The organism is Tardiphaga sp. 841_E9_N1_2, assembly GCF_051811065.1.
Lineage (GTDB): Bacteria > Pseudomonadota > Alphaproteobacteria > Rhizobiales > Xanthobacteraceae > Tardiphaga > Tardiphaga robiniae.
The window spans coordinates 3,695,001-3,807,168 of sequence record NZ_JBPWQC010000001.1 but is presented as its reverse complement, the minus strand read 5'-3'; the positions used below and the strand labels follow the sequence as shown (position 1 = coordinate 3,807,168).

Here is a 112,168-nt window from a genome sequence, read left to right as displayed (position 1 = left end):
CATGGGTCATTCGTTTCGGACGTTGGTTCTGTGCGCCGCTCTCGCGGCAGCATCGTTGCCCCATGCGGCCGTCCGGGCGCAGGGCGCGGCTGAGGCCGCTGCCACCTGCGCGAATGATGACACCTTGCCGCCCGAGCAGATGCTCGGCATCTGCGGCCTGGTGATCGGCTCGACGGCGGGACTGCCGGACCGCGTTCATGCCCTGATCGTGCGCGCCGGGCTGCAACTCAGGCTGGAACAGGTCGACCTGGCCGTTGCGGATGGCGATCTGGCAGTTCAGCTCGATCCCCTCTCGGCCGCAGCGCTCGAAGCCCGCGGCAAGGCGCTTGCGGCCGGCAAGAAGTTCGACCGTGCACTTGATGACTTCGACCGTGCGATCAGACTGCGGCCGAACGAGGCCCAATTATTTGCGAGCCGCGCCGCGACCTTCGCATCGATGCACGAAAATCGATTGGCTGTTCGCGATTACAATGAAGCGGTCCGGCTCGATCCGACGCGGGTGCAGGGTCTCATCGATCGCGCCGCGGCCTATGCCAAGGTCAAGCGCTTCGATCTGGTCATCGACGACCAGAGCGACATCATTCGCCTGGAGCCGAGTGCGGAACACTACGATGCGCGCGGGCAGTCCTATGCGCGCAACAATGCCTATGGCCGCGCGATTGCGGATTTCGACGCGGCGATCCGGCTGGAGCCGAAGGCCAGCTATTTCGTGAATCGCGGCAACGCCTTCAGTCTCAGCGGTGCGTATGATCGCGCCATCACCGACTACACGACGGCGCTGCAGCTTCAGCCGGAGCTGGCGATGGCCTATAACAATCGCGGCGTCGCCTGGCGCGACAAGGGCGACCTTGCGCGCGCGCTGGCTGATTTCGACGCGGCCGTTCAGATCGATTCAACGCTGGATATCGCTTTGCGACATCGCAAGCAGCTTGAGAAATATCGGGTGGCGGCGCGCAAGCCGGCGATCGGATTGCATCCATCTGCCGATGCGAGCACGCGATAGACAATGACTTTTCGCAATTCATATGTTGGCAGTGTATTGCGCGTTATCGGCGTCCTGCTCGTATTATGTTGCGTGGCTCTGGACAGGGCATCGCCGGCGGTCAACGAACCCGCAGCCACCGCGCCCGTCGATTCCGCGTTGTGCGTGGCGGCTGTTGCGTCAGGTGATGACGAGAAGATTCTCGCAGTTTGCAGCACGCTGATCGACAACGAAAAGACCGAGCGGGCCGACCGGCTGAAAGCGTTGATTGCGCGCGCCGGCGTCTACACCCGCAAGGATGAGACCGATCGTGCCATCGCCGATTACGACGCGGCGCTGCGGCTCGATCCGACGCAGGCCGTTCTGTTCAATGCGCGCGGCGAACTCTGGCGCAAGAAGGGTGATCGGCCGCGCGCAGTCCGCGATTTCGGTGCGGCGATCAAGCTCGATCCGCAACTCGACGTGGCGCGTGCCAATTACAAGGCGCTGGCGCAGGAGATCGAGCGGATTGGCGTGGAAATGTCGGTCAAGCCACAACCAAAGGCACCCTTGAAATAGCCTGTCATCCCGTGACAATGACGCAATAATGAACCCCGGCGGTAAAGCCGGGGCGGGAGAGACGCCATGACGACCAACGCATCCAGTCGCTATCACGATGTCCACGTGCAGTCGCTGTCCGATCCGGAAGGCTTCTGGGGCGAAGCGGCGAAGGCGATCGACTGGATTGCGCCAGCGAAGAAGGTGTTCGATCCGTCCGTGGGTCTCTACGGCCGCTGGTTTGTCGGCGGCGTGCTCAACACCTGCTACAACGCGCTGGATCGCCATGTCGCGGGTGGCCGCGCCGATCAGCTCGCGCTGATCCACGACTCGCCACTGACGGGTGAGGTCCGGAAATTCACCTATGCACAGCTGTTGCATGAGGTGCAGGTGCTCGGCGCCATCCTGCAGGACCTTGGCGTCGGCAAGGGCGATCGCGTCATCCTCTATATGCCGATGGTACCTGAGGCTGTGGTCGCCATGCTCGCCTGCGCGCGCATCGGCGCGGTGCATTCGGTGGTGTTCGGCGGCTTCGCGGCGAAGGAACTCGCGACACGCATCGACGATGCGCGGCCGAAGCTGATCCTGTCGGCGAGCTGTGGCATCGAGCCCGGCCGCATCGTGCAATACAAGCCGCTGCTGGATGAAGCGATCGCGCTCGCCAGCGCGAAGCCCGATGCCTGCATCATCCTGCAGCGCCCGCAGCATGGCTGCGATCTGGTGGCCGGCCGCGATCACGACTGGGCCGAATTGCGCAGCAAGGCGATGGCGGCGAAGAAGTCCGCGGATTGCGTGCCAGTGCTGGCGACCGATCCGCTCTATATCCTCTATACGTCCGGCACGACCGGTAAGCCGAAGGGCGTGGTGCGTGACAATGGCGGTCATGCCGTCGCGCTCGCCTGGTCGATGTGGAATCTCTACGGCGTGAAGCCGGGCGAAGTCTGGTGGTGCGGCTCGGACATCGGCTGGGTGGTCGGCCATAGCTACATCGTCTATGCGCCGCTGTTCCATGGCGCGACCTCGATCATGTATGAGGGCAAGCCGGTCGGCACGCCGGATGCCGGCGCGTTCTGGCGCGTCATCTCCGAACACAGGGCCGTTGCTTTCTTCACGGCGCCGACCGCCTTCCGCGCCATCCGCAAGGACGATCCGGACGGCAGCTTCATCCGCAAATACGACCTCTCGCATTTCCGCACGCTGTTTCTCGCCGGTGAGCGCGCCGACCCGCCGACGGTGGACTGGGCCGAGAAGCAGTTGAAGGTGCCGGTGATCGATCACTGGTGGCAGACCGAGACTGGCTGGTGCATCGCCGGCAACCCGGTGGGCCTAGGACAACTGCCGGTGAAGCATGGTTCGCCGACGGTGCCGATGCCCGGCTACAAGATCGAAGTGGTCGACGAAGCCGCGAGGCCGCTGCCTGCGGGGACCATGGGTTCCATCGTGATCAAACTGCCGATGCCGCCGGCCTGTCTGCCGACATTGTGGGAGCAGGACGAGCGCTGCAAGGAAGCCTATTTCAACGAATTTCCCGGCTACTACAAAACTTCCGATGCCGGCTATCTTGATGACGACGGCTACGTCTATGTGATGGGCCGCACCGACGACATCATCAATGTCGCCGGCCACAGGCTCTCGACCGGTGGCATGGAAGAGATTCTGGCCTCGCATCCTGACGTCGCCGAATGCGCCGTGCTGGGCATCAAGGATACGATCAAGGGCGAGGTGCCCTGCGGTTTCCTGGTGCTGAAGGCCGGCGTTGAGCGGCCGGTTGCTGACATCGAGAAGGAAGTGGTCGCGCTGGTGCGCGAGAAACTTGGGCCGGTCGCGGCGTTCAAGCTCGCCATCGCCGTCGGCCGGCTGCCGAAGACGCGTTCGGGCAAAATCCTGCGCGGTACCATCAAGAAGATCGCGGACGGTGACAGCTGGACCATGCCCGCGACCATTGAGGATCCGAAGTCACTGGACGAAATCGGCGCGGCGTTGAAGGGCAGGGTCTGAGCAGACCTTACAAATCCCGCATTTGGCGTTAAACACTCTCACGTCATGCCCGGGCTTGACCCGGGCATCCATCTTCCTTTCAAACGGCAAAGCTGGATTGCCGGGTCAAGCCCGGCAATGACAGAGAAGATCAAGTAACGGGACCATGCATGCGACTGACCTCGACCTCTCTCATCGCGCTGACGCTGACAGCAATGCTGCTCAGCGCCTGCGCGCGCCGCACCGACATTCCCATGTCGAGCCTCGGTGATGACGATGACGCGATCTGCCGCGCCAATGGGGTCGCTGTCGGCTCGCCGGAATATGCGGCCTGTCGCAAGGACCGCGACGTTCAGCGCAGCAATGCCATCAATCGTGCCGACCGCGCACAGCGCAATCTCGGCGAATACATGCTGAACAATCCAAGCCGGCCGTAACGCCGCGGATTGATATTCCGCAACACTGTGTCTCCCAAAGGCAACGACCGCGCAGCGAGACGCTGTGCGGTCGTTTGCTTTTGATGGAGATCAACGTGTGAGCGCCGCGGCGAGCGTCTTTCGGATTTGATCGGGTGAGATCGTTCACCCCGAACGAATCGAAAGACAGGGCGCTTCGCGATGAAGAGAATTCTGACGACTGTGTCGTTGCTGATGGCAGCAACGGCGATGACCAGCATGGCGACGACGGCAGGTGCCGCCGATCTTCCGGCCGTGACGCCGTATACCAAGGCGCCGGTGGTCGAGGCGTGGAATCCCTGGATGATCCGCCTACGTGTGCTCGGCGTCATTCCGGAGAATGGCGGGTCGGTTCACCAGGTGCCGGGCTCCAGCCTGAAGACCTCCGATCAGGTCGTTCCCGAACTCGACATCTCGTATTTCTTCACGCCGAACCTCGCAGCCGAACTCATTCTCGGCGTGACCAAGCACCACGTCACCGGTGACGGCGCCATTGCCGGCCTCGATGTCGGCAAGGCCTGGCTGCTGCCGCCGACGCTGACCTTCCAGTATCACTTCACGCAGTTCGGCGCCTTCAAGCCCTATATCGGCGCTGGCGTGAACTACACCTAGTTCTTCAGCCAGAGTGCCAGCGGCGTGGGCGTGACGAGCAGCCGTCTGAAAGACACCGCGGCGCCGGTGCTGCAGTTCGGCTTCGACTACATGATCGACAAGCATTGGGGCTGGAATGTCGACGTGAAGAAGATGTGGATGCGCCCGGACTGGGAAGGTACGCTGGCCAGCGGCGCGGCGATCACCGGTCAGGTCAAGCTCGACCCGTGGCTGGTCGGCACGGGTATTACGTACAAGTTCTGATCCCTGGTATTTCTTGCTTCCCCTCTCCCCTTGTGGGAGAGGGTGGATCGAACGCGGAGCGGTCGAGACGGGTGAGGGGTGGCCACAAGCTACGAACTCTGCGGCTACCCCTCATCCGCCCTCGCTTTGCGAGGGCACCTTCTCCCACAAGGGGAGAAGGGAAAAGAAGGACAACATCATGGACATCAAGGTCAGGGATTCGAACGGCGCGCTGCTCGCCGAAGGCGATACCGTCACGCTGATCAAGGACCTCAAGCTGAAAGGCTCGTCCACCGTGCTCAAGCGCGGCACCGTGATCAAGAACATCCATCTCACCGATAATGAAGACGAGATCGAAGGCCGTACCGACAAGGTGAAAGGCCTGGTGCTGCGCACGGAATTTCTGAAGAAGGCGTGACGGCTACGATATCACTCCCGCCCTTCCTCATGCTCTCGGAACGTCGATAGCCGCGACAGGAATGCCAGCATCAGTCCGATGCCGCAGATCGAGAACAGCATCGTGAAGATCTTGGCAATGGCCGTGGTCGGCGACAGCGTGGCGTCGCCAACGGTGGTGAGCGCCATCGCGCTGAAATAGGCGGCGTCGATCCACGGCCAGCCTTCCACGGCGTGAAAGAACACGGCGCCGCCGGTCATGGCGATGGCCAGCAGAAACAGGATCGCGCGAAATTCGGGATCGCGCAGACCGCGGCGGAAGCCGGCCAGCAAGCGCATCAGACCAAGCCAGAGAGATGCCATCGTCGCCACTCCATGCGTTGCCGTCCATGCGCGATGTCGCAGGATTCGATGGCGTTTGGAAAGTGAAGATTATGCGTCGGGCGCGACCATGAACCTTGCCTTACCTCTGCAGCACCAAGGGAGGCACCGCTCAGGCGGGATCCTTTACGCATAAGCGGAGTACATGATGGCGAACGAGTTCAGGTTCGAAGACTATCCCGATGCGATGACATTCAAGCCGGTGAAGGAGAAGGCGATTGCAGCTTTTGCCGCCGAGCAGGGTATCGAATTCTCATCCGATTATACGGCGTTTCTGAAAGCGCGTAACGGCTTCTATTTCGATCTCGACACAGCCAGCCCGCTGGCCGATGGCGTCGAGACATTCGATTCGGTGCGCTACCTACGCGGTCTCGACACCGGCTTCGAATACAACGACCTGCGCGTGTTTCTCGCCGACGCCGATCTCTGGGACAAGGCCTTCCGTGCCTTCTGCTATCCGGTGGCGGAAAGTCACGGCGGCGATCCGATCGTCGAAATCTACAAGGGTAAGGCGAAGGGCAAGATCTACTTCGTCGATCACGAGGTCATCCCGGACATCAGCGAACTGGCTGATGCAGGCGTGAACCTGGAGAATGCCGACGACGTCCTCGCTTACATGATCGACGGACAGGGCTGCTTCATCGAAGTCGCCACGTCGTTCTCGAATTTCATCGGCAAGCTGGTGGCATATGACGATGACGGCAGCATCAATGTCAGCATCCGTCGCCCGCTGGCGTAAGCGGGCGGCGCATCACCTGAAACAAAAAAACGCGGCGGGATGAACCGCCGCGTTTTCAATTCTGTTATTACCGCCGCGCATCTGTGCGCAGCGCAGCCGCTTATTCCTCGTCGTCCTGCTTCTTGCCGCCGCCGATGCCCTTCAGCTTGGCGAACACGGCGTCGACATTGAGGTCGCCGCTGCCGCTCTCGGCGGTCTCCAACTCGTCCTTGCGGGTGGTTTCCGAGGCCGGCAGCAGGGTGGCGCCGCCGTAAGCCTGGTCGGTCGGCTTTTCCTTGGCCGCGCGCTGCACTTCGAAATCGAGTTCGATCTGCGAGCACAGGCCGAGGGTCACCGGATCCATCGGGGTCAGGGTTGAGGCATTCCAGTGGGTGCGGTCGCGGATCGAGGCGATGGTGGTCTTGGTGGTGCCGACCAGCCGCATGATCTGGCTGTCTTTCAGCTCGGCATGGTTACGCACCAGCCACAGGATCGCGCTCGGGCGCTCATGACGGCGCGACACCGGGGTGTAGCGCGGGCCCTTCTTCTTGGCGGCTGGCGGCAGGATCACCTTGCTCTCTTCGAGCTTGAGCCGATAATTCTTGTCCTTCTCGCCCTTTTCGATCTCATCGCGGGTCAGCTGCCCGTTGGAAATCGGGTCCATGCCCTTGATGCCCTGGGCGGCGTCGCCGTCGGCAATGGCGCGGATCTCGAGCGGGTGCATCTTGGTGAAATCGGCGACCTGATCGAAGGTCAGCGCCGTATTGTCGACCAGCCACACGGCCGTCGCCTTTGGCATCAGCGGGGCATTGCTCATGGCACATCTCCTTTGCGCTTCGCCCACCTCTTTCGGAGGCGAAGCCGTCTGGTCATCGGTGATGACGGGAATTAAGGCTCTATATAATCTGTCAGAGGGCAACCGCGCAATGCCCGGCAGTTCGGCCTTGACAGCGCCGCAAACCGGCCCCAAGTCCTTATTCAGACAAGCTCTTTGGCTGAATTTTGCCAATCTGACCCATCGCACCTGCCATTTTGGTGCCCAGGCCCCTGGATCGCCCCGATATGACGACCAAACCGTCCCTGAAAATCGTTCTTTGTTCGCCGCGCGGCTTCTGCGCAGGCGTGGTCCGGGCGATCGATACGGTCGAACGCGCACTCGCGATCCATGGCGCACCGGTCTATGTCCGGCATGAGATCGTCCATAACAAGTATGTGGTGGACAGTCTGAAGACCAAGGGCGCGATCTTCGTCGAGGAACTCGCCGAAATTCCGGACAACACCTCCGCGCCGGTAGTATTTTCCGCCCACGGCGTGCCGAAATCGGTTCCCGAGGATGCCCGTCAGCGCAATTTCTTCTCGCTGGACGCGACCTGCCCGCTGGTCACCAAGGTGCATCGCGAGGCGGCGATCCACTTCAAGCGCGGCCGTGAGATCCTGCTGATCGGGCATTCACACCATCCGGAAGTGGTCGGCACCGTGGGTCAGCTGCCGCCGGGCGCCGTCCAGCTCATCGAGACCGCTGGAGACGCACAGACCTTCCAGCCGAAGGATCCGAACAATCTCGCTTTCGTGACCCAGACGACGCTGTCGATCGACGACACCGCCGAGATCGTCGAAGTGCTGAAGAGCCGCTTCCCCACGATCAACGGGCCGCACAAGGAAGACATCTGCTACGCCACCACCAATCGCCAGCTTGCCGTGAAGAAGGTGGCGCCGGTGGTCGATGCGCTGATCGTGGTTGGCGCGCCGAACTCGTCGAACTCGCAGCGTCTGCGCGAAGTGGCCGAGCGCGAGGGCTGCAGGGTTTCGGTGTTGGCACAGCGCGCCAGCGATCTCGACTGGAGCATGTTCGAGGGCATCACCAGCCTCGGCATCACGGCAGGCGCCTCGGCGCCGGAAGTGATTGTCGAAGAGATCATGGACGCCTTCGCGCAGCGTTATGAGCTGCATGTGGAGACGGTTTCGGCTGCTGAAGAAAACGAATTCTTCCCGCTGCCGCGTTCGCTGCGTCCCGAGGCCGCGGCGTAACCGCGATGGCGGTCTATACCGATGTTGCCGCCGATGATCTCGCGGACTTCCTGAAGAGCTACGATGTCGGCGAATTGCTCTCCTACAAGGGCATCGCCGAAGGCGTCGAGAATTCCAACTTCCTGATGCACACCTCCAAGGGCGCGTATATCCTCACGCTCTATGAGAAGCGCGTCGAGGCGGATGACCTGCCTTACTTCCTCGGTCTGATGGCGCATCTGTGCGCGCGCGGCGTGAATTGCCCGCAGCCGCAGAAGAATCGCGACGGTGCGGTCTATGCATCGCTCGCCGGCCGGCCCGCCGCGATCATCAACTTTCTCGAAGGCATGTGGCCGCGTCGTCCCAATGCGATGCATTGCGCCGGTGTCGGCGAAGCGCTGGCGAGGATGCATGTCGCCGGGCGCGATTTCCCGCTGGTGCGCAAGAACAACCTGTCGGTCGATGGCTGGCGCGGTTTGCTCGACCTCGCAGCACCGCGCGCCGATACGGTTCAGCCCGGGCTGCGCGCTTTCCTGCAGACCGAACTCGACTATCTTGCCGCGCATTGGCCGAGCGATCTGCCGGAAGGCGTGATCCATGCGGATCTGTTTCCGGACAACGTGTTCTTTCTCGGCGACAAGCTCTCCGGCCTGATCGACTTCCCGTTCGCCTGCAATGACATGCTGGCCTATGACGTGGCGATCTGCCTGAACGCCTGGTGCTTCGAGCCGGATCTGTCGTTCAATGCCACCAAGGCGCGCGCTTTCCTCAATGCCTATGAGGCGGTGCGTCCGTTGACCAGTGCCGAGCGCGCGGCGTTTCCGCTGCTGGCGCGGGGTGCGTCGATCCGTTTCTTGCTCACGCGTCTCGTGGATTTCCTCAATGTGCCGGAAGGCGCCTTCGTGAAGCCGAAGGATCCGGTCGAGTATGTCCGCAAGCTGCGCTTCCACCAGTCGGTGACGTCGATGGCCGACTACGGCGTCGAAGCGGCGAGGCAGCCCGCGTGACCACTGCGACGCCTGTGACGATCTATACCGACGGCGCCTGCTCGGGAAATCCCGGCCCCGGTGGCTGGGGCGCTATCCTTCGTTTCGGCGATGCCGAGAAGGAATTGAAGGGCGGCGAGGCCCACACCACCAACAACCGCATGGAGCTGATGGCGGCGATCTCGGCGCTGGAAGCGCTGAAGAAGCCGTGCTCGGTGGATCTGCACACCGACAGCCAGTATCTGCGCAACGGCATCATGAGCTGGATTCACGGCTGGAAGAAAAACGGCTGGAAGACGTCGGACAAGAAGCCGGTGAAGAATGTCGACCTGTGGCAGCGCCTCGATGCTGCGCTGAAGACCCATGACGTGCGCTGGCACTGGGTCAAGGGCCATGCCGGCCATGCCGAGAACGAACGCGCGGATCAGCTGTCGCGGGACGGGCTGGCGGAGAACCGGGGCCGGTAGAAGCGGGCTCTCTTTTCCCCTCCCCCTCGTGGGGGAGGGTGCCTTCGCGAAGCGAAGGCGGGAGAGGGGGCTGCATCCCCGCGCTCAAACCCTCTCCCGTCTCGAACCCGCTTCGCGTGTTCGATCCACCCTCTCCCGCGGCGCGCAGCTTCGCTGCGCTGGGGGAGAGGGGAAGTAAGAGGGCTTTAGCTCAGAGCTGGCCGAGCAGTGTGTCGCCGCCGGAGACTTCGACCTTGCCCGGTGCCGGCTCGAGGTTGAGCTTGGTCACCTTGCCGTCTTCCACCAGCATCGAATAGCGATGCGAGCGGATGCCGAGGCCGTTGCCGGATGCGTCGAGCTCCATGCCGATCGCCTTGGTGAAGTCGGCATTGCCGTCGGCGAGGAACACCGCTTCGTCGCGCAGGTCGGTGTCTTTCTTCCAGGCGTTCATCACGAACACGTCGTTGACGGAGATGATCGCGATGGTGTCGACGCCCTTGTCCTTGATGGCATAGGCGTTGAGGAAGATGCTCGGCAGATGCATCTTGTGGCAGGTGCCGGTATAGGCGCCGGGCACCGCGAACAGCGCCACTTTCTTGCCCTTGAAGATGTCGTCGGTGGTCTTCACGGCCGGACCTTCGGAGGTCATGACACGGAGCTTGGACTCGGGCAGCTTGTCGCCAACTTGAATGGTCATCGTCGATCTCTCCTGAAAGTAAGGGTGAGTGTGTTTAGACCGGCTGCATGACGCGGGCAATATTGAGGGGCGCTCAAAGGCAAGGCAGGGGCTTCTCATCTTCGTCATTGCGAGCGTAGCGAAGCAATCCAGAAAGCAACAAGGGAAGACTGGATTGCCGCGTCGCTTCGCTCCTCGCAATGACGAAGAGGGTCGGAGGCCAATTCTACCCGCCGAAGCCGCCGGCATCCAGAAACGCCTGTTCCTCCGCAGTGGAGTTGCGCCCCAGCACCCGGTTACGGTGGGGGAAACGGCCGAAGCGCCGGATGATGTCGGCGTGCTCGTCGGCGAATTTCAGATTGTCGGTCTCGCCGGTGGCGCGAAACAGTGCGCAGCAGCGCTCCTGATCGACGAGGTCTTCCGAATGCATCAGCGGCATATAGACGAACTGCTGCATCTGCTGGTCGACGCGCTGATCGACGCCGCGCGCGACGGCCCTGACTGTGAGGTCGCAAGCGAGGCGATCGCTGGAAAAAGCACGCGGGTCGTTGCGGAACATGTTGCGGGGAAACTGGTCGAGCACGAGGATCAAAGCGAGCGTGCCCTCGTCACTGGCCTCCCATGACGCAAGGTTGCCTGCGACGGCCTCATCCCACAGCGCGCGAAAGCGGCGGGTGATCTCGGCATCGAAATCGTCGTTCTTGGCGTACCAGCGGTCCCAGCCGGCGTCTGTCCAGAAGGCGATGATGTCGGCGGGAGTCGTTGCAGTCATGCTGAGATCCATAGGGTGGGCCATGCGAAAGCGGGCCCACCCTATAGCAGTGTGTCAGGCCGCTGAGGCCTGCTTCTTCTCGTCGCGGAGTTCGCGGCGCAGGATCTTGCCGACATTGGTCTTCGGCAAAGCGGTGCGGAATTCGATCTGTTTCGGCACCTTGTAGTTGGTGAGCTGGGTGCCGCAGAATTTGATGATGTCCTCGGCGGTGACGTTCGGGTCTTTCTTGACGACGAAGGCCTTCACCGCCTCGGTGGTCTTCGGATCGGGCACGCCGATCACGGCGCATTCCAGCACGCCGGGATGGCTGGCGATGACGTCCTCGACCTCGTTCGGATAGACGTTGAAGCCCGAGACCAGCACCATGTCCTTCTTGCGATCCACGATCTTGGTGAAACCGTCGGGGCTCATGATGCCGATATCGCCGGTGCGGAAGAAACCGTCCGCGGTTATCACCTTGGCGGTCTCGTCCGGCCGGTTCCAGTAGCCCGACATGATCTGCGGACCCTTGGCGCAAATCTCGCCGGGCTCGCCGAGCGGGACTTCGTTGCCGTCGTCGTCGCGGATCGAGATCCAGGTCGACGGCACCGGCACGCCGATGGAGCCGTTGAACTGATCGACATCGGCCGGGTTGCAGGTCAGCGTCGGCGAGGTTTCCGACAGGCCGTAGCCTTCGGCGACGAAGCAGCCGGTCGTCTTCAGCCAGCGCTCGGCCACCGCCTTCTGCACCGCCATGCCGCCGCCGTTGGAAATCTTCAGCTTGGAGAAATCCACCTGGTCGAAGCCCGGCGTATTCAGCAGGCCGTTATAGAGCGTGTTGACGGCCGGGAAGCTGTTGACCTGATACTTCATCAGCTCCTTCACGAAGCCCGGCATATCGCGCGGGTTCGGGATCAGGAGGTTGACGCCGCCGGCGCGCACGGCCAGCAGGAAACAGGCCGTCAGCGCGAAGATATGATACAGCGGCAGCGCGCAGACGATGAACAGCTGGTCCACATGCGGCGGCTTGCGCAGCGCCGGCTGCAGCCAGGCATCGTTCTGCAGCACATTGGCCAGGATGTTGCGATGGCGCAGCGTCGCGCCCTTGGACACACCGGTGGTGCCGCCGGTATATTGCAGGAAAGCGACGTCGTCGGGCCCGAGCACCGGCTTCTTCATCTTCATGCTGCGGCCGGCGGAGACTGCATCGTTGAACCAGACAGCGCCCGGCAATTCGTAAGCCGGCACCATCTTTTTCACGCGGCGGACCACGAGATTGACGATCACGCCCTTGAAGCCGAGCATGTCGCCCATGCTGCCAAGGATGACGTGTTTCACATTGGTTTTGGCGATCACCTGCTGCACCGTGGAGGCGAAGTTCTCCAGCACGATGATGGCTTCGGCGCCGGAATCCTTGAGCTGATGCTCGAGCTCGCGCGGGGTGTAGAGCGGGTTGACGTTGACCACGGCATAGCCGGCGCGCAGCACCGCGGAGGTGGCGATCGGATATTGCAGCACGTTCGGCATCATCAGCGCGACGCGGGCCCCCTTGGCGAGGCCCTTGCCCTGCAGATAGGCGCCGAGCGCCAGGGACATTTCGTCGAGCTCACGATAGGTGATCGACTTGTCCATGCAGATGAAGGCTTTGCGATCGCGGAATTTGGCAAAGCTCTCTTCGAGCAGATCGACCAGCGACGGATACAGGCTGACGTCGATGTCGGCTGGCACGCCTGCCGGATATTGTTTGAGCCAGATACGCTCCATGACACTTCCCCCTCGATTTGATTATTTCGTCGAAGTATTGAGCAAAGCTGCCCTTGATAGCAAGGCGCGGCGCAACATGACGCAGCCGGAAACCGGCCGCGTTAACGATGATAGTTGAGCCTTGTCGACGAAGGTCTAAGTGCGCGGAGCTGCCGCAGCCGGCTTGGCTTCGCCGGTGGTAGCTTTCGGTGCGGGTTTGGCCGCTGCCTTCGGCTTGGCCGGCGTTGTGGCCGGAGCGGCGGTGGCCGTCGTGGCAGGCTTGGCAGCCGCGGGCTTGGCGGCGGCTGGCTTAGCTGCAGCGGCCGGTTTCGGCGCGGCTGCATCCGGTTTCACCGCTGCCTGTTTTGCAGCCGGTTTGGCCGCAGGTTTCGCGGCCGTTTTTGCCTCGGCCGATGCTGCGGGTTTGGCGTCCTTGGTGTCGGCTGCCGCATCAGGCTTCTTGGCGGCGGTCTTGGTGCCCTTCTTGGCCTTGGGCTTCGGCGTCTGCCGGGCTTCTTCCACGGCATTGGCGGCGATCAGGTCGGCACCGGTCTTCTTCGGCCCAATATAAACGATCACCGGCTCGACCGGTGCGGCAGCTGCGGCGATCATGTCGACCGGGCGCAGCGTTGGCGGCTGCAGGCCGGCGGTGAAGAACGACATGGCCTGGCTGCTGGCTTCGTTGCTGGCGACGACTTCATCATCGGCGTCGCTGGCCGGGCGCTTGCGTTTCGGTCCGCACATCTCGTCGCGCAGGTTGGGCGGCGCGGCGTCGATCGGTGCGAGGGCATCCACGGTGCCGAGCGCCGGCTGCAGCCAGGTCAGGCCGCCTGTGCCGGTGTTGAAGCCGCGTTCCAGCAGCTGCGCGGCCTTGACGGCGCGCGCCTGGCCGGACGAGGCGCCGAGCACCACCGCGATCAGCCGCTTGTTGCCACGGGTGGCGGTGGCGACGAGATTGTAGCCGGAAGCGCAGATGAAACCGGTCTTCATGCCGTCGGCGCCGGGATAGCGGCCGATCAGCTTGTTGAAGTTCGGCGTGATGCGGCGGCCGAATTTGATCGCGGGAATATGGACGAAATATTCGTATTCCGGCAGGTCGCGAATGATCGCACGCGCAAGGATCGCGAGGTCGCGCGCCGAGGTCACCTGTTCGTCGGCAGGCAGGCCGTTCGGATTGACATAGTGGGTCTGCGTCATGCCGAGCTTTTGCGCCGTGGCATTCATCATCGCGGAAAATCCGTCGACGGAGCCGCCGACGCCTTCGGCGAGCACGACGGCCATGTCGTTGGCCGACTTCACCATCATCATCTTCAACGCGTTATCGATGGTGACCTGCGTGCCGGCCTTGAAGCCCATCTTCGATGGCGACTGTGCGGAGGCGATCGGCGACACTGTCACCACCGTGTCGAGGTTGATGCGTCCCTGCTTCACCGCCTGCAACGTGACATAGGTCGTCATCAGCTTGGTGACGGAGGCGGGATGCCACGGATAGGTCGCGTTCTCGGCCTGCAGGACCTTGCCGGTATCGGCTTCGACGAGCAGAAGCGCTTCAGCACTGGCCGTGCGCGGCACAGTCACGCCGAGCGCAAATGCCGCGGCGAGAATGAACCAGTTGAGTGATAGCAGGCGGCGCGATGCGAAGTGAAACTGCACTATCCGATTCCGGTCCTTTGCGGCCCGCCTGCAGTGCTCCAGCACCGCGCGCAGCAATTCTTGGATTTGAGGTTCGGGGCTCTCATGTCGGTCAGCCGTCACGCGGTGACGGCTGCAAACCTATACCGGCCGAGAGCATCAGAACAGTGGCGAGCCGGTTAAATCGGTGATGAAAGGGGCCAAATTTCGACCGGTTCTCTAGAGACATCAAAGGGGTTGGGCAGTATCGGGCAGAGCCATGCTGGCGCGTGCGTCCTCCTGAACCATGAACTGGGCGGCGGCCAGACTGGCGAAATAGCCGCCCTGCATCACGAGTTCATCGAAAGTTCCCGCTTCGATCACGCGGCCGTTCTCAAATACGAGGATGCGCGTGGCGTTGCGGATGGTGGACAGCCTGTGCGCGATCACGAAGGTGGTGCGGCCCTTCATCACTTCATCGAGAGCGACGTTGAGCTTGGCCTCGGTCACGGCATCGAGCGCGCTGGTGGCCTCGTCGAGGATCAGGATCGGCGGATCCTTCAGCAGAGCTCGCGCGATCGACAGCCGCTGCCGCTCGCCGCCGGACAGCATGCGACCACGCTCGCCGGCATTGGTGTTGAAACCGTTATCGCTGCGTTCGATGAAATCGAGCGCCTGGGCGCGGGCAGCGGCAATGCGCAACTCTTCGTCCGTCGCATCCGGCTTGCCGACGCGCAGGTTGTCGGCGATGGAGCGATTGAACAGCAGCGCCTCCTGGAACACGACGCCGATGTTTCGGCGCAGGCCCGACAGGGTGAGTGCACGGACATCCATACCGTCGATCGAGATGATGCCGGATTGCGGGTCGAAGGCCCGGTGCAGCAGTGCGATAGCGGTGGATTTGCCCGCGCCGGTGGCGCCGACGAGCGCGATGGTCTCGCCGGGCAGCGCCGTGAAGGACAGATCCGCGATGGCCGGCCGCTTGCCGTCATAGGAGAACGACACGTCGTTGAATTCGACCATGCCCTGCAGCCGGCCGGGATCCATGGCGTCGATGCGGTCGCGCACGGCAGGCACGGCATCGAGCACATTCATGAAATCGCGCAGCCGCGGCGCTTCCATGAAGATGGTGTTGATGAAGGAGACCACCTGTTCGAGCTTCTGGATCAGCATCGACGCAAAACTGACGAACATCACGATCTCGCCGACGGTGGTGAGACCCTGCTGATGCAGCGCGATGCCGACGGTGAAGATCGCCAGCACCGTGATGGTGGTGGAGGCGCGCGTCATCACCGAGACCAGTGCCCACCACGACAGCACCGGCATCTGCTTTTCAAGCAACTGGCTGGAGACGCCACGCAGGCCCTGCACCTCGGCATCGATGCGCGTGAAGCTCTGCACCAGCGCGACATTGCCCAGCGCGTCGGACGCGCGCGCGGAAAGGTCGCCGTAATGCTCCTCGACGTCGCTCTGCATGCCGGATGTCTTGCGCACGACCATCGTGGTCAGCACCGTGAACACGACGCACAGGATCACGAGCAGGATCGCCAGCCGCCAGTTGAGATAGATCGACAGCGGCAGCAGCACGAACAACGAAACGATGGAGGCGAAATGTTCGCGGAAGAAGCCGAGCCAGACACGCCACAGCGCATCGGTGCCGGCCAGCATCACCTTCATCAGGCGGCCTGAATGCGTGCCGGTGTGGAAGGTCAGCGGCAATTGCATGATGTGTTCGAAGTAATCGGTCAGCACGGCTTGGCGCTGGCGGTGCGCGAGGCGATCCGCATGAAGTGCCACCACCGCGCCGCAGACGATGGTGAACAGGCCGAACGCAACCCAGGCCGCCAATAACGGCCAGGGCGATGCGCTGTCCGTTTGCATCGCGGCCGTCGAGAGATTGCCGGAGAGCACGTCGATGATCCGGCCGAACAGCACCGGTTCGGCGAATTGCGCGCCGGCCAGCAGCAGGTTGGCGGCCGCAAGGATCCAGCCGAGGCGCTTCTCCTTGCCGAGCAGCTCCAGCACACGGGTGTAAAGACGGATCATGGGAGGTCACTCAGCACAGCGCGAACGGGATAACCGATTGCGCATAGTCTAGGCGGGGATGGCAGCCGAATACAGCTTCGGGAAAAGTTGTTCAGTTGAACTTCTTCAGTTCATCTTGCGGCCGACCGAGCCCGGCAGGAAGCTGTCGTCGAAGATGTCCGCGGCTGAGGGGCGCTTCTTGAAGGTAAAATCTTCGGCGATCTCGTTGAGTGACGCCTCAAAGCGTGCGGCATCGATGCCACCCAGCCCGTCGCGGCGGACGTCGTCGGTCAGGATATTGTCGGTAATGGCAATGTGGAGCCGCGTCAGTTCGAGCTCGCGCGAACCATTCTCCATCTGGGTCACGACGTCGGTGATCGCCTTGGCCGGGTCCTGGATCGCCAACTGCGTCCCGGCGGTGACGGCGCGAATGAATGCTTTCACGGCCTCAGGTCTGGCGGCAGCGAATTTCGGATTGACGATCAGCGCGAGGCCATAGGCGGCGGAGCCGAACTCGGCGAAACGAAACACCGCCAGGTCATCGGCGGGGACGCCGCGGTCGCGCAGGTTGACCGCCGAGAGATAGGAGAAGCCGGTGACCGCATCGACCTGACCGGCCGAGAGCATCGGTTCTCGCACCGCGGCGCTGATCCTCTCCAGCTTCACGGCTGCAAGCTTGATGTTGTTGCGCTTGGCCAGTGCCGGCCATAGCCGGATCGCGAGATCGCGATCAGCGACCCCAAGCACTTTTCCTTCAAGGCTACCGAGCGAGATCACGCCGCGGCTCTTGCGGGCGACGATGGCGTAGGGTGCTACATTGAGCAGCACGAAGACGGCCTTCACTGTCGCGGCATCGGAATCGCCGCGATAGCGGATCAACGCATTGAGATCGGCCAGCGCCATGTCGCAGGCGCCGGAAGCGATCCGCGCGATGGCCTCCTTCGATCCTGCGGCGACGGTGGTGGTTACATTCAAGTTCTCGGCCCGGTACAGGCCGCGGGCATCGGCCAGCACGAAAGGTGCGGCAATCGCATCGACTGCGCGATCGAGCGCAAACTGGATATTGGTTGGTGTTTTGTCGTCAGCTGTCTTGTTGTCGTCGGCGGCCTGTCCCGATGACGCGCAAAAAGCGACGGAGCCCAGCGCACTCAGCGAGAGGAGGACATGCCGCCGGGAAATGTTGGTCGCGTTTCTGGGCATCAAGATACTTAACGACTGACGGACCGGCAGTTACCCCGCCGGGCATGTCTGATTGATGGCGGTATGGTGCGACATCTTGCGCGTCGTTTCTAACCGTAAAAGGCTGAACGGGAGATGACTGCCCCGATTTGGACACCGATCGTTCAGCTGCCGTTGGGGTTGGGGAACTCATAGTGGCCGAAGTGGTTGGCTATACAGAGGCCCACAGGGCCAGACGACCACGGAGGACATTGAGATGTTCGTACGAAATAAATTGCTTAATAAGACTGGCCGCGCCGCCATCGTGGCGAGTGTTGCGGCCATGACGATCTCGGCAATTGCGCCGACCGGAGCATTTGCGGCGCCTGTCGCCAAGAGCACGAGCCAGGCTGTTGCAACTCACGGCACCAGCGATGCGACCGATTTCAGCAGCGCGCGCCGTCGCCATTATCGCGGTGGCGGCAATGCTGCCGGCCTTGCGGCCTTTGGCGCCATCGTCGGTACCATTGGCGCAATCGCTGCAACGCAGAGCCGTCGTGATTATTACTACGATAATGGTCCGGGCTACGGCTACTACGGTGGTGGCCCAGCCTATTATGATGGCGGTCCTGCCTATTACGGTGGCGTACCGTATCGCGGCTACGGCGGTGGTCATGGTTACGATAATTCGCGTCGTATGACCTGGTAGTTCGCGATCGGTCACAACTTATCCCGTCATGCAACTGTCACTTAACTATCAAACGCCGGTCGCGCTTGCGGCCGGCGTTTTGACGTCGTTGCAGACACTTGAAAGCCAGGCGTTAACGCGCTGGCCACGGCTTTGGGATAGTGTAGTTGCATGAGTGATTCGCTCGACCGGCTTTATCAGGCGGTGATCGCGGCCAAGGATCTCGATCCCTCGGTCTCGCGAACGGCCCGGCTTTATCAGCAGGGGCCGGAAAAGATGGCGAAGAAGCTGGCCGAGGAGGCCATCGAGGTCGTCATCGATGCGATCAACCGCAAGCCGGACGCCGTGATCCGTGAAAGCGCCGATCTTCTCTACAATTTGACTGTATTGTGGGCGGCCGCGGGCGTGCGTCCTGAGCAGGTCTGGGCCGAGATGAGCCGGCGTGAAGACATGCTCGGTATCGCCGAAAAGCTCCCGAAACCGCCGAAACGGCCCAAATCCATCGAGCAAAGCGCCGCGCGGCGGCCAATTGTCGCGCTCGAAGGTCGTCGCCTTCGCAAGTTGAGTTAAGCTTTTCGTCTCGCGCGTGTCAGCCCAGCCATAGACAAATCGGCGTCAGGATGGTTCATCGCGAACCATGCTCAGACGAATGTATGACTGGTGTATCGACGCCGCCCACAAGCCCTATGCCCTCTGGATTTTGGGCATCGTGTCCTTCGCGGAAAGTTCGTTCTTTCCGGTGCCGCCGGATGTGATGCTGATTCCGATGGCGCTGGCCCGGCCACAGAAGGCCTGGCTCTATGCGGGCATTTGCACCATTACCTCAGTGCTTGGCGGTGTGGTGGGATATCTCATCGGCGCGGTGCTGTATGACTCCGTCGGCCAATGGGTCATTCATTTCTATGGCTATGGCGACAAGGTCGAGGCATTCCGCGCCGGCTATGCCGAATATGGCGCATGGATCATCTTGCTGAAGGGGCTGACGCCGATCCCCTACAAGCTTGTCACCATCACGTCAGGCTTCGCGAACTATAATATCTGGATGTTCATCGCGCTGTCGGTGGTTGCCCGTGGCGTGCGCTTCTATGTCGTCGCCATCCTGCTCAACCGGTACGGCGTGTGGATTCGCGAGACCATCGAGAAGCGTCTGGGTCTGTGGGTTGCGCTGGGCGTCGGCGTTCTGGTGCTCGGCTTCATCATCGCATTCCGGCTGTTCTAGATCAGGATGCTTCCCCCGGCGCAGGTGCCGGGATACATTTCGCATCATGTTCGATTTGACCCGTCTGTTGGCTCCGGTAACCCGCAACTGCGTCGTCGCTGTGATCGCGGTGCTGACCGTGGGCGCAGCTACGATGTGCGCCTGGTCGCAGGCGATGCAGCAGCAGCCGGCTCCGCAGAAGTCGATCACGATTCAGGTTGTCCCGGCTCCCTCGGCCGCACCCCCGCCTGCCGCGGCTTTCGCGCCGGCTCCTATGGCTGAACAGGCGCCACCGCCGTCACCGCCGCCGGCGCCCGAGAATCCCGGCCTGTTCAACGAAATCGGCAAGCTGTTCAAGAATTCCACCTCGCTGCTGCCATCGCTGCCCGCGATGCCGTCGCTCGGCACCGACAGCCTGACCAAGCTCAACACGGTGGTGAAGGGACGGGTGGCTTGTCCGGTCGCTGCCAATGGCGCACCCGACTGCAAGGCGGCCTCAGACAAACTGTGTCAGAGCAAGGGCTTCAAGGACGGCAAGAGCCTCGACACCGACGCCGCGCAAAGCTGCTCGCCCAGGGCTATGATCCCCGGCCGCGCGCCGGAGCCGGGTGACTGCAAGACGGAAAATTACGTCACCCAGGCGCTCTGCCAGTAGGTCTATGCCGGCAACAGACCCGCTGCGCGATAACTCTCGATGAGCGTGTCATAGAGCGAGACATCCGCGCGGCTTCTTGCCATCAGCTGGGCGCCGGTGATGGCGGCGAAGATAGCGCGCGCGCGCGGTTCGCTCTTCTCAGGGCTCGCGGCGGTCACAGCGGCGAGAACCTTGCTCAGCCATGCCACGTTGATATCGGTGAAGGTCCGGATCTCTTTCTTCACCGGCTCCGGCAGGTCGTCATATTCGGCGGCCATGAAGCTGCACAGGCACATGCGGTTGCCGCTCTCCAGCGCCTTGCGGAACGTGCCGGGATATTGGCGGAGGCAGGCGGCCGGATCGGTGGATTCGGCGAGCAGTGTCTCCAGATAGGCGGCCGAGTCCTCCCAATAGCGCCTGGCGACGGCGGCGCCGAGATCGGCCTTGCTCGGGAAGTGATGGTAGATGCTCGCGGCCTTGATGCCCACATCTGCCGCAAGATCACGGAAATTCAGGCCGCTATAGCCATGGGCCTGCGCGGTCAGTTTCGCGGCCGCCAGGATGGCTTCTCTGGAATTCGAACTCATGTCCCGGTCTCACAACCCCGTGTCTGTAGCCTACCAAGTGATAGATAGGCGTTGACGTCTGTAAATCAAAGCCGTAAATCACCCTACCAACTGATAGGTAGGATAAACTAATGAATACTCAGATCTCCAATGGCGACGCGACAAAGCTCCCGATGATGACGATTCACGATTGGAGCACAGGGCCTTACCCGGCGCGCGTCCGGATCGCGGTGGCCGAGAAGAGCCTCCGATCGCGCATCAATTTCGTGTCGGTCGATCTCACCAAAGGCGAGCACAAGAAGCCGGCGTTTCTCGCCAAGAACTACTCAGGCACGCTGCCGGTGCTCGAACTCGACGATGGCACTTTCATTGCCGAGTGCACCGCCATTACCGAATATCTCGACGGACTTGACGGCTCCCCCACGCTCACCGGCGGCACGCCGCGCGACACGGGCTTGATCCACATGATGAGCAAGCGTGCCGAGCTGGAGCTGCTCGACGCCATCAGTGTCTATTTCCATCACGCAACACCGGGGCTCGGACCCCACGTCGAGATCTATCAAAATGCCGAGTGGGGTTTCCGCCAGCGCGACAAGGCGCTCAGGGGAATGGCGTACTTTGACGGGGTGTTGAAAAAGCAGCCATTCATCGCCAGCAATTTTTTCTCGATGGCCGATATCACGGTAATTGGCGGTTTGATCTTCGCCGGTCTCGTGAAACTCGAGGTGCCTGCGGAGTACGAGGCTCTCCACGCCTGGTACGCAAGGATGAACGAGCGTCCCAGCGTCAAGCACCGTGTGACGATGTCAGAACCCGCTTGATCGGGCGCTTGCCGACAATCGATCAGTCATCCCGATAATGGGGCGCCACCTCGATAATGTGGTGCCCCATTATTCCGCGTACCGGACGAACGCCGCTCGGGGTCCGGCTTTTTTCTCCCGCAGCGCAATTGCCATCCGCCCCACGCTTCTGGCATCGTCCGCCCGCACCCGGATCGACCGGGGGCAGGCGCGCAGGATCGCGCACAAATCAAGAAAAGAAGTCGAGGAATTTCCCATGTCGATGCCGGCTTTGTTCAAGAACCGCCTGTCGCTACCCGTGATCGGTTCGCCGCTGTTCATCATTTCGGTGCCGGATCTCGTCATCGCGCAGTGCAAAGCGGGTATCGTCGGCGCGTTTCCCGCGCTGAATGCACGTCCGGCGGCGCTGCTCGACGAATGGCTGCACCGGATCAAGGAAGAACTCGCCGCGCATGACAAGGCGCATCCGGATCGGCTCTCCGCACCCTTCGCGGTCAACCAGATCGTGCACAAGTCCAACAACCGGCTCGAGCAGGACATGGCGCTTTGCGAAAAGCATAAAGTGCCGATGATGATCACCTCGCTTGGCGCGCGTGAAGAACTCAATCAGGCGGCCCATGCCTGGGGCGGCATCGTGTTTCATGACGTCATCAATCAGCGTTTCGCGCACAAGGCGATCGAGAAGGGGGCTGACGGCCTGATCCTCGTTGCGGCAGGCGCCGGCGGTCATGCCGGCGAGATCTCGCCGCTCGCGTTCGTCGCCGAGACCCGGCAGTGGTTCGACGGTCCGATCGCGCTGTCGGGCGCCATCGCCAACGGTCGCGCCATTCGCGCCGCGCGTATCCTCGGTGCCGACTTCGCCTATATCGGTTCGGCCTTCATCGCCACTACCGAAGCGAATGCGGTGCCTGGCTACAAGGACATGATCGCGGCTTCCGGCTCGGAAGACATCGTCTATTCGAATCTCTTCACCGGCGTTCACGGCAACTACCTGAAGCCGTCCATCGTCGCCGCCGGCATGGATCCGGACAATCTGCCGGAGTCCGATCCGACCAAGATGAATTTCGGCACCGACGCCAGTGGCGAGCGTGCCAAGCCAAAGGCCTGGAAGGAAATCTGGGGCAGCGGCCAGGGCATCGGCAGCGTGTCGAAGGTCGTGCCGGTGGCCGAGCTCGTTGCGCGCTTCAAGAAGGAATATGACGAAGCGATCGATCCGCCGCTCTGATGCTGCATTGAGAAGGCCGATCTGATGGACGCCATCTATCGCGTGGACGGCAACCATGTCGTCACCAGCCCGCATGCTGCGGGTCCGTGGAACGAGACCATGCAGCACGGCTCGGCGCCATCGGCGCTGGTGACGTGGTTGGCCGAGCAGATGCCCACCGCAAGCCCGATGCATGTGACGCGTGTCACCATCGACTTGTTGCGGCCGGTGCCGGTGGCGCCGCTCACTTTCGAGACGGAAGTGCTGCGCGAGGGTCGCAAGATTCAGCTGTGTGGCATTCGTCTCATGGCGAACGGCACCGTGGTGGTGCGTGCGACGGTGCTGAAGATCAGGGCGGAGGCGCAGCCACTGCCGCCGGAGATCGGTGATCCGCCGGTCACGGTGCCGCCGCCGGATCAGGGCGGATTGCTGGAGCCGCGTTACGCCAGCAGTCCCTTCGTCACCGGCATGACCATTCGCGCTGTGCGCGGCGGCTTCCTGTCGCTGGGGCCTGGCGCCATCTGGTACCGGGCCAACCGGCCGATTGTCGAAGGCGCCGGCCTCTCGCAGGTGATGCGTGCCGTCATTGCGGCCGACTTCAGCAACGGCTCGTCACCGGTGCTGAGTTTCGACGACTGGACCTTCCTGAATGCCGACCTCACCGTGAGCCTGTCACGTCCGCCGGTGGGCGACTGGATCCTGCTGGACGGGGAGAGCTGGATCGGGCCGGATGGCGCCGGTCTTGCTGCGTCGAAGCTCGCCGATATCAATGGTTATTTCGGCCGGGCCGTGCAGAGCCTGGTCATTGAGAAACGTTGACCACCGCGCTTTTTAGAATTTTTGTCCTGGACAGGGAACCGATTGATATTGCCCCGGTTATCGCGCGTCAGGGGGCAGTATGAGTTCGACGCACGTGCAGGACGACAAAGCCAGGACCGGCATCTGGGGATTGGATAATATCCTCTCCGGCGGATTCTCCCGAGGTCACATTTTTCTGGTCGAAGGCGCGCCGGGGACAGGCAAGACCACGGTCGCGTTGCAGTTCTTGCTGGAGGGCGCGCGGATCGGAGAGAAGGGGCTCTACATCACGCTATCCGAGACGGATAGTGAGTTGCGCGATGGCGCAGCGTCCCATGGCTGGACCCTCGACAAGAGCATTGAAGTTTTCGAACTCCTGCCGCCGGAAAGCCTGCTTGACGAGGATCAGCAACAGAGTCTGCTCTATTCGTCCGACCTCGAACTCGGCGAAACCACCAAGCAGATATTCGAGGCGGTGGAACGCACCCAGCCGAGCAGGGTCGTCTTGGACAGCCTGTCGGAAATCCGGCTGCTGGCGCAGAGCTCGTTGCGTTATCGCCGCCAGATACTGGCCATCAAGCATTACTTCGCAAAATTCGGCACGACAGTGATGCTGCTCGACGACCTCACGGCGGAAGTGGCCGACAAGACAGTGCACAGCGTCGCACATGGCGTGCTGCGGCTCGAAGAACTGGCACCCTCCTACGGCGCAGAGCGTCGGCGTGCGCGGGTGATCAAATATCGCGGCGTCAAGTTTCGCGGCGGCTACCACGATGCCACCATCACCACGGGCGGGCTTAACGTTTTTCCTCGGCTGGTCGCATCCGAATTCCGCAACAGCATGGATCGCAAGACCAAGTCGAGCGGCATTGCGCAACTCGACCAATTGCTGGGCGGCGGCATCGAAACCGGCTCGAGCACATTGATCCTGGGGCCGGCGGGCACTGGCAAATCGCTGACCGCGATCGTCAACGTGGTCGCAGCGGTGAAGCGGGGCGAGAAGGCCGCAATGTTTATCTTCGACGAGGAGCTCGGACTGCTGTTCGATCGCATGAAGGGGATCGGAATCGATCTGCCTGCCATGCAGGAAAGTGGGCATCTGTTTGTCGAACAGGTCGATGCCGCCGAATTGTCGCCGGGTGAATTTGCGCATCGCGTCCGTCGTCAGATCGACGAGCACAACATCAAGACCGTCGTGATCGACAGTCTCAACGGCTATCAGGCCTCGATGCCGGAAGAGAACTCGCTGATCCTGCACATGCATGAGCTGCTGCAATATCTCAACCGCAGGGGCGCAGCGACCTTCATGACGGTGGCGCAGCACGGCCTCGTCGGCGATATGAAGGCGCCGGTGGACGTCACCTATCTCGCCGATACCGTGATCCTGCTCCGTTACTTCGAAGCAAGCGGCAGCGTTCGCCGTGCGATGTCCGTGATCAAGAAGCGGACCGGAGCGCATGAATCGACCATTCGCGAGTACCGGATCGACGGGCGAGGCCTCACGATCGGCGCGCCGCTGAGCGAATTCCAGGGCGTGTTGCGCGGCGTGCCCATCTATAGTGGTCAAAGCTCTCTGCTTGAGGGATCCTCGGCGTGAAACCGGGGCGTTCCTCCGAGCGCGCTGTCATCCTTGCTCCCACAGGGCGCGATTCTGCAGTGGCTGCGGCATTGATCCGCGAGGCCGGTTTTTACGCGCAACCCTGCGCGGATTTTCCGGCGCTGCTCGACGAGATCAAGGGCGGCGCCGGCGTGGCTGTCATTGCTGACGAGGCGATCAAGACCGTCGATCTGCGCGGCCTCGGCAGCTGGCTCCACGATCAACCGTCGTGGTCCGATTTCCCGATCATCCTGCTGACTCGGCAGGGTGGGGGTCCCGAACGCAATCCGGATGCCGCGCGACTCGGACAGTTACTCGGCAATGTGACGTTCATCGAACGCCCGTTTCACCCGACAACGCTGATTTCGATCGTCGGGTCGGCCGTCCGCGCGCGCCGGCGTCAGTATCAGACGCGTGCGATTCTCGAAGATCTCGGCGACAGTCAGGGCCTCCTGCAGACGGCGCTCGATGCGGGACGGCTCGGGACGCTCGAACTGCATCTGCCCGAACTGCGGCTTGAGGTTTCGGATACGACCAAGGCATGCTTCGGCCGCCGGCCGGATCAATCATTCACGTTTAGCGAGTTGCAGGCCGCGGTTCATCCCGATGATCGCGAGCAACGCCAGCAGGCGCTCGATGCGACGCTGATGGCCGGCGCGGATTACAATGTCGAATACCGCAATATCTGGCCGGACGGCTCGGTGCATTGGGTCGAGACGCGTGCGCGCATGGTCCGTGGGCCTGACGGCAAGCCGAAAACGCTCGTCGGCGTCTCCGTCGATATCACGGCGCGAAAGTCTGCCGATATTGATCGCGACAATTTGCTGGAGCAATTGACGGCGGAGCGGTCTGCGCTTGCCGAGCTTACGGCGACGCTCGAACAGCGCGTCGAGGAACGCAGCAACGACCTGATGAAGGAAGTTGCGGCACGCGAGAAGGCGCAGGACCAACTGCGTCAGGCGCAGAAGATGGAGACCATCGGCCAGCTCACCGGCGGCGTCGCGCATGACTTCAACAATCTGCTGATGGCGGTGATGGGTAATCTCGATCTGCTGCGCAAGCGCATGCCGGATGATCCGCGCCTGAAACGACTGGTCGATGGCGCGATGCAGGGCGCCGAGCGCGGCGCCTCGCTGACGCAGCGGCTGCTGGCCTTCGCGCGGCAGCAGGATCTGAAAGCCGTGGCCGTCGATCTCGGTGCGCTGGTCCGCGGCATGAGCGATTTGCTCGAGCGCTCGCTCGGGCCGCGCGTGGCGCTGCATCTCGATATTCCCGACGATCTGCCGCGGGCGCAGATCGATCCCAATCAGCTCGAACTCGCCATCCTCAATCTCGCGATCAATGCGCGCGACGCCATGCAGGACGGCGGCTCCATCGATATCAAGGTGAAGAAGTATAGGGTCGGCAAGGGCGACCCGATTCTGAAGCCTGGCGACTATCTCAAGGTGTCGATCATCGACAATGGCGCCGGCATGTCGCCGGAGACGTTGAAGAAGGCGATCGAGCCGTTCTTCTCGACCAAGCCGGTCGGCAAGGGGACCGGTCTCGGTCTGTCCATGGTGCACGGTCTGGCTGTACAGCTCGGCGGCACGCTCGATCTCTCGAGCGTCGTCGGCAAGGGAACGACGGCGACCCTCGTGCTGCCGGTCACCGACAGGAAGCCGGAGGCCGCCGATACGGCCCATGTCATGCGCCACGCCGCGCGCTCTGCCGTGATCCTGTTTGTCGATGATGATCCTCTCATCGCCATGTCGACGACGGAGATGCTGGAGGATCTCGGCCATCGCGTGATCCCCGCGACTTCGGGGCGGCATGCGCTGGAGATTCTGAAAAGCGACGAGCCGCTCGATCTGATGATGACCGATCACATGATGCCCGGCATGACGGGCATCGAGCTTGCGGCTTATTCCCGCGAAATGCGGCCGTCGCTGCCGGTCCTGCTCGCCACTGGCTACGCGGATTTGCCTGAAGGCGCTCAGCTCGATCTACCGCGGCTTGCCAAGCCGTATCATCAGGATCAGCTCCGGGATCGGCTCGATCAACTGCTGGGCTAAGCCCACTCCGGCCGGGGTGGTATCAATCTGCCAGCGGCGCAGCAAAATTAACCATTCATTAAATCCTGTGGAACCAACAATGCCCCGATCGGGAATCAACCGATTCAGGGGCCATCATGGATATCGAAGCCTATTTCGCGAAGACGCCGGCTACGATCGAGGAGATCAAGGCACGCGTGGCCGCAGCTTTCGGCCGTCATCCGCTGTGCCGCGAGGTGCAGTTCGACATCGTCAGCACGCCCCGCGCCGGAAAGGGCGCAAACTGGACCATCAGCATGCAATCGGTCGCCCCGGATGCGCTGTGGGAAGCCTCGGATATCGTCAGCGACATCCAGGAAGCCTATGTTCTCGCCAACGCCGCCTGAACGTCTCTGAGTATTATCGCACCGTTCTGGTATGGTTAGGCCATAATTAATCTCCATTTGTGAGGACAGGTACCTCTGGTAGTCCTGAATTTCGGAGACTGGCTTGACGCGTGCGCTGACCCTTCTTGTGCTGGGCTGCCTGTTGCTGACCGGCGTGGCTGTTGCGAGCATCCTCGGTCGCGATAGCATCCCATCGCTGTCGCTGTCATATGACGACAGTGCCGCGCAAAATTCGGTCGCGGTGTCGCGCGGACCGGTTTCCAATACGCAAGGCAAGAAAGACAAGTTGCCATTGGCCGGCGCCATGATGGCGTCGCTCGATCCGCGGCAGGTCCCGAGCGTTGACGGCAGTCCGTTGCGCCAGGCCTTTGCATCCGACAGTCCGATCGAAGTGCCCGGTTCGACGGTGCTTGCCCCGATCGTGGTGCCGCAGCCGACCGCCAAGCCCAAGGCCGCTGCCAAGCCGGTGCAGAAGACCTATACGCTGCTCAGCGATGCGCAGATTTCGGCGATCAAGACCCGGCTCAATCTGACGGCGTCGCAGGAATCCTACTGGCCCGGCGTCGAAGCGGCGCTGCGCAACGTGGCGCGCAGGATCCACGAGACCAAGCAGGCCAGTTCGTCGGCAGGCGCTCCGCCGATCGATCCCGACAGCGACGAGGTGCAGCAGCTCAAGTCTGCTGCGATGCCGTTGTTGTTTCAGTTGCGTGAGGATCAGAAGCGCGAAGTCCGTGCACTGGCGCGCATGATCGGACTCGAAAAGGTCGCGTCGGCGATCTGAGCGCCTGTCACATGCCGGCCCGCCGACGACGCATGACTGTCACAACCCGTAACAGACAAATTGTCGCGCCTGTCATCGGGGCTTCGCATCCGTGGTGCAGAGATTAACGCCTCTTAACCTGTAACGGGGGCGTTTCATGACCGATTTCACTGCCAATCAATCCATTTCCGGAGGCGCGGCTGTTGAGCCGGCGTCGCGGCCCAATCTCGACAAGGGTTTTAACCCGCTGACGATGATCCTGTTTTTCGGGATCCTGGCCGCCGGCCTCCTGTTCGTCGCCTACAGCATCTATGTCGACGTCAATGCCACCGGCACCCGCGTTACCAGCTACCTGCCTTACCTTCTGTTGTTCGTGGCGCTGCTGATCGCGCTCGGCTTCGAATTCGTCAATGGCTTCCATGACACCGCCAATGCGGTGGCCACGGTCATCTACACCCACTCGCTACCGGCGGAATTCGCCGTGATGTGGTCGGGCTTCTTCAACTTCCTCGGCGTGCTGTTCTCCACGGGCGCGGTGGCTTTCGGCATCGTTTCGCTGCTGCCGGTGGAATTGATCCTGCAGGTCTCCAGCGGCGCCGGCTTTGCCATGGTGTTCGCGTTGCTGATCGCAGCCATCATCTGGAATCTCGGCACCTGGTATCTCGGCCTGCCGGCCTCCAGCTCGCACACGCTGATCGGTTCGATCATCGGCGTCGGTATCGCCAATGCGCTGATGCGCGGCCGTGACGGTACCTCGGGCGTGGATTGGGGCAAGGCCACCGAAATCGGCTACGCGCTGCTGCTGTCGCCGTTGTTCGGCTTTGCCTGCGCCGCCATCCTGCTGCTGGTGCTGAAATTCCTCGTGCGTAACCCGGCTTTGTACGCAGCACCGGACGGCAACAAGGCACCGCCGTTGTGGATCCGCGGCATCCTGATCGCGACCTGCACCGGCGTGTCCTTCGCACATGGTTCGAATGACGGTCAGAAGGGTATGGGCCTGATCATGCTGGTGCTGATCGGCACCGTGCCGACCGCCTATGCGCTCAACCGCGCATTGCCGGAATCCCGTGTCGCCCAGTTCCAGGTCAACTCCATCGCGGCCGCCAAGGTGATCGCAGCCAAGGGTGCCGGTCACAGCATCATCGGCGATCCCCGTCCGGCGGTGACCACCTATGTCTCGCAGCGCAAGATCAGCGAAGGCACCTATCCGTCGCTCGCCGTTCTCGTGCAGCAGGTCGGCGATCAGGTTCGCAGCTACGGCACGCTCGACAAGGTGCCCGCGGAATCTGTCGGCAACACCCGTAACGACATGTATCTCGCATCGGAAGCCATCCGCTTCCTGATGAAGGACAAGGAAAACGACCTCAACAAGGAAGATGTGGCGACGCTCAATGCCTATAAAGGCTCGCTCGATGCCGCGACCAAGTTCATCCCGGATTGGGTGAAGATCGCCGTGGCGATCGCGCTCGGTTTGGGCACCATGGTGGGCTGGAAGCGCATCGTCGTCACCGTCGGTGAGAAGATCGGCAAGACGCATCTGACCTATGCACAGGGCGCTTCGGCCGAACTCGTGGCTGCGGCCACCATCGGCGCGGCCGACGTGTTCGGTCTGCCGGTCTCGACCACCCACGTGCTGTCGTCCGGCGTCGCCGGCACCATGGCGGCGAACGGTTCGGGCCTGCAGATGGCCACCATCCGCAACCTGCTGATGGCCTGGGTGCTGACGCTGCCCTGCGCCATCATGCTCTCGGCCTCGCTCTACGTGCTGTTCAGCCAGTTGTTCTGAGAACAGACGAGGCCGCTGTGGAAGCGTAGCGGCCTCGCTTTTTTGCACGGTCGAAAGAGAGGCCCGCGCCGTTAATGCGCGGGCTTTTTCTTGTGGGGTAAGTACCCTTCGCCGTCATTGCGAGCGCAGCGAAGCAATCCAGAAGCAAAAAGCGAGGATTGGATTGCTTCGTCGCAAGAGCTCCTCGCAATGACGGGGAGGGGCCGGCGCTGAGCTTTTGTGAGAAGCGCTGCTGCCTCTACGAACTGCTCTCGCGATGCACGTCGTGCACCACGATGCCCTTGCCTTGCTCCGGCAGCGCCAGCCAGTCGCGGCGCTTCAATGTGCGGCGGGTATCGTCGAGGCCGCTCTGCCAGTGCTCGCGCATCGAGGTGGCCGAGAACTCGTGGTCCTTGGAATCGCCCTCATAGGCCTTCTGCTGATAGATCATCTGCAGGATGGTGATCTCCGGCAGATCCGACAGGCTGTCGCGCCGCGCGCGTTCCTCATCGCTGAGCTGATCGTCGGGAATGCGCTGCAAGACCTTGTAGAGCTCCGACTTCAGATTGTTCATGCGCCGGTAGATGTCGGTGTTGTGGCGGGTGCGGGACGAATAGACGATGTCCTTGTGCCGGGCCAGAACCTCCTGGATATCGCGCGGCAGCACGCCGCGGGCACTGAACAGGTCGACCTGGAAGACAAGCGAGTTCATCCTGTCTTCCTGGTCGAGCAGGTGCTGCAGCGGCGTGTTGGAGACGATGCCGCCGTCCCAGAAATGATCGGTGCCGATCTTCACCATCGGCAAAGCTGGCGGCAGTGCGCCTGATGCCATCACGTGCTCCGGCGCGATGACTTCCTTCTTGTTGTCGAAATACAGGAAGTTGCCGGTGATGACGTTGACCGCGCCGACTGCGAAATGGGTCTTGCGCGAGTTGATGAGATCGAAGTCGACCAGTTCGAGCAGGGTGTCGCGCAGCGGCGAGGTGTCGTAATAGCTTGTCGCCGTCTTCGCACCGGCCGGGCTGAACCACGGATTGACCTCGTGCGGCTTGAAGAAGCCGGGCTGGCCGAGGGTCGTGGTCATGAACGAGCTCGCGAGATTGCGGGCCTTGCGATAGACGTCGCCGTCCGGTGTATAGTGCCAGACCTTGCGGGCGGTGATGCGGTCCCAGAAGATCTGCAGCTTCTCCAGCCGGTCTTCCGGTGGATTGCCGGCGATGATCGCCGAATTGATAGCGCCGATCGATACGCCGCACACCCAGTCCGGCTCCATGCCTTGCTCATGTAGCGCCTGATACACGCCGGCCTGATAGGCGCCGAGGGCGCCGCCGCCCTGCAGCACCAGTGCTACGCGATCGCAGCGGTCGGGGCGCCAGCCGGTCTCGGCCGTCATGTCTGAATCGGGTGTCCGCGCATCCATCTGGGTGTTCTCCTCAACGATCACATGAAGTTGGCGGCAGAATTCAGATGAGCAGTGACGGCGTTGTGACAAATAGCAAATTCGATGAATGCGCGTCAGTCCATGAAGCGCGTCACGCGGCTGAAGGAAATTCCTCATACCGCCGTCAAACAGGATCGCTAGCAAAGAAGCAGATATTAACGTTTGCTTACGAAGGGTTGCGCCCATGCTGTCTGGAAAGTCCGCCATCATCACCGGCTCGACCAGCGGCATCGGCCTTGGCATCGCGCGCGGCCTTGCGGCCAGCGGCGTCAATATCGTGCTCAACGGCTTCGGCGACGCCAATGAGATCGAGGCGATCCGCAGCGAGATCGCCGACAGCCATCAGGTCCGGGTGCTCTATAGCGGCGCCAACATGGCCGACGGCAATGACATCGCGGCGATGATGGCGCAGGCCGAGCAGGAATTCGGCGGCGTCGATATCCTGGTCAACAATGCCGGCATTCAATATGTCGCGCCGCTCGAGGAATTCCCGGTGGAGAAGTGGGATGCGATCGTGGCGATCAACCTGTCGAGTGCGTTTCACACCACACGTCTCGCTATTCCCCACATGAAGGCGAAGTCCTGGGGCCGTATTGTCAACATCGCCTCGGCCCATGCGCTGGTGGCCTCGCCGTTCAAGTCGGCCTATGTCGCGGCCAAGCATGGCATTGCCGGGCTGACCAAGACGGCGGCGCTGGAAGTCGCCGAACACGGCATCACCGTGAATGCGGTATGCCCGGGCTATGTGATGACACCGCTGGTGGAGAAGCAGATCCCGGAGCAGGCCAAGGCGCGCGGCATCACTGAGCAGCAGGTGATCTCGGACGTGCTGCTCGCCGCCCAGCCCACCAAACGTTTCGTGACCGTCGAAGAACTATCCTCGGTCGTCAATTTCCTCTGTACCGACCACGCCCGTTCGATCACCGGCATCACGCTGCCGGTCGATGGTGGCTGGACTGCACACTGAATTTAACCCAGCGATTTCCAACAAGGAGTTTCCGATGCGCCAGGAAGACATCCTCCGTTTGCCGTCGATGCCGATGGCCGGCCCGAGCTATCCCGCCGGTCCCTATCGCTTCATCAATCGCGAATTCCTCGTCATCACCTATGAGACCGATCCGGACCTGATCCGGATGGGTCTTCCCGAGCCACTGGAGCCGATCGAACAGCCGATCGTGCATTATGAGTGGATCAAGATGCCGGATAGTTCAGGCTTCGGCAGCTACACCGAGACCGGCCTCGTGATCCCCGCACGCTTCAAGGGCGAGGACGTCAACTTCGTCTCGCAGATGTATCTGGACGATGATCCGCCGATCGCTGCCGGGCGCGAGATCTGGGGCTTCCCGAAGAAATACGCCCATCCGAAACTCGAAGTGGTCAAGGACACGCTGACCGGTACGCTGGAATATGCCGGGCAGCAGGTTGCCATGGGCACGATGGCCTACAAGCACGGCGCCATGGCCGGCAATGGCGAAGCGACGCACGCCACGCTCTCCAAGACCCAGATCAATCTGAAGCTGATCCCCGGCGTCGATGGCAGCGCGGAAGTCTGTCAGCTGGTGGCGATCAACCTGACTGATATCACGGTGAAGGGCTCATGGTTCGGCCCGGGCCGTCTGCATCTGATCCCGCATGTCAACGCGCCGGTCGCCGACTTTCCGGTGCGCCGCGTGATCGGTGCGCATCATTTCCTGGCCGATCTGACATTGCCCTATGGCCGCGTCGTCCATGACTACAACAAGCAGAGCGCCGCACTCGCTGAAGCCGCCGAATAACGGTGACTGACATATCCCTGTAACAAGGGTGTCATTAAGTGCCTGCGGCGGACTGACACAGTCGGAGAGCCGCAGGCAGATATTTTATTTTTTGGTGGCGCATGCGTATTGCGTGGCGTGAAAAACGGTGGGTGTCCGATGCAATTTGAAGTGCCGGTCACAACCGCGGAGGTGCCGTCCACACTTGGCTTGACCGATCCGATCCCGGGTCTGGTCTGGGCCTTCCGCATCCATTCCGACGGCAAGCCGGAGCCATTGCCGGTCGATGCCGGCATCGATCTCGTCCACGGCGGGCTGCTCTGGCTGCATTTCAACCTGACTGACGCGCGCGCGCTGCAATGGCTAGCGCAGATCCCATTGCATGCGCCGGAGCAGGCCCGTGCCTTGTTGCTGTCCAAGGACACATATCAGCAACTCCATGCCACCGATGACAGTATCTATGGCGTGATTTCGGACCTGTTGCGCGATATCGACGAGGCGACCGAAGACACTGGTTATCTGCGCTTCGTGATGACCGAGCGCTTGCTGATCAGCGGCCGGCATCACGCGCTGTGTGCCGTCGATGCGACGCGCCGTTCGCTTGAGCAGGGCCAGCGGGTCGACAGCATGGCCGCGCTGCTTGAGACGATCGTGGAGAATGTTGCCGACACCATGGACGGCGTCGCCGACAGTTTGGCGATATCGCTCGACGAGATCGAGGAGCAGGTGGTCTCCGGCGACTCCCGTGACATGTTGCAGAAGCTCGGCCGTCTGCGCCGGACCTGCGTGCGGCTGCATCGGCAGCTGTCCGGGCTGCGCATCGTGTTTCAGCGGCTTGAGGCCAAAGGTCAGCGTGAGTTGAAAGCGTCTCTGCAACTGCGTGCCGGCAAGCTGGCGCAGCGGCTCGACGGGCTGGATCACAACGTCGTCGAGATGCGCGAGCGCAGCCGGCTGCTGCAGGAAGAGCTGCATCTGCAGATCGAGGAACGCGGCAATGAAAGCCTTCGCGTTCTTTCAGTGCTTACCGCGCTTCTGCTGCCGCCGACGCTGGTCACCGGCATCTTCGGTATGAACACCAAGGGACTGCCGCTGACCGATGTTGAAACCGGATTTCTCTGGGCGGGCGCACTGATATTGATTTCGTCAGCATCGGCCTATGCCGTGATGAAGCGCCTCAAGATCATCAGGTAGCTATCATGGTTGGTGTGTTTTCGTGCTGGATGGTCCGTGCGATGACGGCGGTCGCCGGCCTTGTCGCCTGTGGCACGATCTCGCTGTCATCGGCGCATGCCGGCGATTGGCGCGATAATGGCCTGAAGCCGATCAATGACCGGCTCGCCGAATGGGGTGTGGCGCTGTCAGCCACTTACATCGGCGAGGCGCTCGGCAATGCGTCCGGCGGCATCCGGCGCGGCGCGGTCTATGAGGGACGGTTCGATTTTGGCGTGGATGTCGATCTCGACAAGGCGGTGGGCTGGAGCGGCGCGACCTTTCACGCCAATGTCTATCAGATCCACGGACCTGGCCTGTCGCGCGACTATATCGGCAATCTGATGCTGGTGAGCGGCATCGAAGCGCTGCCGGCGACGCGGCTCTATGAATTCTGGATCGAACAGGCGCTGTTCGGCGGCAGACTGCTGGTGAAGGTCGGTCAGCAGCCATCCGATATCGAATTCATCGACAGCAAGTATGACGATATCTTCGTCAATTCGGCGCTGGGCTGGCCCGGCATTACCGGCGTGATCCTGCCGGCGGGCGGACCCTCGCCGCCACTCGCCGTGCCGGGCGTTCGTTTCAAGGCCAGTCTGTCGGATGCGTTCACGGCCTATCTGGCGGTGTTCAATGGTAGTGCGGCTGCGCCCGGCCCGAATGATCCGCAAATTGCCAACGCGCATGGTCTCGCATTTCGCGTCAACGATCCGCCGTGGATCATCGGGCAGCTGAAATACAGCTACAAGCTCGGGCCGTCTGAGCTGCCGGGGTCAATCACCGGCGGCGGCTGGGTGCATCTCGCTGAATTCGATGACGAGCGCTGGACTGCACAGGGCCTGTCGCAGGCCGATCCGGCCGGCACCGGCGAGCCGCTGATGCGACGCGGCAATCGCGGAATTTTTGCGGTCTATGAGCAGCGACTCGCCTTCAGCGCTCTCGGCCCGGACAAGGGCATCGGCTTCTTTGCACGCACGTCGATCAGCCCGTCGGATCGCAATCTGATCAGCTTCTATCTCGATGGCGGCATCCAGGTATCAGGCTTCTCCGCCGAGCGGCCGGATGACAGGTTCGGCATCGCCATGACCTATGCGCGCATTTCGGATGGCGCACGCGGGCTTGATCGTGATGTGCAGCTTTTCACCGGAATTCAATCGCCCATCCGCGATTTCGAAGCCGTGCTGGAAGTAACCTATCTCGCTGCGGTCGCGCCGGGTGTCGCGGTGCAGCCGGTGTTTCAATATGTGATGCATCCCGCCGGCGGCGCCGTCGATCCCAACGATGCCACGCAGACAAAGCGCATCAAGGACGCCGCGGTGTTCGGCGTCCGCACCACCATCAATTTCTAGAGTTTCTCGTCATTCCGGGATTTGCTAGAGCCGGCTTGCCGGCGGCGGCAAAGACCCGGAATCCCGTCATGTTCAACATTCTGAGATTCCAGGTTCGCGCGCGCGAAGATGCGCACGCGCCCCGGAATGACGAGTTTTTGGCTATTCAGCAGCTACGGCTTTCGGTGTCTTGTTGAGACCCGCAGCCGCCTCGGCGATCATCTCATAGGACTTGAGCCGCGTGGCGTGGTCGTAGACGTCCGAGACGATCATCAACTCATCCGCGCCGGTCTCCTCGACCAGCGCGGCGATGCCGGCGCGAACCGTCTCCTTCGAGCCGATGATCGAACGCCGCAGCATGCCCATGGCCTGCATCTTCTCGGCCGGCGCCCAGTAGGTCTCGATATCCTCGATCGGCGGCGCGCTTAGCCCGCGGGTGCCGCGGAACATGTTGGTGAACGACATCTGCTGCGTGGTCCACAACCGCTTGGCCTCGGCATCGGTGTCGGCGGCGATGATGTTGACGCCGACCATCGCATGCGGCTTCGTCGACTGTTCGGAGGCTTCGAAGTGCTGGTGATAGATCTGCAGGGCCTGCAGCAACTGGTCGGGCGCGAAATGCGAGGCGAAGGCGTAGGGCAGGCCGAGCGCCGCGGCGAGCTGCGCGCCATAGGTCGAGGAGCCGAGGATCCATAGCGGCACGTCGGTGCCCGCGGCAGGCACCGCCTGCAGGCGCTGGTTCGGGCCGGCCGGAGCGAAATAGGCCTGCAGCTCCTGGATGTCCTGCGGGAAATTGTCTGAATTCTGCAGCGAGCGGCGCAGCGCCCGCATGGTCATCTGGTCGGTGCCGGGTGCGCGGCCGAGGCCGAGATCGATGCGGCCGGGAAACAGCCGGGCCAGCGTGCCGAACTGTTCGGCGATGACGATCGGTGCATGGTTCGGCAGCATGATGCCGCCGGCACCGACGCGAATGGTTTTGGTCCCCGCTGCGATATGGCCGATCACCACCGATGTCGCGGCGCTGGCGATGCCGATCATGTTGTGATGTTCGGCGACCCAGAAGCGCTGGTAGCCCCATTTCTCGGCGTGGCCTGCGAGATCCCGGGAATTGTCGAGCGCGCCGCGCGCATCGGTGTCCTGGGTAACGCGGACGAGGTCGAGGATCGAAAGTGCGGTCATGACGGGGCTCCCATTGCCCTTGCCATGTGGGCATGGCTGGGGCGGATTGCCAGCCGGTTGCGCGTCCGGCATGGCAGCCCGGCGTTACTCCCGAGCGGTCAGGTCAGGCCCGCGTGGAAGGCGCGGACGATTGCGGCGCATTCGGCCGGCTTTTCCATCTGCATGAAATGCGAGGCGTCAGGCACGGTGGTGAAGGTAAAGCCGCCATCGCGCGCGAAGGCACGCTCCATGTCGACGAACGGGCTAGTTCTCGTCTTTGGTTCACCGGCGACGAGCTGCACCGGCAGCCTGACACTGCACATCCGCTCCCAGGCGCTCGGGAGATCCTGCATGGTGAAGATGCTGGCCTCGAATTCCCTGGCGCAGGCGAGTTCATAGAGCTGCCTGTCGTCGTTCCAGCGCAGCGTGGATGCGGCGAGTGCTTGCAGCCCGGCATCGTCGACACCCGCAAATGCCGAGCTACGGCGATAGGACTCGAACAGCTCCTGCACGTTCGGAAAGGTGGTGCGACGCTGCGCGGCGCGTCCGGCGAGCCTGTCATTTTCCGTGCGGAAACTCTGGAACTCCGGATAGCTTGCTGGCGGCGTTGCCGGTGGCTCGAAGCCAACGATGCCGATCCACGGCGTCTGATATTCGGCGGCATGCAGCAGGGTCGTCAGGGCGCTCATCGAATGAAATGCGCCGAGGCTCGGCGCCGCGCCGAGTTCGCGGGTGATCCCTTGCATGATCGCCTCATAGTCGCGGATGAGCTGCGGCCAGACATGCGGGATGGGCTGGCGATACGGACTGCTCCGGCCGTGATGACGGAAGTCGAACACCACGGTCTCATAGTCATCCGTGAAGAGGCGCCAGAAGCTTTGAAAAGCATCGATGGCGAGGCCATTGCCATGGCTGCAGATGATCCGTGGACCTTTTCCATAAACGCGTATGCTGGCTGTGGCGCCATCTTCGAGCAGAACCTGAAAAGCGTGCGTCTCGGCCGCAAGAGCCGGAGCGGAAGGCGCATAGTCCATATGGGGCAGAATCCGTTATATTTTGGAGCAGAAGGCGAAGCTGTCGCATGCTTGGCCGGACCGCAGAGTCTAAAAGACCTTGTCTGAAAGACTTTGCTGCTCACCGTCAGTTCGTACGCAGTTTCAGGATACAAAGCGCGGCGGGGCGGTTCAAGCCACAGCAGGTCATACCAGATCAGCTGGAACGCCGGACGATCGCCACGCGCCCGTCCAGCGGGATCGTCGCGTGCCCGTCGGTCACCGGCACGCGGCGCCACTCGGCATCGTCATTCGGACGGTTGAAGGAGAGCGAAGCGGCAGGGCCATCGACGGCGATGTCGATCGGCTCCGTGGGCACCGGGATGTCTTCAGCCTTCTCCACATTCCAGCAGCGCACCGCGCGCCATACCGCAAGCAGCGGTTGTCCCTGCGCATCCTGAAACGCGATGTGCCGCAGGTCCGGTGCCGTGGATGCCACGCGTAGCGCCGGATCGTTTTTGGCGCGGCGTGCGCCTTTCAGTGTGGACAAGAGATTCCGGATCGCATGGTAGCCAGGCTTCGGCGAGCCGTCATTGCGGACGAGGCCCCAATGATGTTCTCCGTCGTTGGGATCGGTACCGCCATCGAAAAATTCGTAGAGAAATGTCCGGAGAATGCCGAGGCGGAAGTTGTTGAGCAGTAGCCGCGGCAGATAGAGTGCCGCCGCTGTCTCCGAAACGCCGGACGTGCCGGGCTTCACGACATTGCAGTAGCCGCATTCGGTTGCCAGCGCGGGCGCGCCGGGTTTGAACGCGTCGCGCATATGGTGCAGATACCAGGACACGGCGGCGTAGTCGTTGGTTGTTTCCGGCTCTTGCGCCTTTTGTACATAGGAATGGATCGCGACGGCATCGCTGAACTGCGCGGCCGGGCGCAGCAGCGCCACGTCGGCGGGCTTCCAGTTGATGACGCTGGGCGACAGCAGCGGCAACTCCGCCGCCGCATATCGCGCGCGCAGCGCAGCGTGCACCTCGCGCTGATAGTTCACGACGACATTGCTCCAGTCCGGCTTCGCCAGCGGCAGCGACAGAAACCAGTCGCTGTTGCCCTCGTTCTGGCCCTCTATCGCCGAGACGCGCTCGATGCCCAGTGCGGCGAGATAGCTCATCATCTCCGGCACGGTGTTGGTCGCCGGCGACACCACAACATTGAACAGGACGTTCGCGCGCTTGTTCAGCGCGCGCCAGCGATCGAGATCGTTGTTCGGCCGCAACTCGTCGCGCAGATGGCGAATGCCTGATGCCGCAAGCAGATCGTGAAAACGGTCGAAATGACTCGCATAGGGCTCGCTGCTGATATGCACGTTGATGCCGACACTGTCGTTGAAAGTGTCGGACGGGCCTGGAAGAGGCAGGGCCGCCAATGGTTCGGAGCGCAGCATCATCGATGCCGCGCCTCCCATCAGGATGGCTCGTCTACTCAGGCGGGGCATTTCGATCTCGCACGCTTGAAGCCCCAGTGACGCCTCGGGGCAGTCTGAGCCTGTTAGACTTAATAAACCGCCGATCGACAAGAGATGTTCTCGTCAGCGATCAACCGAAGGGGTCCGCTGGCCCGCAAGATCACTGTCATCGCGGCAACGGACAACTGTACGCGCTCGCAAAAACGTGAGCTGCGACGGCCGTCGGCCTGTCGGCTCGGACCCGTCTCGTGCGTCTTCCACTCAGAGAGCGCTGAAGTGGAGACCAGGAATGACCGATTCTCACTATCGCTGGGTAATCGTCGCCGCGGGCGGCCTTCTGGGCTGCGTCGCGATCGGCGGCATGTTTTCGTTGCCGGTGTTCCTGCAGCCGATCGCGCGGGACACCGGCTGGTCGGTCACCGGTATATCCAGCGCCATGACAATTGGCTTCCTCGCGATGGCTGTCACCAGCATGATCTGGGGTACCTTGTCCGACCGATTGGGGCCACTCCCAGTGGTGTTGACCGGGTCGGTCGTGCTCGCGTCAAGCCTGGTGCTGGCGAGCCTCGCGACATCTCTGGTCGCATTTCAATTTGTCTTCGGGCTGATGGTCGGCGGCGCCACCGCTGCGATCTTTGCGCCGATGATGGCGACGGTCACCGGCTGGTTCGATACGCATCGCAGCCTGGCCGTGTCGCTGGTTTCGGCGGGGATGGGCATGGCGCCCATGACCATGTCGCCGCTGGCGGCCTGGCTCGTTTCGAACCACGATTGGCGCACCTCGATGCAGATCGTGGCCCTCGTCGTGGCCGCGATCATGATTCCAGTCTCGCTGCTGGTGCGCCGCGCGCCGGCGCTGGAGGGCGCGCCTTCCGCTCCATCCGCCGAGCCGGTGCAAGCAGAGATGTCGCGCGCGCAGGCGCTACGCTCGCCACAGTTCATCATCCTGCTGCTGACGAATTTCTTCTGCTGCGCCACGCATTCTGGGCCGATCATCCATACTGTGAGCTACGCGATCAGCTGCGGCATACCGCTTGTCGCTGCGGTCACGATTTATAGCGTCGAGGGTCTGGCAGGGATGGGCGGCCGTATCGCCTTCGGCCTGTTCGGCGACCGTTTTGGCGCCAAGCGTGTGCTGGTCCTTGGCTTGCTCGCCCAGGCGTTCGGGGCGCTCGGCTTTGTCTTCGTGCGTGAGCTCGGCGGGTTCTACACCGTGGCGGCGGTCTTTGGCTTCATCTACGCCGGCACCATGCCGCTCTACGCCGTTCTCGCACGCGAAAACTTTCCGCTGCGGATGATGGGCACGGTGATCGGCGGAACGGCCATGGCCGGCAGCCTTGGCATGGCGACGGGACCTCTCGCCGGAGGTTTGATCTACGACGCGTTCGCCAGCTACGCTTGGCTCTATATCGGCTCCTGGATCATGGGGCTCGGCGCTTTCCTGATTGCAATGACATTCAGGCCGATGCCGGTGGCGAAAGCGGAGCCCGCGCCCCTGCCGGCGTGAGGACAAATCATCCACTCGTCATTTGCGGGTAACGCGCTTTTCGGAAATATAGCCCGTCGTCAATGGATTATTGCTGATGACCTGTTGGTGCCCCTGGCCGGAATCGAACCAGCACTCCTTGCGGAACTCGATTTTGAGTCGAGCGCGTCTACCAATTCCGCCACAGGGGCCTTCGGACGCCGGCCGGAGACCGGGGGCGCGAAGCGGGCGGAATATAGCGGGCGCGGGCGGCGGGTCAACCTGCGGTTTGGCCAGATTGGCCGCCGCGCACACTCCAGTGTGATCGGGGCTGCCTCGACAGGCTGGTGAGCCCGGGATAGGACGCAGCAGCCACTCCGGAGAGCACCGTGACTGCCCAGACCGCACACACCTCCACCCCTGCGTCGTCGAACCCGGCGCTGGTCGCTGCATTGGCGGTCGGTCTGATTGCATTGGCGACGCTGGCGGGGGCCTGGTTCTTCCAGCTGGTGCTGGATATCCGGCCGTGCCCGCTCTGCCTCGAACAGCGCTATGCCTATTATCTCGCGATTCCGCTGGCGGTGCTGGTGGCGATTGCTGCCGCCAGGGACGCGCCGCGCCGCCTGGTTGTGACCGGCCTCGTTGTGCTGGCGCTGGCGGCGCTCGCCAATGCGGTGCTTGGCACCTATCACGCCGGGGTCGAATGGACATTCTGGCAGGGTCCGACGGACTGTTCGGGTCCGGTGGTCGATCTCGGCAAGGCCGGCAGCCTGCTGGAGCGCCTCGACACCGTGAAGGTGATTCGCTGCGACGAGGTGCAGTGGCGTTTCCTTGGCCTGTCGCTGGCCGGCTACAATGTGCTGATCTCGCTGGCGATGGCGGCGATCGCACTGTGGGGCGCGGGCAAGACCGCACGGCACTGATCCGCCGCCGGTCCTGCCCGCTGAGGCACCGCTACCAGCGATAGCGCAGCGTGCCGATCACCGTGCGTCCCTGGCTCAAATAGCAGTAGCCGGAATTGCAGACCGCGACCTGCTCGTCGGCGACGTTGTTGGCGTTGATCGAGGCCTGATAGCCCGCAAACTTCGGTCCAAGCTTGGCGAAATCGTAACGCGCGGCCAGATCGAACAGCGTATAGCCGTTGTTGCGTGAGGTGTTGTCGTTCGACGTCCAGGTCGTGTCGATGTAACGGACACCGGCACCAAGACCGAGGCCTTCAGGCGAACCGTTCAGGAAGGTGTAGTTCATCCAGCTCGATGCGGTGTGCTTCGGCGTCACCGCAGGGGTCTTGCCGAGTTCCGACGCGATCGAGCTCCTGGTGATCTCCGCGTCGGAATAAGTGTAGGCCGTCACCGTTTCGAGTTCCGGCGTGAGTCGTGCGCGTGCCTCGAATTCGAAGCCCTGCACGCGGATCTCGCCGACCGAGGCGTAATAGGCGATGCCGTTGACATAGCCGGCGAGCTTGGCGGCGTTCTTCTCCTTGAGGTCGTAGATCGACGCCGTGAGCAGCACGTCGGGCCGTGGCTGATACTTCACGCCGCCTTCGATTTGTTCGCCTTCGGATGGCGCCAGCACGATGCCGTCGAGGCCGAGTGAGGTCTCCGGCTGGAATGAGGTCGCATAGCTCACATAGGGCGCGATGCCGTTCTCGAAGTGATAGAGCAGGCCGGCGCTGTAGGAGAACGCGTTGTCGTTGCGCGCGCCTGTGACGGCGCCCGTATAGGAATTGATTTGCGTGCGATCGGTCCAGTCCTGACGGCCGCTGACCGACAGGTGCCAGTTGCCGAGTCGCATCTGGTCCTGCAGATAGACGCCGACCTGCTCCTGCGTCGAACGCGAACCGGACGTATAGCCCGGCGTTGGGCCGGCAATGCCGTAGACGGGATTGAGGATGTTGAGCGCATAGCCGGGATTCACCGCGCCCAGGCCGAGCTTGAAGTCCCAGGTATTGTGATCGTAATTCACGCCGAACAGTGTGCGGTGGACGACCGGGCCGGTGGCGAAGTCGGCCTGCAGCGCATTGTCGGTTTGCCAGCTTGTCTGGTCGTCGCCGACGGCTACGGCACCGCGGTCATAGACGGTCGATGTTGGCGTCGCGAAGCTGCCGCTGACATAGCGCGATTCCGCATGCAGCACGCCGAACCGCGTGTGCTGGCGGAACGTGAAGACGTCGTCGAAGCGGTGCTCGAGCTTGTAGCCAACCTGCGCCTGCTGCTGCCGCAGATAGTCGTATTTCGGATCGCTCGATCGCAGCTTGATGGTCGCGCCATTGACGTTTACCAGCTGGCCGTCGCGATTGAGCATGGCGACGCTGGCGTCAGTTTCGTCCTTCTGCAGGATGGCATAGGCCGTCAGCGTGGTGTCGATGCTCGGTCGCCAGGTGATCGATGGCGCCAGCATCAGCCGCTCGTCGGCGATATCGTAATTGGTCTCGCCGGCGCGGCCGAGGCCCACCAGGCGGTACAGCAGCGACTTGTCGGAACTGGCACCGCCGATGTCGAACGCCGTTTGCATGCGGCCATAGGTGCCGCCTTCCAGTGAAATCTCGTTGACCTGATTCTCGACCGGGAATTTCGATCGGCGATCGACGAGGCCGCCGGGGACGGACTGTCCATAGAGCACGGCGGCCGGGCCCTTGATCACCTCGACGCTATTAAGCTGATAGGGTTCGGTCCGGAATGTAGTGAAGCCGGAGGGGAACTGCTTCAGTCCGTCGCGGAAGTCGCCGAGCGTCGTCGTCGAGAAGCCGCGGACATAGATCTGATCGAAACGCGGATCGTAGCCGAAGCCGCCGGTGGTGACGCCGGCTGTGTAACGAACCGCCTCCGGAATGCTGGTGACGCCGCGATCATCGAGTTCCTTGCGGTCGATGACGCTCACCGAACGCGGCGTATCGATCAGCGGCGTATTCGTCTTCGACGCCGAACTGGCCTGACCTGCGACATAGCTGTTGTTGTCGGCGCTATAGATGCGCTGATTGGCCGATTGCGCGGGTGCAATCTGCGGCGTCGTCGCGCGTGTGCGCCGTGTTGCGCGTGCCGATGTCTGAGATCTCGTTGCTGTCGTGCTGCGTGCGCGCTGCTGTGGCTGCGGAGCATCCACCGTGACTGGCGGCAGGCTGGCCTGCGCGAATGCGTCGCGCGGAAGATCCGTCGCCAATGCCATCACACTGACGGTGCAAAGCAGTGCAGTCTGCTTCGTCGATTTTCTTGTTCTCAGTTTCATTTCAACGCCTCGATGATGCTGGTCACGCCAGCTTGATCGAGCGTCTAACTTGATTGGTTTCGTGGCGCACTACGATGCGCGGTAGAATACGTCTAGACCTTGCGACGCAAATGTCTGCAATCGCTGCAAGGCGCTCATATTTGTTAGATCAATTCCATTGTTTCGATCGGTGTCTGCGAAGACTGAAGATCAATCGTCGATATCGTCCTGCGCCTTGCCGAACAGATGCACGATGCCGGGCGTGACGATCGAGACATAGATGAAGCGCGACAGATGATGCGCGCCGACGAACACCGGATCGATATGCAGCGTCAGCGCCAGTGCGAGCATGGCGTCCATGGCGCCGGGCGCGAAGGCGACGACGACATCGCTCAGTTTCACAGTCGTGGTCAGCGCGATGATCGTCACGAACACGGCCGAGATCGCGATGGCGACCGCGAATGAGCCGAGCGCCGCCCAGACGTGGCTGAGAATAGTGCGCGGCGAGATCTTGCCGAAGCGCGAGCCGATCAGGCTGCCGATGCCGACGAGAGCCGTGATATAGGCCCATTGCGGCAGCGTGCCGTGGACCCAGCCGGTGCCGTGCAGGACCGACGAGGCCATCATCGCGCCGAACATCCAGCTCGCCGGAAATTTGATCCAGCGCATGAACAGCGCGACGGCAACGGCCGCGGCAGCGAGTTCGGCGAGTGCGAGCGGCGAGGCTTCCGGTCCGCGCGATGGCAGCGGGCCGTGGCCCATCAGGCCGGTGGCGGCGAGCAGCAAGGGGACCATGGCGGTGAGGATGATGACGCGAAAGATCTGCACCACGGCGATGCCTGGCACGTCGGCATTGCGCTCGGTGGCCAGCATAATGATCTGCGACAGCGCGCCGGGGCTGCCGGCCAGCAGCGCGGAGGTGCGGTCCCAGCCATGGACGCGCTGCAGATAGATGCTGCTGCCGAAGGTGGCGCAGAACGTGGCCAGCGCCAGCAGTGCGATGGTCACCGGATAGGCGCTGAGATTGTGCACCATCTCCGGCGACACCATCGAGCCGAGCGACAGGCCGAGTGTCATCAGGATGACATGGGCCATCGGCTGCGGCAGGCCGACCGGGCGACCGAAGATGCCGTAAGCGGCGACCGCGATCATCGCGCCGGAGATCAGCCCGCCCGGCAATTCCGCCCAATAGAATAGCGCGCCGCCGGTCGTGCCGATGACGAGGGTCTCAAGGGTGGTGCGGATCTGCAGGGAGCTGGGAAGAGCGATGGCCATTTGCACGGAAAGCTGAAGGAGCCCGCTTTATGGCAAAGTCCGCACCTGTCGACAAATGCAGTGTGGTCTACCTGTCCCTCGCTTTCCGGGCGAGGGACAGGCGGATGACGAGAGTTTAGTTCGGTTTCGTGGTCTTCTTGCATTCCGAACGGAATTTACGGCGCTCGGTGCCATGCAGGCCCTTGGCATCGGCCTGTTTCGAACATTCGAGTGACGCTGCGGTGCGGGGTTTCTCGGCTGTCTTGTCCGCAGGCGCCATCTTCTCGGCGGGGGCCGCCTTGGCGGGCGCAGTCTTGGTGGCCGCCGGCGCAGGTGTCTGAGCGGTGGCCGCGCCGACCAGGAGGAAGGAGGCGACGGCAGCGGTAGCTAGGCTGGAAGCGAATCGGATCATGGCAGCACCTCGAATTGAACGGGAAATCAGCGTGGGCGCGCCGGGCTGAACGGCAGGTGAATGAGTTGAAATATATTTGACGGTGCGATCACGATAATTTTTCGCGGGGAGCTGCGATGTCGTTGCCACATGCAGCGGTAGCGATAGGATGCCGTCGTCTACTTTTACTTTGTGTAGCAAAGGGAGAGAATGCCATGACAATGCCTGTCAAATTCGCCTGCGCAATTGCAGTGTCCAGTTTTGCTTTACTTGCCTTCAGTCCGGCCCATGCACTCACCGCGACTGAATGCAGTGCAAAATATCAGGCGGCCAAGACCGCCGGCACGCTGAACGGCCAGAAATGGAATGACTTCCGCAAGGCCGAATGCGGGACCGATGCCGCTGCGACAACGCCCGCCGCTGCGCCTGCTGCAACCGCGGCGCCGAAGGCTGCCGAAGCCAAACCTGCGGCTGCGCCGAAACCTGCAGCAGCCCCCAAGCCGGCAGCGACGACAGTCGCGGCTCCGGCAGGCCCTGCCACCTTCCCGTCGGCGGTCGATCCGAAATACGCCAAGGAGACGGCTGGCAAGGCGCGGATGCACACCTGCGTGGATCAGTACAATGCCAACAAGGCCGCCAATGCCAATGGCGGCATGAAGTGGATCGAAAAAGGCGGCGGCTACTACAGCGAATGCACCAAGAAGCTGAAGGGTGCCGCCTGATCGGATCAGCCGCGCGCTGGGGTTGATCGACATCACTTGCTTCGCGGGCGATAACGATCCGTCACCCGCGGAGTCCCCATGATTGCCAGTCTTTCCCTGATCCTGCTGTGCCAACTCGCCGGCGAGATTGCCGTGCGCGCTTTTGCATGGCCGGTGCCCGGCCCGGTGCTCGGCATGCTGTTGCTGCTCGTCCTGTTGTTGCTGCGTGACCGTGCCGTGCTGTTCGCGCAGGGGCCGCTGCAGGGCGGCGGCGTGGAGAATGCCGCGAGGGGCCTGCTCGCGCATCTGTCGCTGATGTTCATTCCCGCCGGTGTCGGCGTGGTGCAGAAGCTCGATCTGCTGGCCGAGCATGGCACGGCCATCGTCGGCGTTCTGGCGATCTCGGTCGTGATCACGCTGCTGGTGACGGTGGCGACGTTCCTCATTATCAGCCGGGTCATGACACGCGGGCGAAGCGCGTGATGACCGCCAATCCGTTCTCGCTCTGGGTCTATCTCTCGCAGCAGCCGCTGCTCTGGCTGACCGTGACGCTGCTGGTCTATGCGACGGCGGATGCCCTGTCGCTGGCGACCGGCCGGCATCCATTCGCCAATCCGGTGTTCCACTCGATGTGGATCATCGCCGTGTTCCTGCTGCTGACCGGGACGTCCTACACAACCTATTTCAGCGGTGCGCAATTCGTGCACTTCCTGCTCGGTCCGGCGACCGTGGCACTGGCCGTACCACTCTATGAGAATCGCAAGGTCGTGGCGGCAGCGATCGTGCCGATGCTCGCCGCGCTGGTGGTCGGCTGTGCCACGGCGATCCTCTCGGTCGTGTTGCTCGCAAAGGCCTTCGGCCTGCCGAACAACGTGGTGCTGTCGCTGGCGCCGAAATCGGTCACTGCCGGCGTCGCCATGGGCATCAGCGAGTCGCTCGGCGCTGACGCATCGCTGACCGCGGTGGCGGTGGTGCTCACAGGCATCATGGGGGCGATCATCGTCACGCCGATGATGAACCGCATGTGCATCAGCGACTATCGCGCCCGTGGCTTTGCCGTCGGATTGGCGTCGCATGGGATCGGCACCGCACGGGCCTTTCAGGTGGATGCCGTGGCCGGCGTCTTTGCTGGCATCGCCATGAGCCTGAATGCGCTGGTGACCTCTCTACTGGTTCCGCTTGCCGTCACCCTGCTGGTGCGCTGATGGTCACGACAGCGTTTTCCCGGCAGGCGGATTTGTGATGCCGGCTGCATGGAGCCGGGCCGGAAAGGTCATTATGGTCACGCCGTTGCGTGCATGATCCGAACAAGTGGACACTGATTTTTTCGAAAGATCATGCTCAGATGAGAAGATGAGAAGATGAGAATCAGCCGTTCATGATGACTGTGATGCAAGGGGCGCTCGGCCTGGCTTCGGGCGCACTGGTCGGCTTCTCGCTCGGCCTGGTCGGTGGCGGCGGCTCGATCCTCGCTGTGCCGCTGATGGTCTATGTCGTCGGCGTGCCCGAGCCGCATGTCGCGATCGGCACCAGCGCCATTGCGGTCGCGGCCAATGCGGCGGTCAATCTCGGCAATCATGCGCGTGGCGGCAATGTGCACTGGTCCTGCGCGCTGGTGTTTGCTGCTGCAGGAATCGCCGGTGCGCTCGGAGGCTCGATTCTCGGCAAGCAGGTGGACGGGCAGAATTTGCTGGCGCTGTTCGCGGTCCTGATGCTGGTGATCGCCGTGCTGATGCTGAAGACGCGCGCCCAAGTCGGTGAGCACCGGGTTGAGATCAGCATGTCGAACACGCCTTCGCTGCTTGCGTTGGGTCTTGTCACCGGCGCGCTGTCTGGCTTCTTCGGAATCGGTGGCGGCTTTCTGATCGTGCCGGCGCTGATGGCGGCCACGGGCATGTCGATCATGAGTGCGATCTCGTCGTCGTTGGTGGCGGTCACCGCATTCGGTCTCACCACGGCATCGAGCTATGCCTGGTCCGGGCTGATCTCCTGGAAGCTCGCGCTGGTATTCATTCTGGGTGGTCTGCTCGGCGGACTGTTGGGAACCAGCCTGGCGCGGCATCTGTCGCTGCGGCGGGGCGCGTTGAATACCGTTTTTGCGTCTATCATTATCGTCGTGGCGCTCTATATGTTGGCCCGCAACATCTACATCACCTGAGCGCTGGCTCATGATGCGTCTTCGGAGAACATCATGACCGCCGCAATCCGCGAGACCTCGAAGACCGCCACGACGCGCCGCGCTGCGCTCGGGCTTTTCGGTGGCGCCATGCTGCTCGGCGCGTCCGGCAAGGTGCTCGCGGCATCTGGTGCCGCCAAGGACGAAGACGTCCTTAACGAAGCCGCGGTACTCCGCGATCCGGACATCCCGGCCGCCGGCAACCCGAAGGGCGACATCACCATCGTCGAATATTTCGACTACCAATGCCCCTATTGCCGCAAGATCGCCCCCGACCTGCGCGCCCTGGTGAAGGAAGACGGCAAGGTTCGCCTGGTGTCGAAGGATTGGCCGATCCTCGGGCCGGTGTCCGTCTATGCGGCCCGTCTCGTGCTCGCTGCCAGATACCAGAACAAGTTCATCGAGGCGCAGGACGCCCTGATCAGCCTCGATACCAAACTGACGGAAGCGATAGCGCGTGACCGGCTCGCCAAGGCCGGTATCGATGTCGATCGCGCCGTCGCCGATCTGCAGAAAAATCAGGATGCGATCGTTGCCAAGCTGAAGCAGATCGATGAGCAGGCGACGGCTTTCGGCTTCAACGGCACGCCATCCTTCATTGTCGGCAAGTTCCGCATTCCCGGACCGATCACCAAAGAACAGTTTGTTCTCGCGATCGCCGATGCGCGTAAGGCCGCGGCTGCGAAGAAGTAAAAGTCGGCACGTTCAAGACAGAAAAATGCCCCCGCTCATCGGCGAGGGCATCTTTGATCGGCGTAACCAGTCTTCTCGTTGCTGATGTGCTTACGACTTCACCTGCGAGGTGAGCTTGGCCCAATCCTGCTTGGTGCGCGTCTTCAGTGCTTCCCACTCATTGGCAGCAACATCCCAGTTGACGATCGTCCGACGCTCCTGCGCCGTCTGGCCGTTCGCCACTGACGAGGTCGACATCGAATCGTAGATGTAAACGCCGATGCCCAGGATCAGTGCACCCAGGATCATTCCAAAAAACGTCCGCATAGCGGTAGCCTCCATTGAACCCAAACAACGCGATATCCGGGGCTTTGGTTCCCGGTTGCATGGTGCGCTATTGCCGCAGCGCATTCATTGGCAGCATTGATCTTGCGGTCACGCCGTGGTGATCCTTGGGGATCATGACCGTTCATCTTACCGATCAATCCGTGCTCGACGATGCCGTTATGGAGCTGGTGAAGCTCGACCCGCGGCTGAAACCGATCCTGGCCATGGCCGGGATGCCGGCACTTCGGCAACGTGCGCCGGGCTTCGAAGGGCTTGCGCAGATCGTCTGCGGGCAGCAGGTCTCGGTGGCGTCGGCTTCAGCGATCTGGGGCCGCGTCTCGGGCGCCTTCTCGCCATTCGATCATCACGCCATCCGCAAGGCGCGTACCGATCGCCTGGGCCGGCTTGGCCTGTCGGCGGCGAAGATCAAGACGTTGAAGGCGCTGGCGCGCGAACTCGTCGAGGAGCGGTTGAATCTCGATGTGCTCGCCGAGGAAGACGCCGACGCCGCGCATAACACGCTGGTCGCGTTGCACGGCATCGGTCCGTGGACGGCCGACGTCTATCTGCTGTTTTGTCTCGGCCATGGCGACGCATGGCCGGCGGGCGATGTCGCCATTCAGGAATCCATCAAGGTCGGGCTCGGTCTCAAGGAGCGTCCGACCGTGAAACAGATGGCGCCGCTGGCCGAACCATGGCGTCCGCTGCGTGGTGCGGCGGCGCATCTGTGGTGGGCTTACTATCACGCCATCAAGAAGCGCGAAGGCGTGATCGGCAAACCGGCGAAGTGAAAACGTCGCGGGCCGCGGCATCGACTGGGCGGGCCAGGCTATTCCTCGGCAGGAGGCGAGGTGGATGTCCCCATGGCAGATACCGCGGCGTCGGACGCTGGCTTCCATACGAACCATGTGAGCAGTGTGTCGAGCGAAGGGCAAAGAGACTCGCCCCAATCCGTTAGCGCATATTCAACCTTCGGCGGCACCTGTGCATGCACGACGCGTCGAACGATGCCGTCGGCCTCGAGCTGCCGCAATTGCTGCGCGAGCATCTTCTGCGAGGCCGCAGGGATTGCGCGTTCGAGTTCGGAGAAGCGCAAAATTCGGCCGCCGAACAGACGAAACAGGATTTCCAGCTTCCAGCGTCCGCCGATCATCTTCAGCGACTGCTCGATCCCGTCCGATGCGGTCGTCGCAGTCCACGGTTCCTTACCTGGAGGTAAGCCCCCCACTTTCTCGTGCGTTCTTGTCATTCGGCAAACATATCCGCATTTCCCTCGCAGACAATGCGCCGCGCTGTGCGGATGTGAAAATGAGGAACTGGACGATGACAAATCATCAGGCGGGCGGCGAACTCGCTGGCAAGCGGGCGCTCGTGACCGGTGGGACCAAAGGTATTGGTGCAGCCGTCGTCGCGTGTCTGCTGGCACAGGGTGCAGTGGTGCTCACGACAGCGCGCAACAGGCCGGCCGGCATGCCGGACCATGCAGGCTTCGTCGTTGCTGACGTTGCCACCGCCGACGGGTGCACGGCGCTCGCCGACGCGGTCCTGAAGCGCCTCGGCGGCATCGATATCATTGTCCACGTCGTTGGCGGGTCGTCCGCGTCTGCGGGCGGTTTCGCAAAGCTCGATGACGCCGCTTGGCAGCGCGCAATGGACCTGAATCTCTATGCTGCCGTCCGACTGGATCGCGCTCTGTTGCCGTCGATGCTGGAGCAGAAATCCGGCGTGATCATTCATGTCACTTCGATCCAGCGTGTGCTGCCGTTGCACGATGCCACGATGGCCTACGCGGCAGCGAAAGCGGCACTCGGAAACTACAGCAAGGCGCTATCAAAGGAAGTTAGCCCGAAAGGCATCCGCGTGGTGCGCGTCTCGCCGGGCTGGGTGGAAACCGAGGCCGCCGTCGGGCTGGTGCAGACGATCGCCGACGAGAACAGCACCGATTACGAGGGCGCGCAGAGAATGCTGATGGATTCGCTCGGCGGTATTCCGCTCGGACGCCCGGCCAGGCCGCACGAAGTCGGGGACCTCGTGGCATTTCTGGCATCGCCGCGCGCTGCATCAATCACTGGTGCAGAATTCGTGATCGACGGCGGCACGGTTCCCACGGTGTAGTCGAACAGTGTTTGAAACGGACGTTGTTTTAAACACCCGCGCTGTCGCAAAACAGACATCGCGCGCAGGAATGATCGCAGCGGCAAAACGCTGCGGAGTTCGAACATGAGCACGTATACGCAATTCAATATTTCCAAGACTGATTTTGAAAGTACGACGCTTCGACAGATGTCGCTGCCGAGGCTCGACGAACTATCCGACGACTGCCTTCTGGTTGAGGTCGAACGCTTCGCCTTCACCGCCAACAATATCACTTATGCGATGCTAGGCGATGTCATGAAATACTGGCAGTTGTTCAAGGCGCCTGACGGCTTCGGCAATATTCCGGTCTGGGGTTTCGGCAAGGTGATCGCCTCGATGCACCCGCAGATCGCCGAAGGCGAGCGGCTGTTCGGCTATTTCCCGATGGCCTCGCACCTGGTGATCGAGGCCGCGGATGTCAGCAAGCGCGGCCTGCGCGACGGCGCGGCGCATCGGCAGGGCGTGGCGCCGGTCTACAATGCCTATGCGCGGGTGACCGGTGATCCGGCCTTTGCCGGGCGCAATGGCGACTATCAGGCGCTGCTGCGGCCGCTCTTCATGCTCTCGTTCCTGGTCGATGATTTTCTCGCCGAGGAGGCCTTCTTCGGTGCACGCACCGTCATTCTCTCCAGTGCCTCCAGCAAGACAGCCTTCGGTCTCGCGCATCTGTTGCGCAGCAAGCGCAAGCCGGTTCGTGTGATCGGACTCACATCAACGGGCAACGCCGATTTCGTGCGGTCGCTCGGCTGCTACGACGATGTCGTGCTCTACGATCATATCGATACGCTGCCCGCGGATCAGCCGGTGGCCTTCGTCGATATGGCCGGGAATGCCGACCTGCGCGGCCGGCTGCATCGGCACCTCAAGCACAAACTCGTTTATAGCGGGCGCGTCGGGCTCACCCATCAGGATACAGCGGTAGATGAGGAGCTTCCCGGTGCCAAGCCCTCATGGTTCTTCGCGCCGGACCAGATCCGCAAGCGTGCCAAAGAATGGGGACCGGGCGGCATTGATACCCGCTTTAACGCGGCGTGGTCGGGATTCCTGCCGCTGCTGGAACAGTCGCTCGAGATTGCCGAGAGCCGTGGCCCTGTCGCCGTCGAGAATATCTATCGCGATACACTGGCCGGCCGGGTGCCGCCCGATCAGGGGCATATGCTGTCGCTCGCGGACGGCTAACGGCTGACCATCACATCTCGCCGAGGGCTTCGCGGCGGCGCTGCTCGGACTCTTCGGCGTAGCGCCGTGTCGCGTGGGCTTCCGAGAGCGTGCCGAGCACGCGGTGGCTTTCGGCCTCGACCACCGCCAGCGATTCCGCTTCGGCGCCCTCGAATACCACCATGGCGTCGCGGATGTTCATGTCCGGATGCAGGACGACGTCGCGACAATGCAGCAGGCTGTCGAGCCGAAAGGCCGTCACGTCAGGCGAATGCGCTTCAGCGACGATGGCGAGGCCGACATAGCGGCCTTCGGGATCGACGGCGACGACCTGGGTCTTCGAGCCGAGCGGGAATTTCTCGCGGAATTCGTCGAGTGGCATGGTGGAGTCGACGGTCGGGACGTCCGGGCGCAGCAGCCGCCTGACGGTGAGATCGCGGATCCAGCCGACGTCCGCGGCGCTGCGGATGGTCTCGCCGCGCAGGTGCAGGCGCCATGTGGCGAAGGAGTAGCCGAACAGCTCGCGCGTCATTTGGGTGGAGATGATGACAGCCACCAGCACCGCGGTGGTGAGCCAGAGATTGCCGGTGGATTCGAGCGCGATGAACGACATGGTGAGCGGGCCGCCGATCACCGAGGCGGACAGCGCGCTCATGCCGATGATGGTGTAGACGGCGGGATCGATGGTGAAGCCGATGCCGGTCGCATTGAAGCCGACCGCGAACAGATGGCCGCCGAGCGCGCCGAGAAACAGCGTGGCAAAAAACAGACCGCCACGAAAACCGGTGCCGAGCGAAACAATCGAGGCGAGCGTTTTCAGCGCCATCACGAAGGCCACCAATGCGACCGGATAGGCCGTCATGCCGCCGAAATGCAGCGCGCCGTGTCCGGATGCCATGACTTGCGGCGTCAGCAGCGCCATCAATCCGACCAGCAGCCCGCCCAGCGCCGGACGCAGCGGCGGCCACAATTTGATTTTGGTGAGCAGCGCTTCGGTCCAGGCGACGACGCGCATGATGCCGATGCCGAAGGTCGCGGCGAACACGCCGAGCAAGGCCGCCACTGCGAGATCATGACCGAGCACGTCGCCGAACCGGCCGGCAACGACGCCAAGCGATAGTGGATCGAAGGCATGGGCTACGAAGTAGCCGGTCACTGCGGCAACGCCGACCGGCATCAGACTCGCCGATGTGTAGCCGCCGATCACCAGTTCGAAGGCATAGAACGCGCCGGCCAGCGGCGCACCGAATGCGCCGGCAATCGCGGCTGCCGCACCGCAGCCGACCATCACGCGCTGGTCGCCGCGACGCAGGTGGAAGGCGCGCCCGATGGAGGCACCGAGCCCGCTGGCGAGCTGGGTGTAGCCGGCCTCGAGGCCGACTGAGGCGCCGACACCGCTGGACCACACGGTTTGCAGCGCGACGATGACGCTGCCGCGGAATGACATCCGTCCCCCATGGAGCGCGTTGGCCTCGATAGGGTCGACCTCGCGGGCCGGTCGCCAGCGCAACAGCCACAGGAAGGCGACCCCCAGCAGCAGCCCGCCAAAGGTGGGAACCAGAATCGCGCGCACCGGATCAATCCAGAACTGGCTGGAGAGCCGCTGGCCCCATTCCAGATTGAACAACACCGCGTGAAGAACGCTGACCGCAGCGCTCATGGCGGCCACCACGAGACCGCCGATCACGCCGATCAGCGCTGCCAGAATCGCAAGGCTGGTTTCATGCGCACGGACAAAGGCGCGCAGCCGTTGCGGGGCCTCGAGATAGCGGGAGGAAGGGAGCATCGGGCAGCGTCCGGTATTTGCGGCCGCGAACCGGGCGCGCGCCACGGGGTTTAGCGGCAGGCGCTGCGACAGACCACCCGCAGTTCCCAGAAAAGCGTCCCAACACGGCGCTTTTGTGAGGGGATAAGGTCTGCCCTATGCCCTTCACAACCCTGTCACGCTGCCTGTAGTATGTGGAGACAGGTTGCTTCGCAGCCATATGTGGGGGTCAGGAGCGTTACTTGAACGCACATGTCTCGCAAGGCGGTTGGCCGGTTCTGGTCCTCAATGCGGACTTCCGGCCGCTGAGTTACTACCCACTGTCGCTGTGGTCGTGGCAAGACGCGATCAAGGCAGTGTTTCTCGACCGTGTGAATATCGTAGAGCACTACGATCACGCGGTGCGGAGTCCTTCGTTCGAATTTCAGCTGCCCAGCGTGGTGTCGCTGAAGTCGTTCGTGAAGCCGACGACGCATCCGGCCTTCACCCGGTTCAACGTTTTCCTGCGCGACCGCTTCTCCTGCCAGTATTGCGGCTCGCATGACGACCTGACCTTCGATCATATCATCCCACGCTCCAAGGGTGGCCAGACCACCTGGGAGAACGTTGTTGCGGCCTGTTCGCCTTGCAATCTGCGCAAGGGCAACATGACCACGCAGCAGGCGCGCATGTTCCCGCGCCAGACGGCGTTCGCGCCGACGGTGCACCAGCTGCATCGCAACGGCCGGCTGTTTCCGCCGAACTATCTGCACGGCAGCTGGCTGGACTATCTCTACTGGGATACGGAACTGGATCCGTAGGGGCGTCGGGCGCTACGCCTAGGTCGCTATTCCTGCTTCAGCTCGAGCTTGCGGATGATATCGCCCCATTTGGTGATCTCTCCGCGCACATAGGTCTGAGAGTCGGTCACCGAACCGCCAACGGCGGCAAAGCCGATGCGCTCGAATTGTTCGCGAACACTTGCTTCTGTAAGCGTCTTGTTCACGTCGGCGTTGAGCTTGTCGACGACGGCCTGCGGCGTCCTGGCCGGCACCAGGAATGCCACCCAGGTCGCATCCTCGTCGTCACTCAGTCCGAGCTCGCGCGCGGTCGGGACATCCGGAAGTGATGGCATGCGCTCGCGGCTTGTCACGGCCAGTGCCTTGACCTGTTTGCCCTTCACCAGCTCCATCGCCGCGGGCAAGGCGACACTGGCCAGAGGCGTGTGACCGCCCATCACCGCATTTAGCGCGGGACCTGCACCCGTGAACGGCGCATGTACAATGTTGGCTTTGGCGTTGAGCCTGAATATTTTTTCGGCCGACAGATGCGGCGTGGTGCCGACACCGGCAGTGCCATAGGTGAAGTTTTCCTTGGCGGCAGAGGCGATCACCTCGCGCAGGGTCGATGCTGTGAGACTAGGCGCGCCGACGATCAGATTGGGCGTGGTCGCCGCGACCACCACGGTCTTGAATTCGTCCGGCGAATAACCGGCCTTTGCCGACAGGCTCGGATTGACGGCGAATGCGCTTGTCGTCACCAGCACGGTATAGCCATTGGGTTCGGCCCTTGCAGCCGCGGCAGCCGCGATATTGCCACCGGCGCCACCGCGATTCTCGATTACGACGGGTTCGCGCCACAGGTCGTTCAGTTTCTGTCCGACAATGCGCGCGATGATATCGGCGGGGCCGCCCGGCGCGAAAGCGACGAGCAGGCGCACCGGCTGCGCCGGGTAGGGCTGCTGGGCGACGGCGGGACCGATCGCCGTCAGCAGCGCAGCGGTGATCACGACCGCGCTGGATGCGCGCTTGAAGAAGTGCGTCATGAGATTCCTCCTCGATGTTTTTTCGGGAGGCTTTTGCGCCTCCTCAACGGGTGTGGTTCAGAACACCTCGTCCTTGAACCACTGGCCCTGCGCCAGCGCGTATTCGGCAATCTCCATACGCGTGCCGATCCAGACATCGTCGCGCTTGCGCGCCAGCTTGATCATGGCGTCGTAAACCCACGCGCCTGCTGGCCGACCGAACACATGGGTATGCGCGGTGACATCGAGCATGAACGGTGCCGCGTCGGCCTGGTTTGCATTGTCGAGGATGGCGCGGAACTGGTCGATCAGCGTTGCCGGCGCATTGCCGTAGCGGATGCTGTGCGGCAGATCGTTCACGTCCATCGTCAGCGGAATGCCGACGATGCGTTGTTCCGACGCATCTTTCTGCGTGATAATCGAGGGCAGGTCGTCGTCATTGCAGTCGCCGAACCAGACATAGCCTTCCTCAGCGAGCAGCTTTGGCGAAATCAGGCTTCCGGTGCCACGTGGGCTGATCCATCCTTTCGGACGTTCGCCGGTGACGGCGGCGATGAGGTCACCGGTGCGGCGGATATTGGCGCGCTCACCGGCCTCGTCGAAATAGACCGGGATGACATCCATGCCATAGGAATGCGCCACGATCTCGTGACCAGCGGCATGAAGCTCCTTCAGCACGGTCGGGTGGGTTTCGGCGAGCACGCCGTTGACCATGATGCTGGTCTTCACATCGTTTGCGGCAGCGATGCGCGTGAGGCGCTGGATGCCGCGCACGGCGCCGTAGCTTGCCCAGGAATGTGCGTTGGTATCGAAAAAGCCGGGCTGCAACACGTTGCCCATCGGCCCGATGCCCGGTGCCTTGCCGGGCGACCAGGCCTCATAGGCCAGATTGAAGACGATGCCGATGCGTGCGCCATTCGGCCAGCGAAAGTCCGACGTCGCGCGCTGTACGCGAAATGTCCGGGAATCACTCATGTTGTTGTCCTTGTTTTTGGCGAGTGCGGTGCCGTGTCAGGCCACGATGCTGTTGGACAGGATGCCGATGCCTTCGATCTCGGCCGTGACGCGATCCCCCTTGAGCAGGAAGCGCGGTGGTGTCATCGCATAGCCGACCCCTGACGGAGTTCCAGTGGCGATCACGTCTCCGGGCTCCAGCGTGAGACCGCGCGTCAGATGTTCGATGATGGCCGGGATATCGAAGATCATGCGGCTGGTGCGGCTGTCCTGGCGTACCTCGCCATTGACCGTGCTGAAGATCCTGATGTCGGCAACATTCGGCAGCGCCGACGCATGGACCACAACCGGCCCGAATGGGCAGGAGCGATCGAGGCCCTTGCCTTTGAACCACTGGCCGTAACGGCGTTGCATGTCGCGGCCGGTGATATCGTTGATGATCGAATAGCCGAACACATGATCGAAGGCGTTCTGTGCGGAAATGTTGCTGCCCGGCTTGCCGATGATGACGGCGAGCTCGACCTCGTAATCGAGCTGTTCGGTGACATTGGCATGCTGCGGAATGGTTTCACCTGAAGCGATCACGGCGGTCGGCGGCTTGGTGAAGAATTCCGGCACGCTTGGCAGCGGCGCGGGCGCCTTGCCCTGCGCGCGCATGCCTTCGTCGATATGGTCCTTGTAATTGCGGCCGACGCAGAAAACGTTCTTCTTCGGCCGCGGGATCGGCGCCATCAGCGTCAGCGATGCCAGCGCAACAAGGTTCGCGGCAGTCGCGGTGGATGCGAGATCACGCACGATGGCGAGCCCCGCCTCGCCGGCTTCGGCGAGATCGCCGACCTGGCGCGGCGCGGAGGCCTGGCCATCCGGCCACGCCTTCGTCAGATCGAGAACATTGTCATCGATCACGAGGCCGAGATGCGATCCGTCTGCGGCTGCAAAAGTCAGGAAGATCATGGTGTGGTCTCATTCTGTTCGGGGAGGTCAAATTCTTTCAGCGACGCCGCTGCCTGGTCGCGCAGCAAACGGACATGCCGTCGTGCGAGCATTTCCGCGCGGTCGGGATCGCGCTGTGCGATCGCGTCGATGATGTCGTGGTGCTCATGAAACGATTGCGAGCCGCGATTGAGCCGCTCGATGAAGCGCAGTCCCGCCATTTTCAGATGGCCGAATGAGTCCCATGTTTTGCCGAGCAGGGCGTTGCCGCTCTCTTTGATCATCAGCGCATGAAAGGCGGTGTTGGCAGCGGCATATTCGGCGGGGCGTGCCAGCGCGCCGGCCTCATCGAAATCGGCGAATACGGCCCGCAGGCGGAACGCGACATCATTCGCACCGTTGAGGGCGACTTCGCGTGCTGCCAGACCTTCCAGCATTTCTCGGATCGACAGCCATTCGAGATATTCCGGCAGCGATGTCGGCATCAGCCGTGCGCCGCGGCGCGGGCGAAACGTGATCAGCCCTTCCTGCTCGAGCCTGCGCATGGCCTCACGTACGGGCGTCCGGCTGACCCCGAGCTCTGCCGCAAGCTCCTCTTCGCGAAGTCGCAAGGGGGCCGTGAGGCCGGCCGCGCGCACCCCCAGTCGAACTTTCAGGGCCGTATAGACCTCGTCTCTCAGATAGGGCCTGGCGGCGATCGGGCTGATGCTCATGAATTTTGTATATGTATACAAAATCGAGAAGTCTATGGTATTTCAATGTTGCATCGCAGCGATCTTGCCGAATGTGAGTGACTTGGATGATCTGTAACTGGGGCTGATAGATCTTTCGCCGGGCGCGGAGATGGCCGCTTTGCCGTCGTATCAGTATGGTCTCTGGCCTCTCGCTCGGTCCTGGGTTGACGGAGCCAAACGATTTGCCCGGAGCTTCCGATGAGCGACATAGTCGTCGACGATATCGTTGTTCTGCTGCCGCCCCTGCTGCAGTCGCTCGAGGCGCTGCAATTCGTTGCGCGCAATCTGCATCCGCCGACTTTCGGTGCCGTCGTGGAAGCGGTGGGCGAGCCTGATCAGGCGCTCAAGGCGGTGCGCGCAGAGCTCAACGCATGGCCGGACGATTTCACTGATCTGCGGGCGCATCTCGATGCGGCGAGCGACGCGGCGCTGACGGCCTTTACCGGCCTGCGCGCCGCCCAGCAGCCCGGTGGCGATCTGCCGATGGTGTTTCGTGCATTGCGCCACGCCACGCGCGCGCAGGAATCGCTTTATGCCACGGTGGCGCGGCTGCCGCCGGTGAGTACGTTCTTTCTTCCGCCTGACATGCGCGAGAACACGGCACTGCTTGAACGACTGGCATTGCCTTCGGCAGAGAACACCGGCGTCATTCATGATGGCGAGCCCGGACGTCGCGGCGGTTTCTCGATGTATGTGCCGGAAACCTACAAGCCGGATCGTGCCTGGCCGCTGGTGATGGCGTTGCATGGCGGCAGCGGCAACGGCCGGGCTTTCTTGTGGAGCTGGCTCGCCGATGCGCGCAGCTCTGGCGCGATCCTCATCGCGCCGACGGCGATCGGCAGCACCTGGGCGCTAATGGGCGACGATGCCGATACGCCGAATCTTTCGCGCATTCTCGATCTGGTGCAGTCGCGCTGGCATATCGATCCCGCGCAATTGCTGCTGACCGGCATGAGCGATGGCGGCACCTTCTGCTATGTCAGCGGCCTCCGCGCCGAGTCGCCTTTCACCCATCTGGCGCCGGTGGCCTCGACCTTCCATCCGCTGATGGCGCAGTTTGCCGATGCAGATCGCCTGCGCGGGCTGCCGATCCATCTCGTTCATGGCCGTCTCGACTGGATGTTTCCGGTGCAGACCGCGCGCGAGGCACAGCAGGCGCTCACGATCGCCGGCGCCGATGTCACCTATCGCGAGATCGACGATCTCAGCCACTGCTATCCGCGCGAGGTCAATGCGGTGCTGCTGGCGTGGCTCGCAAAACGTCCCGGTGCGTAACCAAACGCCGCAGGGCCGCTAAGTTCACAGGCTGGACTTCCACGTCCGCGATCGGTTCTTATATGGCGGGGGCTACCCATCCCGGACAAAGGAGATTTTGCATGCCTTCACTGACCGAGTGGAAAGTGCCCCCGGGTGTGCAGCCGCGTGCTGAGGATTACGGATTCGACCTCGAACAGGCGCTGGAGGCGGTGGTTGGCCTGCATTGCATCATCCCGGAAGATGCTTTCACGGCAGATACGCTCGGCACCGAGCGCGCTGGCAATGGCGTGCTGATCGGTGACGGTCTCATTCTGACCATCGGCTATCTTATCACCGAGGCGGAAACGATCTGGGTGCATCTCGGCGACGGCCGCGTGGTGCAGGGCACGGCGCTGGGCGTCGATCAGGAAAGCGGTTTCGGACTCGTGCAGGCGCTCGGCGAGATCGACATCGCACCGCTGCCGCTCGGTGAGTCGGCGAGCGCGAAGATCGGCGATCGCGTGGTGGTCGGCGGCGTTGGCGGACGCACGCGGTCCGTGGCCGGGAAGATCGCCGCGACGCAGGAATTCGCCGGCTATTGGGAATACCTGCTCGACGACGCGATTTTCACGCATCCGGCGCATCCGAACTGGGGCGGTGCCGCCCTGATCAACGCCAAGGGCGAGTTGATCGGCATCGGCTCGCTGCAGATCGAGCGCGAGCACGGCGGCAAGAACGAGCATCTCAACATGGTCGTGCCGATCGACCTGCTGAAGCCGGTCCTCGACGATCTCAAGACCTATGGTCGTGCCAACAAGCCGCCGCGGCCGTGGCTCGGGCTGTATGCCGCCGAGGTCGAGGACAAGGTCGTCGTTGTCGGGATCGCCAGGAAGGGCCCCGCGGCCCGGGCCGAGCTCAAGACCGGCGACGTGATTCTTGCCGTCAACGGTGAGGAGGTATCCGATTCCGTCGAATTCTATCGCGCACTCTGGGCGCTAGGTCCGGCCGGTGTCGACGTGCCGCTGACGCTCTATCGCGGTGGCGATACATTCGATGTCGAATTGGTATCGACGGACCGCTCCAAGATGCTGAAAGCTCCCCGGCTGCACTAATGCCAGGATACACGCGACGCAATTGCGGCTTTGTCGTAGACATCAGGCGCACCGCAACATGTGCGGTGCGCAGCATCTCGACGTGATCAGTGCGCGTGTCCGCCGCCGGCCGGTGCCGAGGCGCCGACGGCGTTGACGTCGAGTTCGATGTCCACCTTGCCGGCCTTCTCGAACTGCAGCTGCGCCTTCACCTTGTCGCCCTTGGCGAACGGCTTGGCGAGATCCATCAGCATCAGGTGATAGCCGCCGGGCTCGAGCTTCACGGTGGCGCCGGGCTTGATCTCGAGCCCCTCATTGAGCGGACGCATCTTCATCACGCCATCGGTCACGCTCATCTCGTGCACTTCGATGCGGCTGCCGCCGGTGAATGTGCCACCGAGCAGCTTGTCGCTGGTCTTGCCGTTGTTGGTGATGGTGAGATAGCCACCAGCCACCTTGGCCGCGGGCGGTGTGGCACGCGTCCAGGGCGTCATGATCATCAGGTCGCCCGCATGAACCATGCCGGCCATCTGCGCCATTGCATCATGTGGTGATGCTGCAGCAAGGCGCACGATCGGCGCCGGTGATTTCAGACTGTGCGGATCCTGTCCTGCAGCCGGGATCTGCGCCCAGTCTTCCGAACCCTGCTCGCAGCTCTGCAATGTCGGCAGATACAGCGGTGCATCGGCCTTCAATGCGGCAGGCAGATAGGCCGAGAATACGAACTCGTCATAGAAGTCGTTGTCGAGCTTCCCGGTCCAGGTGATTTCCTTCACGCCTTCCGACGCCTTCATGCCGTGCATGAAATCGTAGGACTGCGCATAGGCGCCTTTCTTCACGGCGATGGTCCAGCCCGGCTTCGGCATCGGCTTCACTGCGATCATCCCTTCCGGAATCTGCACGGTGATTTTCGTCGTCGGCGAGGCGCCGCAGCCATGCGGCACGGCGAGCACTGCGCGATAGGAGCCGCCGATCGTGGCCGGACCGCTCTGCACGAAGACATGGGCATAAGCGGGCGATGCCACGGCGCCCAGCGCAGTGAGAAGCAACAGCATGGAGCGGTTGGTCATGGAACGTCCTTTCGTGGATTGAAGCATAGCGGAATTCATCATCTTCACCACCTCGCCTTGACGCCGGCATAGATGGCGCGGCCGGTGCCGGGTTCGAACAGCGGCGATGTCGCCGTGGCCTGATTGAGAATGCTGGCGGAGGCGATGTAACGGGTATCGAGCACGTTGCGTGCTTCGATATAGCCTGAATATGTGCCGCCATTGTCGACGCCGGCTTTCAGGCCGAGCAGCGCATAGGGTTCGGTCTTTAGCGTATTGGCGCTGTCGACATAGTAAGCTTCCGGCACCCATTCGAGATTGGGGCCGAGATAGAAGCCGTTGGCATGCTTGTAGAGCAATTCCGCGCGCAGATAGTGCCGCGGCGCGCCCGGCAGCAGGTTGTTGCCGAAAGTCGCGTCATTGTCGAAGCGGAAGTCGTTGAACGTATAGGCCATGTTGAGCCAGAGCTTGTCCGGCAGTGGCCCCGCATCGAATATGCCCTTGAACACGGCGATGCCGAGACCGGCCTCGATGCCCTGATGGATGGTGCGGTCGGCATTCGAGACGTTGCAGCTGCCGTTGGAGCTGTAGATGCACTGCAACTCGTCCCTGATTTCCGCCCGGTAACCAGTTAACTCCCAAGTCAGGTCAGGACGTCGACCGCGGGTGCCGATCTCATAGGTCGTTGCGCGCTGTGGCCGGATGCTGGTGAAGGGGATCATCGGATTGTTCGCGCCCGAACTGTCCCTGCCAGACACGCTCTCGCCGAAGCTCGGGACTTCGGCACTGCGCGAGACATTGGCATAGGCTTGCCATGTCGGATCGATGTTCCAGAGCAATCCGCCCTTAGGGCTCCACAGGTTGAATTCGGTCGAGCCTGATCCGTCGACCCCATTGGGCTTCAAACGATCCTGTCTGTCGCGCGTCGCATAAAGGAATTGCGTGCCACCAATGACAGCGACAGTCGGCAGGAAATAGAACGAATTCTCAGCATAGACCGAGGTGTTCTTCGATCGATCGATGGACGAGAATGTCAGCGCGCCCTTCTGGCCCGCGACATTGACATACTGGTTGTTGTCGATCCTGCCGTTGATCACATTGACGCCGGCGACGAACACGTTCCGATAGCCGCCGATATTGCGGTCGTCGGTCACTTTCGCGAAGCCGCCGTAGTCCTGATAGCTGTAATCCAGATACTGGAAGATCGGGTGCATCAGGTGCCGATCGACGCCGAACACGCCAAAGTCGATCGTGGTGTTGTCGAGCCGGATGGTGGTCTTGTTGGCAAGGCGCACGGTGTCGATATTGCGCTGCTGGTCGCCGGTGAGATTGCTGGCCGCCGCGGTGGTCGGCGAATTCAGCGCGCTGTCTTTGCTGACCGAGCCGGGAATACGCTGACGTACGCTGTTGGCATTGAGATAGAAGCGGGTCTCGAAATCCGGCGAGAACTGATAGCCAACATTGCCGCTGACGCGTGTTGCCTCGCCGTAGCTGTGATCGCGGAAGCCATCGGCGGATTGCGTCGAGGCCGTGATGAAACCGTCCCACGGACCATTGGCGCCGCCGGTGTTGGCCTGCAGGCGACGGAAGCCGAAGGCGCCCATGTCGACCGACGCGCCGTTCGGAAAAGGATCGCGGCCGGTGGGCGTCACGAAATTGATCGCGCCGCCGAGCGAATTGGCGCCGAAGCGCAATGCGTTGCCGCCCTTGAACACCTCCACATATTTATAGGCGGTCGGGTCGATCTCCTGGAAATCGCCATAGCCGTCGGCGGTGTTGATCGGGATGCCGTCCATATAGAGCTGCACGCCGCGCAGATGGAAATTGCGCGACAGGCTTGATCCGCGGATCGACAGGCGGGTGTCGTCGCCCCATTTCGGCTGCGCGAACACGCCCGGTACGTAGTCGAGGATGTCCTTGATGGTGTTCGACGGCGTCGACGTTCGCCACGCATCCGCCGTCACCAGCGCGACGCCGCCGGGCGTCTGCTGGATCTCGCGGAGTGCCTGCTGCGCGGTGAGCACCGTAAGGGCCCCTGGGACGGTCGGGGCCTGCGCGCCGACAGATGCTGGCGTTGCCGCAGGGGTGCTGCGGGCCGTACGGGCGTTTGGCGCCGCGGTGCGTGGCTTGCGCGCGGCTGCAGCGCGCTGCTGCGCGGGTGCATCGACGGTAACCGCCGGAAGCGATGTTGAAAGGGCCGATTGGGCCGACACCGCGCCTGGAATGAGCGCGGCCGCGGATGCGAGCAGGACGCTGCGCAGCCGCATGGTAACGGATAGCATGGGGAAAACTCCACCGGGATTGAACTGAGCAACGCGCGCGCTGATGCGCGGCGTCTGACGGCGTGGAACGTCAGCTCAGGCGCGGCGGCGCGCGGGCCCGGTGGTCGGAGGTTGCTGCTTCCGCAACGATGCGATCGTCGAGGGCGGCAACGGGAGCGATCGCGATGGCGATACGCGAGACGAGGAAAGTCGCGGAGGCCGGCGGGGCACCCGGCGCATGGGTGCCGACGCAGATCGGGCAATGCACCGCAGGTGCGCCTGATGTCTTGCCGGTGTCGTCAGGGGATGCGGCAAGGTCGGGATGGGTGAGGCAGAGCTCGAAGCCTGCGGCCTGCGCAGTCGGCGAGATCGCGGCGAGCAACAGGCTGGACAGCACGACATTGAGCACAAGCGCATAGGCAGCGGCCAAAGATGCCACGGCCCCAAACCAGCGTTTGCGCGAAACATGTGTCACGGGAACGATCCTCGCCTCCCGATTAACACGGGGGCGGAACCTGTCAAAGCCGTTCGTGGAGCGAAGTTACCCGAAATCTAGAGAACGACGATGCCGGAATGCTTGGCCTTGTCGTCGGGTTCGACATGGATGGTGATCAGAGCCTCGCCGATCTCCTGGCGGATCGCGGTCTCGAGCTTGTCGCAAATGTCGTGCGCGGCGCTCACGGTGGTCGATCCTGCCACCACCAGATGGAAATCGATAAAGGTCATGCTGCCGGCGCGGCGGGTGCGCAGGTCATGCGCCTCGATCGCGCCGTCGGCATGGGCCGATATGGTCTGCTTGATACTCGCGAGCATGGCTGGCGGAATTGCCTCGTCCATCAATCCGCTGAGCGATTCCTTCATCAGGCCCCAGCCGGCCCACAGGATGTTGAGTGCGACGAGCGCCGCAAGGATGGGATCGAGAATGGCGATGCCCGACAGTGCCGCTACTCCGACGCCGCCGAGAACACCGATTGAAGAATACACGTCGGACAGCAAATGGCGGCCGTCTGCTGCCAGGGCAGGCGAGCGGTGGATGCGACCTTGCCTGATCAGCACCCATGCCCAACCTGCGTTGATGACGCTTGCCGCTGCGTTGACGAGTAGTCCGAACCAGGGGGCTTCGACGAGGCGCGGCGTCAGATAGCTTTGATAGGCTTCGCGCAGGATCAGGATCGCGGCGAGCACGATCAGCACGCCTTCGAGCACGGCCGAGAAATATTCAGCCTTGTGGTGCCCGTAGGGATGATCGTCGTCTGCCGGTTTCGCGCTCAGCGTGGTCGCAAGCAAAACGACGATGGCCGTCACGACATTGACGATACTTTCAATCGCATCGGACAGCAGTGCGACGCTGCCAGTCAGATAATAGGCGGCGTATTTCATACCGAGGACCAGCAGGCCAACGGCAATGCTGCCTTGCGCAAGACTGCGAACGCTTGTCATCTGAAAATCTCGTTGGGGTAACGCGAAGTCTCACGCGGCTGTGTGCTCTAATATGCCGATCACAACGATGCAAGCCGTGAAATCCAGCTGCAAGTGCTTCGCATTATAAGGCGCGTGTACTCGTCGAGCAGGTCGTCCTCCCAATGGACATGATATCGATCTCGTCATGCGCGTGGCATGTGTAGCGGTCGTCCGCGCATTGATAGTTGCGGGACGACATCGTGCTGGATCGTGTCGTCATGGCGCGGTTCTCAATGTCGTCGGCCTCAACAAGCCCGGAGGGACCATGGTGGAGCGCTTCGGCGCGCGTCGGCGGCGGTTCCATGGGCAGGTTTGCGCTGCGCGCCGGCCGACCCTCAAAGGCGATCGATCAACCTGAGGTTATTCGTGAGCCTGCGCGGCTGTGGCGCGATCACCACAGCGGGGCGCAAAGTGCAGCGCAGAGCTGTTCTATGAGCGAAATGACACGCTGTTGAGCCTGATTTGATCGCTCAGCCCTGTATGAGGTGCGGGTCGTCCGCGTTGGACGCGTTGCAGCAAGGGTTGGGAATGACAGGTTTTGGTGGATCACGCGGGCTGCGCCTTCTGGCGCTTTTGATGTTGCCCGCTGTGCTGGCAGGATGTGCAAGCAGCGGGGGGATGGTGTCGTCCACCGGCTTTGGCGGTCCGTCCGCCAGCTATGCCGAGTTGAATGACGGCGAGCACACGCTGCCGGCCATCGACGTCTCCGGAATCGATTCGGCGATGCTGCGTCAGCGCGTCGCTTACCGCACCAAGGAGCCCGTCGGCACCATTGTGGTCGATACAGCCGCACGGCATCTCTATCTCGTGGAAGGCGATGGCAAGGCGATGCGCTACGGCATCGGCGTCGGCAAGGCCGGCCTCGCTTTTGCCGGCGCTGCTGTGATCAAGCGCAAGGCCGAGTGGCCGCATTGGACCCCGACGGAAAACATGATGAACCGCGAACCCGCGCGCTATCGCAAGATGGCTGGCGGCATGGAGGGCGGCATCGACAATCCGCTCGGGCCGCGCGCGATGTATCTCTATCAGGGCGACCGCGACACCATGTTCCGCATCCACGGCACCACCGAGCCCGAGACCATCGGCCATGCCGTCTCCAGCGGCTGTATCCGGCTGATGAACCAGGATGTCGTGGATCTCTATAATCGCGTGAAGATTGGCAGTCGCGTGGTGGTGATCCAGAGCGGCCGCGCCGAGTCCTAACTCTGTGTCTCAGTAAAATGGGGCGGGCGTTGTTCACGCTCGCCCCATTTTCGTTGATGACATCCCGTCTCAGGCATTCACTCGCGGTATTAGCAAATCGGCGATGCCGATGCGGCGGAACATCTCGGCGCGAACGCGGTCCGCGACACCGTTGACGATCTCGGCGCCATCTTCCGACGGATCGATGTGACTGCGGAACGGGCGCTTGCCGAACGGCAGATCGACCACGCGGACGATCTCTTTTGCCACATCGGCAGCATCCGCATCGGAGGGCTCCAGCGAAGCCAAGCCCTTCAACGCCATATCAGGTACCCCGGCATAGGGACCGTCGTCGTATTCAGCCGCGCGAGCGGTGTCGGCCGGTTTGCCGGAATGTGCGAAGTGGTTGGTTCCCTTGGTGAAGGCGCCGGGCACGATGATCGAGGTTTCGATGCCCCAGCGCGTCAGTTCGCTGGCATAGGAGACTGCAAGCGAATCCATCGCCGCCTTCGCGGCGAAATACGGCGACAGATAGGGTGGTGTGCCGCCGCGTGCGCTGGATGACGATACCCAGACGAGGAGACCTTTGCCCTGCTTGCGCAGTTGCGGCAGCGCTGCGCGATTGACGCGCTGGGTCGACAGAACGTTGATGTCGTAGAGCTGTGCGAATTGCTCCGGCGTGAAGGCTTCTGCGGGCCCAAATGACATGTGCCCGGCATTGTGGATGACGACATCGAGGTGACCGTTGTCGGCGATGATCCGGCCGATGCCGGCATCGGCCGATTCCTGCGAGGCGACGTCGAGTTCGACGCTGCGGAGATCGACTTTGTGCTCAGCGGCATACTTTGCGACGTCGGCGACGGCCGACGCATTGCGGCCGGTGGTCTCACGCATGCTGGCATAAACGGTGTGACCGGCCTCGGCGAGGGCGCGGGCGGTGAGCGCGCCAAAGCCGCTCGATGCGCCGGTGATGACAATGACGTGTTTCATGACACGTATTCCTTTGAATGGTTCTTGAGGGTGTTGGCGTTTGGTTCAGACCAGCCCGCCATTGGCGCGCAGCACCTGGGCGTTGATCCAGCCGCCTTCCGGACCGACCAGGAAGGCAACGACATTGGCGATGTCCTCGGGTGTGCCGAGGCGCTCCATTGGCGTCGCCTTGGCGAAACGCTCGATCAGCTCCGGTGACTTGCCATTGAGGAACAGGTCGGTTGCGGTCGGGCCGGGCGCGATGGCGTTCACGGTAATCGAGCGGCCCCGCATCTCCTTGGCCATGATACCCGTCATGGTTTCGACCGCAGCCTTGGTGGCGGCATAGATCCCGTAGGTTTCCAGCTTGGTGCCGACGACGCCCGTCGAGAAGTTCACGACCCGACCGCCGTCGCGCAGCCGTTTCGCCGCCTCGCGCATGGTGTTGAACGTGCCTTTCAGATTGACCGCGATCTGCTGGTCGAACGATGCGTCGTCGGCGTCGGCGAATTTCGCGAGCTTCATGATGCCGGCATTGTTGATCAGCACGTCGATGCCGCCAAAGGCGGTCTCCGCTGCATCGAACATCCCGCGCACAGCGGCGGGATCGCTGACATCGGCCTTGGCGGTCAGCGCGCGGCCGCCCGCGGCTTCGATCTTTTGTGCGACCGCCTCGGCCGGCGCGGCATTGCCGGAATAATTGACGATGACCGTGAAGCCGTCGCGGCCCAGCCGCTCCGCGATGGCGGCGCCAATGCCGCGTGAGGCGCCGGTGATAATAGCTACCTTATTGGTTCCGTTTGCCATTTTCGTTCTCCTCGGTGTGGTGAGCAGCGGTGCCGCTCTGATAGGAGAAATCTAGGCCATTCCATTTTCCGGATAATGATGCATTATTTGGCATCACAATTCGGATTTAACGAACAAATAGATGGACCGTTTCGAGACGATGCGGGTGTTCACCCGGGTGGTGGAGCGGCGCAGCTTTACGGCGGCGGCGGCGGATCTCGGCCTGCCGCGTTCGACCGTGACCGATGCCGTCAAGCAGATCGAGGCGCGGCTCGGCGTGCGGCTGCTTGAGCGCACCACGCGGCTGGTGCGGCCGACGCTGGACGGCGAGGCCTATCACCGGCGCTGCCTGACGCTGATCGCCGATCTCGAAGACGCCGAAAGCGCGTTCTGCGGCGCCAAGCCGAAAGGGCCGTTGCGGGTGGATATGAATGGCACGCTGGCGCGCAATTTCGTGCTGCCGCATCTGCCGGACTTTCTCGCCGAATATCCTGATATCCAGCTCTATCTCAGCGAGGGCGATCGGTTGGTCGACCTGATCCGTGAAGGCATCGACTGCGTGGTACGTGTCGGCGAGCTTCGCGACAGCGATATGGTGGCGCGGCGGCTGACCATGATGGACGAAGTCACCTGCGCCGCGCCGTCCTATCTCGCGCGCACCGGCGTGCCTTTGTCCATTGATGCGCTCAAAGGTCATCGCATGGTCGGCTATCACTCGTCGGCGACGGGCGCGGTGCTGCCGCTTGAATTTCAGGACGACGGCGCGTTGCGTTATGTCACGTTGCCGGTTGCGATCACGGTGAACAGTGCCGATAACTACGCGGCGATGGCGAAACTCGGATTCGGTCTGGTGCAGGTGCCGCGTTATCGGGTCAAGAGCGAACTCGCCGGTGGCACGCTGGTGGAGGTATTGCCGCAACATCCGCCGACGCCGTCGCCGGTGTCGTTGCTCTATCCGCGCAACCGCCAGCTCTCGCCGCGGGTGCGCGTGTTCATGGACTGGCTGACGCGTGCTTTTGCGCGCGACCTCATTTAATGAAACCTGCGATGGCTCCTGTTTTTCGCTTCGCGCCCAGCCCCAATGGTTATCTGCATCTCGGCCACGCCGCTTCGGCGCTGCTGAATTTCGATCTGGCGCGCGAGGCCTGTGGCCGGTTGCTGCTGCGGATCGAGGATATCGATGTCACGCGCTGCGGGCCGGAATTCGAGGCGGCGATCTACGAGGATCTCGCCTGGCTCGGTATCGCCTGGGAGATGCCGGTACGGCGACAGTCGCAGCATTTTGCCGACTACCGCGCCGCGACCGAGCGGCTCGCCGCCATGGGATTGCTCTATCCGAGCTTCGAGAGCCGCACCGAGATCGCGCGCATGATCGCGGCCGAAGAAGCGAAAGGCTCATGGCCGCGCGATCCCGATGGTGCGCCTCTCTATCCAGGCATTGCCAGATCGTTGTCGCCGCAGGCCGTCGCCGAACTCAAACAGGCAGATGCCCCGATGGCGCTGCGGCTCGATATGGCCAGAGCCATTGCGGCCAGCGGTCCGCTCACATGGACCGAGCGGGGGGCGGGTCCGGGCGGCGAGACGGGTATCGTTGCTGCGCAGCCGGAAGCCTGGGGCGATGTGATCCTGGCCCGCAAGGAAACACCGACCAGCTATCATCTCTCGGTTGTCCTCGATGATGCGCTGCAGGGGGTGACCCATGTGGTGCGCGGCCAGGATCTGTTCTGGTCGACCAGCGTGCACCGGCTGCTGCAGGAACTGCTCGGCCTGCCGCAACCGGTCTATCGGCATCATTTGCTCGTGCGCGATGGCACCGGTGCCAAACTGTCCAAATCGACCGGCTCGACCAGCCTGCGTAAGTTGCGGGCCGGGGGCACTACACCGGCGGATATCCGCCGCATGGTCGGGCTACCTGACCCGTCTGCCGCAAGTTAGCCGCAAGAAATTCGCAAGCCGGACCAGGCCCGCGGCGTGACTCCGCGCGCCCCGCCGTGGCATGGTGCCGCCGGGACAGGTGGGCAACATATGGCGCTGACATCGCGCTCTCCGCGCAAGATGCGGACGCGCACCAAGCAAACGCTGAAAAAGCGCGTGGCAAAGAAGCGTGCGGCGAAGAAGCCTGCATCGAAGCCGCGCGCCAAGCGCAGATCCGCGCATGCCGATACGATGGTGGAAACCGCGCTGGCGGTGTTTGCCCATGAAGTGCGCACGCCGCTGACCGGCATTCTTGCGGTCAGCGACCTGCTGGCCACCTCCGATCTCGACGAGCGTGAGCGGCGCTGGGTCGAGACGATCAAGGCTGGCGCCGAACATCTGGCGGGTCTCGCGACATTGTTCGTCGATGCGGCACGCAGCAGCAAATCCAGGTTCGAACTACGGCAGGACTTCTTCGATCTGCGCGCGCTTGCCCGCAACATCGGCGACTCGCTCGCGGGCCGCGCGGCTGCCAAGGGACTGCTGTCGCGGGTCGCGATCTCCGACAGACTGCCGGTGTTCGTGGTCGGCGATCCCGTGCGGCTGCGCGCGGCGCTGGAAAATCTGATCGACAATGCGGTGAAATTTACCGAGCAGGGCAATGTCGTGCTGAAGGTCTCGCCTGTGCGCATGGCGGGCAAGGTCGGCGTATCTTTCACCGTCTCCGATAGCGGCATCGGGCTCACGCTCGCCGAGATCAAGCGGCTGTTCAAACCGTTCTCGCAGGCCAATGTGTCGATCGCGTCGCGTTTTGGCGGCGCCGGCCTCGGCCTGTCGTCGGTCAAACAACTCGCCCGCGCCATGGGTGGCGACATCACTGTGGCGCAGAGCCGCGGCGGTGGGACAGTGTTCGCGCTGACGGTCGGCCTCGACAAGACGAGCGGTCCGATCGCCATCATGTCGAGCGCCGATGATGCTGCTTTTGCGCCGGGAGACGCGCTGCGGGTGCTGAGCGTTGAGGACAATCCGTTTGGTCGCGTCGTGCTCAATGCCATTCTCACCGAACTCGGTCATCAGGCCGAGTTCATCGGTCGTGGCGAAGCAGCGGCGGAGCGCGTTGCGCAGGGCACGTTCGATGCGGTGCTCATGGACATGGTGCTGCCGGGTATCGATGGCGTCGAGGCGATCCGGCAGATTCGTGCGCTGAGGGCGCCGCATGGCCACGTCGCGATCATTGGCGTGTCCGGTCGCAGTGAAGACGAAGCCGCATCGCGTCACGCGGGCGCTGACGCGTTTCTGATCAAACCGGTGTCTCCGCGGGCGCTAGCGACTGCGCTGCTTGAAGCGAGACGCCGTGGGGCAACCGCGACTTGATGATGGCGGCATTGAGTTCGCCGCCGAACACGAAGATCGCCGCAATGAAGTACAGAAACACCAGCGCGATGATCACCGACGCCAGGCCGGCATACATCGTCACGTAATTGTTGGCGAAGCGCGCCAGATAAAGACCGAAGCCGATACCTGAGGCCAGCGACGCCAGCATCGTGAAGATGATGCCCGGCAGGATCTGACTGAAGGTGCGGCGGCCTGCCGGCAGCCACACATGCAGGATGAACAATGCGATCACCATGGCGACGATGGTGATGCCGTAACGCGCCACCGTCAGCAGTCGCTCGTTGTTCTCCACCATCAGCGGGACATAGCGCCTCACGATTTCCAGCATCAGCGGGCCGAGCACGATCAGGAACGCCATGGCGAGCGCAGTGACGGCAGCGACCAGCGTGTAGCCGATCGACTCCAGCCGCAACCAGTACCAGCGCCGCAGCTCGATCACCGAGTATGCGCGGTTTAGTGCGACGCGCAGGCTCTCCACGCCGTTGGAGGCGAAATACACTGCGAGCACGAGACCGATGGTCAGCGCATCGCCGCGGGTGGTGGTCAGCACGTCGTGGATCTGCGAGGACAGGGCGCCGGCCACCTGATCGGGCCAGACCTCCAGCAGCAGGCCGACGGCCTGATCGGCGAGATTCTTGGAGCCGAAAAAGCCGGCCAGCGAGGCCAGCACGATCAGGAACGGAAACAGCGCCATCAGGGTGGAGAGGGCGATATGGCTGGCGATCGCCCAGCCGTCATCGGCAAGAAACGTATAGAAGGCGTCCATCACAACATCGTAGACGGTGCGTATCTGCCCCACGTGCCACCTGGTTCGGGATCGGCCCGGCAAATCACCGGCCCTCATGGTAGCTTCTGATATCTAACGCGAAAAAGCCAGATCGTTGCATTGCGGCGCGCGCGTGACCGCCGCGCCATTTTGACGACTGACGATAGCGCAGCCTGTGACGCAGTGTTATGTAGCCGATATGACATCAACGCTCAGCAACATTATCCTCCCCATCGCGGTCGGCGCCGTTGCGCTGGTCCTGCTGCTCGGCCTGTTCAACATGATGCGCGGCGGCTCGCCGGATCGCTCGCAGAAGCTGATGCGGTGGCGCGTGGTGCTACAATTCGTCGCCATTATCCTCACTATGGCCACCGTCTGGGCGATGGGCCGCTGACGCAAATTCCTTAACTGGCGCTGGATCAATTCGATGGTCGTTCTCAACCGCATCTACACCCGCACCGGCGATGACGGCACGACGGCCCTCGGCACCGGCGAACGTCGGCCGAAATACGATCTCCGTGTCAGCGCCTATGGAACCGTCGATGAGACCAATGCCGCGATCGGCGTGGTGCGATTGCATCTCGCCCATGCGCGGTCCCTGGATGCGATGCTCGGGCTGATCCAGAACGATCTGTTCGATCTCGGGGCCGATCTCGCGGTTCCGCAGCGCGAGGGCAAGGCCGAGCGGCTGCGCCTCCTGGCGAGTCAGGTCGAGCGGTTGGAGAACGATATTGACATGCTCAACGCGCCGCTGGCCGATCTGACCTCGTTTGTTTTGCCTGGCGGAACTCCAGCCGCCGCTCACCTTCATGTCGCCCGGACAATCTGCCGCCGTGCGGAACGGATCATAGTGGAACTCGCCGCCCAGCCCGATGAGCCGGTCTCGGACGCTGGTATCCAGTATATGAACCGGCTGTCGGACTTCCTGTTCGTCGCCAGCCGCTCGCAGAACGACAATGGCGCCGGCGACGTGCTCTGGGTGCCCGGCCAGAACCGGTAATTTCGGCTAAATCGGCTGGCCTAGAGACATTCGATTTTAGGGTCTGGCGCGTTGACCCCGTGTGGCAGGGGCTTTAGGTTCCGCGCCCAAGCTTCCGAGCAAGTTCTGAAACAATAAAACTCACACGAAAGAGGATCGATGAAGGTTCTGGTCGCGGTCAAACGGGTGGTCGATTACAACGTCAAGGTTCGCGTCAAGAGCGACGGATCGGGCGTCGAACTGTCCAACGTCAAGATGTCGATGAATCCGTTCGACGAAATCGCTGTCGAGGAAGCCCTGCGCCTGAAAGAGGCCGGCAAGGCAACCGAGGTGGTCGTGGTCTCGATCGGTCCCGCACAGGCGTCCGAAACCCTCCGCACCGGCCTCGCGATGGGCGCCGACCGTGGCATCCTCGTCAAGGTTGACGGCACCGTCGAGCCGCTCGCCGTGGCGAAGATCCTCAAGGCCGTCGCCGATGAGGAAAAGCCCGGCCTGGTGATCCTCGGCAAGCAGGCGATCGACGACGACGCCAACCAGACCGGCCAGATGCTGGCCGCGCTGCTCGGCTGGCCGCAGGCGACTTTCGCCAACAAGCTGGTTGTCGAAGGCGACGACGTCACCGTGACCCGTGAAGTCGATGGCGGTCTGCAAACCGTCAAGCTCAAGGGACCGGCAATTGTCACCACCGATCTTCGTCTGAACGAGCCGCGCTACGCGTCGCTGCCGAACATCATGAAGGCAAAGAAGAAGCCGATCGACGAGAAGACCGCCGATGGTTACGGCGTCGATATCTCTCCGCGTCTCGAGATCATCAAGACCAGCGAACCGGGCGGCCGCAAGGCCGGCGTCAAGGTCAAGGACGTCGCCGAACTGGTATCGAAACTCAAGACTGAAGCCGGGGTGCTCTAATGCCGACATTGCTGCTTGCCGATCACGACAACGCCACCCTGAAGGATTCCACCAACAAGGCGCTCACCGCCGCCACCCAGATCGGCGGCGAGGTGCACATCCTCGTTGCCGGCCAGAATGCGAAGCCGGCCGCGGAAGCTGCCGCCAAGCTGCAGGGCGTCACCAAGGTGCTGCTCGCCGACGACGCCTCTTATGCCCATGATCTCGCCGAGCCGCTGGCCGCACTGATCGTGTCGCTGGCGCCCGCCTATGACGTGCTGATCGCCGCTGCGACCACGCGCTCGAAGAACGTGATGCCGCGCGTCGCCGCCCTGCTCGACGTGATGCAGGTGTCGGAAATCACCAAGGTGATTGCGCCCGACACCTATGAGCGTCCGATCTACGCCGGTAACGCGATCCAGACCGTGAAGTCCAAGGACGCCAAGAAGGTCATTACGGTGCGTACCTCGACCTTCGGTGCAGCCGGTGAAGGCGGCAGCGCGGCGGTGGAAGACGTCAAGGCGGCCGAGAATCCGGGTTTGTCGACCTTCGTCGGCGAGGACATGGCCAAGAGCGATCGTCCGGAACTGACCTCGGCGAAGATCATCGTGTCCGGTGGCCGTGCCATGCAAAGCCGCGAGAACTTTGCCAAATACATCGAGCCGCTCGCCGACAAGCTCGGCGCCGGTGTCGGTGCCTCGCGCGCCGCGGTGGATGCCGGTTATGCCCCGAACGACTGGCAGGTCGGCCAGACCGGCAAGGTCGTGGCTCCGGAGCTGTATATCGCCATCGGCATTTCCGGCGCGATCCAGCATCTCGCCGGTATGAAGGACTCCAAGGTGATCGTCGCGATCAACAAGGACGAAGATGCGCCGATCTTCCAGGTCGCCGATTACGGCTTGGTCGCCGACCTCTACCAGGCCGTGCCGGAGCTGACCGAAGCACTCGGCAAGTAGAGGCCCGGCAGGCAAGGATTTGGCAAATAAGGCCTTGCTGAATTAGGGCTTTGCGCCTCAATTAACGACATCGGCCGGAGTGACTGACTCCGGCCGATATTTTATGTAAAGATGGCTTTCCGAACGCGGCATGCGCGGGCGGCGTGTTCCCAGAGATGACAAGCAAGATGGCGGTTATGATCAAGAAAGTCGGCGTGATCGGCTCGGGCCAGATGGGCAATGGCATTGCGCATGTGGCTGCATTGGGCGGCCTCGAAGTTGTGCTGAACGATGTCTCTGCCGACCGCCTGAAGTCTGCCATGGCGACGATCAACGGCAACCTGTCGCGTCAGGTGTCGAAGAAGGTCATCACCGAGGATGCACGCAAGGCCGCGCTGGATCGCATCACCTCGTCCGACACGATGGACGGCCTTGCTGACTGCGATCTCGTGATCGAATCCGCTGTCGAGAAGGAAGAGATCAAGCGCAAGATCTTCCACGATCTCTGCGCTGTGCTGAAGCCGGAGGCAATCATCGCCTCCAACACATCGTCGATCTCGATCACGCGCCTCGCCGCGTCGACCGACCGTCCCGAGAAGTTCATCGGCATTCACTTCATGAATCCGGTGCCGTTGATGGAACTGGTCGAACTGATCCGCGGCATTGCCACCGATGACGCGACCTTCGATGCGTCCAAGGACTTCGTCACGAGGCTCGGCAAGCAGATCGCCGTTTCGGAAGATTTCCCGGCCTTCATCGTCAACCGCATTCTGTTGCCGATGATCAACGAGGCGATCTACACGCTGTATGAAGGCGTCGGCAATGTCGAAGCCATCGATGCTGCGATGAAGCTCGGTGCGCATCACCCGATGGGCCCGCTCGAACTCGCCGATTTCATCGGCCTCGATACGTGTCTGTCGATCATGCAGGTGCTGCATGAAGGCCTCGCCGACTCCAAGTATCGGCCGTGCCCGCTGCTGGTGAAATATGTCGAAGCAGGCTGGCTCGGTCGCAAGACCCAGCGCGGTTTCTACGACTACCGCGGCGAGAAGCCGATTCCGACGCGCTAAGGCGAAGCGCTCGTCTTTTTTAAGATAGAACGCTGTCATTGCCGGGCTTGACCCGGCAATCCACCTTTACGCATGCAAGGAAGAAGGATGGATCCGCGGGTCATCCAGCGAAGCTTGCTTCGCGCTGCCCGCGGATGACGACGGTGTGTGTGGTTGGCCTCGCGGCCAAGTTAAATCAACATCCGCATCAGCTTCGTCACCGCCGGCAGCATCCCGACGATCATCGCCATGCCCATGCCGACTCCGCACAGATGCGCCATCAATGTCTCGCGCTGCGTAATCATGTCACGTACTGCGCCACGCCATGGCCGAACGACCAGTTCTCCGGCAGCACCTCGACGAGGTTGATGAAGACGTCTTCGGGCCGCAGGCCCGGTCTGTCAGTCAGCTTCTCGACGATCCGTTTGTAGAGCGCCTGCTTCTGCTCACGCGGGCGGGTGTTGCTGACCGTGAGCTGGATGATGACGAGGTCATCGGTCCGGCGAATGCCGAGATAATTCGGATCATAGATGAAAGTGCCATCCTCATGCTCCGAGATGGTGACGAAACGGTCGCCCTCCGGGACGTTGAAGGTCTCGCGCAGCGCCTGATAGACGCCTTCGGCGATCGCCTCCCGATAGGCGGCAGGCTTGCCCTTCTTCAGGGAAATGCGAACCAGCGGCATGGTGGTCTCCTGTCGTTCAAATCCGATGCAGCAAACCTAATCCCATATTGATCATTGGAAAATCGTATGAAATAATATTTCAATGATGTCGTACTGAAATGATTGGCCGATGAAAGCGCTCGATATCGAGGCCGTGCAGGCCTTCGTGCTGGTGGCCGATCTCACCAGCTTCACCCGCGCCGCCGAGGCGATGGGAAGCACGCAGTCGGCGATCAGCCTGAAGATCAAGCGGCTGGAAAGCGGGCTGGGCAAGCGCCTGCTGGAGCGAACGCCGCGGTTGGTGCGCCTGTCGGCGGAGGGGGCGGCTTTTCTGGCCTCCGCGCGAAATCTCGTCGCGGCGCATCAGTCGGCCATTGGCTCATTCGCTGCGGAGCGGCGGCGTCTCGTGGTCGGGATCAGCCATCATCTCGTCGGCGCCGATCTCGCCGACGTATTGAAACGCATGAGCGCGACTGATCCGTCCCTGGTGATCGAATTGCGGATCGAGTCATCGCGGGTCCTGCTGTCAGCCTATGACGCTGGCGATCTCGACGCGGCGATCGTGTTGCGGATCGACAGGCGACGTGGTGACGGCGAGGTCTTGATGGAAGAACCATTTGGCTGGATGGGCACGCTGGATTTTCGGCACGCGCCCGGTGAGCCGCTGCGGCTGGCGGCGCAATCCGCGCCATGTTCGGTGCGTTCGGCGGCGATTGCGGCGCTCGATGGCGCCGGCATTCCGTGGACCGAAGCCTTCGTTGGCGGCGGCGTTGCGACCATCGGCGCGGCGATCTCCGCCGGCCTCGCCGTTGGTGCGCTGGTCCGCCGTGTTGCGCCCGCCGGCAGCATCGATCTTGGCCCACGCCTCGGTCTGCCGAAATTGCAGGATGCCGAGACGATGCTGCATTCCAGCCTCACCGATGCGCGGGCGCGCGGCGCGCTGCGCACGCTGGGCGCAGCATTTCGGGCGAATGCTGGCTGATTGTTGCATCAGGTCAACATTCGTTAACCCCGCATCGCTATACCGGCGGTACGACGTTACGGAGTGTTTCTGATGGATATGGCTTTGGTTGCCAGCGCGCTTGCCATGAAGGCGGCGGGAACGCAGCAGCAGATTTCGACCTCGATCATGAAGTCGAATGCCGACATGGAAAAGAACACTGTGCTCACGCTGCTCGGTGGCGCGCAGCAGGCCTCGCAGGCCAATCTCGGTGCGGGCGTCGGCGGCAATCTCGATATCGCCGCTTAGGGCGCTGTGGAGCCTGGCCGTTCGCCGTTAGAGGCTACAGTCAGTGTCGCGCGAAAATGGCTCGGCGGCGCGCCGATGATGCGCTTGAAGGCGCGGCTGAACGCGGCTTCCGATTCATAGCCAAGCCGACGTGCGACGACCGCGATCTTCAGGCGGTCGCGAACGAGCCACTGCTTTGCTTCCTGCATCCGCAATTGCGCGACGTAACGCGCCGGTGTCTGGCCGACGACATTGGCGAAGCGCAATGCAAATGCCGAGCGTGACGCATGCATGACGTTCGCCAGCGCCTCAACGGTCCAATCCCTGGTCGGATCGCGATGGATCGCGGCGAGAACCCGCCCGATACCGGGATCGCGCGCTGCTGCGACCCAACCGGCAGAGCCGCAGCCCTTCTCCACCCAGTTGCGGATCAGTGCAGCGGCGACAACATCGGCCAGCCGCGTCAGCATGCCGCCAGCACCGACGCGATCCAGCGCCAGTTCGGATGTCATGGCCTCAAGCAGATGCGGGATGGCGGGCTCGTCGGTGGCAAGTTCGTGCATCTGCATCAGCTCAGGCATCATCAGCAGTAACGGATGCTGGCTGTCGAGGTTGAAGGTCATGCCGGCGCCGAACAGCACGGTTTCTTCGCCATTTCTGTTGCCGCCGCTGCAGGTGTCGAGGATGCCGCAGCACACCGGTTCGAACTGGCAATTCTCGACCGGTGCCGGGAAGGCATCGGGCGAGCTCGCCAACGCATGTTCCGCGCCGCGCGGCAGCAAGACGGCATCGCCTGGTTCAAGGCGGACCCACGCGTTATCCAGAGTTCGCAGCCAGCAGCCGCGTTCGGCGACGAAGTGGAATTGCGCCTTCGGCCGTGCCGGGAATACCAGCCCCCATGGCTCGGTCATGCGGCAGCGGACGTAATCGACGCCCTCAATCTTCAAGCCCCGGAGCATTTCGGTCAGGGGGTGAGTGGCGACAGTTGTGGACGAATGATCAAGCATTGCGGGTTTTCTAGCATGGAAACTCCAAGAGATCACCTCCATCTCCGGGGTCCCTCCTGGAGACTGCCATGACTGATTCCGCCACTGCTGCACTTGAGGCCCATGTTTCTCCCGTAACCACTGAGCGGACGGACGCAGCCTGGGCGGCTGTTGTCTCCTTGATGCTTGGCGCGTTCAGCCAGGTCACGGCTGAATTCCTGCCGGCCAGCCTGCTCACGCCGATCGCCACCGATCTCGGCGTTTCGGTTGGCGCTGCCGGGCAGGTGGTGACGGCGACCTCCCTTGTCGGGATCATCGCCGGACTTGCGACGGCCATTGTGACACGCGCCATGGATCGCCGCGTCGTCCTGTGGTCGCTCACGGTGCTGCTGATCGTGTCCAATCTGCTGTCGGCTACCGCGAGCAATCTTCCAATCCTGTTGCTTGCCCGCGTGCTGCTCGGCATCAGCCTCAGCGGTTTTTGGGCAATGGCAACGGCCACCGCGATGCGGCTTGTTCCGGCGGAGGCGCTGCCGCGCGCGATCTCGCTGATTTTCAGTGGCGTTTCGATCGCCACCGTCAGCGCTGCGCCCATCGGTGCATATCTTGGAGATCTGTGGGGCTGGCGGAACGTGTTCTTGCTGGCGGCCGCTGTCGGCGCCGTCGTGCTCGTCTTTCAGGTGCTGACGCTGCCGCGCTTGCCGCCGCTCACATCACCGGATGTGCGCACGTTGTTCGTGCTGATGCGTCGGCCCAGTGTCCGGCTTGTGATGATCGCGATTGCCGTCAGCATCTCGGGCCACTTCGCCGGCTTCACTTACGTCCGGCATTTCCTCGAACAAGTGCCGCAGCTTCCGGTCACTGCGATCTCGCTCGTCCTGCTGGCTTATGGCGTTGGCGGTTTCTTCGGTAATTTCGCGGGCGGGGTGCTTGTCGCCCGCAGTGCGAAACTTGCGATCGTCACGGGATCTGCGGCGATCTCCGTGCTCGCGCTGGTGCTGTTTGTCTTTGGCGCTTCGGGCCTTGTCGCGGGCATCGCAGTTGGCCTCTGGGGTTTTGCGTTCGGTGTGCTGCCGGTTGGCTTCCAGACATGGATGGTGCGGGTCGCATCGGACGAAGCTGAATCTGCGGGCGGCCTGCTCGTCTCGGCATTCCAGGTCGCGATCACTGTCGGCGCCGTCGTAGGCGGCATTCTGGTCGACGGTTTTGGCCCGTTCGGTGCCGTTGGTTATCTCGCAGCGGCGACACTGGCGGGCGCGCTGCTCGTGTTGCTGTCGCGCAGCGGCGGCGAAGTGCCGGCCTGAAGCGCGAAGGGAGGCAGCAGCCTGCTGCCTCCCTTCGCTCTTACGCGAACGGCGTGATCCAGTCGATCCCGGCACCGCCGGGCTGCAGCAGGATTGCGAGCCGGCCGACATCGGGAATGTCGAATACCGGCCGCATCAGCGTCGCGCCGGCCGCGACAGCTTTCTTCACACGCGCATCGACATCGTCGACCGCGAGATACGGCATCCAGCCATCGGGGACATTCTCGTAGCCCGGGCCTTCCGCGTGGAAGATGCCGCCGACCGGCACATTGTCCATCATTGCGATCCAGTAGATGCCGCCGCCCGCCAGCTTCTTGGCCTGATAGGTCCAGCCGATGGTCTCCTGATAGAAGGCTTTCGCGCGCTCGGGATCGCGCGTCACGAATTCATTCCAGTTGAAATGGCCGTGCGGCGTCATGGCGTCCTCCGTTGTGGCGTCAGACTGAAACCAGCGTCTTGAAGCCACCATAGATCATGCGCTTGGCATCGAACGGCATCGCCTTCGGATCCATCATCTTGGCGAGGCGCGGATCCTTCATCACTTTGGCGTTGATGCGGTCGCGATCTTTGCGCGTCTTGTAGATGATATAGGAAAACACAACGGTCTCGTCGGGTTTCAGTTTCACGCTGCGCGGGAACGATGTCCATTTGCCGACGCTGACGTCATCGGCGACACATTCCTGATAGTCGAGTGCGCCGTATTCGCGCCAGATTTTGCCGGCCTTGCGCGCGATGGCGGCATAGGCTTTCAGCTTCTTCTTCGGCACCGGAACGAGGAATCCGTCGATATAGGCCATTGGTCGTTTCTCCCTGCTGTCATGCGTCGGCGCCGGGCGCGCGTGGCCCGGTTGTTTTCAAGACGAACGCAATTGCGTTCATCCGACAGCATTCTGGAGAATTTTGCGATCCGCGCAGGCGGCCGTATGTCGCAGTTGTCTGTGCCGTGGTCTTCAGAAACTGGCCGCGGCGGGCTTCACCGCCGCTTTCAGCAGCTTGATGGCATCTTCGCTGTCCCATTCGGCGGGGCCGGCGATGGTCGCGATCTCGCAGCCCTTGCCGTCGATCAGCACCGAGGTCGGCATACCCAGTGCACGGCCGATGCCCTTGAGGTCCTGGAACACCTTGGCTGACGTGTCGGTGAAATAATCCAGCCGGTTGAGGCCGCCGTCTTTCAGGAAGGCCTTCGGCTTCTCGGCGTCGCGGGTGTCGATATTGATCGCAACGACCTGGAAATCCGGGCCACCGAGCTTGGTCTCAAGGTTGTTCAGCGCCGGCATTTCCTTGCGGCAGGGCACGCACCAAGTGGCCCACAGGTTCACCAGCACCGTCCGGCCGCGCCAGTCTGACAATCTCTTCTCCTGGCCGTCGGCATCCCTGAAAGCGAGGTCCGGCAGTTTCAGCGGCGTCCTGGCCATGGTCAGGCCGGCGACTTCGCCGCGTGCCAGCGGCTCGATCTTCTTCGACAGTGCGATGGCCGGCGCGCAGGTCGGATCGCCTGGCGCAGCCTGCTGCCGCAGCCGATCCATATTGGATACCGCGGCAAAGCCGATCACGGCGCCCACGAGCACCGCGCCAAGCACGATCAGGCGGCGTTTGGCCGGACGGGGGGCAGGCTGGTCGGGCATAGGGTTTGTCATTCGGTCTCAGTTAGGGCTATGCAACGGTTGGCGACGGACGATCCGTCGGCTGCGGTTAAAGATGAGTGACAATTCATGGCTTCGCGCAAGGGCAACGGCAAGTCCAGCAATGACGGTAAGGGCTCCAATGTGAGCAACAAGATGTGGGGCGGGCTGTTCGATGAAAGCCCCGACGCCATCATGGAGGAAATCAATGTCTCCATCGACGTCGATCGCCACCTCTATGCCCAGGACATTACCGCGTCCAAGGCCCATGCTGCGATGCTTGCCAGGCAAGGGATTATCACCGCGAAAGATGCGAAAAATATCGCAGGCGGTCTAGACACGATCCTGTCAGAGATCACCAAGGGGGCGTTCACATTCAAGCGTGCGCTCGAAGACATTCACATGAATGTGGAGAGCCGGCTCGGCGAGCTGATCGGTCCGGCCTCCGGCCGCCTGCATACCGCGCGTTCGCGCAATGATCAGGTGGCGACCGATTTCCGCTTGTTCGTGCGCGATACGATCGACGAGATCGACGCGGCCTTCGCGTCACTGCAAGGGGCACTGGTCGATCGCGCGCTGGAGCATGCCGGCACGGTCATGCCTGGCTTCACCCATCTGCAGACCGCGCAGCCGGTGACCTTCGGTCATCATCTGCTGGCCTATGTGGAAATGGTGTCGCGCGATCGCGGCCGCTTCGCCGATGCGCGCAAGCGCCTCAATGAAAGCCCGCTCGGCGCCGCGGCGCTGGCCGGTACCTCATTCCCGATCGACCGCCATACCACCGCCAAGGCGTTGGGCTTCGATCGGCCGATGGCCAATTCGCTCGATGCGGTTTCGGACCGCGATTTCGTACTTGAGACGTTGTCGGCGGCTTCCATCGCCGCCGTGCATCTGTCGCGCTTCGCCGAGGAGATCGTGATCTGGACCTCGCCGCTGGTCGGTCTCGTCAGACTCTCCGACAAGTTCACCACCGGCTCCTCGATCATGCCGCAGAAGCGCAATCCGGATGCCGCCGAACTGGTCCGCGCAAAGACCGGCCGCGTGATCGGCTCGCTCACCGGATTGTTGATTGTCATGAAGGGCCTGCCGCTGGCCTATCAGAAGGACATGCAGGAGGACAAAGCGGGCGCGATGGAGGCCTATTCGGCGCTATCGCTGGCGATCCGCGCGATTGCCGGCATGGTCCGCGATCTCGTGCCCAATGAGGAGCGCATGAAGCTTGCTGCCGGCGAGGGCTATGCCACCGCCACCGATCTGGCCGACTGGCTGGTACGGACGCTGAAAATGCCGTTCCGCGAGGCGCATCACGTCACCGGCCGGATCGTCGGCATCGCCACCAAGAAGGGCGTGGCGTTGCACGAGCTCGACCTGAAAGAGATGCAGGCGGTGGAACCGAAGATCACGGCAGAAGTGATGAAGGTGCTGTCGGTGGAATCGTCGGTGAAGAGCCGGGTCAGCTATGGCGGCACGGCGCCGAAGAATGTGACGTCGCAGGCGAAGGCCTGGCTCAAGCGACTGGAAAAAGAGCGGAAATTGGGCTGATCGGGCTTGGCGTGCGAAAATTCAATGGATTTCGGGGTCTCGCCAGAGCGCGGCAATCTTTGTATGGTGCGCCCGCATTTGGGGATTTAGCTGTGACTCGTCCGACCCGCCCTGCGTCCGCGCGATGGGCCATTCTCGTTCTGACCGTTTCTGCTTTGGCGCTGGCTGGCTGCGGCCGTAAAGGCGGCCTCGATCTGCCGCCACAGGCGTCCGCGCAGCCGATGGGCACCGGCGCTCCGGCAGCGGATCCCGATGCACAGTCGGCTGCCAACAAGGGCAGGGACGTGTTCGCGCCCTCGAACGGTGTTGATGAGGGCCCGCCGGCGGCGACCCGTGGTCGCAAGAAGCCGTTCCTGCTCGATCCGATCCTGGACTAACTCGCCATGCGCCATTTCGACTATCGCAACGGCGTGCTGCACGCCGAAGGCGTTGATATTGCCGAAATGGCGGATGCCGTCGGCACGCCATTCTATTGCTATTCGACCGCGACGCTGGAGCGGCACTACCGCGTCTTTACCGAGGCCTTTGCCGATACCAAGGCCCTCGTCTGTTACGCCATGAAGGCGAATTCCAACCAATCGGTGCTGCGCACGCTGGCGAAGCTTGGCGCTGGCGCCGACGTGGTCTCCGGTGGTGAATTGAAGCGCGCGCTGGCCGCCGGCATTCCGCCGAAGAAGATCGTGTTTTCCGGCGTCGGCAAGACCGCGGACGAGCTGCGGTTGGCGCTCGATGAGGACATTCTCTGCCTCAATATCGAGTCGGAGCCTGAACTCGCATTGCTGTCGGAGATCGCCAGCGAGACCGGCCGTACGGCGCGGATCTCGATCCGCGTGAATCCCGATGTGGATTCCGGCACGCATGCCAAGATCTCCACCGGCAAGTCCGAAAACAAGTTCGGCATTCCCATCAGCAAGGCACGCGAGGTCTATGCCCGCGCCGCGAAGCTGCCGGGCATTGAGGTGACCGGCGTCGACATGCATATCGGCAGCCAGATCACCGATCTCGCCCCGATGGAGCAGGCATTTCGCATCCTGGCCGATTTCGTCACCGTGCTGCGCAATGACGGCCACACGATTTCGCATGTCGATTTCGGCGGCGGTCTCGGTATTCCCTATTACGAGGACCGCGCCGCGCCGCCGGAGCCGATGGCCTATGCGGCCATGGTCAAGCGCGTCACGCATAATCTCGGCTGCACGCTGATGTTCGAGCCCGGCCGGATGATCGTCGGCAATGCCGGCATTCTCGTCGCGCGCGTGATCCATGTGAAGCATGGCGACGGCAAGACCTTCGTCATCATCGACGCTGCCATGAACGATCTGATCCGGCCGACTTTGTACGAGGCCTATCACGAGATCCTGCCGGTAGCGGCGCCCGCACCCGGTGCAAAGCTGTCGGCCGTCGACGTCGTCGGCCCGGTCTGTGAAACCGGTGATTATCTGGCGCTGGACCGCAAGCTGCCGGAGCTGAAGTCCGGCGATTTGCTCGCGATCATGACCGCCGGTGCCTATGGCGCCGTGCAGGCGGGAACCTACAACACCCGCGCGCTGGTCCCGGAAGTGCTGGTGAAGGACGATCAGTATGCGGTGGTCCGCCCGCGGATCGAAGTCGAGCAGCTGATCGCCATGGACAAGGCCGCGCCCTGGTTGTGACTCTTGTCCCTCCCCCCAAGCGGCGTAGCCGCGCAGCGGGGAGGGTGGATCGACCGCGCAGCGGTCGAGACGGGTAGGGTATATCCTCACGCTCTGCGCCTGCGGAGGCACCCCACCCCGGCCTATCGGCCGACCCTCCCCACTGCGCTTCGCTTGGGGGAGGGATGCCGCTACCATCGGTGTGCACCTGCCTCACGGCTTCGTGACCCCAATCGCCCCGAATCGACTTAGGCTCAGGCTTTGCATGTGCACGGATGGCCCCCGTGCCATGCCTCATTGCCGCCGCCGTGCTAGTGTGTCGTGCGGTAACATCGGAGATCGTCGTTGAGCGCTGCGCCCCCCGACCGACCAGACCCCCAACGCGACGTACATGCCGATCGTCAGGCGGCGGCACAGCTTCAGCTCGCGCAGGCGCTGCAGCGTGCCCGGGTGGCGATTGCCTGGGAGCGGGGATGGCCGCATCTGGCCCGGCTGCTCAGTGTCGTCGGGTTGTTTCTGGTGGCGTCCTGGGCCGGCCTGTGGCTGACGCTTCCCTTCACTGCACGCGCTATCGGTCTTGCGTTGTTCGTCATCGCCGCGCTGGCGACGCTCGTTCCTCTCCTGAAGTTTCGCTGGCCGTCGCGTGAAGAGGGCTTGTCGCGCCTCGATCGCGGCACCGGCATTGCGCATCGTCCTGCAACGGCGCTGACCGACACGCTGTCGTCACAGGACCCGATGGCCCGGGCGCTGTGGCTGGTTCAGCGCGAGCGGACGCTGGCCTCGCTCAAGAAAATCCGCGCTGGCCTGCCGTCGCCGCGCCTCGCGATCCATGATCCCTGGGCGCTGCGCGCCATCGTGGTCGTGCTGCTGTTCGCCACCTGGTTTGCCGCCAGTGGCGAGCGCGGCGCACGCATCATGGCGGCGTTCGACTGGAACGGCGTGCTGGCGCCGGCGAATGTGCGCGTCGACGCCTGGATCACGCCGCCGCCTTACACCGGCAAGCCGCCGATCATCCTTTCCGCCGCCAATAAGGATGCGTCCACGGCCGCTGCATTGCCGGTGCCGTCGGGCTCGACGCTGATCGTGCGCTCCAGCGGCGGCGCGCTTGATGTCGTTCTCACCGGCGGTGTCGCTGACGTGGCGCCGACGGCGGAAGCCCCGAAGGGCACCAACGAAAAGCATTTCATCATCACGTCTGACGGGACGGCACATGTCCGTGCGCCGTCCGGCCAGCTACAGTGGAAGTTCACGGCAACGGGCGATCGTCCGCCGACTATTGCGCTCGCCAAAGACCCGGAGCGTCAGGCGCGCGGTTCGCTGCAGATGTCCTACAAGCTCGAGGACGACTACGGCGTTACCGAAGCCCATGCGCAATTCGCGGCGCGTCCCGCCGAAACCAAGGATGGCATCAAGGAAGCCGCCAAGCCGCGGCCGCTGTTCGATGCGCCGTCATTTGCGCTGGTGCTGCCAAATGCGCGCACGCGCAACGGTGTCGGCCAGACCGTCAAGGATCTCAGCGAGGATCCCTATGCCGGCGCTGATGTCACTCTGACGCTGACCGCGAAGGATGAAGCTGGCAACGAGGGCAAGAGCGAGCCGTTCAGCATGCGACTGCCGGAACGGCTGTTCACCAAGCCGCTGCCACGCGCGCTGATCGAACAGCGCCGTATCCTGGCACTCGACGCCAATCAGCGCGGCCAGGTCTCCTTCGCGCTGCAGGCCCTGATGATCGCGCCGGAAGCTTTCACGCCGGAAGCCGGTCAGTATCTCGGGCTGCGCAGTGTTGCCACCCAGATCGAACGCGCCCGCACCGACGCGGCTCTGAAAGAAGTCGTCGCCAGCCTGTGGGCGCTCGCCGTCACCATCGAGGACGGCGACATCACCGATGTCGACAAGGCGCTGAAGGCGGCACAGGACGCGCTGAAGCAGGCGCTGGAGCGCGGCGCCAGCGACGAGGAGATCAAGAAGCTCACCGAGAACCTGCGTGCGGCGCTGGATAACTTTCTGAAGCAGCTCGCCGAGCAGATGAAGCAGAATCCGCAGCAGCTGGCGCGTCCGCTCGACAAGAACACCAAGGTCATGCGGCAGCAGGACCTCAACAACATGATCGAGCGCATGGAGCGGCTGTCGCGCTCCGGCGACAAGGACGCCGCCAAGCAACTGCTCGAACAGATGCAGCAGATGCTGGAAAACCTGCAGATGGCGCAGCCCGGCCAGTCCGGTGACAGCGAGATGGATCAGGCGATGAACGAGCTTGGGGACATGATCCGCAAGCAGCAGCAGTTGCGCGACAAGACCTTCAAGCAGGGCCAGGACCAGCGCAACGAGCGCCGCCGCGGCAAGCAGGGCGAGCAGGGTATGGGCGATCTGCAGCAGGATCAGCAGAATCTGCGCGACCGCCTCAAGCAGCTGCAGGACCAACTCGCCAAGCAGGGCATGGGTCAGGGTCAGAAGGGCCAAAAAGGACAGCAGGGGCAAAAAGGCCAGCAGGGCCAGCAAGGGCAGGGCCAAGGTCAAGGCGGCGACGATCAGGCGGACGCCGATGGTGACGGCGACGGTGATGGTCTCGGTGATGCCGACAGCGCCATGGGCGATGCCGGCGGCCAGCTTGGCGAGGGCAATGCCGATGGCGCGGTGGGTTCGCAGGGCAAGGCACTCGATGCACTCCGCAAGGGCGCCCAGAAGCTCGCACAGGCCATGCAGCAGGGCGAGGGCGAAGGCCAGAACGACGGCCCCGGCAACAATCCTGGCCGCCAGCAGAGCGGTGGCCGGCAAAGCGATCCGCTCGGGCGTCCGCTGCGTGGCCGCGAACTTGGCGACGACCTCACGGTGAAGATTCCCGGCGAGATCGATGTGCAGCGCGTGCGGAGAATCCTGGAAGAGCTGCGTCGTCGCCTCGGCGACACGACGCGGCCGCAGCTTGAACTCGATTACATCGAGCGGCTGCTGAAGGATTATTGAGGGCGGAGTTAGGAAGCGCCGGTGCCAGTGGTTTCCCCCCCCCCCAAGCGAAGCGCAGCGGGGAGGGTCGGCCGATAGGCCGGGGTGGGGTGCTTCAGCAAGTGAGAGCGGCGTTCGTGGCACGACCCCACCCGTCTGGCCTTCGGCCAGCCACCCTCCCCGCTGCGCGGCTTCGCCGCTTGGGGGAGGGATAAGAAAGAGCCCTCTATCCCTTGTTCTTCACTGCCAGTGCGTCCGCCACCGCAGTGCGGATATCCGCCACGGAAAACGGCTTCGTCACCACATCGTGCACGATCGCATTCAGGCCCGTCGCGCGTTCGCGCTGGTCGGCGTAACCGGTCATCAGCAGGATTGTCAGTTCGGGAAAATCGCGCGCGACGGCCAGCGCCAGCGCGATGCCGTCCATGACAGGCATCTTGATGTCGGTCAGCAGCAGGTCGAATGCGCCGCCCTGCTCGGTAAGGATTTCCAGCGCCTCGGCGCCGTCTTCGGCCGTGACGATCTCGTGGCCATCCATGGCGATGGCGCGGCCGACCAGCAGCCGCATCGATTCTTCGTCATCAGCAATCAGGATACGCGCCACGACAACTCCTTGGACTTACGCGCCGGCGACGTCGCGCTTGGTGAAGAAGCGCACATCGATACTGCGGCCCTCGGCCGGCGGCGAGGCCAGCCGCGATCGAAACCACGTCTTGTCGCCGGGATTGAGGCCGGGCTGCTCGAGCACGGCGTTCCAGCCATATATTTCAGTCCCCTTCTCGTCGCGGACCACGAAACGCAGGCGCGGCAATGCGGTGGGGATGCGGGTCTCTGACACGATCAGGCCTTCGATGAGCAAGACCGACTTGCCATCGACGGTCTCGGTGGTGACCTTGACGTCCTTGAAGGCAAGCCCCCGTATATTCACGTCGAGGCCGACCGCCTGGTAGAAAGTCGCGGTCTGCGGCATCAGCTTGACCAGGTCGACGCGCCAGATCACCAGTGCGAGCAACAGCGACGCCATGGCCGCGGTAGCGATCGGCAGACTGTGCCTCGGCATGACGAACAGGCGCGGCAGCGACGGCACGAAACGGCCCAGCACGGCAAGGCGCGACGGCGGGGTGGCCCGCATCGCGGCCACCGCGTCGTGCTGCGCCAGCGTGGCCCAGTCGGCCTCCTCGGTACGATCATTGGCATCGACCGGCCAGTCGGCTGAAATCGACGGGCTTTCGACCACCGGAACGTTCGGCGCCGAGGCGTCGTCGTCCTCGGTCACGCCCCAGGCGCTCATATCCTCGTTCGGATCGGGCTCGCTAGCCTTCGCCGCCATGGCGGGAACACGGGCTTCGGCGCGGGAGAGATCCTCCGGGCGCGCCAGCCAGACTTCCTTGCAGCGGGCACAGCGCACCGTTCGTCCGGCATCGCCGAACGTGGCCGGATTCACGGCGTAGGACGTCGTGCAATTGGGGCAAACGATATGCATGGAGCCGATAGCCGATGACATGGCCGGCAGGCTACAAGACGACCGTTAACGAATCGGAAACCATAACGGCCGCACAAGCAATTGACCGTCTTTTTGAGGCTTTTTGAACCCATCGAACGGAGCTGAATGTGGTCCGGTTCGAAAATGTTGGTTTGCGCTACGGGCTTGGCCCGGAGATTCTGCGCGACCTCAATTTCCAGATCCCTGCGCATTCGTTCCAGTTCCTGACCGGTCCCTCCGGCGCGGGCAAGACCTCGCTGCTGCGTCTGTTGTTCCTGTCGCTGCGGCCGACCCGCGGCCTGGTCAATCTGTTCGGCCAGGATATCTCGCTGCTCGGCAAGGACGAGATCGCCGACCTGCGCAAGCGCATCGGTATCGTGCTCCAGGATTTCCGTCTGCTCGACCATATGACGACCTATGAGAATGTCGCGCTGCCGTTCCGGGTGATGGGTCGTGAGGAGTCCAGCTATCGGCGCGAGGTCATCGATCTCCTGAAATGGGTCGGGCTCGGCGATCGCATGGATGCGCTACCGCCGATCCTGTCGGGCGGCGAGAAGCAGCGCGCCGCCATTGCGCGCGCCGTGATCGCACGTCCCATGCTGCTGTTGGCGGACGAGCCGACCGGCAACGTCGATCCGACGCTGGGCCGGCGTCTGCTGCGGCTGTTCATCGAACTCAACAAGTCCGGCACCGCGGTGATTATCGCGACCCACGATATTACATTGATGGATCAATACGACGCGCGGCGCATGGTGCTGCATCAAGGCCGGCTGCATATCTATGAGTAGAATCGGCGAAGAATACGGCCCGCTGATGGACCTCGGCACCGATCGCCCGCAGGTCCCGGCGAAGGCGCGCAACGCATCCCCGATCGTGCCGCGCGGTTCGATCGCCGGCCGCGCGCTGGTCGCCGTCGTCGCTATCATGACCTTCCTCGCCTCCATCACCACAGGTGCAGTGCTGCTGATCAGCGCCTCGGCGTCGGAGTGGCAATCGGAAGTCGCCAGCGAAATCACCATCCAGGTGAAGCCGCAGGGCGGCCGCGATCTCGACCGCGATACGCAGGCGGTGACCGATGCCATTCGCGGCCAGCCGGGGATTGTCGAGGTGCAGCCCTATAGCCGGGAGCAATCGGCGCAGTTGCTGGAGCCGTGGCTCGGCACGGGGCTGTCGCTCGACGAGCTGCCGGTGCCGCGCGTCATCATTGCACGTGTCGCGCCGGGGACGGCGCTGGACATTATCGGCTTGCGCAAGCGGGTGACGCAGGCCGTGCCCTCGGCCAGCGTTGACGATCATCGCGCCTGGGTGGAGCGGATGCGGTCGATGACATCGGCAACGGTGCTGGCCGGGCTTGGCATCCTTGCGCTCGTTATTATCGCCACCATTATCTCTGTATCCTTTGCCACGCGCGGCGCGATGGCGGCGAACCGGCCGATCGTCGAGGTGCTGCATTTCGTCGGCGCCGGCGACCGCTATATCGCCAATCGCTTCTTCCGCCACTTCCTGCGGCTTGGCCTGCAGGGCGGTATCATTGGCGGCGGTGCCGCGATGCTGATGTTCGGGTTTTCGGAGTCGATCGCGAGCTGGTTTTCCGGCACGCCGGTGGGCGATCAGTTCGCCGCATTGCTGGGGACGTTCTCGCTGCGGTCGTCAGGCTATCTCGCGGTGGCAGGGCAGGCGCTGTTGATAGCAGGAATTACCGCCTGGGCATCGCGCCGCACATTGTTCTCGACGCTGAACGACATCGAGTAACGCGTCAGGCACAGGCGATGGCATCGCCAAGGCGCCGAAAAATACCTAAGATTGCTGCCAAAGGACCAAACGCCAGACCGATGATCTTGCTCGACGACCAGAACACCACGGAGATGCCCGTTGCCGCGCCACCGCGGCGGCGCGTCATCCGTGCGGCACTCGTGGTCGCATTTGCACTGTCTTTCATGGTCGGCGCCATCGGCTTCGTTGCGTTTCTTGCGCAACTCCGAAGCGGCGAGCTGAAGCCCTCGGCGAATGCCGACGGCATCGTGGTCCTGACCGGCGGTTCGTCGCGCGTTGCGGATGCGCTCGAACTGCTCGCCAATGGTTTCGGCAAACGGTTGCTGATCTCCGGCGTGCATCCCACCAACGGTGCCGCCAATATCTCGCGCACGCTGCCGGACAGCCAGCGGCTGCTGGATTGTTGCGTCGATCTTGATCGCTCCGCCGTCAACACCCGCAGCAACGCGGTGGAGACCAAACGCTGGGTCCATGAGCGCGGCTTCAAGTCGCTGATCGTGGTGACCTCGAATTATCACATGCCGCGCGCGATCGTCGAAATGTCACATGAGATGCCGGATATCGAGCTGATCCCGTTCTCGGTGATTGGCGACAAATGGCGTGACGAACCGTGGTGGACCAGTGGCCCGACGCTGCGGTTGCTGCTATCGGAATATGTCAAATATCTCGCGGCTGAAGCGCGGGTGCGGCTGGCGAATATCGGCATTGATCTGATGCCGGATTCCGGCAGCGACCAGCAGAGCGACGCGCCGCAGCGCCGGCCGGCCACGGCGTCTGCGAATTGAACTGCAATTGAGCTGATCGGAACACCATGACTTCGATATTCGTGCGTTCGTTGATCTACAACGTGCTGTTCTATGTGCTGCTGGTGTTCTGGATCCTGGTGGCGATTCCAACCTTCGTGATGCCGCCGCGCGCCTTCATGGCGATCGCGAAGGCGTGGGCGACCAGCAGCATCTGGCTGATGCGTATCGTCTGCAACACCAGGGTCGATTATCGCGGTCTCGAGAAAATTCCGGCGGGCCCACTGGTGGTCGCCTCGAAACATCAATCGATGTGGGAGACCTTCGCGCTGATGCCGTTCTTCGATCGGCCGCTGTTCATCTACAAGCGCGAGCTCGGGCAGATTCCGTTCTTTGGCTGGTACCTGAAGAAGTCGAAGATGATCGGCGTCGATCGCGATGGCGGCGCGCGTTCGCTCATCGATATGGCCAAGCGCGCCACCGAGGAAATCCAGCTCGGCCGTCAGCTCATTATCTTTCCCGAAGGCACGCGTCGGCCTGTCGAGGCACCACCGGATTACAAACCCGGTGTCGCGCAGATCTACGCCAAATCCGGCGCGCCGTGTCTGCCGGTGGCGCTGAATTCCGGCCTGTTCTGGCCGCGCCGCACCTTCCTGCGCTATCCCGGAACGCTGGTGGTGGAGTTTCTCGATCCTCTGCCGCCCGGCCTGCCACGCAAGGAATTCATCGCGGCGATCAGCACGTCGATTGAAGCCGCCACCGATCGTATCGTTGCGGAGGCGCGCACGGAGCAGGCGACGATCTTCGGGCGCGTGCCGAATGTGGCGGTGAAAGAGAGCTAGCGCTTGGTCACTCGTGCAGCATCGCCGCGAGCTGATGGAGCTGCGCGTCGCGAAAACCTTCGGCCTCAATGGCCTTCACGGTCGAGAGCACGTAATCGCGGTTGAGTCCGGAACGCCCGTGGCCCTGTCGCACGAAGTGCAATTGTTCGCTGAGGCTTAGTCGCCCCGCGTACTGCACATGGCCGCGGTCGACCACATAGGCCAGCGCGCTGACGCGGGTACGCTCGACGTCATCGAGCCAGACGGAGCGCATCACCTCGCGATAGACATGGGTGGTCTGCTCGCGCTCCCTGAGATAGGCGATGGTGTCATGGCGCAGCTTGGCCGCCACGCGAAAGGCAATGCCACGGCAGGCGCCGCCGCGATCCAGGCCGAGCACGAGGCCGGGCTTTTCCGGCGTGCCGCGATGGTCAAAGGAATAGACGCAGAGCGCCCGATGTTCGCCGATCAGCCTGGCCGGGACCTGTTCGATGAACTCGAAGCCCGGCCGCCACATCAGCGAGCCATAGCCGAACACCCAGAGATCGCTGTCGGAATCGGGCTGGGCGGTGATTTTCGCGGTCATGATGCCGACCTAGCAGAAACCTTGGGCCCGGGCGATCTTGATTTCCTGCAATGTGGCCCTGCGACGACAGGATAACCCCATGAAAGGGATCGCCGATTTGACAAAATCATGCGATCTACGTCCCGCCATGTCCGAATATGCACAGCCCACCCAGCGCCGCCTCTGGCCGATTTTCATCCTGCCCGTCATCATCGTCGTCCTTGCGGCGGCGTGGAGCGGCTTCTGGTTCTATGCCGCGTCCAAGGTCGACGAAAACGTCGATATCTGGCGCGCCCGAGAGGCCGCGGCTGGTCGCGTCTATGATTGCGCCAACCGTTCGGTCTCCGGCTTCCCGTTCCGGCTCGAAGTCCGCTGCAGCGGTGTCAGCGTTTCGCTGACCTCGCAAACGGCCACCCAGAATGCGACGCAGGTGCCGATCACCGCGAAGCTCGGCGAGATCGTCGTGGTTGCGCAGATCTACACGCCGCGGCTCCTGGTCGCCGAATTCACCGCGCCGGCCGTCCTGTCCGATCGCGGTCAGCCGGCGATGGTAATGAACTGGGGCTCGGCGCGCAGCAGCATCACCGGTCTGCCGGGTACGCCTGACAGCGCCGACATCGTGTTCGACGATGTGTCGCTCGACCGTTTCGCCGGCTCGGTGCAGGCGCCGACCGCACGTGCCAAACAGGTCGAACTGCATGGCCGCACGGCAGCGAATTCGACGCCGGACAAGCCGGTGATCGAGACGGCCCTGCAGATCAGGAGCGGCAGCATTGCCGATGTTCATCCGATCCTCGCCGCGCCCTTCGATGCGGATATCCGCGCGTTGCTCAGCGGACTCAAGGATGTCGCGCCCAAGCCCTGGCCGCAGCGTTTCCGCGAGCTTCAGGCTGCAGGTGGACGCGTCGAGATCGTGCAGTCGCGCGTCCAGCAGGGCGAAATCATTTCGCTGGCGACGGGCTCGCTCGGTTTGACCGCCGCGGGCAATCTCGACGGCGAGTTGCAGATGACGGTGGCGGGGCTGGACAAGGCTATCGCCGCCCTCGGGATCGACAAGTTGCTGGAGATGGGCGTGCCTCAGGAGGCGCTGGATCGCATTGCGCCCGGCGTGAAATCGCAGGACGTCAACAACATCCTCGGTGCGCTGGATCGCGCGATCCCCGGTCTCGGCAATGTCGTGCGCAAGAATGCCGGCAGCGGCCTTGCCGCCGGCGTCAATTCGATCGGGACTGCGGCCGTCTTGGAAGGCAAAGCGGCGCGGTCGTTCCCGCTGAAATTTGTCGACGGCGCGGTGTTCCTCGGGCCGCTGCGCGTGGCGCAAATCCCGCCGCTGTTTTAGGCGTGAGTTCGCCGGCCTCTCCACGTCATTGCGAGGAGCGAAGCGACGCGGCAATCCAGAAGCCGCAAAGCAAGTAAGGCTGGATTGCTTCGCTTCGCTCGCAATGACGGCTGTTGGTCCTGCGATCAATCCTTCTTCGTCAGCGCCTGATGCTTGCGCCCGAAGTCCGGTGCCGCTTCATCCTGACCGATACTCACGATACCGCGGCGGATCGCGCGGGTGCGGGTGAAGTGCTCGAACAGCGCATCGCCATCGTCGCGGCGGATGGCACGGGTCAGTTTCGACAGGTCTTCCTGGAAGGTACCTAGCATTTCCAGCACCGCGTCCTTGTTGGCGAGGAACACATCGCGCCACATGGTCGGGTCTGATGCTGCGATACGGGTGAAATCGCGGAAACCGCCCGCGGAGAACTTCAGCACTTCCGACCTCGTGACGTCTTCGAGCTCGTCGGCCGTGCCTACGATTGTATAAGCGATCAGATGCGGCAGATGGCTGGTGACCGCGAGCACCAGATCGTGATGCGCGGCCTGCATGATCTCGACATTGGCGCCGAGCGCAGCCCAGAAGCCGGTGAGCTTCTCGACGGCCGCGGGATCCGCGCCCTCAGGCGGCGTCAAAATGCACCAGCGATTGCTGAACAGTTCGGCGAAGCCGGAATCCGGACCGGAGTTTTCAGTGCCGGCGACCGGATGCGCGGGAATGAAGTGGATATTGTCCGGCAGATATTCCGACATCGCGTGCAGCACGGAGGCTTTCACCGAACCGACGTCGGACACGATCGCGCCGGGTGCGAGATGCGCCGCGATGCTTTTCGCCACGTCGCCCGCCACGCCGACGGGCACGCAGGCGATGACCAGATCGGCATCCTTGACGGCGCTGGCATTGTCGTCGGCGATGCGGTCGGCGAGCTTGATTTCCACGGCGCGTGCACGCACGGCCGCCGAATTGTCGGTGGCAACGAGTTCACCGGCAAGGCCGAGCTGCTGGATGCCGCGCGCCAGCGACGAGCCGATCAGGCCAAGCCCGATCAGCGCGATACGTTTGAAGGGCGGCGTGGCGCTCACGTCATTGCCCCGAATTCGATGCCATGAATTCACGCAGCGTCTCGATCACCAGCCTGTTGGCTTCCTCGGTGCCGATGGTCATGCGCAGCGAGTTCGGCAGGCCGTAATTGGTCACGGCGCGCAGCACCAGCCCGCGCCTGGTCAGGAACGCATCGGCATCCGCTGCGGTCTTGCCGGTCGCCGGAAAATGCATCAGCAAGAAATTGGCCACGCTTGGCGTCACCTCGATGCCGAGCTTGGTGATTTCCTCGGTCAGGATGCCGATCCACTTGGCGGTGTATGTGCGCGACATCTCGACATGGCCGGTGTCCTCGATCGCCCCCACCGCGGCCATCATCGCCGGCGCCGAGACGTTGAACGGCCCACGAATCCGGTTCATCGCATCGACGATGTGCGCAGGGCCGAACATCCAGCCGATCCGTAAGGCGGCCAGGCCGTGCACCTTCGAGAAGGTGTAGGTCGCGACGGTATTCTCGGTGGTCTTCGCCAGCTCCAGGCCGTTGTCGTAGTCGCCCTTGGTCACGTAGTCCCAGTATGCGGCGTCGAGCACCAGCAGCACGTGCTCCGGCAGGCCGGCGCGCAGGCGCTTGATCTCGGAGGACGGCAGATAAGTGCCGGTCGGATTGTTCGGATTGGCCAGCCACACCAGCTTGGTGCGCGGCGTGACGCAGTTCAGGATCGCGTCGACGTTGCAGGTGAAGTTGGTTTCCGGAGCGACCACATTGGTGGCGCCGTTCGCCTGGGTAGCGATCGGGTAGACCAGGAAGCCGTGCGCGGTCGAAATCGCCTCGTCGCCGGGGCCAAGATAGACATGCGCAATCAGGTTGAGAATTTCGTCGGAGCCGGCACCGCAGATGATCTGCGCGGGATCGAGGCCGAAGCGGTGGCCGAGCGCCTCGCGCAGCACCTTCGACGTGCCTTCCGGATAATCCTCGAGATGCGCGACAGCGGTGGCGAAGGCGTCCTTGGCGCGCGCCGACGGACCGAACGGGGTCTCGTTGGCCGACAGCTTGTAGGTCTTGCGGCCGGGCTCCACCACCGGGCTCTTGCCAGGGGTGTAGGGCGCGATATCGAGAATGCCGGGCTTCGGCACAGGACGGGACATCTTCAACTCCAGAACGTCAGATTGGCTTACGAACGCGGTGCGTCGCTGGCGGCCACGGTATAGCGGGTTGCGTGGCTCCCGACGAGAGCCGTGGAGCGCACCGAGGCGCCGGCTTCGATCAGCGCCGACTTGATCTTGTCGAGGCTGGAGGCTCTCGTGATCGAGATCAGCAGCGCCGCGCCGTCAAAGGCAGTATCCGGCACGGCGACGATTTCGGCCAGCGGCGATAGCGCACGCGCGGTCTCGGCATTCCAGCCGGACACCCGCACGCTCCACATCTCGACCTCGGTCACCATAGCGCTGTCGGCAACGCGTGACACCACGAACACCGGCAATGCGGCCGGATGGTCGGCGCGTTCGATGAACGGCAGGCGCGCGATGATCTTCGGCGCGCCTTGGGCTTCCAGCGGGATCCACCACGGCGTGCGGCTGGACGTCGCTGAGACCAGCGCGAGATCGCCCTTGGACTTGGCCACGGCCTCGACCGCTGCGGCGGCGCTGAAATGCGCGACGTAAGGCACCGTGAAGCCGAAATGAAAGCGCGCGGAATCCCGCATCGCGCTCTCGCCGAGCGACAGATCCGCATGCACCGAGAACGGCGCCTGAACGTAAGTGAAAGTCGAAATGATCACCCGCCAGATGCTCTCGACGGTGTCGATCGGCAGGATGCCGCGATGGCGCTGCACCAGACGGCGCATCATGTCGGCCTCGCGCGCCGGCCGAAACGCCGAGCCGACCTCCTGGGTCTGCTTCACCGAAATCAGCCGGTCGATGATGTCGCCGCGCTGCATCAACAGGGCGTGAACCTGTGCGTCGATGCTGTCGATCTCTTTGCGCAGTTCATCCAGCGAGGGCGGGGCGGGTGGTAATTTCGACATGTTCAAAACCTTCGGGACGGGAGGCGTGATAGGTCCCGTCGAGCTTGCCGGGCCGGCTCCGGGGAGCCGGCGGGCACGGCCATTGATTAGGTAAGACGGTGCCGGAAAGCAAAGAAAACATGGAAGATTTGGCCGCAGGGCAGTTGGGCAATTTGACCGGGGTATGCCCATATTGACGGCAGGCGGGTGTGGGACTAGTTTCTGGGCTCTTCCGTGGTCATTTGAGCCGGCCGGCTTGCAGCCACGTTAAACAACTCGCTAAACAGGCCGGGGACAGTTTGATCCCGGCCGAGCTATTTGTTCAGGCCGGGTTTTTTATGGCCTGATTCCGGTTTTGGTTTGAGAACCTCCTGAGGAGGCCGGTATCAAGATGGTAAATGTCGAACTGGTGAAGAGTCCGGTTGTCCGCCCCGATGAGCGTGGACATGAAGCCGATCACCCGACCTCGCTGGTCGCGGGTTTTGGCATGGATCAGCCGCTGCGGCTTGATTGCGGCGTCGACCTCGCCCCGTTCCAGATCGCCTATCAGACCTACGGAACGCTCAACGCCGACAAATCCAATGCGATCCTGGTCTGCCACGCTTTGACCGGTGACCAGCACGTCGCCAATATCAATCCGATCACCGGCAAGCCCGGCTGGTGGCAGACACTGGTCGGCCCCGGTAAGGCGCTCGACACCGAACGCTACTTCATCATCTGTTCGAATGTGCTCGGCGGTTGCATGGGCTCGACCGGTCCGGCCTCGACCAATCCCGCCACCGGCAAGATCTGGGGACTGGATTTTCCGGTCATCACCATTCCCGACATGGTGCGTGCGCAGGCGATGCTGATCGACAGTCTGGGTATCGGTCAGTTGTTTTGCGTCGTCGGCGGTTCCATGGGCGGCATGCAGACGCTGCAATGGACCGCGGCCTATCCGGAGCGCGTGTTCTCCGCGCTGGCGGTTGCCTGCAGCACGCGGCACTCGGCGCAGAACATCGCGTTCCACGAATTGGGTCGTCAGGCCGTGATGGCCGATCCCGATTGGCGCGGCGGGCGTTATTTCGAGGAAGGCACGCATCCGCATCGCGGCCTCGGCGTCGCGCGGATGGCCGCGCATATCACCTATCTGTCGGATGCCGCCTTGCACCGCAAGTTCGGCCGCCGCATGCAGGACAGGGAGTTGCCGACATTCTCCTTCGATGCGGATTTTCAGGTCGAGAGCTATCTGCGCTATCAGGGCTCGTCCTTCGTCGAGCGCTTCGATGCCAACTCCTATCTCTATCTGACGCGTGCGATGGACTATTTCGATATCGCAGCCGACCACAACGGCAAGCTTGCGGAAGCGTTTCGCGATACGCAGACGCGCTTCTGTCTGATGTCGTTCACATCAGACTGGCTGTTCCCGACGGCAGAATCGCGCGACGTCGTGCACGCGCTGAATGCCGGCGGCGTCCGCGTGTCCTTTGCGGAGATCGAAACCGACAAGGGTCATGATGCCTTCCTGCTCGATGTGCCCGAGTTCCTCGATATCGCCGGTGCATTTCTGAACTCCGCAGCCTCCGTGCGCGGCCTGCCTGTTACGGGGACATAGAGATGGCGTTTCCACAACAGACCTTGCCGCTGAATTCTGCGGTGGCGACCCCGGCGCCGCGCGGCACGCAGGACTATCGCGGCGATCACCTCCTGGTTGCGGAGATGATCAAGCCGGGCTCGAAGGTGCTCGACGTGGGCTGCGGCGATGGCGATCTGCTGCAGCTGCTGGAAAGCCGCGGCATTGACGGCCGCGGCATCGAATTGTCGCGCGAAGGCGTCAACCGCTGCGTCGGCAAGGGTCTTGCCGTGGTGCAGGGCGACGCCGATACGGACTTGATCAACTATCCCGACGATGCGTTCGACTACGTGATCCTGTCGCAGACGCTGCAGGCGACGCGGCAGCCGCGCGTCGTGCTGGAAAATCTGCTGCGCATCGGCCGCAGCGCGATCGTGTCGTTTCCGAATTTCGGCTTCTGGAAAATGCGCGTGCAGTTGCTTGTCGGCGGCCGCATGCCACGTACGGAGAATCTGCCGGCGACGTGGTACGACACGCCGAACATTCACTTCTGCACCATCAAGGACTTCGTGCAGCTGTGCGACGAGATCAACGTGAAGATGGAGCGCGCCGTTGCGCTTGATCTCTATGGCCGACCGCTGCGCCTCAATGCGCCGTGGTGGTTCTGGAACATGTTCGGTGAGCAGGGCGTTTTCCTGCTGAGCCGTGCGAGCAAATCACAGCAGCCCTGATCGCGTGTAAATTTCTGCCTGATGGAAGCAAAAATACCGCATTCCATGCGGCTTTTCACGCCGTGTGTCGGCCTGCGATACACGCCAAAGATGTGCATAAAAGCTAATTCGAATAGGTAATATAAGCGCGCATTCCGTCGAATGGGTGGCTGCTATGTCTATACGTATGGCGTCCGTTGAAGTTGAAGCGATTCACTCCGATGTCGCCGTTAAAAAATCGTCACTTGAACCGTTCTAGGTCTTGTTATCGCCATACCAACTTCGTTACCACGCCCGTCCCGATTGTTGGCCCGCGTATTTGGGCCGATGGGGTTCGGGGGTGTTAAGAGGAAAAATTCGGTATGGTTCAGTTCTTTGCGTATCGCCGTGCACTTCGCATCTCGGCTCTTGCGGTGTGTTCGGCGGCAGTTCTCGCGTCAGTCTCTCCCGCGTCGGCACGTCCTCATCACGGCGCTTCGCGTCATTCGCACCACGTCGGCAAGTACACACACAGCACGCGTCATCACGTCCGGCATCGCGCGCGGTATGCACGGCGCAGTGCCCGAGTCGAACAGCAGGCGCCTTCGTTCGGCGACTCCACAAATTTCAATAACGCCAATGCAAGCATGAACCAGCCTTCCGGCGGCTTCGGCGGTTCGGGCATCGTCGATGCAGCGCGCAGCTTCATCGGCCGCGGCAATCCGACGGCGCGCGGTCGTTTGTGGTGCGCAGCGTTCATGAACCTCGTATTGAAGCGCACCGGCCATCAAGGCACTGGGTCTGATATGGCGCGCTCGTTCTCGAGCTATGGCCAGCGCATCTCCGGTCCGCAGGTCGGCGCCATCGCCGTGATGTCGCGGGGGCGTCGCGGCGGTCATGTCGGCGTCGTCTCGGGCGTCGATGCCAAGGGCAACCCGATCATCGTCTCCGGTAATCACGGCAATCGCGTCGCCGAGTCGGTGTATTCGCGTGGCCGGGTTTACGCCTACGTGATGCCGACGAGCTGAGTTCGTCTATTCTTCGACGACGATCTTATCGCCGGCGGTGATCATGCCGCCGGTGATGACCTCAGCGTAAATTCCGCAATCGGCGTGACCGTAGGTCTGCAGCAGCGTTTTCGGAATCGTCAGATCCCGCGCGGCCGTATCCGGATCGACATTGGTCGCTGCACAGCGGACGATGCGCTTCACCACCTTGAGCCGGGTGCTGCCGATGGCGAGCGTCCGGTCGATCAACTCGAATTCATGCCAGGCCGGCCAGCCCGCTACATGCAGGTTGCCGCGAAAGCGCAGCGGATGCACCGGCTGCCCGACGGCCTTTTCGAGGTCTTTGACGCTGGCGAGGTTGATGATCGACACCACCTTGCGCGGCACGTCCGAAAAGCTATGGCCGTCCGCGAACAGCACCCTGGGTGGTCCGCGCAGTTCATCGGCAAAATTTGCAGCAAAGAACGCTTCGATTTCCGCACGTCCTTCGGCCGTCTGCAGATCGGCTCGCGCTGCCTCCACATTATCCTGCCGGATCGTCAGGGTATGGCTGGCGTCGTCGTAGTGGCTGCGGAGCGCCGCCAGGCGCTCGTTGCGCATCAGCATCAGAAACTGGGTCTTCGGAAAATATTGCGGTGCTGCCGGGTCGAACCCGATCGGGCCGTTCTCGATGGCATAGCGCCGATCGGCCGGCAGGGTCTGGCCGGGCTTCAGCGTGACTTGTTCCAGAGGCTCGGGCGTCAGGCCCTTCACGGGATAGCGGTAGATGCTGGCAACGCTGGCGTAAGACTGTTCTGGCATGGTTCCGGTCTTAAGAGATTTGGGCCCGCGGCGCCATCGCCTGGCCGATTGGAATTTTATGCGGACCCCTTCCGTTTCGGGAACTGGCTGCCCACATTTGCATCAAGCTGGTTTTGACGCCAGCGACGACCGCAGCCGGTTGACCACCATCAATGCGGCCTGCGGAAACCCAATGAAGATGCCCCGTCCGTGCTTTCGAGGCGGACAGGGCAGGCCGAGGGACAACACACGATGAATATTGAGAAATACACCGAACGGGTGCGCGGCTTCATTCAGTCGGCGCAGTCACTGGCCGTGCGCGAGGGCCATCAGCAATTCTCGCCGCTGCACATTCTGAAAGTTCTGCTGGATGATAGCGAAGGTCTGGCCGGTGGCCTGATCGATCGTGCCGGCGGCAACTCCCGCGCCATCCTGAAGGCGACGGAAACCGAGCTGGGCAAGATGCCCAAGGTCTCGGGTGCTGGGGCTGGGCAGGTCTATCTGGCGCCGGCGACTGCGCGCGCCTTCGATGCCGCCGAAAAGGCCGCCGAAAAGGCTGGCGACAGTTTCGTCACGGTGGAGCGGCTGCTGCTTGCGCTGGCGCTCGACAAGGACTCCGAAGCCGGCAGCCTGCTCAACAAGGGCGGCGTCACGCCGCAAAATCTCAATGCCGCGATCAATGCGCTGCGCAAGGGCCGCACGGCGGATTCCGCCACGGCTGAAAACGCCTATGACGCGTTGAAGAAATATGCCCGCGACCTGACCCAGGCTGCGCGTGATGGCAAGCTCGACCCGGTGATTGGCCGCGACGAGGAAATCCGCCGCACGATTCAGGTATTGTCGCGGCGAACCAAGAACAATCCCGTGCTGATCGGCGAACCCGGCGTCGGCAAGACCGCCATCGTCGAAGGTCTCGCGCTGCGCATCCTCAATGGCGACGTGCCGGAGAGCCTGAAGGACAAAAGCCTGCTGTCGCTCGATCTCGGTGCGCTGATTGCCGGCGCGAAATATCGCGGCGAGTTCGAGGAGCGGCTGAAGGCGGTGCTCGGCGAGGTGACCTCGGCCGAGGGCGGCATCATCCTGTTCATCGACGAAATGCATCAGCTGATCGGCGCCGGCAAGGGCGATGGCGCGATGGATGCGTCCAACCTGCTGAAGCCTGCGCTCGCCCGCGGCGAATTGCATTGCATCGGCGCCACCACGCTCGACGAATATCGCAAGCATGTGGAGAAGGACGCGGCACTGGCGCGGCGCTTCCAGCCGATCTTCGTGGCTGAGCCGACTGTGGAAGACACCGTCTCGATCCTGCGCGGCCTCAAGGACAAATACGAACAGCATCACGGTGTCCGCATCACGGATAGCGCACTGGTCGCTGCCGTGACGCTGTCGAACCGCTACATCACTGATCGCTTCCTTCCGGACAAAGCCATCGACCTGATGGACGAGGCTTCGGCACGGTTGAAGATGCAGGTCGACTCCAAGCCTGAAGAACTCGATTCGATGGACCGCGAGATCATCCGGCTCAAGATCGAGCAGGAGGCGCTTGGCAAGGAAACCGATGCCGGCTCGAAAAGCAGGCTCGAAACGCTCAAGAAGGAACTCGCCGAGCTCGAAGAGAAATCGGCAGCGCTCACCCAGCGCTGGTCGGCCGAGAAGAACAAGCTGTCGAACGCGCAGAAGCTCAAGAGTGAGCTCGATGGCTTGCGCCTCGAACTGGCCGAGGCGCAGCGCCGCGGCGAATATCAACGCGCTGGCGAACTGGCCTATGGCCGGATTCCCGATCTTGAAAAGCGGCTGGCCGATATCGAAGCCAACGAGAATTCCGAGATGATGGAAGAGGCGGTCACCGCCAATCACATCGCGCAGGTGGTCTCGCGCTGGACCGGCGTGCCCGTCGACAAGATGCTTGAAGGCGAGAAGGACAAGCTGCTGCGGATGGAACTGAGCCTCGGCGAGCGCGTCGTCGGCCAGGCCGAAGCCGTGCGTGCGGTGGCAACTGCCGTCCGTCGTTCGCGTGCCGGTCTGCAGGATCCGAACCGGCCGATCGGCTCGTTCATGTTCCTCGGCCCCACCGGCGTCGGCAAGACCGAGCTGACCAAGGCGCTGGCGTCCTATCTGTTTGACGATGACACCGCGATGGTGCGTCTCGACATGTCCGAATATATGGAGAAGCACTCGGTCTCGCGTCTGATCGGCGCGCCTCCGGGCTATGTCGGCTATGATGAGGGCGGCGCGCTGACCGAAGCTGTGCGGCGGCGGCCCTATCAGGTCGTTCTGTTCGACGAGGTCGAGAAAGCGCATCCGGATGTGTTCAACGTGCTGCTGCAGGTGCTCGACGACGGCCGCCTGACCGATGGTCAGGGCCGCACGGTCGATTTCCGCAACACGCTGATCATCATGACGTCGAATCTCGGTTCGGAATTCCTGGTCAACCAGCCCGAGGGCGAGGATACGTCAGCGGTGCGCGACCTGGTGATGGGCAATGTCCGCGCCCATTTCCGGCCGGAATTTCTGAATCGCGTCGATGAGATCATCCTGTTCCACCGCTTGCAGAAGAGCGAAATGGGTCGGATCGTCGAGATCCAGTTCGCGCGGCTCACCAAGCTGCTGGAAGATCGCAAGATCACGCTGGTGCTGGAGGACGATGCCCGCGACTGGCTCGCCGACAAGGGCTGGGATCCCGCCTACGGCGCCCGTCCCCTCAAGCGTGTGATCCAGCGCAACGTGCAGGATCCGCTGGCCGAGATGATCCTCGCCGGCGACGTCAAGGACGGTGACCATGTCGACATAAGCGCCGCCGGCAACGTCCTGACCTTCAACGGCAAACCGGCCCGGACCGCGGAGATCGCCGAGTTTGAGGCGCCGGTGCCGAAGCGGCAGCTGAACTGACGGCACGGGTTTAAACGCAACGAAACGGCCTGAACTTCACGGTTCAGGCCGTTTCCACGTTGGAGAAAGATCATGACCCGCATTCTCGTGGTCGGCGCCACCGGCCTTGTCGGCCGCCATGTCATCGCCAAAGCGCTCGCCGACAGTCGGATCGCGCGCATCGTTGCGCCGACGCGGCGGCCGCTTGCGGCGCATGCGAAGCTCGACAACCCGCTGGTCGATTTCGACCGGTTACCAGCCGAGGCCGACTGGTGGGATGTCGATGGTGTGATCTGTGCACTAGGCACGACGCGCGCCAAGGCCGGCTCGGATCGGGCGTTTCGCGTTGTGGATTATGATTACCCGCTTGAAGTCGCCCGGCTGGCGCGCAAGCACGGCGCTAGCCGTTTCGCGCTCAATTCGTCGGTGGGTGCCAATGCGCGCTCAAAGCTGCTCTATCCGCGTACTAAAGGCGAAGTGGAGGAAGCGCTGAAGGCGATGGGCTTTGACGATTGTGCGGCCGGGCCTGATCGGCGGTGACCGCGACGAATTCCGGCTGGGCGAACGCATCGCGGCAGCGGTGCTCGGTATCCTCGGTCCGGTCCTGCCGCGCAGCTACCGGATCAGCCCCGCCGACAAGATCGCCGACGCATTGATCGAGGCAGCCGTGACCGGCGCGCCTGGCGTTCACCTGATCGGGTCTGCAGAGCTCGCCGCGGATTGATCGCCGGACCTCAGCGTCTCTTTTGCTATTGTCCCGAGCGTCTCCTAGCCCACGCGGCGTTGGTCTGACGCGCAGAACAGGACGAAAAGTACGAATTTAGCGGCTGGTCGTCGGCCGTGCTGGTGGCACCGCGCCGGTCACGCCTGCGTCGGACACGCGGGCGCCGGGGCCTCGCATGGTCATCTGGGCGTCGATCCGGTCACGTTCCTTCTCGAAGCCGGCCATGATCGGCCCTTCGAGCGAGCGACCGCGTGGCAGTTTCACGCGCATCGGATCGACGAAGCGGCCGTTGACCAGAATTTCGTAGTGAACGTGGGCGCCTGTGGACATGCCGGTGGAGCCGACGAAACCGATGACCTGACCCTGCCGCACGCGCTTGCCGGGCTCCATGCCCTTGGCGAAGGCCGACATATGGCCGTAGGCGGTCTCGTAGCCGTTGTTGTGCTTGATGCGGATATATTTGCCGTAGCCGCCTTCCCAGGCTGCCTTTTCGATCACGCCGTTGCCGGATGCGAAAATCGGAGTGCCGTAGGGCGTCGACCAGTCCACGCCGGTATGCATCTTGGTGTAGCCGAGGATCGGGTGGCGGCGTCCGCCGAAGCCCGAACGCATGATGGCGTTATTGACGGGTTTGCGGACCAGAAACTTCTTCGCGCTCTTGCCGGTCTCGTCATAGTAGTCGACGACCGAGTCGTCGGTGGTCAGGAAGCGATAGTATTTTTTGGTTTCGCCGCCCACCGTAAGCGAAGCGAACAACACTTCGGTCTTTTCGGTGATGGTGGCGCCTTCGTCTTCGCCGGCAAAGAACACGTCGAACGAGTCGCCGGGCTGTACTTTGCGCTGGAAATCCACGTCGTAGGAGTAGATCCGGATCATGTCCTCGATGACAGTAGCCGGGACCTTGTTGCGCAGTGCCGTCTCGTAAATGCTCTGATAGAGCCGCACGCCGGTGCCGTCATCCTCCTCGTCATCGTCCGATGCGCTTGGCGCTTCGGCGACGGTGTTCATGCTGGAGACATCGACGGCGACGTATTTGCCGAGATCGGAGAGGGCGGCGACAGCCTCGATGGTGGAGTCGTTGGCGACGATCACGCGATACGGCTGCAAACGCTGGCCCGGTCCGGCCGGCGACATCAGGATGCGAACTTTCTGACCTTCCTTCAGTCCGCCGTCGCGGCCACGGGCACCCAGCGTAGTGGCAATGGCCTTGGCTTCCTCGGGCATCGCGCCTTGGTCGCGCAGGATGGTCAGGATGGTGTCGCCCTTCTTGACGATATGGATACGCTCGCCATTGGGGTTGCCGCCGGTCGCCTGATCCTTGGTCTTGGCCAGCAGCGTGACGTTTTCCGGCACGATGCGGGTTTCGAAGCCAGCATAAGGATCGGCCGTGGTCCCTTCGGCGGCATAGGCCATCTTCATGTCAGGCTGGCCGCCGATATCGCCGGTGGCGCTGGCGACCGTCGTGTAGCGAACGCCGGTATTGCCGCGCCAGTTGGAGGCGTCGCGCACGCGCATCAGGACTTCATCGATGGCAACACTCGCGCCGATCTTGGCTTTCGGCAGTACCTGACCGAGATCGCGGGTGACGAAGGAGACTTCGGCATCCGGCTCGACGGCATTCGGATTGACCGCGGCGTCGTCGCTGTTCGGGGCGGGGCTGCCGACATCGGTCAGCAGGCGCTGTGCATTGAAGGGCGGGATCTTGGCGCTGAGATCGCTGGTCGCCATCGCCAGATTGCCGGAAATCCGGATGAAGGGCCGCACGCGCATGACGTCGCGATTGCCGACGCGGGTGACGGTGGAGACTTTGAGTACCTGGCGCGCGGCGGAAGAGTCGCTCGGCGGCGGCAGGCGGTCAGACTTATGCAGGCTGGCTTGTTTGTCGGTGGCACTGAAGGCGCCGCGTAGCGCGCCTTCGACACGCTCCGGTACCTTGGCAAAGGTCATCTCGCCGTCAAGCGACGCAAAAACGGCGCCGCCGATCAGAGCCGCGCCGCAGAGACCTGTGAGGATAGTACCACTGAACCATTGTACCGAGACGCGGCGACGATCGATGACTGCGGCTTCGGAGCCATCAACGGATAGCGGCGGCTCGTGGCCGAGATCAATCATCCCGGTCTCACGATTATAGGCGCCGCCGCGTGACAGTCCGTGATTCAAGCCGACATCCCCCGAATTCCCAGCATCATGCGAAGAGTCTTCCCCAAGCACATCGCATCGACGGTCGAACAGTGCGCGCCAAAATGCTGGCCGAATGGACGAACGTCAATGCTGCAAACTCTTTCGCTGTGTTCTCTTTGGCCCAAAAGCGCACTGCGATGACGCAGCTCGTTCTTTCGAGAGACCGTTGGGCCCAGATCCGGTTCGACCACCCCCAAAAAGTTTCAGAGGCGACGCAGAATCTTTGCACAAGGCATGCTCAGAACGTCGGAGGAATGTGGCTCTTGTACGGCGTCACCCCTGTAAAACCTACGCTTTTTGGGCCCTGGAGCGTCCTCCACAGCACGTGACGATTTTCTGACGAATGGCGTTGACAGTTTCGGGTGAGGGGGCCTATAACCCGGCCACTGAGCGCAGCGGCGCCGGGGCCTACCAGCCCGGGCGGTTGTTCGTGTCTCGGAAGCTCATCACCGCGAAGAGTGTTTCAGTAGCCGATAGGTGTCGGCTGCTGATCTGTTGTCGAGTGATTGGGTGACAAGATTTTCTCCCTCCTGGGGAGAGTGACGCTTCGGCGTTGGGCTGTTTGACAAGTTAAATTGAAGAAAGAGAAACGTGGACGGCGGAGTCCTTGCGGGTCTCGTTCGATGGGAGCTTTGGCTTCCGGATAGCGGGGCCGGACGAAAGACTTCGGCGGTACACGTTTTGAACAAAGGTTAACACCATCGTTGTTAGCGCTGTGAAGCGCGGACAGCAGATTGGCTGAACTTCGGTTTGGTCGATTTAGTATGGTGGGACCTCGTCAATACGTTGTGATCAGCCGGTTTAAAGTTTCAAGTCCAACTTGAGAGTTTGATCCTGGCTCAGAGCGAACGCTGGCGGCAGGCTTAACACATGCAAGTCGAACGGGCGTAGCAATACGTCAGTGGCAGACGGGTGAGTAACGCGTGGGAACATACCTCTTGGTTCGGAACAACACAGGGAAACTTGTGCTAATACCGGATAAGCCCTTACGGGGAAAGATTTATCGCCGAGAGATTGGCCCGCGTCTGATTAGCTAGTTGGTGGGGTAAAGGCCTACCAAGGCGACGATCAGTAGCTGGTCTGAGAGGATGATCAGCCACATTGGGACTGAGACACGGCCCAAACTCCTACGGGAGGCAGCAGTGGGGAATATTGGACAATGGGCGCAAGCCTGATCCAGCCATGCCGCGTGAGTGATGAAGGCCCTAGGGTTGTAAAGCTCTTTTGTACGGGAAGATAATGACGGTACCGTAAGAATAAGCCCCGGCTAACTTCGTGCCAGCAGCCGCGGTAATACGAAGGGGGCTAGCGTTGCTCGGAATCACTGGGCGTAAAGGGTGCGTAGGCGGGTTTTTAAGTCAGAGGTGAAATCCTGGAGCTCAACTCCAGAACTGCCTTTGATACTGAAAGTCTTGAGTATGGGAGAGGTGAGTGGAACTGCGAGTGTAGAGGTGAAATTCGTAGATATTCGCAAGAACACCAGTGGCGAAGGCGGCTCACTGGCCCATAACTGACGCTGAGGCACGAAAGCGTGGGGAGCAAACAGGATTAGATACCCTGGTAGTCCACGCCGTAAACGATGAATGCCAGCCGTTAGTGGGTTTACTCACTAGTGGCGCAGCTAACGCTTTAAGCATTCCGCCTGGGGAGTACGGTCGCAAGATTAAAACTCAAAGGAATTGACGGGGGCCCGCACAAGCGGTGGAGCATGTGGTTTAATTCGACGCAACGCGCAGAACCTTACCAGCCCTTGACATGTCTATGACCGGTACCAGAGATGGAACCTTCCCTTCGGGGCATAGAGCACAGGTGCTGCATGGCTGTCGTCAGCTCGTGTCGTGAGATGTTGGGTTAAGTCCCGCAACGAGCGCAACCCCCGTCCTTAGTTGCTACCATTTAGTTGAGCACTCTAAGGAGACTGCCGGTGATAAGCCGCGAGGAAGGTGGGGATGACGTCAAGTCCTCATGGCCCTTACGGGCTGGGCTACACACGTGCTACAATGGCGGTGACAATGGGATGCAAAAGGGCGACCTCTCGCAAATCTCAAAAAGCCGTCTCAGTTCGGATTGGGCTCTGCAACTCGAGCCCATGAAGTTGGAATCGCTAGTAATCGTGGATCAGCATGCCACGGTGAATACGTTCCCGGGCCTTGTACACACCGCCCGTCACACCATGGGAGTTGGTTCTACCTGAAGGCAGTGCGCTAACCGCAAGGGGGCAGCTGACCACGGTAGGGTCAGCGACTGGGGTGAAGTCGTAACAAGGTAGCCGTAGGGGAACCTGCGGCTGGATCACCTCCTTTCTAAGGATGGATCTTCAGAAGCTTGCTTCTATCGATCCTCTTTTGAAACATCAGTGGCCAGACATTGGATCAATGTTTGAGCTGCATAGGCGGGACACCGCCGTCTTCGTTTCTCTTTCTTCGCGGACGAACACACGCTGGGGCGTGCTTGGTCGTGCACCCGGCGAAAGCTGGTGCCACAAGCAGAGCCCTTTGTTGTTAGGGCTTGTAGCTCAGTTGGTTAGAGCGCGCGCTTGATAAGCGTGAGGTCGGAAGTTCAAGTCTTCCCAGGCCCACCATATTTGCGCGCTTTGCTTTCAAGGCTGCTGCTGACGTCGACATCACATGCGCAAGCATCACATCTGCAAAACGTGTTCTTTAGCGTTGAGCATTCGTCTTCTGGAACGGGGGCATAGCTCAGCTGGGAGAGCGCGTGCTTTGCAAGCATGAGGTCGTCGGTTCGATCCCGTCTGCCTCCACCAGAAACTTCTGATGGATGGCGACGTTGAGATCGTAACAAACATTCAGTGTGTTCAGACAGTGCGCGCCATATGGGCAGCGCCTGATTTAGTCCGCGGTATAACTTCGCTTGTCGGTCTTACGAGATCGACTGCGGGATTTATGACATCGTAAAGAGGAGATCGTTCCGAGGTTCGGATCTGCAAGCAATTGCGGGTGCCGCAATCATAATCTCCAGGAATTGAGTGCGAACGCTTTGCTTGCAAAGCTTCCGCATCTTTATTCCTTTTCAACGAAGCTTGACCGCCTCGTTGTCGGTTCGATCTTACGAAGCAAACTGGTCTTTCTAAATCATATCCAGCTGCATGAAGTGCGCACGGCTTGACGGCCGGCGTGCGGATTTTGCGTTTCGGCGCAAAGCAGCGTGCAGCAAACTCTGCCGAGTGTGTGGATATTGATAATGAGAGCAATCAAGTGTCTTAAGGGTATTCGGTGGATGCCTTGGCAATGAGAGGCGATGAAGGACGTGCTACGCTGCGATAAGCTATGGGGAGCCGCGAAGAGGCTTTGATCCATAGATTTCCGAATGGGGAAACCCACCTTCGATAGCCGAAACTCTAAGGTCATCATCACGCAAGTGAGGGTGGTTTTGGATTTTCGGTTATCAGTTGAAGGTATGAGACTCCTGAATACATAGGGGGTTTCAAGCGAACCCGGGGAACTGAAACATCTAAGTACCCGGAGGAAAGGACATCAACAGAGACTCCGTTAGTAGTGGCGAGCGAACGCGGACCAGGCCAGTGGCATATCAAAGACAACCGGAACCAGTCAGGAAAGCTGGACCTCAGAGGGTGATAGTCCCGTACGGGTAATGCAATGATATGTCCTTGAG

The 112,168-nt window shown here is 62.5% G+C and carries 108 protein-coding genes, 3 tRNA genes, 2 rRNA genes, 1 pseudogene and 1 riboswitch (1 of these 115 running past the window's edge); of the genes and pseudogenes, 70 read left to right on the top strand and 44 right to left on the bottom strand.

The window, feature by feature from the left end; genetic code table 11:
* Positions 1–55: 55 nt before the first annotated feature.
* The 6 genes and pseudogenes from AB8A50_RS18375 to AB8A50_RS18350 all read left to right on the top strand — a co-directional run bounded on the left by AB8A50_RS18375 (position 56) and on the right by AB8A50_RS18350 (position 5,203).
* Entirely contained in the window at positions 56–1,003 is a 948-nt protein-coding gene (locus AB8A50_RS18375; RefSeq protein ID WP_439078513.1) for a tetratricopeptide repeat protein, read from the top strand.
* Positions 1,004–1,075: 72 nt separating this feature from the next.
* Positions 1,076–1,540 carry a tetratricopeptide repeat protein gene (locus AB8A50_RS18370; RefSeq protein WP_439078512.1) on the top strand — a complete coding sequence of 155 codons (465 nt, stop codon included), beginning with the start codon at positions 1,076–1,078 and terminating at the stop codon, positions 1,538–1,540.
* Between the two features lie 66 nt (positions 1,541–1,606).
* On the top strand, positions 1,607–3,517 hold the full coding sequence (locus tag AB8A50_RS18365; protein WP_439078511.1) for a propionyl-CoA synthetase: 1,911 nt from the start codon (positions 1,607–1,609) through the stop codon (positions 3,515–3,517).
* Positions 3,518–3,666: 149 nt separating this feature from the next.
* A complete protein-coding gene (locus tag AB8A50_RS18360; RefSeq protein WP_068729332.1) occupies positions 3,667–3,933 on the top strand; it encodes a hypothetical protein in 267 nt (88 codons plus the stop codon).
* Between the two features lie 180 nt (positions 3,934–4,113).
* Positions 4,114–4,806, top strand: a pseudogene (locus AB8A50_RS18355) (OmpW/AlkL family protein).
* A 178-nt stretch (positions 4,807–4,984) separates the two neighbouring features.
* Positions 4,985–5,203 carry an alkylphosphonate utilization protein gene (locus AB8A50_RS18350; RefSeq protein ID WP_011665834.1) on the top strand — a complete coding sequence of 73 codons (219 nt, stop codon included), beginning with the start codon at positions 4,985–4,987 and terminating at the stop codon, positions 5,201–5,203.
* An 11-nt stretch (positions 5,204–5,214) separates the two neighbouring features.
* Here AB8A50_RS18350 and AB8A50_RS18345 read toward each other — a convergent pair whose 3' ends face one another.
* Positions 5,215–5,544 carry a potassium channel family protein gene (locus tag AB8A50_RS18345; protein ID WP_093757451.1) on the bottom strand — a complete coding sequence of 110 codons (330 nt, stop codon included), beginning with the start codon at positions 5,542–5,544 and terminating at the stop codon, positions 5,215–5,217.
* A gap of 166 nt (positions 5,545–5,710) precedes the next feature.
* Here AB8A50_RS18345 and AB8A50_RS18340 point away from each other — a divergent pair, with 166 nt between their 5' ends.
* Positions 5,711–6,301, top strand: coding sequence for an SMI1/KNR4 family protein (locus AB8A50_RS18340; RefSeq protein ID WP_439078510.1), 591 nt, complete (start codon positions 5,711–5,713; stop codon positions 6,299–6,301).
* Positions 6,302–6,401: 100 nt separating this feature from the next.
* On the opposite strand, the gene AB8A50_RS18335 is transcribed toward AB8A50_RS18340, so the two are convergent.
* Positions 6,402–7,097, bottom strand: a complete 696-nt coding sequence (locus AB8A50_RS18335; RefSeq protein WP_439078509.1) for a DUF1013 domain-containing protein — start codon at positions 7,095–7,097, stop codon at positions 6,402–6,404.
* A 245-nt stretch (positions 7,098–7,342) separates the two neighbouring features.
* Between AB8A50_RS18335 and ispH the strand changes: the two genes are divergently transcribed.
* From ispH to rnhA, 3 genes are read left to right on the top strand one after another with little or no spacing between them, the layout of a single operon-like run.
* Positions 7,343–8,308 (top strand): 4-hydroxy-3-methylbut-2-enyl diphosphate reductase, encoded by a 966-nt coding sequence (ispH, locus tag AB8A50_RS18330; RefSeq protein ID WP_089267676.1) that lies wholly within the window; start codon positions 7,343–7,345, stop codon positions 8,306–8,308.
* Between the two features lie 5 nt (positions 8,309–8,313).
* A complete protein-coding gene (locus AB8A50_RS18325; protein WP_120287322.1) occupies positions 8,314–9,294 on the top strand; it encodes a homoserine kinase in 981 nt (326 codons plus the stop codon).
* Positions 9,291–9,740, top strand: coding sequence for a ribonuclease HI (rnhA, locus tag AB8A50_RS18320; RefSeq protein WP_089267674.1), 450 nt, complete (start codon positions 9,291–9,293; stop codon positions 9,738–9,740). The genes AB8A50_RS18325 and rnhA overlap by 4 nt, the downstream gene beginning before the upstream one ends.
* 190 nt (positions 9,741–9,930) lie before the next feature.
* On the opposite strand, the gene AB8A50_RS18315 is transcribed toward rnhA, so the two are convergent.
* From AB8A50_RS18315 to AB8A50_RS18290, 6 genes are all read right to left on the bottom strand, one after another.
* A complete protein-coding gene (locus AB8A50_RS18315) occupies positions 9,931–10,416 on the bottom strand; it encodes a peroxiredoxin (protein WP_089267673.1) in 486 nt (161 codons plus the stop codon).
* A 205-nt stretch (positions 10,417–10,621) separates the two neighbouring features.
* Positions 10,622–11,167, bottom strand: a complete 546-nt coding sequence (locus tag AB8A50_RS18310) for a DUF924 family protein (protein ID WP_439074502.1) — start codon at positions 11,165–11,167, stop codon at positions 10,622–10,624.
* A 54-nt stretch (positions 11,168–11,221) separates the two neighbouring features.
* The gene (locus AB8A50_RS18305; protein ID WP_439078508.1) at positions 11,222–12,910 is read right to left on the bottom strand and encodes a long-chain fatty acid--CoA ligase; all 1,689 of its coding nucleotides are present in this window, start codon (positions 12,908–12,910) and stop codon (positions 11,222–11,224) included.
* 135 nt (positions 12,911–13,045) lie between these two features.
* On the bottom strand, positions 13,046–14,542 hold the full coding sequence (locus AB8A50_RS18300) for a D-alanyl-D-alanine carboxypeptidase family protein (protein ID WP_439078507.1): 1,497 nt from the start codon (positions 14,540–14,542) through the stop codon (positions 13,046–13,048).
* Positions 14,543–14,749: 207 nt separating this feature from the next.
* Positions 14,750–16,546, bottom strand: coding sequence for a glucan ABC transporter ATP-binding protein/ permease (locus AB8A50_RS18295; RefSeq protein WP_439078506.1), 1,797 nt, complete (start codon positions 16,544–16,546; stop codon positions 14,750–14,752).
* A gap of 105 nt (positions 16,547–16,651) precedes the next feature.
* Positions 16,652–17,725 (bottom strand): ABC transporter substrate-binding protein, encoded by a 1,074-nt coding sequence (locus AB8A50_RS18290; protein ID WP_439078505.1) that lies wholly within the window; start codon positions 17,723–17,725, stop codon positions 16,652–16,654.
* Between the two features lie 235 nt (positions 17,726–17,960).
* Here AB8A50_RS18290 and AB8A50_RS18285 point away from each other — a divergent pair, with 235 nt between their 5' ends.
* The 4 genes from AB8A50_RS18285 to AB8A50_RS18270 all read left to right on the top strand — a co-directional run bounded on the left by AB8A50_RS18285 (position 17,961) and on the right by AB8A50_RS18270 (position 20,224).
* Positions 17,961–18,392 (top strand): hypothetical protein, encoded by a 432-nt coding sequence (locus tag AB8A50_RS18285; RefSeq protein WP_439078504.1) that lies wholly within the window; start codon positions 17,961–17,963, stop codon positions 18,390–18,392.
* A gap of 150 nt (positions 18,393–18,542) precedes the next feature.
* Complete coding sequence (hisE, locus tag AB8A50_RS18280; protein WP_089267666.1) at positions 18,543–18,941, top strand: phosphoribosyl-ATP diphosphatase; 399 nt, start codon at positions 18,543–18,545, stop codon at positions 18,939–18,941.
* Between the two features lie 67 nt (positions 18,942–19,008).
* Positions 19,009–19,590, top strand: coding sequence for a YqaA family protein (locus AB8A50_RS18275; protein WP_089267665.1), 582 nt, complete (start codon positions 19,009–19,011; stop codon positions 19,588–19,590).
* 46 nt (positions 19,591–19,636) lie between these two features.
* Positions 19,637–20,224, top strand: coding sequence for a hypothetical protein (locus tag AB8A50_RS18270; protein ID WP_439078503.1), 588 nt, complete (start codon positions 19,637–19,639; stop codon positions 20,222–20,224).
* 2 nt (positions 20,225–20,226) lie between these two features.
* On the opposite strand, the gene AB8A50_RS18265 is transcribed toward AB8A50_RS18270, so the two are convergent.
* On the bottom strand, positions 20,227–20,790 hold the full coding sequence (locus AB8A50_RS18265) for a TetR/AcrR family transcriptional regulator (protein WP_439078502.1): 564 nt from the start codon (positions 20,788–20,790) through the stop codon (positions 20,227–20,229).
* Between the two features lie 155 nt (positions 20,791–20,945).
* On the opposite strand from AB8A50_RS18265, the gene AB8A50_RS18260 reads away from it, so the two are divergent.
* From AB8A50_RS18260 to AB8A50_RS18225, 8 genes are all read left to right on the top strand, one after another.
* On the top strand, positions 20,946–21,590 hold the full coding sequence (locus AB8A50_RS18260) for a glutathione S-transferase (RefSeq protein WP_439079993.1): 645 nt from the start codon (positions 20,946–20,948) through the stop codon (positions 21,588–21,590).
* Between the two features lie 235 nt (positions 21,591–21,825).
* Entirely contained in the window at positions 21,826–22,794 is a 969-nt protein-coding gene (locus AB8A50_RS18255) for an NAD(P)H-dependent flavin oxidoreductase (RefSeq protein WP_068729293.1), read from the top strand.
* Positions 22,795–22,818: 24 nt separating this feature from the next.
* On the top strand, positions 22,819–23,592 hold the full coding sequence (locus tag AB8A50_RS18250) for a thioesterase family protein (RefSeq protein ID WP_439078501.1): 774 nt from the start codon (positions 22,819–22,821) through the stop codon (positions 23,590–23,592).
* Positions 23,593–23,671: 79 nt separating this feature from the next.
* Positions 23,672–25,168, top strand: coding sequence for an ATPase domain-containing protein (locus AB8A50_RS18245; protein WP_439059946.1), 1,497 nt, complete (start codon positions 23,672–23,674; stop codon positions 25,166–25,168).
* Between the two features lie 59 nt (positions 25,169–25,227).
* A complete protein-coding gene (locus AB8A50_RS18240; RefSeq protein ID WP_439078500.1) occupies positions 25,228–27,222 on the top strand; it encodes an ATP-binding protein in 1,995 nt (664 codons plus the stop codon).
* Between the two features lie 116 nt (positions 27,223–27,338).
* Complete coding sequence (locus AB8A50_RS18235; RefSeq protein ID WP_068729285.1) at positions 27,339–27,587, top strand: hypothetical protein; 249 nt, start codon at positions 27,339–27,341, stop codon at positions 27,585–27,587.
* Between the two features lie 103 nt (positions 27,588–27,690).
* Entirely contained in the window at positions 27,691–28,368 is a 678-nt protein-coding gene (locus tag AB8A50_RS18230; protein ID WP_439078499.1) for a hypothetical protein, read from the top strand.
* Positions 28,369–28,504: 136 nt separating this feature from the next.
* A complete protein-coding gene (locus AB8A50_RS18225; RefSeq protein WP_089267659.1) occupies positions 28,505–30,133 on the top strand; it encodes an inorganic phosphate transporter in 1,629 nt (542 codons plus the stop codon).
* A gap of 238 nt (positions 30,134–30,371) precedes the next feature.
* Here the strand turns inward: AB8A50_RS18225 and AB8A50_RS18220 are convergent, their stop codons facing one another.
* A complete protein-coding gene (locus tag AB8A50_RS18220; RefSeq protein WP_184512141.1) occupies positions 30,372–31,532 on the bottom strand; it encodes a patatin-like phospholipase family protein in 1,161 nt (386 codons plus the stop codon).
* Positions 31,533–31,737: 205 nt separating this feature from the next.
* On the opposite strand from AB8A50_RS18220, the gene AB8A50_RS18215 reads away from it, so the two are divergent.
* The 4 genes from AB8A50_RS18215 (at position 31,738) to AB8A50_RS18200 (ending at position 35,865) form a co-directional block, all read left to right on the top strand.
* Positions 31,738–32,520: a 3-hydroxybutyrate dehydrogenase gene (locus AB8A50_RS18215; protein WP_093757438.1), complete on the top strand. Its 783-nt coding sequence runs from the start codon at positions 31,738–31,740 to the stop codon at positions 32,518–32,520.
* 34 nt (positions 32,521–32,554) lie between these two features.
* Positions 32,555–33,328, top strand: a complete 774-nt coding sequence (locus tag AB8A50_RS18210) for an acetoacetate decarboxylase (RefSeq protein ID WP_439078498.1) — start codon at positions 32,555–32,557, stop codon at positions 33,326–33,328.
* Between the two features lie 138 nt (positions 33,329–33,466).
* Positions 33,467–34,498 (top strand): transporter, encoded by a 1,032-nt coding sequence (locus AB8A50_RS18205; RefSeq protein ID WP_439078497.1) that lies wholly within the window; start codon positions 33,467–33,469, stop codon positions 34,496–34,498.
* Between the two features lie 5 nt (positions 34,499–34,503).
* Entirely contained in the window at positions 34,504–35,865 is a 1,362-nt protein-coding gene (locus AB8A50_RS18200) for a carbohydrate porin (RefSeq protein WP_439078496.1), read from the top strand.
* A 141-nt stretch (positions 35,866–36,006) separates the two neighbouring features.
* On the opposite strand, the gene AB8A50_RS18195 is transcribed toward AB8A50_RS18200, so the two are convergent.
* The 3 genes from AB8A50_RS18195 to AB8A50_RS18185 form a co-directional block, all read right to left on the bottom strand.
* The gene (locus tag AB8A50_RS18195; RefSeq protein WP_439078495.1) at positions 36,007–37,023 is read right to left on the bottom strand and encodes an LLM class flavin-dependent oxidoreductase; all 1,017 of its coding nucleotides are present in this window, start codon (positions 37,021–37,023) and stop codon (positions 36,007–36,009) included.
* A gap of 98 nt (positions 37,024–37,121) precedes the next feature.
* The gene (locus AB8A50_RS18190) at positions 37,122–38,036 is read right to left on the bottom strand and encodes an alpha/beta fold hydrolase (protein ID WP_439078494.1); all 915 of its coding nucleotides are present in this window, start codon (positions 38,034–38,036) and stop codon (positions 37,122–37,124) included.
* 175 nt (positions 38,037–38,211) lie between these two features.
* Positions 38,212–39,486 carry a hypothetical protein gene (locus AB8A50_RS18185; RefSeq protein ID WP_439078493.1) on the bottom strand — a complete coding sequence of 425 codons (1,275 nt, stop codon included), beginning with the start codon at positions 39,484–39,486 and terminating at the stop codon, positions 38,212–38,214.
* A gap of 259 nt (positions 39,487–39,745) precedes the next feature.
* Between AB8A50_RS18185 and AB8A50_RS18180 the strand changes: the two genes are divergently transcribed.
* On the top strand, positions 39,746–40,963 hold the full coding sequence (locus AB8A50_RS18180; protein WP_439078492.1) for an MFS transporter: 1,218 nt from the start codon (positions 39,746–39,748) through the stop codon (positions 40,961–40,963).
* A gap of 85 nt (positions 40,964–41,048) precedes the next feature.
* Here AB8A50_RS18180 and AB8A50_RS18175 read toward each other — a convergent pair.
* Positions 41,049–41,133, bottom strand: a tRNA-Leu gene (locus tag AB8A50_RS18175).
* A gap of 177 nt (positions 41,134–41,310) precedes the next feature.
* Between AB8A50_RS18175 and AB8A50_RS18170 the strand changes: the two genes are divergently transcribed.
* The gene (locus tag AB8A50_RS18170; protein WP_439078491.1) at positions 41,311–41,844 is read left to right on the top strand and encodes a disulfide bond formation protein B; all 534 of its coding nucleotides are present in this window, start codon (positions 41,311–41,313) and stop codon (positions 41,842–41,844) included.
* 31 nt (positions 41,845–41,875) lie between these two features.
* Here AB8A50_RS18170 and AB8A50_RS18165 read toward each other — a convergent pair whose 3' ends face one another.
* The 3 genes from AB8A50_RS18165 to AB8A50_RS18155 form a co-directional block, all read right to left on the bottom strand.
* Complete coding sequence (locus AB8A50_RS18165; RefSeq protein WP_439078490.1) at positions 41,876–44,146, bottom strand: TonB-dependent siderophore receptor; 2,271 nt, start codon at positions 44,144–44,146, stop codon at positions 41,876–41,878.
* A gap of 189 nt (positions 44,147–44,335) precedes the next feature.
* A complete protein-coding gene (locus tag AB8A50_RS18160) occupies positions 44,336–45,400 on the bottom strand; it encodes an AbrB family transcriptional regulator (protein ID WP_439059931.1) in 1,065 nt (354 codons plus the stop codon).
* Between the two features lie 115 nt (positions 45,401–45,515).
* The gene (locus AB8A50_RS18155; protein ID WP_089267649.1) at positions 45,516–45,791 is read right to left on the bottom strand and encodes a PsiF family protein; all 276 of its coding nucleotides are present in this window, start codon (positions 45,789–45,791) and stop codon (positions 45,516–45,518) included.
* A gap of 194 nt (positions 45,792–45,985) precedes the next feature.
* Between AB8A50_RS18155 and AB8A50_RS18150 the strand changes: the two genes are divergently transcribed.
* The 5 genes from AB8A50_RS18150 to AB8A50_RS18130 all read left to right on the top strand — a co-directional run bounded on the left by AB8A50_RS18150 (position 45,986) and on the right by AB8A50_RS18130 (position 49,340).
* Positions 45,986–46,492, top strand: a complete 507-nt coding sequence (locus AB8A50_RS18150; protein ID WP_439078489.1) for a hypothetical protein — start codon at positions 45,986–45,988, stop codon at positions 46,490–46,492.
* A gap of 78 nt (positions 46,493–46,570) precedes the next feature.
* Positions 46,571–46,954, top strand: a complete 384-nt coding sequence (locus AB8A50_RS18145; protein WP_320445641.1) for a CidA/LrgA family protein — start codon at positions 46,571–46,573, stop codon at positions 46,952–46,954.
* The gene (locus AB8A50_RS18140; RefSeq protein WP_439078488.1) at positions 46,954–47,676 is read left to right on the top strand and encodes an LrgB family protein; all 723 of its coding nucleotides are present in this window, start codon (positions 46,954–46,956) and stop codon (positions 47,674–47,676) included. Before AB8A50_RS18145 ends, AB8A50_RS18140 begins: the two co-directional genes overlap by 1 nt.
* A 173-nt stretch (positions 47,677–47,849) precedes the next feature.
* Entirely contained in the window at positions 47,850–48,629 is a 780-nt protein-coding gene (locus AB8A50_RS18135; protein ID WP_068729255.1) for a sulfite exporter TauE/SafE family protein, read from the top strand.
* Between the two features lie 33 nt (positions 48,630–48,662).
* Complete coding sequence (locus AB8A50_RS18130; RefSeq protein ID WP_093757425.1) at positions 48,663–49,340, top strand: DsbA family protein; 678 nt, start codon at positions 48,663–48,665, stop codon at positions 49,338–49,340.
* A 90-nt stretch (positions 49,341–49,430) separates the two neighbouring features.
* On the opposite strand, the gene AB8A50_RS18125 is transcribed toward AB8A50_RS18130, so the two are convergent.
* A complete protein-coding gene (locus AB8A50_RS18125) occupies positions 49,431–49,646 on the bottom strand; it encodes a hypothetical protein (protein WP_068730379.1) in 216 nt (71 codons plus the stop codon).
* A gap of 134 nt (positions 49,647–49,780) precedes the next feature.
* Here AB8A50_RS18125 and AB8A50_RS18120 point away from each other — a divergent pair, with 134 nt between their 5' ends.
* The gene (locus AB8A50_RS18120; protein WP_231079030.1) at positions 49,781–50,437 is read left to right on the top strand and encodes a DNA-3-methyladenine glycosylase family protein; all 657 of its coding nucleotides are present in this window, start codon (positions 49,781–49,783) and stop codon (positions 50,435–50,437) included.
* 38 nt (positions 50,438–50,475) lie between these two features.
* Here the strand turns inward: AB8A50_RS18120 and AB8A50_RS18115 are convergent, their stop codons facing one another.
* The gene (locus AB8A50_RS18115) at positions 50,476–50,895 is read right to left on the bottom strand and encodes a winged helix-turn-helix transcriptional regulator (RefSeq protein ID WP_439078487.1); all 420 of its coding nucleotides are present in this window, start codon (positions 50,893–50,895) and stop codon (positions 50,476–50,478) included.
* Between the two features lie 74 nt (positions 50,896–50,969).
* Here AB8A50_RS18115 and AB8A50_RS18110 point away from each other — a divergent pair, with 74 nt between their 5' ends.
* Entirely contained in the window at positions 50,970–51,761 is a 792-nt protein-coding gene (locus tag AB8A50_RS18110) for an SDR family oxidoreductase (RefSeq protein WP_093758148.1), read from the top strand.
* A gap of 168 nt (positions 51,762–51,929) precedes the next feature.
* A complete protein-coding gene (locus AB8A50_RS18105; protein ID WP_439079992.1) occupies positions 51,930–52,961 on the top strand; it encodes a DUF2855 family protein in 1,032 nt (343 codons plus the stop codon).
* A gap of 10 nt (positions 52,962–52,971) precedes the next feature.
* Here the strand turns inward: AB8A50_RS18105 and AB8A50_RS18100 are convergent, their stop codons facing one another.
* On the bottom strand, positions 52,972–54,726 hold the full coding sequence (locus AB8A50_RS18100; RefSeq protein WP_439078486.1) for a chloride channel protein: 1,755 nt from the start codon (positions 54,724–54,726) through the stop codon (positions 52,972–52,974).
* A gap of 221 nt (positions 54,727–54,947) precedes the next feature.
* Between AB8A50_RS18100 and AB8A50_RS18095 the strand changes: the two genes are divergently transcribed.
* On the top strand, positions 54,948–55,505 hold the full coding sequence (locus tag AB8A50_RS18095; RefSeq protein WP_089267641.1) for an HNH endonuclease: 558 nt from the start codon (positions 54,948–54,950) through the stop codon (positions 55,503–55,505).
* A gap of 26 nt (positions 55,506–55,531) precedes the next feature.
* Here AB8A50_RS18095 and AB8A50_RS18090 read toward each other — a convergent pair whose 3' ends face one another.
* The 4 genes from AB8A50_RS18090 to AB8A50_RS18075 are packed head-to-tail and all read right to left on the bottom strand — an operon-like array spanning position 55,532 to position 59,088.
* The gene (locus AB8A50_RS18090; protein ID WP_439078485.1) at positions 55,532–56,509 is read right to left on the bottom strand and encodes a Bug family tripartite tricarboxylate transporter substrate binding protein; all 978 of its coding nucleotides are present in this window, start codon (positions 56,507–56,509) and stop codon (positions 55,532–55,534) included.
* A gap of 57 nt (positions 56,510–56,566) precedes the next feature.
* The gene (locus AB8A50_RS18085) at positions 56,567–57,463 is read right to left on the bottom strand and encodes a polysaccharide deacetylase family protein (protein ID WP_439078484.1); all 897 of its coding nucleotides are present in this window, start codon (positions 57,461–57,463) and stop codon (positions 56,567–56,569) included.
* 36 nt (positions 57,464–57,499) lie between these two features.
* Positions 57,500–58,396, bottom strand: coding sequence for a fumarylacetoacetate hydrolase family protein (locus tag AB8A50_RS18080; protein ID WP_439078483.1), 897 nt, complete (start codon positions 58,394–58,396; stop codon positions 57,500–57,502).
* Positions 58,393–59,088: a GntR family transcriptional regulator gene (locus tag AB8A50_RS18075; RefSeq protein ID WP_439078482.1), complete on the bottom strand. Its 696-nt coding sequence runs from the start codon at positions 59,086–59,088 to the stop codon at positions 58,393–58,395. The genes AB8A50_RS18080 and AB8A50_RS18075 overlap by 4 nt, the downstream gene beginning before the upstream one ends.
* A 219-nt stretch (positions 59,089–59,307) precedes the next feature.
* Between AB8A50_RS18075 and AB8A50_RS18070 the strand changes: the two genes are divergently transcribed.
* Positions 59,308–60,384, top strand: a complete 1,077-nt coding sequence (locus tag AB8A50_RS18070; RefSeq protein WP_439078481.1) for a phospholipase — start codon at positions 59,308–59,310, stop codon at positions 60,382–60,384.
* Between the two features lie 101 nt (positions 60,385–60,485).
* Complete coding sequence (locus AB8A50_RS18065) at positions 60,486–61,457, top strand: S1C family serine protease (protein ID WP_120287257.1); 972 nt, start codon at positions 60,486–60,488, stop codon at positions 61,455–61,457.
* Positions 61,458–61,543: 86 nt separating this feature from the next.
* Here AB8A50_RS18065 and AB8A50_RS18060 read toward each other — a convergent pair whose 3' ends face one another.
* The 4 genes from AB8A50_RS18060 to AB8A50_RS18045 form a co-directional block, all read right to left on the bottom strand.
* Positions 61,544–62,506 (bottom strand): DUF1775 domain-containing protein, encoded by a 963-nt coding sequence (locus AB8A50_RS18060; RefSeq protein ID WP_439078480.1) that lies wholly within the window; start codon positions 62,504–62,506, stop codon positions 61,544–61,546.
* Between the two features lie 44 nt (positions 62,507–62,550).
* On the bottom strand, positions 62,551–64,767 hold the full coding sequence (locus tag AB8A50_RS18055; protein WP_439078479.1) for a TonB-dependent receptor family protein: 2,217 nt from the start codon (positions 64,765–64,767) through the stop codon (positions 62,551–62,553).
* 70 nt (positions 64,768–64,837) lie between these two features.
* Positions 64,838–65,221 (bottom strand): DUF2946 family protein, encoded by a 384-nt coding sequence (locus AB8A50_RS18050; protein ID WP_439059920.1) that lies wholly within the window; start codon positions 65,219–65,221, stop codon positions 64,838–64,840.
* A 77-nt stretch (positions 65,222–65,298) separates the two neighbouring features.
* The gene (locus AB8A50_RS18045) at positions 65,299–66,186 is read right to left on the bottom strand and encodes a cation diffusion facilitator family transporter (protein WP_093757412.1); all 888 of its coding nucleotides are present in this window, start codon (positions 66,184–66,186) and stop codon (positions 65,299–65,301) included.
* A gap of 639 nt (positions 66,187–66,825) precedes the next feature.
* Between AB8A50_RS18045 and AB8A50_RS18040 the strand changes: the two genes are divergently transcribed.
* Positions 66,826–67,410, top strand: coding sequence for a L,D-transpeptidase (locus AB8A50_RS18040; RefSeq protein ID WP_244528025.1), 585 nt, complete (start codon positions 66,826–66,828; stop codon positions 67,408–67,410).
* A 69-nt stretch (positions 67,411–67,479) separates the two neighbouring features.
* Here the strand turns inward: AB8A50_RS18040 and AB8A50_RS18035 are convergent, their stop codons facing one another.
* Together AB8A50_RS18035 and AB8A50_RS18030 are read right to left on the bottom strand one after the other, a co-directional pair.
* Positions 67,480–68,379: an SDR family oxidoreductase gene (locus AB8A50_RS18035; RefSeq protein ID WP_439065121.1), complete on the bottom strand. Its 900-nt coding sequence runs from the start codon at positions 68,377–68,379 to the stop codon at positions 67,480–67,482.
* 45 nt (positions 68,380–68,424) lie between these two features.
* The gene (locus AB8A50_RS18030) at positions 68,425–69,165 is read right to left on the bottom strand and encodes an SDR family oxidoreductase (protein ID WP_439059917.1); all 741 of its coding nucleotides are present in this window, start codon (positions 69,163–69,165) and stop codon (positions 68,425–68,427) included.
* Between the two features lie 121 nt (positions 69,166–69,286).
* Here AB8A50_RS18030 and AB8A50_RS18025 point away from each other — a divergent pair, with 121 nt between their 5' ends.
* From AB8A50_RS18025 to AB8A50_RS18015, 3 genes are all read left to right on the top strand, one after another.
* Positions 69,287–70,180 carry a LysR family transcriptional regulator gene (locus AB8A50_RS18025; RefSeq protein ID WP_093757408.1) on the top strand — a complete coding sequence of 298 codons (894 nt, stop codon included), beginning with the start codon at positions 69,287–69,289 and terminating at the stop codon, positions 70,178–70,180.
* An 11-nt stretch (positions 70,181–70,191) separates the two neighbouring features.
* A complete protein-coding gene (gluQRS, locus tag AB8A50_RS18020; protein ID WP_439078478.1) occupies positions 70,192–71,079 on the top strand; it encodes a tRNA glutamyl-Q(34) synthetase GluQRS in 888 nt (295 codons plus the stop codon).
* A gap of 90 nt (positions 71,080–71,169) precedes the next feature.
* Positions 71,170–72,432, top strand: a complete 1,263-nt coding sequence (locus tag AB8A50_RS18015) for an ATP-binding protein (RefSeq protein ID WP_439078477.1) — start codon at positions 71,170–71,172, stop codon at positions 72,430–72,432.
* Here AB8A50_RS18015 and AB8A50_RS18010 read toward each other — a convergent pair.
* Positions 72,359–73,219 (bottom strand): YihY/virulence factor BrkB family protein, encoded by an 861-nt coding sequence (locus AB8A50_RS18010; protein ID WP_210269064.1) that lies wholly within the window; start codon positions 73,217–73,219, stop codon positions 72,359–72,361. The two genes, AB8A50_RS18015 and AB8A50_RS18010, sit on opposite strands and share 74 nt — an antisense overlap.
* A 199-nt stretch (positions 73,220–73,418) precedes the next feature.
* On the opposite strand from AB8A50_RS18010, the gene AB8A50_RS18005 reads away from it, so the two are divergent.
* From AB8A50_RS18005 to AB8A50_RS17985, 5 genes are all read left to right on the top strand, one after another.
* On the top strand, positions 73,419–73,613 hold the full coding sequence (locus tag AB8A50_RS18005; protein ID WP_068730376.1) for a twin transmembrane helix small protein: 195 nt from the start codon (positions 73,419–73,421) through the stop codon (positions 73,611–73,613).
* A 33-nt stretch (positions 73,614–73,646) separates the two neighbouring features.
* Positions 73,647–74,219, top strand: coding sequence for a cob(I)yrinic acid a,c-diamide adenosyltransferase (locus tag AB8A50_RS18000; protein ID WP_089267625.1), 573 nt, complete (start codon positions 73,647–73,649; stop codon positions 74,217–74,219).
* 138 nt (positions 74,220–74,357) lie between these two features.
* The gene (locus AB8A50_RS17995) at positions 74,358–75,107 is read left to right on the top strand and encodes an electron transfer flavoprotein subunit beta/FixA family protein (protein ID WP_439078476.1); all 750 of its coding nucleotides are present in this window, start codon (positions 74,358–74,360) and stop codon (positions 75,105–75,107) included.
* Positions 75,107–76,042 (top strand): electron transfer flavoprotein subunit alpha/FixB family protein, encoded by a 936-nt coding sequence (locus tag AB8A50_RS17990; protein WP_093757404.1) that lies wholly within the window; start codon positions 75,107–75,109, stop codon positions 76,040–76,042. The genes AB8A50_RS17995 and AB8A50_RS17990 overlap by 1 nt, the downstream gene beginning before the upstream one ends.
* Positions 76,043–76,209: 167 nt before the next feature.
* Entirely contained in the window at positions 76,210–77,091 is an 882-nt protein-coding gene (locus AB8A50_RS17985) for a 3-hydroxybutyryl-CoA dehydrogenase (protein ID WP_089267834.1), read from the top strand.
* A 280-nt stretch (positions 77,092–77,371) separates the two neighbouring features.
* Here AB8A50_RS17985 and AB8A50_RS17980 read toward each other — a convergent pair whose 3' ends face one another.
* Entirely contained in the window at positions 77,372–77,755 is a 384-nt protein-coding gene (locus AB8A50_RS17980; RefSeq protein WP_439059914.1) for a tautomerase family protein, read from the bottom strand.
* A 109-nt stretch (positions 77,756–77,864) separates the two neighbouring features.
* Between AB8A50_RS17980 and AB8A50_RS17975 the strand changes: the two genes are divergently transcribed.
* Together AB8A50_RS17975 and AB8A50_RS17970 are read left to right on the top strand one after the other, a co-directional pair.
* Positions 77,865–78,716, top strand: coding sequence for a LysR family transcriptional regulator (locus AB8A50_RS17975; RefSeq protein WP_439078475.1), 852 nt, complete (start codon positions 77,865–77,867; stop codon positions 78,714–78,716).
* A gap of 72 nt (positions 78,717–78,788) precedes the next feature.
* Positions 78,789–78,983, top strand: coding sequence for a putative motility protein (locus AB8A50_RS17970; protein ID WP_089267620.1), 195 nt, complete (start codon positions 78,789–78,791; stop codon positions 78,981–78,983).
* Here the strand turns inward: AB8A50_RS17970 and AB8A50_RS17965 are convergent.
* Complete coding sequence (locus AB8A50_RS17965; RefSeq protein ID WP_439078474.1) at positions 78,980–79,969, bottom strand: AraC family transcriptional regulator; 990 nt, start codon at positions 79,967–79,969, stop codon at positions 78,980–78,982. The two genes, AB8A50_RS17970 and AB8A50_RS17965, sit on opposite strands and share 4 nt — an antisense overlap.
* Positions 79,970–80,037: 68 nt before the next feature.
* On the opposite strand from AB8A50_RS17965, the gene AB8A50_RS17960 reads away from it, so the two are divergent.
* A complete protein-coding gene (locus tag AB8A50_RS17960) occupies positions 80,038–81,252 on the top strand; it encodes an MFS transporter (RefSeq protein WP_439078473.1) in 1,215 nt (404 codons plus the stop codon).
* Between the two features lie 40 nt (positions 81,253–81,292).
* Here AB8A50_RS17960 and AB8A50_RS17955 read toward each other — a convergent pair whose 3' ends face one another.
* The 3 genes from AB8A50_RS17955 to tlpA form a co-directional block, all read right to left on the bottom strand.
* Positions 81,293–81,670: a VOC family protein gene (locus AB8A50_RS17955; RefSeq protein WP_439078472.1), complete on the bottom strand. Its 378-nt coding sequence runs from the start codon at positions 81,668–81,670 to the stop codon at positions 81,293–81,295.
* A 19-nt stretch (positions 81,671–81,689) separates the two neighbouring features.
* On the bottom strand, positions 81,690–82,049 hold the full coding sequence (locus tag AB8A50_RS17950) for a DUF1428 domain-containing protein (RefSeq protein ID WP_089267616.1): 360 nt from the start codon (positions 82,047–82,049) through the stop codon (positions 81,690–81,692).
* A 153-nt stretch (positions 82,050–82,202) separates the two neighbouring features.
* The gene (tlpA, locus tag AB8A50_RS17945; RefSeq protein WP_439074548.1) at positions 82,203–82,877 is read right to left on the bottom strand and encodes a thiol:disulfide interchange protein TlpA; all 675 of its coding nucleotides are present in this window, start codon (positions 82,875–82,877) and stop codon (positions 82,203–82,205) included.
* A gap of 141 nt (positions 82,878–83,018) precedes the next feature.
* Here tlpA and argH point away from each other — a divergent pair, with 141 nt between their 5' ends.
* The 4 genes from argH to AB8A50_RS17925 all read left to right on the top strand — a co-directional run bounded on the left by argH (position 83,019) and on the right by AB8A50_RS17925 (position 89,005).
* Complete coding sequence (gene argH, locus AB8A50_RS17940; protein WP_439079991.1) at positions 83,019–84,416, top strand: argininosuccinate lyase; 1,398 nt, start codon at positions 83,019–83,021, stop codon at positions 84,414–84,416.
* A gap of 92 nt (positions 84,417–84,508) precedes the next feature.
* Entirely contained in the window at positions 84,509–84,793 is a 285-nt protein-coding gene (gene lptM, locus AB8A50_RS17935; RefSeq protein WP_175365989.1) for an LPS translocon maturation chaperone LptM, read from the top strand.
* Between the two features lie 6 nt (positions 84,794–84,799).
* The gene (gene lysA / locus AB8A50_RS17930) at positions 84,800–86,065 is read left to right on the top strand and encodes a diaminopimelate decarboxylase (RefSeq protein WP_068729188.1); all 1,266 of its coding nucleotides are present in this window, start codon (positions 84,800–84,802) and stop codon (positions 86,063–86,065) included.
* Positions 86,066–86,389: 324 nt separating this feature from the next.
* Entirely contained in the window at positions 86,390–89,005 is a 2,616-nt protein-coding gene (locus tag AB8A50_RS17925) for a TIGR02302 family protein (protein WP_439078471.1), read from the top strand.
* A gap of 205 nt (positions 89,006–89,210) precedes the next feature.
* Here the strand turns inward: AB8A50_RS17925 and AB8A50_RS17920 are convergent, their stop codons facing one another.
* Positions 89,211–89,588, bottom strand: coding sequence for a response regulator (locus AB8A50_RS17920; protein WP_175365986.1), 378 nt, complete (start codon positions 89,586–89,588; stop codon positions 89,211–89,213).
* Between the two features lie 15 nt (positions 89,589–89,603).
* Positions 89,604–90,467, bottom strand: coding sequence for an MJ0042-type zinc finger domain-containing protein (locus AB8A50_RS17915; protein WP_439078470.1), 864 nt, complete (start codon positions 90,465–90,467; stop codon positions 89,604–89,606).
* Positions 90,468–90,595: 128 nt separating this feature from the next.
* Between AB8A50_RS17915 and ftsE the strand changes: the two genes are divergently transcribed.
* From ftsE to AB8A50_RS17895, 4 genes are all read left to right on the top strand, one after another.
* On the top strand, positions 90,596–91,255 hold the full coding sequence (gene ftsE / locus AB8A50_RS17910) for a cell division ATP-binding protein FtsE (RefSeq protein ID WP_068729180.1): 660 nt from the start codon (positions 90,596–90,598) through the stop codon (positions 91,253–91,255).
* Positions 91,248–92,219: a cell division protein FtsX gene (locus AB8A50_RS17905; protein WP_439078469.1), complete on the top strand. Its 972-nt coding sequence runs from the start codon at positions 91,248–91,250 to the stop codon at positions 92,217–92,219. The genes ftsE and AB8A50_RS17905 overlap by 8 nt, the downstream gene beginning before the upstream one ends.
* Positions 92,220–92,299: 80 nt before the next feature.
* Positions 92,300–93,025 (top strand): YdcF family protein, encoded by a 726-nt coding sequence (locus AB8A50_RS17900; RefSeq protein ID WP_175365984.1) that lies wholly within the window; start codon positions 92,300–92,302, stop codon positions 93,023–93,025.
* Between the two features lie 26 nt (positions 93,026–93,051).
* Entirely contained in the window at positions 93,052–93,825 is a 774-nt protein-coding gene (locus AB8A50_RS17895) for a lysophospholipid acyltransferase family protein (protein WP_175365983.1), read from the top strand.
* Positions 93,826–93,832: 7 nt separating this feature from the next.
* On the opposite strand, the gene AB8A50_RS17890 is transcribed toward AB8A50_RS17895, so the two are convergent.
* Complete coding sequence (locus AB8A50_RS17890; RefSeq protein ID WP_120287237.1) at positions 93,833–94,390, bottom strand: gamma-glutamylcyclotransferase; 558 nt, start codon at positions 94,388–94,390, stop codon at positions 93,833–93,835.
* Positions 94,391–94,517: 127 nt separating this feature from the next.
* Here AB8A50_RS17890 and AB8A50_RS17885 point away from each other — a divergent pair, with 127 nt between their 5' ends.
* A complete protein-coding gene (locus tag AB8A50_RS17885) occupies positions 94,518–95,708 on the top strand; it encodes a DUF2125 domain-containing protein (protein ID WP_439078468.1) in 1,191 nt (396 codons plus the stop codon).
* A gap of 125 nt (positions 95,709–95,833) precedes the next feature.
* Here the strand turns inward: AB8A50_RS17885 and AB8A50_RS17880 are convergent, their stop codons facing one another.
* From AB8A50_RS17880 to AB8A50_RS17870, 3 genes are read right to left on the bottom strand one after another with little or no spacing between them, the layout of a single operon-like run.
* Complete coding sequence (locus AB8A50_RS17880; protein ID WP_120287235.1) at positions 95,834–96,772, bottom strand: prephenate/arogenate dehydrogenase family protein; 939 nt, start codon at positions 96,770–96,772, stop codon at positions 95,834–95,836.
* A gap of 1 nt (position 96,773) precedes the next feature.
* A complete protein-coding gene (gene hisC, locus AB8A50_RS17875; protein ID WP_093757389.1) occupies positions 96,774–97,877 on the bottom strand; it encodes a histidinol-phosphate transaminase in 1,104 nt (367 codons plus the stop codon).
* 26 nt (positions 97,878–97,903) lie between these two features.
* Positions 97,904–98,755, bottom strand: a complete 852-nt coding sequence (locus AB8A50_RS17870) for a chorismate mutase (protein ID WP_093757388.1) — start codon at positions 98,753–98,755, stop codon at positions 97,904–97,906.
* Positions 98,756–98,958: 203 nt separating this feature from the next.
* Positions 98,959–99,038: riboswitch (SAM riboswitch) on the top strand.
* Positions 99,039–99,125: 87 nt separating this feature from the next.
* Here AB8A50_RS17870 and metX point away from each other — a divergent pair.
* From metX to AB8A50_RS17855, 3 genes are all read left to right on the top strand, one after another.
* Positions 99,126–100,328 (top strand): homoserine O-acetyltransferase MetX, encoded by a 1,203-nt coding sequence (gene metX, locus AB8A50_RS17865; RefSeq protein WP_089267605.1) that lies wholly within the window; start codon positions 99,126–99,128, stop codon positions 100,326–100,328.
* 2 nt (positions 100,329–100,330) lie between these two features.
* Complete coding sequence (gene metW, locus AB8A50_RS17860) at positions 100,331–101,017, top strand: methionine biosynthesis protein MetW (protein WP_439078467.1); 687 nt, start codon at positions 100,331–100,333, stop codon at positions 101,015–101,017.
* A gap of 341 nt (positions 101,018–101,358) precedes the next feature.
* A complete protein-coding gene (locus AB8A50_RS17855; RefSeq protein WP_068729161.1) occupies positions 101,359–102,003 on the top strand; it encodes a TIGR02594 family protein in 645 nt (214 codons plus the stop codon).
* A 6-nt stretch (positions 102,004–102,009) separates the two neighbouring features.
* Here the strand turns inward: AB8A50_RS17855 and AB8A50_RS17850 are convergent, their stop codons facing one another.
* Positions 102,010–102,783, bottom strand: coding sequence for an MOSC domain-containing protein (locus tag AB8A50_RS17850; RefSeq protein ID WP_439078466.1), 774 nt, complete (start codon positions 102,781–102,783; stop codon positions 102,010–102,012).
* Positions 102,784–103,014: 231 nt separating this feature from the next.
* Here AB8A50_RS17850 and clpB point away from each other — a divergent pair, with 231 nt between their 5' ends.
* The 3 genes from clpB to AB8A50_RS17835 all read left to right on the top strand — a co-directional run bounded on the left by clpB (position 103,015) and on the right by AB8A50_RS17835 (position 106,354).
* Entirely contained in the window at positions 103,015–105,651 is a 2,637-nt protein-coding gene (gene clpB / locus AB8A50_RS17845; RefSeq protein ID WP_439078465.1) for an ATP-dependent chaperone ClpB, read from the top strand.
* Between the two features lie 72 nt (positions 105,652–105,723).
* Positions 105,724–106,170: an NAD(P)H-binding protein gene (locus AB8A50_RS17840; protein WP_439078464.1), complete on the top strand. Its 447-nt coding sequence runs from the start codon at positions 105,724–105,726 to the stop codon at positions 106,168–106,170.
* Entirely contained in the window at positions 106,136–106,354 is a 219-nt protein-coding gene (locus tag AB8A50_RS17835) for a hypothetical protein (protein WP_439078463.1), read from the top strand. The genes AB8A50_RS17840 and AB8A50_RS17835 overlap by 35 nt, the downstream gene beginning before the upstream one ends.
* 96 nt (positions 106,355–106,450) lie before the next feature.
* Here the strand turns inward: AB8A50_RS17835 and AB8A50_RS17830 are convergent, their stop codons facing one another.
* Complete coding sequence (locus tag AB8A50_RS17830; RefSeq protein ID WP_231079079.1) at positions 106,451–108,514, bottom strand: M23 family metallopeptidase; 2,064 nt, start codon at positions 108,512–108,514, stop codon at positions 106,451–106,453.
* A gap of 837 nt (positions 108,515–109,351) precedes the next feature.
* Between AB8A50_RS17830 and AB8A50_RS17825 the strand changes: the two genes are divergently transcribed.
* The 4 genes from AB8A50_RS17825 to AB8A50_RS17810 all read left to right on the top strand — a co-directional run.
* Positions 109,352–110,838, top strand: a 16S ribosomal RNA gene (locus AB8A50_RS17825).
* 201 nt (positions 110,839–111,039) lie between these two features.
* Positions 111,040–111,116, top strand: a tRNA-Ile gene (locus tag AB8A50_RS17820).
* A 107-nt stretch (positions 111,117–111,223) separates the two neighbouring features.
* Positions 111,224–111,299, top strand: a tRNA-Ala gene (locus AB8A50_RS17815).
* 445 nt (positions 111,300–111,744) lie between these two features.
* Positions 111,745–112,168 (top strand): 23S ribosomal RNA (locus tag AB8A50_RS17810); it runs 2,396 nt beyond the window's last position.
* The 16S and 23S rRNA genes sit together here with 2 tRNA genes alongside, the layout of an rRNA operon.

What these genes read in the sequence shown, in the direction of transcription:
- AB8A50_RS18335 (WP_439078509.1), bottom strand. Translation starts at nt 7,097, where the DNA reads ATGAGCAATGCCCCGCTGATGCCAAAGGCGACGGCCGTGTGGCTGGTC.
- AB8A50_RS18265 (WP_439078502.1), bottom strand. Translation starts at nt 20,790, where the DNA reads ATGAGTTCGAATTCCAGAGAAGCCATCCTGGCGGCCGCGAAACTGACC.
- AB8A50_RS18030 (WP_439059917.1), bottom strand. Translation starts at nt 69,165, where the DNA reads ATGGCAAACGGAACCAATAAGGTAGCTATTATCACCGGCGCCTCACGC.
- AB8A50_RS18345 (WP_093757451.1), bottom strand. Translation starts at nt 5,544, where the DNA reads ATGGCATCTCTCTGGCTTGGTCTGATGCGCTTGCTGGCCGGCTTCCGC.
- AB8A50_RS18145 (WP_320445641.1), top strand. Translation starts at nt 46,571, where the DNA reads ATGATTGCCAGTCTTTCCCTGATCCTGCTGTGCCAACTCGCCGGCGAG.
- AB8A50_RS17950 (WP_089267616.1), bottom strand. Translation starts at nt 82,049, where the DNA reads ATGGCCTATATCGACGGATTCCTCGTTCCGGTGCCGAAGAAGAAGCTG.
- AB8A50_RS18135 (WP_068729255.1), top strand. Translation starts at nt 47,850, where the DNA reads ATGATGACTGTGATGCAAGGGGCGCTCGGCCTGGCTTCGGGCGCACTG.
- AB8A50_RS18245 (WP_439059946.1), top strand. Translation starts at nt 23,672, where the DNA reads ATGAGTTCGACGCACGTGCAGGACGACAAAGCCAGGACCGGCATCTGG.
- AB8A50_RS18275 (WP_089267665.1), top strand. Translation starts at nt 19,009, where the DNA reads ATGCTCAGACGAATGTATGACTGGTGTATCGACGCCGCCCACAAGCCC.
- AB8A50_RS18080 (WP_439078483.1), bottom strand. Translation starts at nt 58,396, where the DNA reads ATGATCTTCCTGACTTTTGCAGCCGCAGACGGATCGCATCTCGGCCTC.
- AB8A50_RS17870 (WP_093757388.1), bottom strand. Translation starts at nt 98,755, where the DNA reads ATGTCGAAATTACCACCCGCCCCGCCCTCGCTGGATGAACTGCGCAAA.
- metX (WP_089267605.1), top strand. Translation starts at nt 99,126, where the DNA reads ATGGTAAATGTCGAACTGGTGAAGAGTCCGGTTGTCCGCCCCGATGAG.
- AB8A50_RS17970 (WP_089267620.1), top strand. Translation starts at nt 78,789, where the DNA reads ATGGATATGGCTTTGGTTGCCAGCGCGCTTGCCATGAAGGCGGCGGGA.
- AB8A50_RS18015 (WP_439078477.1), top strand. Translation starts at nt 71,170, where the DNA reads ATGGCGCTGACATCGCGCTCTCCGCGCAAGATGCGGACGCGCACCAAG.
- AB8A50_RS18010 (WP_210269064.1), bottom strand. Translation starts at nt 73,219, where the DNA reads ATGGACGCCTTCTATACGTTTCTTGCCGATGACGGCTGGGCGATCGCC.
- AB8A50_RS17985 (WP_089267834.1), top strand. Translation starts at nt 76,210, where the DNA reads ATGGCGGTTATGATCAAGAAAGTCGGCGTGATCGGCTCGGGCCAGATG.
- AB8A50_RS18225 (WP_089267659.1), top strand. Translation starts at nt 28,505, where the DNA reads ATGACCGATTTCACTGCCAATCAATCCATTTCCGGAGGCGCGGCTGTT.
- AB8A50_RS18250 (WP_439078501.1), top strand. Translation starts at nt 22,819, where the DNA reads ATGGACGCCATCTATCGCGTGGACGGCAACCATGTCGTCACCAGCCCG.
- AB8A50_RS18100 (WP_439078486.1), bottom strand. Translation starts at nt 54,726, where the DNA reads ATGCTCCCTTCCTCCCGCTATCTCGAGGCCCCGCAACGGCTGCGCGCC.
- AB8A50_RS18150 (WP_439078489.1), top strand. Translation starts at nt 45,986, where the DNA reads ATGACAATGCCTGTCAAATTCGCCTGCGCAATTGCAGTGTCCAGTTTT.
- AB8A50_RS18220 (WP_184512141.1), bottom strand. Translation starts at nt 31,532, where the DNA reads ATGGATGCGCGGACACCCGATTCAGACATGACGGCCGAGACCGGCTGG.
- AB8A50_RS18200 (WP_439078496.1), top strand. Translation starts at nt 34,504, where the DNA reads ATGGTTGGTGTGTTTTCGTGCTGGATGGTCCGTGCGATGACGGCGGTC.
- AB8A50_RS17915 (WP_439078470.1), bottom strand. Translation starts at nt 90,467, where the DNA reads ATGCATATCGTTTGCCCCAATTGCACGACGTCCTACGCCGTGAATCCG.
- AB8A50_RS18270 (WP_439078503.1), top strand. Translation starts at nt 19,637, where the DNA reads ATGTTCGATTTGACCCGTCTGTTGGCTCCGGTAACCCGCAACTGCGTC.
- AB8A50_RS18155 (WP_089267649.1), bottom strand. Translation starts at nt 45,791, where the DNA reads ATGATCCGATTCGCTTCCAGCCTAGCTACCGCTGCCGTCGCCTCCTTC.
- AB8A50_RS18005 (WP_068730376.1), top strand. Translation starts at nt 73,419, where the DNA reads ATGACATCAACGCTCAGCAACATTATCCTCCCCATCGCGGTCGGCGCC.
- AB8A50_RS18025 (WP_093757408.1), top strand. Translation starts at nt 69,287, where the DNA reads ATGGACCGTTTCGAGACGATGCGGGTGTTCACCCGGGTGGTGGAGCGG.
- AB8A50_RS18315 (WP_089267673.1), bottom strand. Translation starts at nt 10,416, where the DNA reads ATGACCATTCAAGTTGGCGACAAGCTGCCCGAGTCCAAGCTCCGTGTC.
- AB8A50_RS17895 (WP_175365983.1), top strand. Translation starts at nt 93,052, where the DNA reads ATGACTTCGATATTCGTGCGTTCGTTGATCTACAACGTGCTGTTCTAT.
- AB8A50_RS18120 (WP_231079030.1), top strand. Translation starts at nt 49,781, where the DNA reads ATGACCGTTCATCTTACCGATCAATCCGTGCTCGACGATGCCGTTATG.
- AB8A50_RS18195 (WP_439078495.1), bottom strand. Translation starts at nt 37,023, where the DNA reads ATGACCGCACTTTCGATCCTCGACCTCGTCCGCGTTACCCAGGACACC.
- AB8A50_RS18260 (WP_439079993.1), top strand. Translation starts at nt 20,946, where the DNA reads ATGACGATTCACGATTGGAGCACAGGGCCTTACCCGGCGCGCGTCCGG.
- AB8A50_RS18000 (WP_089267625.1), top strand. Translation starts at nt 73,647, where the DNA reads ATGGTCGTTCTCAACCGCATCTACACCCGCACCGGCGATGACGGCACG.
- AB8A50_RS18365 (WP_439078511.1), top strand. Translation starts at nt 1,607, where the DNA reads ATGACGACCAACGCATCCAGTCGCTATCACGATGTCCACGTGCAGTCG.
- hisE (WP_089267666.1), top strand. Translation starts at nt 18,543, where the DNA reads ATGAGTGATTCGCTCGACCGGCTTTATCAGGCGGTGATCGCGGCCAAG.
- AB8A50_RS18325 (WP_120287322.1), top strand. Translation starts at nt 8,314, where the DNA reads ATGGCGGTCTATACCGATGTTGCCGCCGATGATCTCGCGGACTTCCTG.
- AB8A50_RS18295 (WP_439078506.1), bottom strand. Translation starts at nt 16,546, where the DNA reads ATGATCCGTCTTTACACCCGTGTGCTGGAGCTGCTCGGCAAGGAGAAG.
- gluQRS (WP_439078478.1), top strand. Translation starts at nt 70,192, where the DNA reads ATGGCTCCTGTTTTTCGCTTCGCGCCCAGCCCCAATGGTTATCTGCAT.
- AB8A50_RS18125 (WP_068730379.1), bottom strand. Translation starts at nt 49,646, where the DNA reads ATGCGGACGTTTTTTGGAATGATCCTGGGTGCACTGATCCTGGGCATC.
- AB8A50_RS18105 (WP_439079992.1), top strand. Translation starts at nt 51,930, where the DNA reads ATGTCGCTGCCGAGGCTCGACGAACTATCCGACGACTGCCTTCTGGTT.
- AB8A50_RS18185 (WP_439078493.1), bottom strand. Translation starts at nt 39,486, where the DNA reads ATGCCCCGCCTGAGTAGACGAGCCATCCTGATGGGAGGCGCGGCATCG.
- hisC (WP_093757389.1), bottom strand. Translation starts at nt 97,877, where the DNA reads ATGTCCCGTCCTGTGCCGAAGCCCGGCATTCTCGATATCGCGCCCTAC.
- AB8A50_RS17965 (WP_439078474.1), bottom strand. Translation starts at nt 79,969, where the DNA reads ATGCTTGATCATTCGTCCACAACTGTCGCCACTCACCCCCTGACCGAA.
- AB8A50_RS17960 (WP_439078473.1), top strand. Translation starts at nt 80,038, where the DNA reads ATGACTGATTCCGCCACTGCTGCACTTGAGGCCCATGTTTCTCCCGTA.
- AB8A50_RS18290 (WP_439078505.1), bottom strand. Translation starts at nt 17,725, where the DNA reads ATGCCCAGAAACGCGACCAACATTTCCCGGCGGCATGTCCTCCTCTCG.
- AB8A50_RS18215 (WP_093757438.1), top strand. Translation starts at nt 31,738, where the DNA reads ATGCTGTCTGGAAAGTCCGCCATCATCACCGGCTCGACCAGCGGCATC.
- AB8A50_RS18085 (WP_439078484.1), bottom strand. Translation starts at nt 57,463, where the DNA reads ATGAGTGATTCCCGGACATTTCGCGTACAGCGCGCGACGTCGGACTTT.
- AB8A50_RS18075 (WP_439078482.1), bottom strand. Translation starts at nt 59,088, where the DNA reads ATGAGCATCAGCCCGATCGCCGCCAGGCCCTATCTGAGAGACGAGGTC.
- AB8A50_RS18115 (WP_439078487.1), bottom strand. Translation starts at nt 50,895, where the DNA reads ATGACAAGAACGCACGAGAAAGTGGGGGGCTTACCTCCAGGTAAGGAA.
- AB8A50_RS18090 (WP_439078485.1), bottom strand. Translation starts at nt 56,509, where the DNA reads ATGACGCACTTCTTCAAGCGCGCATCCAGCGCGGTCGTGATCACCGCT.
- AB8A50_RS17850 (WP_439078466.1), bottom strand. Translation starts at nt 102,783, where the DNA reads ATGCCAGAACAGTCTTACGCCAGCGTTGCCAGCATCTACCGCTATCCC.
- AB8A50_RS18040 (WP_244528025.1), top strand. Translation starts at nt 66,826, where the DNA reads ATGGTGTCGTCCACCGGCTTTGGCGGTCCGTCCGCCAGCTATGCCGAG.
- AB8A50_RS17905 (WP_439078469.1), top strand. Translation starts at nt 91,248, where the DNA reads ATGAGTAGAATCGGCGAAGAATACGGCCCGCTGATGGACCTCGGCACC.
- AB8A50_RS17885 (WP_439078468.1), top strand. Translation starts at nt 94,518, where the DNA reads ATGTCCGAATATGCACAGCCCACCCAGCGCCGCCTCTGGCCGATTTTC.
- AB8A50_RS18235 (WP_068729285.1), top strand. Translation starts at nt 27,339, where the DNA reads ATGGATATCGAAGCCTATTTCGCGAAGACGCCGGCTACGATCGAGGAG.
- AB8A50_RS18045 (WP_093757412.1), bottom strand. Translation starts at nt 66,186, where the DNA reads ATGACAAGCGTTCGCAGTCTTGCGCAAGGCAGCATTGCCGTTGGCCTG.
- AB8A50_RS18110 (WP_093758148.1), top strand. Translation starts at nt 50,970, where the DNA reads ATGACAAATCATCAGGCGGGCGGCGAACTCGCTGGCAAGCGGGCGCTC.
- AB8A50_RS17840 (WP_439078464.1), top strand. Translation starts at nt 105,724, where the DNA reads ATGACCCGCATTCTCGTGGTCGGCGCCACCGGCCTTGTCGGCCGCCAT.
- AB8A50_RS18190 (WP_439078494.1), bottom strand. Translation starts at nt 38,036, where the DNA reads ATGGACTATGCGCCTTCCGCTCCGGCTCTTGCGGCCGAGACGCACGCT.
- AB8A50_RS17890 (WP_120287237.1), bottom strand. Translation starts at nt 94,390, where the DNA reads ATGACCGCGAAAATCACCGCCCAGCCCGATTCCGACAGCGATCTCTGG.
- AB8A50_RS18310 (WP_439074502.1), bottom strand. Translation starts at nt 11,167, where the DNA reads ATGACTGCAACGACTCCCGCCGACATCATCGCCTTCTGGACAGACGCC.
- tlpA (WP_439074548.1), bottom strand. Translation starts at nt 82,877, where the DNA reads ATGCCCGACCAGCCTGCCCCCCGTCCGGCCAAACGCCGCCTGATCGTG.
- AB8A50_RS17975 (WP_439078475.1), top strand. Translation starts at nt 77,865, where the DNA reads ATGAAAGCGCTCGATATCGAGGCCGTGCAGGCCTTCGTGCTGGTGGCC.
- AB8A50_RS18285 (WP_439078504.1), top strand. Translation starts at nt 17,961, where the DNA reads ATGTTCGTACGAAATAAATTGCTTAATAAGACTGGCCGCGCCGCCATC.
- metW (WP_439078467.1), top strand. Translation starts at nt 100,331, where the DNA reads ATGGCGTTTCCACAACAGACCTTGCCGCTGAATTCTGCGGTGGCGACC.
- ispH (WP_089267676.1), top strand. Translation starts at nt 7,343, where the DNA reads ATGACGACCAAACCGTCCCTGAAAATCGTTCTTTGTTCGCCGCGCGGC.
- AB8A50_RS17980 (WP_439059914.1), bottom strand. Translation starts at nt 77,755, where the DNA reads ATGCCGCTGGTTCGCATTTCCCTGAAGAAGGGCAAGCCTGCCGCCTAT.
- AB8A50_RS18360 (WP_068729332.1), top strand. Translation starts at nt 3,667, where the DNA reads ATGCGACTGACCTCGACCTCTCTCATCGCGCTGACGCTGACAGCAATG.
- AB8A50_RS18205 (WP_439078497.1), top strand. Translation starts at nt 33,467, where the DNA reads ATGCAATTTGAAGTGCCGGTCACAACCGCGGAGGTGCCGTCCACACTT.
- AB8A50_RS18255 (WP_068729293.1), top strand. Translation starts at nt 21,826, where the DNA reads ATGTCGATGCCGGCTTTGTTCAAGAACCGCCTGTCGCTACCCGTGATC.
- AB8A50_RS18180 (WP_439078492.1), top strand. Translation starts at nt 39,746, where the DNA reads ATGACCGATTCTCACTATCGCTGGGTAATCGTCGCCGCGGGCGGCCTT.
- AB8A50_RS18160 (WP_439059931.1), bottom strand. Translation starts at nt 45,400, where the DNA reads ATGGCCATCGCTCTTCCCAGCTCCCTGCAGATCCGCACCACCCTTGAG.
- AB8A50_RS17855 (WP_068729161.1), top strand. Translation starts at nt 101,359, where the DNA reads ATGGTTCAGTTCTTTGCGTATCGCCGTGCACTTCGCATCTCGGCTCTT.
- AB8A50_RS17900 (WP_175365984.1), top strand. Translation starts at nt 92,300, where the DNA reads ATGATCTTGCTCGACGACCAGAACACCACGGAGATGCCCGTTGCCGCG.
- AB8A50_RS18210 (WP_439078498.1), top strand. Translation starts at nt 32,555, where the DNA reads ATGCGCCAGGAAGACATCCTCCGTTTGCCGTCGATGCCGATGGCCGGC.
- AB8A50_RS18070 (WP_439078481.1), top strand. Translation starts at nt 59,308, where the DNA reads ATGAGCGACATAGTCGTCGACGATATCGTTGTTCTGCTGCCGCCCCTG.
- AB8A50_RS17995 (WP_439078476.1), top strand. Translation starts at nt 74,358, where the DNA reads ATGAAGGTTCTGGTCGCGGTCAAACGGGTGGTCGATTACAACGTCAAG.
- AB8A50_RS18305 (WP_439078508.1), bottom strand. Translation starts at nt 12,910, where the DNA reads ATGGAGCGTATCTGGCTCAAACAATATCCGGCAGGCGTGCCAGCCGAC.
- AB8A50_RS18055 (WP_439078479.1), bottom strand. Translation starts at nt 64,767, where the DNA reads ATGCTATCCGTTACCATGCGGCTGCGCAGCGTCCTGCTCGCATCCGCG.
- AB8A50_RS18350 (WP_011665834.1), top strand. Translation starts at nt 4,985, where the DNA reads ATGGACATCAAGGTCAGGGATTCGAACGGCGCGCTGCTCGCCGAAGGC.
- AB8A50_RS18060 (WP_439078480.1), bottom strand. Translation starts at nt 62,506, where the DNA reads ATGACCAACCGCTCCATGCTGTTGCTTCTCACTGCGCTGGGCGCCGTG.
- lysA (WP_068729188.1), top strand. Translation starts at nt 84,800, where the DNA reads ATGCGCCATTTCGACTATCGCAACGGCGTGCTGCACGCCGAAGGCGTT.
- AB8A50_RS18130 (WP_093757425.1), top strand. Translation starts at nt 48,663, where the DNA reads ATGACCGCCGCAATCCGCGAGACCTCGAAGACCGCCACGACGCGCCGC.
- clpB (WP_439078465.1), top strand. Translation starts at nt 103,015, where the DNA reads ATGAATATTGAGAAATACACCGAACGGGTGCGCGGCTTCATTCAGTCG.
- AB8A50_RS17990 (WP_093757404.1), top strand. Translation starts at nt 75,107, where the DNA reads ATGCCGACATTGCTGCTTGCCGATCACGACAACGCCACCCTGAAGGAT.
- AB8A50_RS18165 (WP_439078490.1), bottom strand. Translation starts at nt 44,146, where the DNA reads ATGAAACTGAGAACAAGAAAATCGACGAAGCAGACTGCACTGCTTTGC.
- AB8A50_RS18340 (WP_439078510.1), top strand. Translation starts at nt 5,711, where the DNA reads ATGGCGAACGAGTTCAGGTTCGAAGACTATCCCGATGCGATGACATTC.
- AB8A50_RS18035 (WP_439065121.1), bottom strand. Translation starts at nt 68,379, where the DNA reads ATGAAACACGTCATTGTCATCACCGGCGCATCGAGCGGCTTTGGCGCG.
- AB8A50_RS18140 (WP_439078488.1), top strand. Translation starts at nt 46,954, where the DNA reads ATGACCGCCAATCCGTTCTCGCTCTGGGTCTATCTCTCGCAGCAGCCG.
- AB8A50_RS18065 (WP_120287257.1), top strand. Translation starts at nt 60,486, where the DNA reads ATGCCTTCACTGACCGAGTGGAAAGTGCCCCCGGGTGTGCAGCCGCGT.
- AB8A50_RS17955 (WP_439078472.1), bottom strand. Translation starts at nt 81,670, where the DNA reads ATGACGCCGCACGGCCATTTCAACTGGAATGAATTCGTGACGCGCGAT.